The sequence below is a fragment of the Rheinheimera sp. 1928-s genome, assembly GCF_029269265.1.
Classification (GTDB): domain Bacteria; phylum Pseudomonadota; class Gammaproteobacteria; order Enterobacterales; family Alteromonadaceae; genus Pararheinheimera.
On record NZ_JARIXP010000001.1, the window covers coordinates 57672 to 173014 of the forward strand.

The 115343-nt window shown below is 45.3% G+C and carries 101 protein-coding genes and 1 riboswitch (2 of these 102 cut by a window edge); of the genes, 47 read left to right on the forward strand and 54 right to left on the reverse strand.

From position 1 onward, the window contains the following. Both P3C17_RS00210 and P3C17_RS00215 read right to left on the reverse strand, forming a co-directional pair. Nucleotides 1-561: the beginning of a glycosyltransferase gene (locus tag P3C17_RS00210; RefSeq protein ID WP_300927566.1), read on the reverse strand. It extends 588 nt beyond the left edge of the window; 561 of the gene's 1149 nt are visible here — the first part of the coding sequence; its start codon is at nucleotides 559-561; its stop codon lies beyond the left edge, outside the window. Continuing rightward, entirely contained in the window at nucleotides 558-1532 is a 975-nt protein-coding gene (locus P3C17_RS00215) for a hypothetical protein (protein WP_300927567.1), read from the reverse strand. The genes P3C17_RS00210 and P3C17_RS00215 overlap by 4 nt, the downstream gene beginning before the upstream one ends. Nucleotides 1533-1699: 167 nt before the next feature. Between P3C17_RS00215 and waaA the strand changes: the two genes are divergently transcribed. The 3 genes from waaA to P3C17_RS00230 all read left to right on the forward strand — a co-directional run bounded on the left by waaA (nucleotide 1700) and on the right by P3C17_RS00230 (nucleotide 5978). Further along, nucleotides 1700-3757, forward strand: a complete 2058-nt coding sequence (waaA, locus tag P3C17_RS00220) for a lipid IV(A) 3-deoxy-D-manno-octulosonic acid transferase (protein ID WP_300927568.1) — start codon at nucleotides 1700-1702, stop codon at nucleotides 3755-3757. Next, complete coding sequence (locus tag P3C17_RS00225; protein ID WP_300927569.1) at nucleotides 3757-4938, forward strand: NAD(P)/FAD-dependent oxidoreductase; 1182 nt, start codon at nucleotides 3757-3759, stop codon at nucleotides 4936-4938. Before waaA ends, P3C17_RS00225 begins: the two co-directional genes overlap by 1 nt. Nucleotides 4939-5633: 695 nt before the next feature. After that, nucleotides 5634-5978, forward strand: a complete 345-nt coding sequence (locus P3C17_RS00230; protein WP_300927570.1) for a hypothetical protein — start codon at nucleotides 5634-5636, stop codon at nucleotides 5976-5978. A 136-nt stretch (nucleotides 5979-6114) separates the two neighbouring features. Here the strand turns inward: P3C17_RS00230 and P3C17_RS00235 are convergent, their stop codons facing one another. The 7 genes from P3C17_RS00235 to P3C17_RS00265 form a co-directional block, all read right to left on the reverse strand. After that, nucleotides 6115-8118 (reverse strand): translation initiation factor IF-2 N-terminal domain-containing protein, encoded by a 2004-nt coding sequence (locus tag P3C17_RS00235; protein WP_300927571.1) that lies wholly within the window; start codon nucleotides 8116-8118, stop codon nucleotides 6115-6117. Between the two features lie 270 nt (nucleotides 8119-8388). Further along, nucleotides 8389-8997, reverse strand: a complete 609-nt coding sequence (locus tag P3C17_RS00240) for a mobile mystery protein B (RefSeq protein ID WP_300927572.1) — start codon at nucleotides 8995-8997, stop codon at nucleotides 8389-8391. A gap of 3 nt (nucleotides 8998-9000) precedes the next feature. Further along, complete coding sequence (locus tag P3C17_RS00245) at nucleotides 9001-9495, reverse strand: mobile mystery protein A (RefSeq protein ID WP_300927573.1); 495 nt, start codon at nucleotides 9493-9495, stop codon at nucleotides 9001-9003. A 235-nt stretch (nucleotides 9496-9730) separates the two neighbouring features. Continuing rightward, nucleotides 9731-11353 (reverse strand): SAVED domain-containing protein, encoded by a 1623-nt coding sequence (locus tag P3C17_RS00250; protein WP_300927574.1) that lies wholly within the window; start codon nucleotides 11351-11353, stop codon nucleotides 9731-9733. After that, nucleotides 11286-11771 (reverse strand): Mov34/MPN/PAD-1 family protein, encoded by a 486-nt coding sequence (locus tag P3C17_RS00255; RefSeq protein ID WP_300927575.1) that lies wholly within the window; start codon nucleotides 11769-11771, stop codon nucleotides 11286-11288. Before P3C17_RS00255 ends, P3C17_RS00250 begins: the two co-directional genes overlap by 68 nt. Then, nucleotides 11755-13482, reverse strand: a complete 1728-nt coding sequence (locus P3C17_RS00260; RefSeq protein WP_300927576.1) for a ThiF family adenylyltransferase — start codon at nucleotides 13480-13482, stop codon at nucleotides 11755-11757. Before P3C17_RS00260 ends, P3C17_RS00255 begins: the two co-directional genes overlap by 17 nt. A 1-nt stretch (nucleotide 13483) precedes the next feature. Next, nucleotides 13484-14515 carry a nucleotidyltransferase gene (locus tag P3C17_RS00265; protein WP_300927577.1) on the reverse strand — a complete coding sequence of 344 codons (1032 nt, stop codon included), beginning with the start codon at nucleotides 14513-14515 and terminating at the stop codon, nucleotides 13484-13486. Nucleotides 14516-14830: 315 nt separating this feature from the next. Between P3C17_RS00265 and P3C17_RS00270 the strand changes: the two genes are divergently transcribed. Genes P3C17_RS00270 through P3C17_RS00290 form a run of 5 tightly spaced genes read left to right on the forward strand, consistent with a single transcriptional unit; the run spans nucleotide 14831 to nucleotide 24252 of the window. Further along, complete coding sequence (locus tag P3C17_RS00270) at nucleotides 14831-15727, forward strand: WYL domain-containing protein (RefSeq protein WP_300927578.1); 897 nt, start codon at nucleotides 14831-14833, stop codon at nucleotides 15725-15727. Nucleotides 15728-15756: 29 nt separating this feature from the next. Continuing rightward, complete coding sequence (locus P3C17_RS00275; RefSeq protein ID WP_300927579.1) at nucleotides 15757-18144, forward strand: class I SAM-dependent DNA methyltransferase; 2388 nt, start codon at nucleotides 15757-15759, stop codon at nucleotides 18142-18144. After that, the gene (locus P3C17_RS00280; RefSeq protein WP_300927580.1) at nucleotides 18144-19415 is read left to right on the forward strand and encodes a restriction endonuclease subunit S; all 1272 of its coding nucleotides are present in this window, start codon (nucleotides 18144-18146) and stop codon (nucleotides 19413-19415) included. Before P3C17_RS00275 ends, P3C17_RS00280 begins: the two co-directional genes overlap by 1 nt. 12 nt (nucleotides 19416-19427) lie before the next feature. Then, nucleotides 19428-22454, forward strand: coding sequence for a type I restriction endonuclease subunit R (locus P3C17_RS00285; protein ID WP_300927581.1), 3027 nt, complete (start codon nucleotides 19428-19430; stop codon nucleotides 22452-22454). Nucleotides 22455-22500: 46 nt separating this feature from the next. After that, a complete protein-coding gene (locus tag P3C17_RS00290; protein ID WP_300927582.1) occupies nucleotides 22501-24252 on the forward strand; it encodes a hypothetical protein in 1752 nt (583 codons plus the stop codon). 263 nt (nucleotides 24253-24515) lie between these two features. On the opposite strand, the gene P3C17_RS00295 is transcribed toward P3C17_RS00290, so the two are convergent. The 4 genes from P3C17_RS00295 to P3C17_RS00310 form a co-directional block, all read right to left on the reverse strand. After that, nucleotides 24516-25355 (reverse strand): DUF4365 domain-containing protein, encoded by an 840-nt coding sequence (locus P3C17_RS00295; protein ID WP_300927583.1) that lies wholly within the window; start codon nucleotides 25353-25355, stop codon nucleotides 24516-24518. Nucleotides 25356-25452: 97 nt separating this feature from the next. Next, a complete protein-coding gene (locus P3C17_RS00300) occupies nucleotides 25453-26142 on the reverse strand; it encodes a hypothetical protein (RefSeq protein WP_300927584.1) in 690 nt (229 codons plus the stop codon). Between the two features lie 463 nt (nucleotides 26143-26605). Then, nucleotides 26606-27988: an N-6 DNA methylase gene (locus tag P3C17_RS00305; RefSeq protein ID WP_300927585.1), complete on the reverse strand. Its 1383-nt coding sequence runs from the start codon at nucleotides 27986-27988 to the stop codon at nucleotides 26606-26608. After that, complete coding sequence (locus tag P3C17_RS00310) at nucleotides 27985-28614, reverse strand: restriction endonuclease subunit S (protein ID WP_300927586.1); 630 nt, start codon at nucleotides 28612-28614, stop codon at nucleotides 27985-27987. The genes P3C17_RS00305 and P3C17_RS00310 overlap by 4 nt, the downstream gene beginning before the upstream one ends. A gap of 147 nt (nucleotides 28615-28761) precedes the next feature. On the opposite strand from P3C17_RS00310, the gene P3C17_RS00315 reads away from it, so the two are divergent. The 8 genes from P3C17_RS00315 to P3C17_RS00350 all read left to right on the forward strand — a co-directional run bounded on the left by P3C17_RS00315 (nucleotide 28762) and on the right by P3C17_RS00350 (nucleotide 37201). Continuing rightward, on the forward strand, nucleotides 28762-29574 hold the full coding sequence (locus tag P3C17_RS00315; protein ID WP_300927587.1) for a TnsA endonuclease N-terminal domain-containing protein: 813 nt from the start codon (nucleotides 28762-28764) through the stop codon (nucleotides 29572-29574). Further along, entirely contained in the window at nucleotides 29567-31822 is a 2256-nt protein-coding gene (locus P3C17_RS00320) for a hypothetical protein (protein ID WP_300927588.1), read from the forward strand. The genes P3C17_RS00315 and P3C17_RS00320 overlap by 8 nt, the downstream gene beginning before the upstream one ends. Beyond that, nucleotides 31815-33287: an ATP-binding protein gene (locus tag P3C17_RS00325; protein WP_300927589.1), complete on the forward strand. Its 1473-nt coding sequence runs from the start codon at nucleotides 31815-31817 to the stop codon at nucleotides 33285-33287. The genes P3C17_RS00320 and P3C17_RS00325 overlap by 8 nt, the downstream gene beginning before the upstream one ends. Further along, entirely contained in the window at nucleotides 33287-33736 is a 450-nt protein-coding gene (locus P3C17_RS00330; protein ID WP_300928354.1) for a TniQ family protein, read from the forward strand. Before P3C17_RS00325 ends, P3C17_RS00330 begins: the two co-directional genes overlap by 1 nt. Next, nucleotides 33729-34199, forward strand: coding sequence for a hypothetical protein (locus P3C17_RS00335; RefSeq protein WP_300927590.1), 471 nt, complete (start codon nucleotides 33729-33731; stop codon nucleotides 34197-34199). The genes P3C17_RS00330 and P3C17_RS00335 overlap by 8 nt, the downstream gene beginning before the upstream one ends. Then, nucleotides 34181-35800, forward strand: coding sequence for a TnsD family Tn7-like transposition protein (locus P3C17_RS00340; RefSeq protein ID WP_300927591.1), 1620 nt, complete (start codon nucleotides 34181-34183; stop codon nucleotides 35798-35800). Before P3C17_RS00335 ends, P3C17_RS00340 begins: the two co-directional genes overlap by 19 nt. 89 nt (nucleotides 35801-35889) lie before the next feature. Beyond that, entirely contained in the window at nucleotides 35890-36177 is a 288-nt protein-coding gene (locus P3C17_RS00345) for a hypothetical protein (protein ID WP_300927592.1), read from the forward strand. A gap of 568 nt (nucleotides 36178-36745) precedes the next feature. Further along, a complete protein-coding gene (locus P3C17_RS00350; RefSeq protein ID WP_300927593.1) occupies nucleotides 36746-37201 on the forward strand; it encodes a cupin domain-containing protein in 456 nt (151 codons plus the stop codon). Between the two features lie 128 nt (nucleotides 37202-37329). On the opposite strand, the gene P3C17_RS00355 is transcribed toward P3C17_RS00350, so the two are convergent. From P3C17_RS00355 to P3C17_RS00370, 4 genes are all read right to left on the reverse strand, one after another. Then, nucleotides 37330-38223: an NAD(P)/FAD-dependent oxidoreductase gene (locus tag P3C17_RS00355; protein ID WP_300927594.1), complete on the reverse strand. Its 894-nt coding sequence runs from the start codon at nucleotides 38221-38223 to the stop codon at nucleotides 37330-37332. A gap of 6 nt (nucleotides 38224-38229) precedes the next feature. Further along, nucleotides 38230-38709 carry an Rrf2 family transcriptional regulator gene (locus P3C17_RS00360; protein ID WP_300927595.1) on the reverse strand — a complete coding sequence of 160 codons (480 nt, stop codon included), beginning with the start codon at nucleotides 38707-38709 and terminating at the stop codon, nucleotides 38230-38232. A 166-nt stretch (nucleotides 38710-38875) separates the two neighbouring features. Then, nucleotides 38876-39424, reverse strand: coding sequence for a BON domain-containing protein (locus tag P3C17_RS00365; protein WP_300927596.1), 549 nt, complete (start codon nucleotides 39422-39424; stop codon nucleotides 38876-38878). Between the two features lie 62 nt (nucleotides 39425-39486). After that, nucleotides 39487-40041, reverse strand: a complete 555-nt coding sequence (locus P3C17_RS00370) for a hypothetical protein (RefSeq protein WP_300927597.1) — start codon at nucleotides 40039-40041, stop codon at nucleotides 39487-39489. 181 nt (nucleotides 40042-40222) lie between these two features. Here P3C17_RS00370 and P3C17_RS00375 point away from each other — a divergent pair, with 181 nt between their 5' ends. Continuing rightward, complete coding sequence (locus P3C17_RS00375) at nucleotides 40223-41557, forward strand: sigma-54 dependent transcriptional regulator (protein ID WP_300927598.1); 1335 nt, start codon at nucleotides 40223-40225, stop codon at nucleotides 41555-41557. Nucleotides 41558-41608: 51 nt separating this feature from the next. On the opposite strand, the gene P3C17_RS00380 is transcribed toward P3C17_RS00375, so the two are convergent. After that, a complete protein-coding gene (locus P3C17_RS00380; RefSeq protein ID WP_300927599.1) occupies nucleotides 41609-41890 on the reverse strand; it encodes a hypothetical protein in 282 nt (93 codons plus the stop codon). A gap of 29 nt (nucleotides 41891-41919) precedes the next feature. Continuing rightward, nucleotides 41920-42096 (reverse strand): DUF1328 domain-containing protein, encoded by a 177-nt coding sequence (locus P3C17_RS00385; protein ID WP_233079959.1) that lies wholly within the window; start codon nucleotides 42094-42096, stop codon nucleotides 41920-41922. Between the two features lie 293 nt (nucleotides 42097-42389). Between P3C17_RS00385 and P3C17_RS00390 the strand changes: the two genes are divergently transcribed. The 10 genes from P3C17_RS00390 to P3C17_RS00435 all read left to right on the forward strand — a co-directional run bounded on the left by P3C17_RS00390 (nucleotide 42390) and on the right by P3C17_RS00435 (nucleotide 53888). Further along, nucleotides 42390-42707, forward strand: a complete 318-nt coding sequence (locus P3C17_RS00390; protein WP_300927600.1) for a hypothetical protein — start codon at nucleotides 42390-42392, stop codon at nucleotides 42705-42707. An 81-nt stretch (nucleotides 42708-42788) separates the two neighbouring features. Beyond that, a complete protein-coding gene (locus tag P3C17_RS00395) occupies nucleotides 42789-45983 on the forward strand; it encodes a DEAD/DEAH box helicase (protein WP_300927601.1) in 3195 nt (1064 codons plus the stop codon). A 22-nt stretch (nucleotides 45984-46005) separates the two neighbouring features. Next, nucleotides 46006-47175, forward strand: coding sequence for a serine hydrolase domain-containing protein (locus tag P3C17_RS00400; RefSeq protein WP_300927602.1), 1170 nt, complete (start codon nucleotides 46006-46008; stop codon nucleotides 47173-47175). A gap of 114 nt (nucleotides 47176-47289) precedes the next feature. Beyond that, nucleotides 47290-47655, forward strand: coding sequence for a hypothetical protein (locus P3C17_RS00405; RefSeq protein ID WP_300927603.1), 366 nt, complete (start codon nucleotides 47290-47292; stop codon nucleotides 47653-47655). 333 nt (nucleotides 47656-47988) lie between these two features. Continuing rightward, a complete protein-coding gene (locus P3C17_RS00410) occupies nucleotides 47989-49044 on the forward strand; it encodes a hypothetical protein (RefSeq protein ID WP_300927604.1) in 1056 nt (351 codons plus the stop codon). Further along, nucleotides 49044-50093 carry a hypothetical protein gene (locus P3C17_RS00415; RefSeq protein WP_300927605.1) on the forward strand — a complete coding sequence of 350 codons (1050 nt, stop codon included), beginning with the start codon at nucleotides 49044-49046 and terminating at the stop codon, nucleotides 50091-50093. The genes P3C17_RS00410 and P3C17_RS00415 overlap by 1 nt, the downstream gene beginning before the upstream one ends. Before the next feature lie 216 nt (nucleotides 50094-50309). Then, entirely contained in the window at nucleotides 50310-50912 is a 603-nt protein-coding gene (locus tag P3C17_RS00420; RefSeq protein WP_300927606.1) for a YIP1 family protein, read from the forward strand. Nucleotides 50913-51021: 109 nt separating this feature from the next. Further along, a complete protein-coding gene (locus tag P3C17_RS00425) occupies nucleotides 51022-51417 on the forward strand; it encodes a rhodanese-like domain-containing protein (RefSeq protein ID WP_300927607.1) in 396 nt (131 codons plus the stop codon). 171 nt (nucleotides 51418-51588) lie between these two features. Then, entirely contained in the window at nucleotides 51589-53133 is a 1545-nt protein-coding gene (locus P3C17_RS00430) for a methyl-accepting chemotaxis protein (protein ID WP_300927608.1), read from the forward strand. 8 nt (nucleotides 53134-53141) lie between these two features. After that, nucleotides 53142-53888, forward strand: coding sequence for an SDR family oxidoreductase (locus tag P3C17_RS00435; protein ID WP_300927609.1), 747 nt, complete (start codon nucleotides 53142-53144; stop codon nucleotides 53886-53888). Between the two features lie 30 nt (nucleotides 53889-53918). On the opposite strand, the gene P3C17_RS00440 is transcribed toward P3C17_RS00435, so the two are convergent. The 9 genes from P3C17_RS00440 to P3C17_RS00480 form a co-directional block, all read right to left on the reverse strand. Beyond that, nucleotides 53919-54815, reverse strand: a complete 897-nt coding sequence (locus P3C17_RS00440) for a hypothetical protein (protein ID WP_300927610.1) — start codon at nucleotides 54813-54815, stop codon at nucleotides 53919-53921. Continuing rightward, nucleotides 54782-55606 (reverse strand): HipA family kinase, encoded by an 825-nt coding sequence (locus P3C17_RS00445; RefSeq protein ID WP_300927611.1) that lies wholly within the window; start codon nucleotides 55604-55606, stop codon nucleotides 54782-54784. The genes P3C17_RS00440 and P3C17_RS00445 overlap by 34 nt, the downstream gene beginning before the upstream one ends. A 109-nt stretch (nucleotides 55607-55715) precedes the next feature. Beyond that, entirely contained in the window at nucleotides 55716-56447 is a 732-nt protein-coding gene (locus P3C17_RS00450; protein ID WP_300927612.1) for a HesA/MoeB/ThiF family protein, read from the reverse strand. Next, nucleotides 56441-58048 carry a thiamine phosphate synthase gene (gene thiE / locus P3C17_RS00455; protein WP_300927613.1) on the reverse strand — a complete coding sequence of 536 codons (1608 nt, stop codon included), beginning with the start codon at nucleotides 58046-58048 and terminating at the stop codon, nucleotides 56441-56443. The genes P3C17_RS00450 and thiE overlap by 7 nt, the downstream gene beginning before the upstream one ends. Then, nucleotides 58045-58839 (reverse strand): thiazole synthase, encoded by a 795-nt coding sequence (locus P3C17_RS00460; protein WP_300927614.1) that lies wholly within the window; start codon nucleotides 58837-58839, stop codon nucleotides 58045-58047. Before P3C17_RS00460 ends, thiE begins: the two co-directional genes overlap by 4 nt. A gap of 2 nt (nucleotides 58840-58841) precedes the next feature. Beyond that, nucleotides 58842-59054 (reverse strand): sulfur carrier protein ThiS, encoded by a 213-nt coding sequence (gene thiS, locus P3C17_RS00465; protein ID WP_300927615.1) that lies wholly within the window; start codon nucleotides 59052-59054, stop codon nucleotides 58842-58844. Then, entirely contained in the window at nucleotides 59047-60129 is a 1083-nt protein-coding gene (locus P3C17_RS00470; RefSeq protein WP_300927616.1) for an FAD-dependent oxidoreductase, read from the reverse strand. Before P3C17_RS00470 ends, thiS begins: the two co-directional genes overlap by 8 nt. Continuing rightward, nucleotides 60126-62078, reverse strand: coding sequence for a phosphomethylpyrimidine synthase ThiC (gene thiC, locus P3C17_RS00475; protein ID WP_300927617.1), 1953 nt, complete (start codon nucleotides 62076-62078; stop codon nucleotides 60126-60128). Before thiC ends, P3C17_RS00470 begins: the two co-directional genes overlap by 4 nt. A 115-nt stretch (nucleotides 62079-62193) precedes the next feature. Continuing rightward, a riboswitch (TPP riboswitch) is annotated at nucleotides 62194-62309 on the reverse strand. 239 nt (nucleotides 62310-62548) lie between these two features. After that, nucleotides 62549-63928, reverse strand: coding sequence for a serine hydrolase domain-containing protein (locus P3C17_RS00480; protein WP_300927618.1), 1380 nt, complete (start codon nucleotides 63926-63928; stop codon nucleotides 62549-62551). A 138-nt stretch (nucleotides 63929-64066) separates the two neighbouring features. Here P3C17_RS00480 and P3C17_RS00485 point away from each other — a divergent pair, with 138 nt between their 5' ends. Continuing rightward, nucleotides 64067-66016 carry a winged helix-turn-helix domain-containing protein gene (locus tag P3C17_RS00485; RefSeq protein ID WP_300927619.1) on the forward strand — a complete coding sequence of 650 codons (1950 nt, stop codon included), beginning with the start codon at nucleotides 64067-64069 and terminating at the stop codon, nucleotides 66014-66016. Between the two features lie 234 nt (nucleotides 66017-66250). Here the strand turns inward: P3C17_RS00485 and P3C17_RS00490 are convergent, their stop codons facing one another. Beyond that, nucleotides 66251-66421, reverse strand: a complete 171-nt coding sequence (locus tag P3C17_RS00490; RefSeq protein WP_300927620.1) for a hypothetical protein — start codon at nucleotides 66419-66421, stop codon at nucleotides 66251-66253. 107 nt (nucleotides 66422-66528) lie between these two features. Between P3C17_RS00490 and P3C17_RS00495 the strand changes: the two genes are divergently transcribed. Then, nucleotides 66529-68040, forward strand: coding sequence for an FAD-dependent oxidoreductase (locus P3C17_RS00495; protein ID WP_300927621.1), 1512 nt, complete (start codon nucleotides 66529-66531; stop codon nucleotides 68038-68040). Nucleotides 68041-68075: 35 nt separating this feature from the next. Continuing rightward, on the forward strand, nucleotides 68076-68918 hold the full coding sequence (locus P3C17_RS00500) for an SMP-30/gluconolactonase/LRE family protein (protein WP_300927622.1): 843 nt from the start codon (nucleotides 68076-68078) through the stop codon (nucleotides 68916-68918). Here the strand turns inward: P3C17_RS00500 and P3C17_RS00505 are convergent. From P3C17_RS00505 to P3C17_RS00535, 7 genes are all read right to left on the reverse strand, one after another. Beyond that, the gene (locus tag P3C17_RS00505; RefSeq protein ID WP_300927623.1) at nucleotides 68908-69636 is read right to left on the reverse strand and encodes a helix-turn-helix domain-containing protein; all 729 of its coding nucleotides are present in this window, start codon (nucleotides 69634-69636) and stop codon (nucleotides 68908-68910) included. The two genes, P3C17_RS00500 and P3C17_RS00505, sit on opposite strands and share 11 nt — an antisense overlap. Then, complete coding sequence (locus tag P3C17_RS00510; RefSeq protein ID WP_300927624.1) at nucleotides 69608-70045, reverse strand: chlorhexidine efflux transporter; 438 nt, start codon at nucleotides 70043-70045, stop codon at nucleotides 69608-69610. Before P3C17_RS00510 ends, P3C17_RS00505 begins: the two co-directional genes overlap by 29 nt. Nucleotides 70046-70175: 130 nt before the next feature. After that, a complete protein-coding gene (locus P3C17_RS00515) occupies nucleotides 70176-70448 on the reverse strand; it encodes a hypothetical protein (protein ID WP_233079987.1) in 273 nt (90 codons plus the stop codon). Nucleotides 70449-70795: 347 nt separating this feature from the next. After that, entirely contained in the window at nucleotides 70796-71356 is a 561-nt protein-coding gene (locus tag P3C17_RS00520) for a CBS domain-containing protein (RefSeq protein ID WP_233079990.1), read from the reverse strand. 110 nt (nucleotides 71357-71466) lie between these two features. Next, complete coding sequence (locus tag P3C17_RS00525; protein ID WP_233079991.1) at nucleotides 71467-71784, reverse strand: hypothetical protein; 318 nt, start codon at nucleotides 71782-71784, stop codon at nucleotides 71467-71469. 302 nt (nucleotides 71785-72086) lie between these two features. Then, nucleotides 72087-73130, reverse strand: a complete 1044-nt coding sequence (gene cydB / locus P3C17_RS00530) for a cytochrome d ubiquinol oxidase subunit II (protein WP_300927625.1) — start codon at nucleotides 73128-73130, stop codon at nucleotides 72087-72089. Then, on the reverse strand, nucleotides 73130-74569 hold the full coding sequence (locus P3C17_RS00535) for a cytochrome ubiquinol oxidase subunit I (protein WP_300927626.1): 1440 nt from the start codon (nucleotides 74567-74569) through the stop codon (nucleotides 73130-73132). The genes cydB and P3C17_RS00535 overlap by 1 nt, the downstream gene beginning before the upstream one ends. Nucleotides 74570-74872: 303 nt before the next feature. Between P3C17_RS00535 and P3C17_RS00540 the strand changes: the two genes are divergently transcribed. From P3C17_RS00540 to P3C17_RS00555, 4 genes are all read left to right on the forward strand, one after another. Continuing rightward, the gene (locus P3C17_RS00540) at nucleotides 74873-76768 is read left to right on the forward strand and encodes a sensor histidine kinase (protein WP_300927627.1); all 1896 of its coding nucleotides are present in this window, start codon (nucleotides 74873-74875) and stop codon (nucleotides 76766-76768) included. After that, nucleotides 76761-78164 carry a sigma-54 dependent transcriptional regulator gene (locus P3C17_RS00545; RefSeq protein WP_300927628.1) on the forward strand — a complete coding sequence of 468 codons (1404 nt, stop codon included), beginning with the start codon at nucleotides 76761-76763 and terminating at the stop codon, nucleotides 78162-78164. Before P3C17_RS00540 ends, P3C17_RS00545 begins: the two co-directional genes overlap by 8 nt. Nucleotides 78165-78210: 46 nt before the next feature. Continuing rightward, nucleotides 78211-78600 (forward strand): hypothetical protein, encoded by a 390-nt coding sequence (locus tag P3C17_RS00550; RefSeq protein WP_300927629.1) that lies wholly within the window; start codon nucleotides 78211-78213, stop codon nucleotides 78598-78600. A gap of 111 nt (nucleotides 78601-78711) precedes the next feature. Continuing rightward, nucleotides 78712-79500: a hypothetical protein gene (locus P3C17_RS00555; RefSeq protein WP_300927630.1), complete on the forward strand. Its 789-nt coding sequence runs from the start codon at nucleotides 78712-78714 to the stop codon at nucleotides 79498-79500. A gap of 6 nt (nucleotides 79501-79506) precedes the next feature. Here the strand turns inward: P3C17_RS00555 and P3C17_RS00560 are convergent, their stop codons facing one another. The 4 genes from P3C17_RS00560 to P3C17_RS00575 all read right to left on the reverse strand — a co-directional run bounded on the left by P3C17_RS00560 (nucleotide 79507) and on the right by P3C17_RS00575 (nucleotide 84868). Then, complete coding sequence (locus P3C17_RS00560) at nucleotides 79507-80091, reverse strand: YkgJ family cysteine cluster protein (RefSeq protein ID WP_300927631.1); 585 nt, start codon at nucleotides 80089-80091, stop codon at nucleotides 79507-79509. A gap of 127 nt (nucleotides 80092-80218) precedes the next feature. Next, complete coding sequence (locus P3C17_RS00565) at nucleotides 80219-83101, reverse strand: EAL domain-containing protein (protein WP_300927632.1); 2883 nt, start codon at nucleotides 83099-83101, stop codon at nucleotides 80219-80221. Beyond that, nucleotides 83098-83409 (reverse strand): DUF3630 family protein, encoded by a 312-nt coding sequence (locus tag P3C17_RS00570; protein ID WP_300927633.1) that lies wholly within the window; start codon nucleotides 83407-83409, stop codon nucleotides 83098-83100. The genes P3C17_RS00565 and P3C17_RS00570 overlap by 4 nt, the downstream gene beginning before the upstream one ends. A 10-nt stretch (nucleotides 83410-83419) precedes the next feature. Further along, nucleotides 83420-84868, reverse strand: a complete 1449-nt coding sequence (locus P3C17_RS00575) for a protein adenylyltransferase SelO (RefSeq protein WP_300927634.1) — start codon at nucleotides 84866-84868, stop codon at nucleotides 83420-83422. A 189-nt stretch (nucleotides 84869-85057) separates the two neighbouring features. On the opposite strand from P3C17_RS00575, the gene P3C17_RS00580 reads away from it, so the two are divergent. Then, the gene (locus tag P3C17_RS00580; RefSeq protein WP_300927635.1) at nucleotides 85058-85366 is read left to right on the forward strand and encodes a cytochrome c; all 309 of its coding nucleotides are present in this window, start codon (nucleotides 85058-85060) and stop codon (nucleotides 85364-85366) included. 50 nt (nucleotides 85367-85416) lie between these two features. Here the strand turns inward: P3C17_RS00580 and P3C17_RS00585 are convergent, their stop codons facing one another. Next, a complete protein-coding gene (locus P3C17_RS00585) occupies nucleotides 85417-85674 on the reverse strand; it encodes a hypothetical protein (protein WP_300927636.1) in 258 nt (85 codons plus the stop codon). An 88-nt stretch (nucleotides 85675-85762) separates the two neighbouring features. Beyond that, on the reverse strand, nucleotides 85763-87577 hold the full coding sequence (gene recQ / locus P3C17_RS00590) for a DNA helicase RecQ (protein ID WP_300927637.1): 1815 nt from the start codon (nucleotides 87575-87577) through the stop codon (nucleotides 85763-85765). Between the two features lie 114 nt (nucleotides 87578-87691). Here recQ and P3C17_RS00595 point away from each other — a divergent pair, with 114 nt between their 5' ends. After that, the gene (locus P3C17_RS00595; RefSeq protein WP_300927638.1) at nucleotides 87692-88144 is read left to right on the forward strand and encodes a thioesterase family protein; all 453 of its coding nucleotides are present in this window, start codon (nucleotides 87692-87694) and stop codon (nucleotides 88142-88144) included. Nucleotides 88145-88277: 133 nt separating this feature from the next. After that, nucleotides 88278-89186, forward strand: a complete 909-nt coding sequence (gene rarD, locus P3C17_RS00600) for an EamA family transporter RarD (RefSeq protein ID WP_300927639.1) — start codon at nucleotides 88278-88280, stop codon at nucleotides 89184-89186. Here the strand turns inward: rarD and P3C17_RS00605 are convergent. The 8 genes from P3C17_RS00605 to gmk form a co-directional block, all read right to left on the reverse strand. Beyond that, the gene (locus P3C17_RS00605) at nucleotides 89171-89584 is read right to left on the reverse strand and encodes a VOC family protein (RefSeq protein WP_300927640.1); all 414 of its coding nucleotides are present in this window, start codon (nucleotides 89582-89584) and stop codon (nucleotides 89171-89173) included. The two genes, rarD and P3C17_RS00605, sit on opposite strands and share 16 nt — an antisense overlap. A 15-nt stretch (nucleotides 89585-89599) precedes the next feature. After that, a complete protein-coding gene (locus P3C17_RS00610) occupies nucleotides 89600-90274 on the reverse strand; it encodes a hypothetical protein (RefSeq protein WP_300927641.1) in 675 nt (224 codons plus the stop codon). 142 nt (nucleotides 90275-90416) lie between these two features. Continuing rightward, a complete protein-coding gene (gene recG / locus P3C17_RS00615) occupies nucleotides 90417-92498 on the reverse strand; it encodes an ATP-dependent DNA helicase RecG (RefSeq protein ID WP_300927642.1) in 2082 nt (693 codons plus the stop codon). Between the two features lie 93 nt (nucleotides 92499-92591). Next, the gene (locus tag P3C17_RS00620) at nucleotides 92592-93395 is read right to left on the reverse strand and encodes a transporter substrate-binding domain-containing protein (protein WP_300927643.1); all 804 of its coding nucleotides are present in this window, start codon (nucleotides 93393-93395) and stop codon (nucleotides 92592-92594) included. Nucleotides 93396-93430: 35 nt separating this feature from the next. Further along, on the reverse strand, nucleotides 93431-93823 hold the full coding sequence (locus tag P3C17_RS00625) for a RidA family protein (RefSeq protein ID WP_008900731.1): 393 nt from the start codon (nucleotides 93821-93823) through the stop codon (nucleotides 93431-93433). Between the two features lie 5 nt (nucleotides 93824-93828). Continuing rightward, nucleotides 93829-95952 (reverse strand): bifunctional GTP diphosphokinase/guanosine-3',5'-bis pyrophosphate 3'-pyrophosphohydrolase, encoded by a 2124-nt coding sequence (gene spoT / locus P3C17_RS00630; RefSeq protein WP_300927644.1) that lies wholly within the window; start codon nucleotides 95950-95952, stop codon nucleotides 93829-93831. 107 nt (nucleotides 95953-96059) lie between these two features. After that, nucleotides 96060-96335: a DNA-directed RNA polymerase subunit omega gene (rpoZ, locus tag P3C17_RS00635; RefSeq protein ID WP_008900729.1), complete on the reverse strand. Its 276-nt coding sequence runs from the start codon at nucleotides 96333-96335 to the stop codon at nucleotides 96060-96062. A gap of 48 nt (nucleotides 96336-96383) precedes the next feature. Further along, the gene (gene gmk / locus P3C17_RS00640) at nucleotides 96384-97016 is read right to left on the reverse strand and encodes a guanylate kinase (RefSeq protein ID WP_300927645.1); all 633 of its coding nucleotides are present in this window, start codon (nucleotides 97014-97016) and stop codon (nucleotides 96384-96386) included. Nucleotides 97017-97209: 193 nt separating this feature from the next. On the opposite strand from gmk, the gene P3C17_RS00645 reads away from it, so the two are divergent. Then, nucleotides 97210-98223, forward strand: coding sequence for an aldo/keto reductase (locus P3C17_RS00645; RefSeq protein WP_300927646.1), 1014 nt, complete (start codon nucleotides 97210-97212; stop codon nucleotides 98221-98223). Nucleotides 98224-98310: 87 nt separating this feature from the next. Here the strand turns inward: P3C17_RS00645 and P3C17_RS00650 are convergent, their stop codons facing one another. From P3C17_RS00650 to P3C17_RS00660, 3 genes are all read right to left on the reverse strand, one after another. Continuing rightward, the gene (locus P3C17_RS00650; protein ID WP_300927647.1) at nucleotides 98311-98787 is read right to left on the reverse strand and encodes a DUF4442 domain-containing protein; all 477 of its coding nucleotides are present in this window, start codon (nucleotides 98785-98787) and stop codon (nucleotides 98311-98313) included. 36 nt (nucleotides 98788-98823) lie between these two features. Then, on the reverse strand, nucleotides 98824-99243 hold the full coding sequence (locus P3C17_RS00655) for a hypothetical protein (protein WP_300927648.1): 420 nt from the start codon (nucleotides 99241-99243) through the stop codon (nucleotides 98824-98826). Nucleotides 99244-99382: 139 nt separating this feature from the next. Further along, nucleotides 99383-100291: a LysR family transcriptional regulator gene (locus P3C17_RS00660; RefSeq protein ID WP_300927649.1), complete on the reverse strand. Its 909-nt coding sequence runs from the start codon at nucleotides 100289-100291 to the stop codon at nucleotides 99383-99385. A gap of 136 nt (nucleotides 100292-100427) precedes the next feature. On the opposite strand from P3C17_RS00660, the gene P3C17_RS00665 reads away from it, so the two are divergent. The 6 genes from P3C17_RS00665 to P3C17_RS00690 all read left to right on the forward strand — a co-directional run bounded on the left by P3C17_RS00665 (nucleotide 100428) and on the right by P3C17_RS00690 (nucleotide 109560). Beyond that, entirely contained in the window at nucleotides 100428-101165 is a 738-nt protein-coding gene (locus P3C17_RS00665) for an SDR family oxidoreductase (protein ID WP_300927650.1), read from the forward strand. Between the two features lie 25 nt (nucleotides 101166-101190). Further along, nucleotides 101191-101715, forward strand: a complete 525-nt coding sequence (locus P3C17_RS00670) for a DoxX family protein (RefSeq protein WP_300927651.1) — start codon at nucleotides 101191-101193, stop codon at nucleotides 101713-101715. Between the two features lie 40 nt (nucleotides 101716-101755). Beyond that, nucleotides 101756-102235, forward strand: a complete 480-nt coding sequence (locus P3C17_RS00675; RefSeq protein WP_300927652.1) for a DUF1097 domain-containing protein — start codon at nucleotides 101756-101758, stop codon at nucleotides 102233-102235. Between the two features lie 244 nt (nucleotides 102236-102479). Further along, complete coding sequence (locus P3C17_RS00680) at nucleotides 102480-103589, forward strand: efflux RND transporter periplasmic adaptor subunit (protein ID WP_300927653.1); 1110 nt, start codon at nucleotides 102480-102482, stop codon at nucleotides 103587-103589. Between the two features lie 2 nt (nucleotides 103590-103591). Then, nucleotides 103592-106657: a multidrug efflux RND transporter permease subunit gene (locus P3C17_RS00685; protein WP_300927654.1), complete on the forward strand. Its 3066-nt coding sequence runs from the start codon at nucleotides 103592-103594 to the stop codon at nucleotides 106655-106657. 440 nt (nucleotides 106658-107097) lie between these two features. Beyond that, nucleotides 107098-109560, forward strand: a complete 2463-nt coding sequence (locus P3C17_RS00690) for a TonB-dependent receptor (protein WP_300927655.1) — start codon at nucleotides 107098-107100, stop codon at nucleotides 109558-109560. Between the two features lie 235 nt (nucleotides 109561-109795). Here P3C17_RS00690 and P3C17_RS00695 read toward each other — a convergent pair whose 3' ends face one another. Continuing rightward, nucleotides 109796-110797 (reverse strand): LacI family DNA-binding transcriptional regulator, encoded by a 1002-nt coding sequence (locus P3C17_RS00695; RefSeq protein WP_300927656.1) that lies wholly within the window; start codon nucleotides 110795-110797, stop codon nucleotides 109796-109798. 124 nt (nucleotides 110798-110921) lie between these two features. Between P3C17_RS00695 and P3C17_RS00700 the strand changes: the two genes are divergently transcribed. The 3 genes from P3C17_RS00700 to P3C17_RS00710 all read left to right on the forward strand — a co-directional run. Beyond that, the gene (locus P3C17_RS00700) at nucleotides 110922-111506 is read left to right on the forward strand and encodes a gluconokinase, GntK/IdnK-type (protein ID WP_300927657.1); all 585 of its coding nucleotides are present in this window, start codon (nucleotides 110922-110924) and stop codon (nucleotides 111504-111506) included. Nucleotides 111507-111592: 86 nt separating this feature from the next. After that, complete coding sequence (locus tag P3C17_RS00705) at nucleotides 111593-112990, forward strand: MFS transporter (RefSeq protein WP_300927658.1); 1398 nt, start codon at nucleotides 111593-111595, stop codon at nucleotides 112988-112990. Between the two features lie 2 nt (nucleotides 112991-112992). After that, nucleotides 112993-115343: the 5' portion of an amylo-alpha-1,6-glucosidase gene (locus tag P3C17_RS00710; protein WP_300927659.1), read on the forward strand. It continues 46 nt past the right edge of the window; 2351 of the gene's 2397 nt are visible here — the first part of the coding sequence; the start codon lies at nucleotides 112993-112995; the stop codon falls past the right edge of the window.

The window sequence follows — 115343 nt, forward strand, 5'->3', positions numbered from 1 at the left end:
GGTCACGCTGGCGGCCTGTAGCCAATCGATATGCCCCTGTAACTCTGACCCCACGCCGGCAGACACCGTCACCAGATGCTGTTGATGCATCACAGCTTTACGTCTTTTTAAACGCTGATAGCCAAAGAAGCCACGTTTTTTGGCATTGTTTAGTTCTGCTTTGCAGGACGCATGCACCACATAGTGTCTTTTTATTTCGCACTGAAGGCCAGCCACTACACTGTGACTGACATCGAGGTGGCTATAAATAGCTGCAACAGTACCTCCTTGCTCAATTTGCCGGATCAGGTTCAGCAAGTCCTGCCTGACTTTATTGACGCGATACCAGCTGTCCAGGTTCTTATTGGTCCCAAATGGCAATACAAAACAGTTGGTCAGGTGACTGATGTCGTAGTCGCTTCGGCGACTCAGAGACACAATGTAAGACTCAGCATTAGGTTGATTGTTAATCGCCTCATGTAAGCGCAAAACTACAGCTTCAGCTCCGCCACCATTAAATGAGTCGATAATATGAATAATGCGAACTGAATGTTCCGACTGCTGTACTTCAGTTGCATTCATTTTTTTGACTCCAGCACCGATTTAAAATAATCCATAACGTAGGTTAAACCTGGTGTGACATCAAGTTGATGTTTCAGAGGATGTTCCAGGGCTATCTTCGCTTGAGCCACTATGTTCGTTTGTTCAAGACGTGCTTGGTAAATGGCCTTTTGCTCAAGGCATTTGGCGATACGTGAAGGCTGATCTTTTGCTACAGGCACTGCGACAAGGTTTTTACGCAGTACTATGGCCTGGCCCATCATGTCGCCACCGCCACACACCACCAGTCTGGCGTGCTGTATCAATGTCATGAGCTGCTCGTTGGGCAAACTTTTAACCAGCAGCATATTTTCAGTTGCAGTCAGGCTGCCCTGATAATTAGCTCCGGTGACCACAATATGCTGCAGATCCGGGCTATAAAGCTCTTTTGCTGCCTGATAAAACACTTCAATGGCTGGCACACCTTGATGGCTATGACCACCGCCGCCAGCTGCCCAAAGCACAAAATCATGACCATTCAGCTGGGCAAACTCAGCAGGTAAATCAGCTGCAGGAGGCGTGAACACAGGACCTATAAACTGCGGAGCTTTGCCATTGCAGAGTTTGAGTTTAAGTTTTTCCAGCCAGGTTAAATCACCATCGACAAATTTGAACTGGGTGATCCAATGCGCGTCGAGAAAAGGCAAGCGGCCAAAAGAAAAACCACGTTTGCGTTTCTTTTTATGTTGGCTGATAAACACCACTTTGCTGCCACAGGCTTTTGCATGCCTGACCTGAGAAGCCCGGCCTGAACAATCAAAAATTGTGACATCAGGTTTATATCCGGACACCAACTGATTCACTGCACTGACTTCTTTAGTGGGTGAATTATTTAGCAGAAAATGCGGAAAAGGACAGCTGGACGCATAGGGTGCATCTTTGTTCAGAATGAAACTGATGTCTGATTCAGGCCATTGCCTTTTGATGGCCTGAGCAATAATAAGTGAGCGCATATACTCACCTATACCCTGGGCTGAAGATACGGGGATAAACAAAACTTTCAATGAATTAGCCATCTTAAATTAAGCACTGTTTTGAGGCGCTGAGTTTAACAAATTGCGGTATAACAAGCTATTCTGCGATAATACAGCGCATTTTGCCGCTGAAACACGGGACATTGATGGTAAACCGCTGGATTTATAGTGTATTGCTTGTGCTGTGTTGGCCTCTGGTTATTTTTTATCTGTTGCTGCGCTCGCGCAAAGACCCGGCTTATCGTCAGCGTTTTGCTGAACGTTTTGCCTTAAAGCTGTCAGCTGCTTCGGCCAAAGACGGCATAGTGCTGCATACGGTGTCAGTGGGGGAGTTTAACGCCGCCAAGCCTTTGATTAAACAGCTGTTAGTGCAATACCCACAACTGACCTTAACTATCACTTGCACCACGCCCACAGCTTCAGCAGCTATTGTCAAACTGATGGCCGAACAGCGTGAATTGGGCCGCAAGCTTGAACATTGTTATCTGCCTTTTGATTACCCGGTGCTGATGCGTCGTTGGCTGAGTTTTATGCAGCCGCAATTACTGCTGATTCTGGAAACTGAGCTGTGGCCCAATTTGATGGCGAATTGCAAAGCTTTGGCTATACCCACTTTAATAGTGAATGCCCGTTTATCGGCGCGTTCAGCTAAAGGTTACCGGCGTTTTAGTGCCTTAACTCAACCTATGCTGAAAAACATCAGCCATATTCTGACTTTAGATAAACACAGTGCCCGGCGTTTTGCCGCTTTGGGCGCGCCAAATGTGCAGGTGGCTGGCAACTTAAAGTTTGAACTGGATGTGCCAAAAAGCAGCATTCAATTAGCGCAAAGTTTAAAACCTTTGCTGCAGGGCCGTGTGCTCTGGGTAGCTGGCAGCACTCATGCCGGTGAAGATGAAGTGCTTATTCAGGCTTATCAGCAGTTAAAAACACAATTCCCGCAGTTAATGCTGGTGCTTGTCCCCCGGCATCCAGAGCGTTTTGATAGGGTCGCAGAGCTGTTACAGCAACAGCAACTTAAGTTTGTTCGCCGCAGTAAAAATGGTTTACCTGATGCAAGCACTGAAGTCTGGCTCGGCGATTCGATGGGCGAGTTATTAAGCTGGTATCAGCTGGCCGATTTTGTGTTTATTGGTGGCAGCTTGATCAACAGGGGAGGCCATAATCCACTCKAAGCTATGGCTTTTGGCAAAGCGGTTTTATCTGGCCCTTATGTGTTTAATTTCCAGCAAGTGTTTCAGCTGCTGCAACAGCAGCAGGCTTATTTTCAGGTGCCTGATGTTGAAGCTCTGGTTGGCACAATCACTACGCTTATTCAGCAGCCCGAACTGGCGATTAAGACCGGCGAAAAGGGCTTAAAGCTCTATCAGCAGCAGCAAGGTGCAGTGGCTCGCATCATGGCACAAGTGAAAAATTTATTGCCTATGGCTGAAATTAAAAAATTAAGTATTGGCAATAGTTTAGCTTGGTTTGACCCGCACTTTTATCCGAACTTTGAAATGGCGTATTTTCAGAGCGAATTTTGGCAAAAACAAGCTTTGGTCGCAGGGCAATCGAAAGGCCGCAATACCGTTTGGTTTATCCGGCATCAGGACGGCCAGCAAGCAGTGCTACGGCATTATTATCGTGGTGGTTTGGTCGGTAAAATCAATAAAGACAAGTTTTGGCCAGAGCCTGCAGCCCAAAGCCGGGCTATGGCAGAATTCAGTTTACTCTGGCAAATGCGCTTATGGGGTTTACCTGTGCCACGGCCTTGTGCCGCTTTGTATCAAAAGCACGGTTTTAGCTTTGGTTTTTATAGTTATAGTGCTGATATTCTGATTGAACGAATTCCCGGCGCCATAGATCTGGCGCATCTGCTGCAACAACGGTCTTTAACTTCTGCTGAGTGGCAACAGCTAGGAGCCTTGATAGCGGCTTTTCATCAGCATCAGGTCTATCACTCCGACTTAAACTGCCACAATATTTTGCTGGATGATCAAGGCCAGTTCTGGCTGATTGATTTTGATAAATGCGCTATTCGCACGACGGCCGACTTTCCGGATCAAAGCTGGAAAACACAGAATTTGCAGCGTTTATTGCGCTCTTTAAATAAAGAAAAACAGCAGTTGCCAGTTTTCCACTGGCAAAACGACCAATTTACCGCGCTTGAATTGGGTTATCAGCAAGCGGGTTTTACACATACCATACAGAGTACAAATTAATGCAGCAGTGGGACGTAATAGTTATAGGTGCAGGCGCAGCAGGTTTATTCAGCGCTATTGAGGCAGCCAAAAGAGGCCGGAAAACGCTAGTGCTGGATAATGGCAAACGTATAGGCCGCAAAATTCTGATGTCTGGTGGTGGTCGCTGCAACTTCACCAATATCTACGCCAGCCCGGCTAATTTTTTATCGCAAAACCCGCATTTTTGTAAGTCGGCTTTAAGCCGTTATACCCAATGGGATTTTATCGCTTTGGTGCAGCAATACGGCATTGCCTATCACGAAAAAACACTGGGCCAGCTGTTTTGTGACGACAGCGCCAAAGACATAGTCGATATGCTGCAACAAGAGTGTGACAAGGCCGGTGTGTCCATTGCACTGCAGCAGGATATTCAAAACGTTAGTTTTGCCAATGGCGTCTATACGGTCACTACGCCACAGCTTAGCCGCAGTTGTCAGAGCCTGGTGGTGGCTAGTGGCGGTTTAAGCCTGCCAAATTTAGGTGCCACAGCTTTTGGTTTTCAACTGGCCGAACAATTTGGTTTAAATGTATTACCAGTGCGTGCTGCTTTAGTACCACTGACCTGGCAACCGGCCGATAAAGCGGTATTTGAAGAAATCAGTGGTGTGTCTTTACCTGTTACGGCCGAAGCCAACGATGTGGTATTTCCGGAAGATATGCTGTTTACCCACAGGGGTTTAAGTGGCCCTGCTATTTTGCAAATTTCCAGCTATTGGCAACCAGGCGACGAGCTGATTATTAACTTATCGCCGCAGCAGGATTTAAATGAATTCCTGCTGGAGCAACAGCAAAAACACCCTGAGCAGGAGCTAAAAACTATACTTTCGCGTTTGCTACCGAAACGCTTAGTTGAAAAACTGCTGGAGCTGAATGTATTTCAGAATCAGGCGATTAAAGCGCTGCACGCCAAATCCATCCAGCGTCTGGCCGACAGCCTGACCCACTATGTATTTAAACCCAACGGTACTGAAGGCTACCGCACAGCTGAAGTGACTTTAGGTGGTGTCGACACCAACGAACTATCGTCCAAAACCATGGAAGCGAAAAAACAACCAGGCCTGTATTTTGTCGGCGAAGTAGTAGACGTCACAGGCTGGTTAGGAGGCTACAATTTCCAATGGGCCTGGGCATCTGGCTGGGTGGCAGGGCAGTATTGTTAGCTGTTTTTTTTGATTATAAATGAAGACATTTGATTTAGGTGAAGACATCTGCCAGTTAATTGAAGACAAATACTGACGAGACACTTAAATTTCTCGTTGTCTTTACGGCAATCATCCAATTTCTGGTGGCCGCCTAAATTAGTGCTTTTGATCTTGGTTTATTACTACTTGATAAAGTCCAAATAAGGGGCAACTAGAGTCGTCTGACCTAACACTGTTTTTTTCTGGCAGGATGTGGCAGTGTTCAGACGGCCAATGCGTTACCATTTTTCAATGACCTGCTCTGGAACCTGAATACAACACCTGCCCTAGATGTCCTGACAAATACTGAATGGTACTGCTTTACTGAAAATAACCTTGAACTCGAAGATGAATGAATCGAAGCCAAGAATAACCAAAACAAGAAACGATATGGCGCAGGTAACATTGCACAAAACAAAAAATGGCTTTCAAATAGCGACAACCAGCTTTTAATTGCTGAATGCACCGTGGATGGTAGTTGGAAGTCGGTGTGCTTCTATCGATACTCTTTGAAATTGATCGTCAATACAGAAATGATGAGAATAAGTCTCTTAATCTCATCAATAAATCCATGTTTTTGATTAGATTAACTCCTTTATTCTAATCAAAAATAATGGTTTGTTGCACTTAGCTGCTGGGGTGCTAACCTACGAGTACACTAAGGAGGCTCTATAATGAATGTGCTGTTTTTGTGTACTGCAAATCTGAATCGCAGCAAGACAGCAGAAGTGCATTTTGCAGCAAAAGATCCCGCTAATGTATATCGCTCTGCTGGCCTCAGCGAAAAAGAGTGTCATCGTAATGGGACTACTTTATGCACCGAAGCTATGCTCCAGTGGGCAGATGTTGTTTTTGTCATGGAGCGCTCCCATGTTCGCCGAATTGAACAATACACTGGTCAGCGTTTCCTGAAGAAAGTTATTAATCTCGACATTCCTGATGTTTACAAGTTTGGTGAGACAGAGCTGATTGAGAAACTGGAAGATAATCGTGAAGCGAAGGTTAATGCTGATCGGTGATATGTAGTAACTCATATGAATTAGTCTCGACTTGATCTGACACCTTTCTAAAAAGTCCTGACCTAAACTGACTTTCAGCTAAGAGCGTTTAGTGAATATCAAATTTGATAAGTATTATTGTATTTCATAATCAGGCTTATAACGCAGGCAAAACAAATGGCTTTACGCTTTTGTGAAGCTCATAAAGGTATTTTGCCTTCAGCTCGGAGATGTCCTCATTCAAATTTATGTATATATCAAAAATACGATTTAGGTTAATTGAATATTTATCAAAATTTTCATTAGGTTTAACTCCTTTAACAACAAAGTCCTCCCAAAAAGAAAGTGTATAAATGCCATCGGTCGCTTGAGTGGAGTTTAGATATTCCAGAGTAAATATCATAGTCATCCATTCTAAAAGCGGTTTCACGTGTTCTAGTTTAAATTCAACTATCTCGCTATACTCATTAGAATAAAAGCGCATTAAATTGTATCCATTGAAGAGCCTTTTAAGCTGCCTGGGATTATGGAAGCCAAAAACGTCCTGAAGAATAATAAAATGTTCTTTTTCATTTTCACTGAAGCCAGTGACTTGATTTTTTTTCGCTTCAGCCTCCATTTCAAATGGTTTTTCTTCTGGAATGTTAGTCTCATCTTGATTTTTTTCAATGCCCTCGGTAGATGTCTTGGGAAAAGAAAAAACCTCAGTAAAAAGCACGTTTGATATGAATTTCTGAGTATCTTTTTGAGTTGGTTCAGTCAGAATAATTGGTAGTTGTATAATTTTACCCAAATAATCTCTGGCAATAGCGGTTGGAGTCGTTTTACTGTGATGTTTACTTAACTCTTCGTAATGACACGCTAAAGCTGGCAATGCGACATTTTGGTCTACTGCTATCAAAACGGTCACGTGGGGCTGTTGCATGACAAGCCTAACAGCTTCAAAGACTTTAATTATTCCTTCGGCGCTACATCTATCAAGGTCGTCAACTACATAAAGCAGACGTCTTGGATTTTTCGGGAGATAGTATCTTAAGTTCCATCGTTCAAGTCTAAAAAACCACCTAAAGATCAGATGTTTTTCACCTGCTAACATATATTCTTTAAGTTTTCTAAGTGTACGATTTATTGGGTATTCTCTTTGCCAAACTTTTGCTTTTCGTTCAGATGAAACACCTTCCAAGATGATCTGTGAAAGCGTTGCAATATGCTTCTTCATTAAAGGAATTAAGCCAAGTTCTTTACCAAAATGGGGTAAGCGTAGATATGTATTGAAAACACTCGCAAACGGCAGCAGCAACAGGCTCCGCATCAAGGTTATAATACCTCCAAGAGCAATAAGTAGACTGACCTTACCGAATAGTGTCTCCCATAAAAAACTAGATGTTGACGCTAACAATGTAAATATAACAACGAATATCAACACCAACATTAACCGATATAGCCATTTTCTCTCAGCTCTAGAGAAAATATCTAATAATTGAACTCTGTTCCAGATACTCAAATTATTAACTAATCCCGATACAGCCTCTTGGGCAACACCGGCCTGAATGTTATCTGAATGCTCATATTCCCAAGCATTAAAGTTTGCGTGCAACCAAGTGTTTTGCTTGCTCATTGAGAGCTGCTCTCGTATTAGTTCTATTAATGTAGTCTTTCCAATACCCCAGTTGCCCAACAACCCAATAGTCATTTCTCCAGAATAGTCTTTACCATCGATGAAATTAACTAGTGCAGATGAAAGCTGAGATCTTCCTAGCGCGTCTGATGGACCTGCCAGATCTCCAACAAAATGTGAATCTCCTCTTTTCCACGTTAATGATGGTACTGATAATTTCTCGTTGATTTCTGCTTCTTTTTCACTTTTCCTAGCAAATTCAATATTATCTCGTTCATCATGATCTTTACTTTTTCTAGTTTCTGGCCTTACTTTATCTTTAGCTGAATTAGTTCTTTTTGATATCGATATCTTCGATAATTTGTCGGGGCTTTTTATGCTGCCATGAGCCTTAGATAAATGATCTAACAAAACACGCTTGTCTTCTTCGGAAACGTTATCGTGAGGCCCTTTTTGAATCCCTGCGTCAGAAAATTGCTGTATTATTCGTTCAACCGTAGTGTTAACGTCATTAGCGAGCTTTTCTATCGAGACTATGGTCATATTTATTCCTTTGAATATGAAAAATGTTTTCTCTTAAAATCCTTGGCTAAATATGCCCTTTGTCGAGCTACTGTACCATTAATCCATTCTGATAAAATCATTGAGGTGTGAGTTGAGCTTGTCAATTATTAATATTGACATCTAGAGGACTGCAAGGCTTGGTCAAACTCCATGATGAGAAGGTATCAGATAAAGTTGAACCTAATTCAGCTGATAACCGCTTATTAGCTAGTACAATAGACGTACTTGGCTTTATGCTATTCCCTAGTTTCAGTTTCCCAAACTTCTGAGATATTCAATAAACTCAGAGAAGTCGCCTTCGTCGGCTTTTCTTAGGCCGGAGATATATGAAGAGCGTTCCTCAGTCATATTCTCAAGCTTGGCGTTTGCCCACTTCATCGGTTTCTCACTGAGTAGGTATACTCGAACAATGTCAGTGAAGATGCGTGAATGACGACCATTGCCATTTACAAATGGGTGGATCTGAACGAGACGGTGCTGAATTCGGGCAGAAACCTCAAGATTGTCGTAGTGTTTGAATTCGACCCAGCATTTAGCATCTGCAAGAAAATTATGCAGATCAACAGAAATATTTCTTGGTTCGACGCCGATGTTAAGCTCACGCAGCCTGAAGGTCCCTGCCCATTCCCACACTTCCCCAAAAAGAGCTTTATGCAAGTCAGTCACAAAAATTCGGTCAAAAATATTCTCTGGCGTTAGATTCTTAAGTTGACCAGCCCACATTTGACCCTGAAGTATATTGGCGGCCTCAAGTTCGTTCAGTTGCTCACGAGTATCAATATGTTTGTGCTTCAGGCTCAACATATCATCAGGAGTTAGAGGGGTAGCACCCTCAGGGTTTTCAATCAATTGCGTCACGAATTATTCCTTAGTGTTTTTCCAAAGAACACGCCCGCCAGATTCGATAACTTGTTCTTTGATCTGCTTAAATAGTCGTTTTTTAGCTTCTTCATTTATAGCCTGAGCTTCCAGAAACATGTTCTGAGAGTTAGCATCTAAATTTCTTGAAGCTATTACTGCTGCTCTTTCATCGATAATGTCTTCAATTGGTTTTCTCGGCACTAATGCGTAAGTCAGATCGCAGTTTAGTTGTTCGGCTAGCTCTTTAAGCTGATTTAAAGTGATATCTCCCTCCGCTTCTTTGCGTTCAAGAACAGAAATTCGATTTCGACTTAAACCCATTCTTTCACCAAGTTGAGAGCCTGACATCCCAAGTGCAGTTCGAATAGTTCTAACCCATCCTTCCTTCGGTTTTTTTGGTGGACTAACCCCCACCGCCGAGTTGGCAATAGCTCTATACTGATGCACCACTGTCTTTTTGACAGTGTTCTTTGAGTTGCTTCTGGTGAAATACATGATTTCGCTCGCTTGACAGACTTGTTTCTAGATATAAGTGTAACCCATTTTTGATACGTATAGAAATTTCTTGTATCTAAATTTAGTTACGTAAATTTATTTTTGTCATCAAATATAAAGACTGATTTTTATTTATGTATCTATTTTTAGATACATAAATTGTTTTCTGTAATCACAACAGGTTACGATGATCTGGCATTTTTCTTTGTAAGCGACTGATTTTTAAAATATAGCCTTAAGCTATTGATAGAGTAACTTTTCCTTGTGCACGAACTATAGACAGCTTAGCTCTCATTTCGTCGCCATCGAAGTCATATACAAGAAGTGCAGGCTGATAAAGATCGAAGGCTTGCCCTACGAATACGCAAGCAGCGTTAGACGCGCAGATCAGCAAGTGAACACGCTTAACAGCAAATTGGTCATGAAGTTTTTGTAGTATTGCGTGAAGCTCGCTCTTTAATTCCAACCCGTTTTCCGGGTGTGGGATCGCGGCATTACCCATTTGCTTGGCTACGATTTCTATCTCAGGGTAACCGAGAGCTGTTGCAGTGTTTTTCATTGCTCCAGGAAATTGAGTTAATGCTATAGAGAGCGTGACCTCTGATGATTGTCCTATTTCGTTCTTCCAGTTTACCTCGTAGGGTGTTTCACACCGAGAATCCTGAGGCCAAACCCAGCAGTTTCCATCTCGATATCTGAGCATTGGGGTTATTTCAGATTTATTCCCCAGACTCGCTCCTAATCCTACCAAAGCAGGCATTGGCCCAAATGCGAATAGCGCCGCCCGATATCCATAATTTTTTGTTTGATTGATTATGGTTTCTGCTTCCTCTGTGACAATTTCATCCATTTCTTTGGCAAACCGTTCAGGTTTGGTTCTGTATCGGCGTTCATTGTCACTAAGATTATTCAATGAGCCTCTAATTCGAGTTCTCAACCTGGATAAGCTTCCTGCAATGTCTCTTGATTCAGGGGGAGAAACTACCTGACCACCTACCGGCCAAAGAACTGAAAATACAGGTATGGGCTGGAAACTCAGTCCTTCGAGTAATTTCTCAACATTGATTGAAAACTCAGATCGCATGTGAGTAAGTCTGGATGCAGGGTAATCCGCACGCGCAACTCGATCTATTAATCGGTGATGTTTGTCGCACAGAAGCAGGATGTTAGCTGGCTCATTAGAAAGTTCTTCGGATAGATAAGGTATACCCCTTGGGCCACTCTCGGAGGACGCAACATTGTGAGCTAAATATGAATAGTTACCAGATTCCCCCGTCAGATAATCAATATCCAACCTATCACCGCAGCCTTCAAACATACAGTAGCCATGACTATCACGCATCACTTGATTAATTGTGGGCTGCGTGAATTCTTTACCGCGACCTTTATTAAGTCGCTGTTCGATATTCCTGGAGATATAGTCGGCAACGTCATTGACCGACAAGTTTATAGATTGGCCAATACAGGAGTTCCATATCTCTAGTAGCGACTCTATTGTTCCATATTCGTCTTGAGTAAGGTTTCGGCCCTGAAGGTGACGAACCTCAATATTGTCCCCACAACCTATTAACGTTAGAGCATTCTTAATATCTTCATCAGATAGGTTAAGCCGCAAACTGGCTTGGAACTCCTGTGATGACAGTATATATATCTGGTTTTTCACACGCTCGTCGGTAAGTAATCCAACATGCTCCCACGCAAAAGAGGTCTTAATAGCAGATAAAAACTCTGTGAGCTTGTCTAATGACTCTATGGGATAAAAACATGCTTGATGAAAATGTAATCGCTCGTCAATCATCAATTTTTTCCTTAAAAATCCGTTTAAATGACCCGTTAATTTCCCGAAAGATACAGACATCTTTTTGACCAATAATCACAAAGACTAACTGTCTGTCAGGGTTACGTTTTATGCATTTCTTCCAATCAGTAATATCAATATTCGATGGGGTAGGTGTTGGTTCAGGATGTGTGTGCCATGTGCCCAAGTAGCCTAGTTTGCCATGCGAACTTTCGTAATAAGAATCAACTGATTTTTGGTGGTGAGGGGCACGCATATTAAAGTTAACTCTGGTAGCAGAATCTTCTTTCTGAGGGGTAGTACAGTGTTCTAGCCAAAACTCGTTAGCGTCAGCGGATTGAGAGCCAATTAATGCTCCAAAAGCTTCACTTCTATCACGCGACACCTGCCTGTATGAATACCAAAGAGCAATTAGCTCTTCTGAAAGGTAAATTTTCGTATCTTTGATGCCCGTATCTTGTTCAATGAGTGCAGACATCGCAGTCCTCATCAACCAAAGGTAAGTATTCAAGCGAACTGCTGAAATTGTAGTAACGATGAGTCATCCTGATGCCCTCCGCCATTGCATCTTCATCTAAACCCTTCCAACTGACTTTGCAGGACTTCGTTTGTTTGCCTTCCAAATACCGAATGGCCAAATTTGCTGCCATGACAGCAGTTTGAGCAGAACTTGCTGCGCCATATGAGATAAATTGTTCTCCACAGCCAGCGATGTTTTTCATGGTTACCTGGTTGGGTTCGATAAAATTCATGTTCGACACTAGCCCTCTTGCACCTGTTTCTTGGCAAACGTAAGAGCACAATAAGCATCCCTCCGTACTAGGGATATCTAATGTTGCATGGCCACCAACGCCAAAACCTTCTAACCAACTGTTAATGACAGCAACTTTTGAGTTGTTATCCAAAAGGTATTGTTTAAACAACCGTTCCTGGGTCGGATTGCCGATAGCAATGACGATCAGGTCAAAATCATTCATACGGTTACTGCGAGCAAACTCCATCAGTTTATCTAATTTCCATTGTGCACAAGACCAAGGAAATTGTCGTTGAAGAGCGACACTTAGGGCTACGGTTTTGAATGCTCCCACCCAATGCTGTTCTAAAATATGGCGATACAGATTATTGATTTCGTATAGATCAGGATCTACTAACGTTAAATATCTGACTCCGGCAGCAGACAACTTATGCGCAATTTCACTGCCTACTGAACCAATGCCTATCACGGCTACCTTTTTGTCTGCTAACGGCAGAATGCCACCACCACGTTCCACAGTATTCTCTTTATTGAATAACCGTATAGGTAAAGCTTCCAATTTCCAGTTTTTTAGCTTTTCATCTGATAGTGGTAGCGCCTTTTTGGCTTTACCGCTAAGTTTCAGTGCGAACCAAGTTCGTTCATCATTAACAGTTTTGGCGGTAAACACGACCCAATAAGCAGTTTCACGCCATTGACCGTATTTTTGTTGTAATTCACTTCTAACCTTTATCGGGAGCGAAGATATTGTATTTAAATACCATTCTTCGAGAGCATCTGAATTTTTAGGTGCAGGAGTTAGTGTCTCGATTGGAATCACAACTGCTTTTCCTGCTATGCGTCGATTATCCTTAGCTATAGACAACCGAATATCACTGATACCCGAAAGCGAATCATCAGCCGGATGAACCATATAGTGGCTTTCGATGCCAAATTGTTTGCCATCCACTGGGCTATATACCGATAACGTTTGTAGGGCTGGCCTTGCGATATTTGCCAACAAGGGTTTAAAGCTATCTGGAGCACAGATTCGCAACCATTCACTGGAGAACTCACGAAGCAATTCACTATGGTTCCAATCTGGATTCGTTATGCACTTCTCTAACAACGAGATATGCCTCCGAAGCGATTCTTCTACAACCAATAGTGGTTGTTCGAAATTTACTGACAGCGACTCTGGAGCATTAACACACACAGTGCCAATCTGAATCTCTGAATCTTCATGAACAGAGACATGAGCCAACCTGCCAATGGAATCAGGGTTAATTAAGAAAAATTCGGGCAGGCTGTAGTAAGGAGGATCTGCTACTAGCATTAATTGTATCTCATGATTAAGGATCGTAGTTTCCACTACTATCCTCTCTCCTCCAGCTACTTCACTGATTGTGCAGTAGAACCCCTGGTTGATAAGGTGCTGTTTTATTTCGCTTAGCACACTATGCCCCCTGTGACGTTCCAACTACACCAGCGCTACTGTAAGCCACTTTTTTGGCATTACTGTCTTGCTCCTTTTCTGGCACTTCAAAGTCATCACCGAAAAGCCCTTGCAAGATTTCACATTGTTTACGCAAAGAGTCTTCGCTTAATGCTTGATCAAGTTTAGCCAGCATCGCATTCAGCTTGTTATAGAGCTGTGTTCCCGTGTCAATACTGCTGTTTTCAAACACATTTCTGTATGGTTGAACCGGTAACCGCACATTGACCTTGTACTTACCATCATCAACCCACTGGAAATAATTGGCATTTAAAATTGCTGAAACAGTGTCGCGTAGCGATTGCAAGTCACTGACTTTGCCGTCATTGCTGATAGATGGACGGAACTTATCTTTCAACATTAGTGTTAGTCCAATTGAAAACACTTTTTTGCCCACATTTTGGCCGAATTTTTCGTCTCTCCAGCGTTTTACGTATCTGATCAAACGTTTAACCTGTCTGATTTTCAGATCTGCTGAGCCGATGTATTGGCTGCTATCATTAATATGTTCTATCAGTTTTTTTGGCTCGGAAGGAGACCACACACGGTTTTCTGCATTTGAGTTTAATTTACCTACTGCCAGTTCATACTGCTGACCTCGTTTCCGGTATATGACAATGTCGATATGCAGGTTTAAATTCATGTAGTCAGCAGTGACACAAGGCTTTTTGATTCTTGCGTTTTTAAAACCGCGCTTTTCCAAAACTTTTAGCACAAGTTTTTTAACTTCAACCGGATCATCAGGAGCATTATCTGCATCAATAACAACTGCTCTATCGATATCAAAGTCAGCCACTGGGTGCTTTATGCCTGTGTGCGTGCTTAAAGAACCCTGAATAAAAGTTTCTATTATTGGGTAACCGGCATTTTTAAATTCATCCCTTAAATCATCCAGGATGCTGGAATCCTTCGACCTGGCCTCTCGGTAAGTATCATCCTCTCGTCCCAATTTTATTTTGTCGTGAAATTTAATGAATTTGTTTTGCATAGACATAGTTAGATATCTCCAGTTAAAAGCATTCTACTGTTTGCCAAAAAATGGCAGACTTCTTGGTGTCGTAGCATCTTTATTCTCCTTTCTGAGCGCCTTTGAGCGGGTGCTTATCAGATGTTTTAACATCCATTAATTGACCAATGTCAGCGTCTCGTTTTACCTAATCCCTTCTAGGGGCTTGAGTTTGCGACTGCCCCATAATAATCATATGTTGCGATACTTAAGCTATTTATATATGATCATTTTGATGATGTAAAGTTATATTTTTTGTTTTACTATGTGCTCATTACAACGATAAAATCAGGTAGGGAATGCATGAAAGATATCAATGATTTACCGAAAAATGTTCATGACAGGCTTGAGTACCTTGAGTTTATGCTGCGTTTTAGGGGGTGGGTTTCTCGTGCTGATTTGACTGAACGGTTTGGCTTGGGCGAAGCCGCTGCCACAAGGGACATTAGACTTTACCGCGAGCATGCAGAGAAAAATCTGAAGTTAAATCAAAAAACTAAAAAATATGAAATTAACGAGGACACTTTTACTCCACTCTTTGCGTTTTCAATTCAAAGTGCTCTTTCTAAATTGCGAACAACTACTGTAGCGGAAGCATTGGGTCTCTCAGAGTTTGATGGGGTTATGAGTCCACCGCGATTAGCATACCCTTCTGTGGAAGTTCTTTCGGCAGTGACGCGTGCGATTTCCTCATCCGTTGCGCTCAGGGTTACTTACAAAGCGGTAAAAAGCGGTCAATCTGAAAAGTTGCTATATCCATTGGCTATTTTTGACAACGGTATTCATTGGTATTTAAGAGCTTTTGACCCGGATAAAAATGAATATAGAGTGTATGCACTGACGCGCTTTGTTTCTGTTGAGATGGCTCATGACACTCGTGTGAAGATAGAAATTAAAAATCAGGATCACCAATGGACCCGGATGGTGGAACTCGAACTTGTTTCACATCCGAATCCAAAAAATGTCAGAACCCCAGAAACCATAACTCATGACTTCAATATGAAGGATGGCAAGCTAAAGTTGACGGTCAGGGCAACAGTTGTGGGCTATTGGCTAAGGCATTGGAACGTTGATTGCACTGAAGACCATAGTCTCGAAGGGTTTCATTATCAATTGTGGTTGAAAAACCATCAAACACTTTACGGCGTAGAGAGCAGAAACCTTGCTCCAGGCCTTTCCGAATATCACGAACAGAATTAATGAGCAGCGAAGCTCAAGAGGTTTAATTAATGGATCACGGCGTACACAATAAATTAGTTAGTTTCATATGGGGTATTGCAGATGACTGTCTGCGTGATGTTTATGTTCGTGGCAAGTACCGTGACGTCATTCTTCCAATGGTAGTTCTTCGCCGTCTCGATACGTTACTGGAGATAAATAAAGAGATCGTACTTGCTGAAGTTAGGTATCAAAAAGAAGAAATGGATGCGACAGAACTCGATGATGAGGCTTTAAAAGCAGCGTCAGGACAAGTATTTTACAACATTTCGAAATGGACACTTAAAAGTCTGTTCTCGACAGCTACTAACAACCAGCAAATCTTACTAGCTAACTTTGAGGAATACCTCAACGGTTTTAGTTCTAACGTGAAGGAAATCATTGATCGCTTTGAGTTAAAATCCAAAATCCGTCACATGGCTGGCAAGGACGTGTTGTTAGATGTACTGGAAAAGTTTGTCTCCCCCTATATCAACCTTACGCCAAATCCAGCTGAAGACCCCGATGGCAATAAATTACCTGCGCTGACCAATTTAGGCATGGGCTATGTATTTGAAGAGCTGATCCGTAAATTTAACGAAGAGAACAATGAGGAGGCTGGAGAACACTTCACTCCACGTGAAGTTATTGAGTTAATGACTCACCTCGTGTTTGATCCCATAAAAGACGAGTTACCACTGACCATTTCTATTTACGATCCTGCCTGCGGCAGTGGCGGTATGCTGACCGAGTCGCAAAATTTCATCGAAGAAAAGTATCCGTCGTCCAATCGCGATATTTATTTATTCGGAAAAGAAATTAACGACGAAACCTATGCCATCTGTAAGTCTGACATGATGATTAAGGGTAACAACCCTGAGAACATCAAAGTTGGTTCCACTCTTTCCACCGACGAGTTCGCCTCAGATCGTTTTGACTTTATGCTGTCAAATCCACCGTATGGGAAAAGCTGGGCGTCAGAACAGAAAAATATCAAAGATGAAGGTGAGGTTATAGATCCGCGTTTTAAAGTAGAACTAACTGATTACTGGGGGAATAAAGAAACCGTTGATGCAACACCCCGCTCCAGCGATGGACAACTCCTCTTCCTGATGGAAATGGTCAGTAAAATGAAGTCTCCGGACGTCAGCTCTCTAGGTAGTCGTATTGCTTCGGTACACAACGGCTCCAGCTTATTTACCGGTGATGCCGGTGGCGGTGAAAGCAATATTCGTCGCTATATTATCGAAAACGATATGCTCGATGCCATAGTGCAGCTGCCTAATAACCTGTTTTACAACACCGGTATTACCACCTACATTTGGCTGCTGAATAACAAAAAGCCAGCCAACAGAAAAGGTAAGGTGCAACTCATCGATGCCAGCTTATTGTATCGCAAGCTACGTAAGAACCTGGGCAATAAAAACTGCGAATTTGCCCCAGAGCATATTGAAGAAATCACCCAGACCTATCTGGATTGTGTGGCTATTGAGCGCAAACTTGACGAGAACAAGGACCCAATTGGTATCGCCAGTCAGGTATTTGAAAACAAGGATTTTGGTTACTACAAAGTCACTATTGAAAGGCCGGACCGTCGTAAAGCCAAATTTACCTCTGATGTGATAGGGCCTTTGCGTTTTGATAAGTCATTACACGACGTAATGAAGTACCTGTATGAGGAATATGGCGATAACGTCTACGAAAAAGGTTTCTTAAAAGGTATCAGCAAAGACGTCCTTGAATGGTTTGAAGAAAAGGACATCAGTATTAACACTAAAGCAAAGGCTAAACTGCTGGATGAAAAATATTGGCAGAAGCTGCGCGATAATCTTGAAACCGCCAAAATGCTACTGAGTCAGATTGGTACAGAAGAGTTTAGTGATTTTAACTTGTTTAAAGATAAAGTCGATTCGGTACTCAAAGCGAAAAACATCAAGCTTTCTGCACCGGAAAAAAATGCCATTCTTAACGCAGTAAGCTGGTACGACGAGAGTGCCGTAAAGGTCGTGAAAAAGGTAGTTAAGCTCTCAGGCAGTAAACTAGGTGAATTGCTCGACTATTTAAGGTGTGATCAAAGTGAACTGGCAGACTATGGTTATTATCCCACTGGCAAAGCCGGTGAGTTTGTCACCTATGAATCCAGCTCCGATTTACGTGATGCCGAGTCGATTCCTCTAAAAGATAGCATTTATCGCTATTTCATAACAGAGGTTAAACCTCATGTAGAAGAAGCATGGATCAATCTGGATAGCACCAAAATTGGCTATGAAATCAGTTTTAATAAGTACTTCTACCAGCATAAACCTTTACGCTCGCTGGAAGCAGTTGCCAAAGATATTATTAGGTTGGAGCAAAAGGCCGAAGGTTTAATAGCTCAGATATTAGGTGTAGGTATAGCCGATGTTCAGGGAGATGTCTGATGGGATCATTAGCTACAAAGCCTCGGTACGATGCATACAAAGACTCTCGCGAAGGGTGGATTGGAGAAATACCAAGTCATTGGCACGTTCAAAAGCTGAAACACTTATTTTATGAAAAAAAGCATACTTCAAATCCTACATTGGGCTGCGGCGCGATTAGTTTTGGGGAAGTGATATCAAAGGACGATGACAAGATACCTTTATCAACTAAAGCCTCTTACCAAGAAGTATTGAGTGGTGAGATCCTCATCAATCCGTTAAACCTGAATTACGATTTGAAGAGTTTGCGAATCGCATTATCTAGAATCGATGTTGTAGTTAGTGCTGGGTATATCGTCATCAAAGAAAAGACTGATATTGATAAGGGATATTTTAAATATCTTTTGCATCGATATGATGTTGCCAACATGAAACTTCTCGGCTCAGGGGTCCGACAAACTATTAACTTCCACCATATTGCCAATAGCCAGCTAGTCCTGCCTATTAAGTCTGAACAGGTTGCTATCTCAAGGTTTTTAGATCAGAAATCAGCGCAGATTTATGAAGCGATTGCTATAAAAGAGAAGCAAATCGCTCTGCTAAAAGAGCGTAAGCAAATCATTATCCAGCAAGCCGTTACCCAAGGGCTAGATCCAAATGTGCCGATGAAAGACTCCGGTGTAGGTTGGATTGGACGAATACCCGCTAACTGGGAAGTAAGAAAAAGTAAATACCTCTTCACTCAAAGAAAAGAACGAGCTTGGAAAAGTGATGTTCAATTATCTGCAACTCAAGCTTATGGCGTGATCCCTCAGAGCGAATATGAGGCATTGTCAGGTAATACTGTAGTCAAGATTCAATTCCATCTAGATAAACGAAAGCATGTTGAGAAAGATGATTTTGTAATCAGCATGAGGAGCTTTCAAGGTGGATTAGAGAGAGCTTGGTCAAGCGGCTGCATACGATCTTCTTACGTTATTCTGAGGTCATTAGAAGAAATAAATCCAGATTTTTATGGTTACTTATTGAAACTACCTAGCTATATCAAGGCATTGCAAAGAACAGGAAGTTTTATTCGAGATGGTCAGGATTTAAACTTTGATAACTTTGCTCAGGTGGATTTATTTATACCGCCTATTGAAGAACAATGTGAAATCGCGAACTATGTCAAAGGATTTATGGTTTCGTCCGACAAAGGAATAGCACTGCTTCAGGAACAAATAGAAAAACTCAAAGAATACAAAGCCACGCTAATTCATAGTGCTGTTACCGGAAAAATCAAATTAGTATAACAAGGAGGTAAGGTGGTTAGTCAAACAAACGAGCAAGCGCTAGAGTCGGCCATTGAGAAGCATTTAACTGGCACCTGCTTAGAAGAATTAAAAGCTGGTGTGGGAGAAGCTAGGCCTGGCTTTGGCAACACTCAATATCGGATTGGCCAACCGTCTGACTTCAACACGCAGTATGCACTTGATGAGCATTTTTTCTGGGCCTTCTTGGAAAAGACACAACACGATGAACTAGACAAAGTTAAGCGCAATAACCCCAACGACTGGCGGCTGAAGATCTACGAACGCTTTGACCGGCTGATTAAAAAGCATGGTATTTTGCACCTTCTAAAAAAAGGCTTGAGTGTAGATGATGCCCACTTTAATCTCATGTTTCCGGCACCTCTTGTCAGTAGCAGTGATAAGGTAAAGCAAAACTTTGCCGACAATCTGTTTAGTTGCACCCGCCAACTGCATTATTCCCAAACGAACCCTTTGCAAGAAATTGATATGGTGCTGTTTATTAATGGCATTCCATTGATAACTTTGGAACTGAAGAACCCCTGGACCAACCAAACAGCACGTTATCACGGTCAGAAGCAGTATCGGGACGACAGAGATACCAATCAGCCACTGTTAAATTTTGGTCGCTGTTTAGTGCATATGGCAGTAGACACCGATGAGGTGTATATGACCACCAAACTGGCAGGAAAAAGCACTTTCTTTTTGCCATTTAATAAAGGCCATAACTTAGGTCAAGGTAACCCGACGAACTCTAAAGGACATAAAACGGCTTATCTGTGGGAAGATGTATTTAGAAAAGAAAGTTTGGCCAATATTATCCAGCATTTTGTAAGGTTAGATGGAAGTAGCAAAGAGCTGCTCAACAAGCGAACTCTGTTCTTCCCTCGTTATCATCAGATGGATGTGGTCAGGCGACTGGTTACACATGCAGCCGAAAATGGCGTTGGCCAGACCTATTTGATCCAGCATTCAGCAGGTTCCGGTAAATCGAACTCTATTACCTGGGCTGCTTATCAGCTTATAGAAACCTATCCAGTGTCGGATAGTGTGCCTGGCAGCAGAGGTATGGATCAGCCGTTATTCGATTCAGTGATTGTTGTCACCGATAGACGTCTTTTAGATAAGCAGCTTCGCGACAATATCAGAGAGTTTTCTGAAGTGAAAAACATTGTGGCCCCTGCTCATAAGTCTTCTGAGCTGAAGTCTGCGTTGGAAAATGGTAAGAAAATCATTATTACCACGATCCAGAAATTCCCTTTCATCATTGATGGGATTGCTGATTTAAGTGAAAAGCGCTTTGCTGTGATCATTGATGAGGCGCACAGCTCTCAATCAGGTTCTGCTCATGACAATATGAATAGAGCTATGGGAAGAGCCGAAGTTGAAGAAGTCGAAGACGTACAAGATAAAATTTTACAGGCAATGAAGTCGCGCAAAATGCGAGGAAACGCCTCTTATCTGGCATTCACTGCCACACCAAAGAACACGACATTGGAAAAGTTTGGCGAACGCAAGGCTGACGGTAGCTTTAGGCCATTCGATCTCTACTCAATGAAGCAAGCTATTGAGGAAGGATTTATTCTTGATGTTTTGGCTAACTATACAACCTATAAAAGCTATTACGAGATTGAAAAATCCATAGAGGATAATCCTGAGTTCGATACTCGCAAAGCGCAGAAGAAGCTACGGGCTTATGTAGAGCGCAGTCAGCAGACCATCGATATCAAAGCTGAGATTATGCTGGATCACTTTATCCCACATATAGTGAATCCTAAAAAGCTTAAAGGTAAAGCCAAAGGCATGGTAGTGACGCAAAATATCGAAACGGCAATTCGTTACTACAAGGCTATTACGCGAATGTTGGTTGCACAAGGTAACCCATTTAAAGTTGCGATTGCTTTTTCTGGCTCCAAGGAGGTGGATGGTATTGAATACACTGAAGCCGATATGAATGGTTTCGCTGAAGGGGATACTAAAGATAAGTTTGACACAGACGAATACCGTTTGCTGATTGTAGCAAACAAGTACTTGACTGGTTTTGACCAACCCAAGCTTTGTGCGATGTATGTTGATAAAAAGCTGGCAAGCGTGCTTTGTGTGCAGACACTTTCTAGGTTAAATCGTGCGGCACCTAAATGGGGTAAAAAAACGGAAGATCTTTTTGTGCTTGATTTCTTCAACTCAGTTGATGATATCAAGACTGCTTTTGACCCATTTTATACCGCGACATCCTTGTCTGAAGCGACAGATATTAATGTTTTGCATGAGCTGAAAGACGAGTTAGATGATGTGGGTGTGTATGAATTCATCGAAGTTGAAGAGTTTATAAAGCGATATTTCAATGACGAAGATGCCCAGAAGTTAAGTCCAATCATTGATATTGCAGCCAACAGATTCAACATCGAGCTGGAACTAGAAAACGATGCTAAGGCAGACTTCAAAATCAAAGCCAAACAGTTTGTGAAAATTTACGGCCAGATGGCGTCAATAATGCCCTATGAAATAGCTGCCTGGGAAAAGCTGTTCTGGTTCCTTAAGTTTCTGATTCCAAAACTCAAAGTGGAAGACCCGGATGCTGAACTGCTGGATGAGTTACTGGATTCGGTAGATCTAAGCTCATACGGCCTTCAGCGTGTAAAACTTGGGCATTCTATTGAACTGGATGAAGCAGAAACAGAGTTAGAGCCACAGAACCCCAATCCACGGGGAGCGCATGGCGGTGATAAGCTAAAAGACCCTTTGGATGAAATCATCAGAAGTTTCAATGAGCGTTGGTTCCAAGGCTGGAGTGCGACACCTGAAGAACAGCGGGTTCGTTTGTTGAGCATGGCAGAATCCATTAAGTCTCACCCGGATTTTAAAGACAAATACCAGAACAATTCTGATCCACACAGTCAAAGTCTTGCCTTTGAAAAGCTGTTTAAGGAGATCATGTTGCAGCGCCGCAAGGACGATCTAGAGTTCTATAAGCTCTTTGCCGGAGATGACGCATTCAAATCCTCGCTGATGCAAAGCATGCAGCGGCTTGTGGGCTTGTAGCACCGTCAAGGGGCATGGCTAAACTATTGGATAGTGGAGATATCTCTTGATTTACCACGGACTTGGAAACGATCTTATTAATTTTGCGTTTGACCCTATTAAATATCGGAATGTTCTGGGGGTCCAGGCAAGTCCCACAGTAAGAGTATTTAATAAATGCCTAAATATAGTAATGCCATACAAAACAGATATTGAAGAGTTCGAAGAATTCCTATTCGGCATTATTCTCCAAGCTGAGGAGCAGATTAACAAACTCAGAAACGGCCCTCCTAGCGGAATGTATGATAGAGATAAGTCTAATTTAATCAATAAAATCAAAGATTATCTGAGAATAGATGTCAAAAACAGCAGGGACGGAGCCACAGATCCAGTTCATGCACAAGCTATTTTGGATTACACCGATAATCAACTTCTTGTGACCTTCGGTTACAATGTAGATAGGCTTTCTGAACGCTACGGCATCAAAAGAGAGCATTTTTTGCTGATTGATGGGGCTATTGTCATTTCGGCAATGATGCTGAGTGAAATATATGTGTTTGTGAAATCTGGCTACATCAGTATCAGGAAGCTAAAAGGCGGTTTTGAATTAACTCTTAAAGATTCAACTGTGCCATATCACAAGGCGCTTGGAGTATCTGAATTACTTGAAAAAAAATCAACTGATGCGGATGAATTTACTCTTTACAGCGCAACTTCCATGATGAATAGCGGATATGTTCCTCTTGACGTTGCAGAGCACACTATAGATGAAGTGTTTGATAAGGTTTTATCGATTCAGCCTAAGTATTTATCTGATGAAGCTAAAGCGTCAGAGCACTACCGTTTTATCAGGGAATGTGTAGCCATTATGGCATTCACACAATGCTTTAAACTGCGGGGACAGGACATACCTGCTAAATTCTTTTTCGATAATCAGCTATGTCGCCCCGAATCACTGACTTTTATCTGTAACAACCTGCGTTCATTAAACTCCTTAAAAGGAAACCATTTTAGTGCGTTAGATTTTGATGGCAGATCATTTAAGCCTGGTGACCTTGAGTTCAGTATCGCAACCCGTCATTTCGTCTTCGCTGCGTCTGAGTTGCTCAGTACAAAGGTAGATACCAAGAATGAGCTAATTAAATTTGGAGATGTCTTCGAAAAGGACTACATATACAGGCGCATACAGAGCATAAACCCTGCTCGATACCAGATCTATCCAAGCCTTAACCCTAATAATAATGCGGAAATTAAAGGTTATGATATTGACCTAGTTATCGAAGATAAAATGTTTGATCAGTTCTATTTTGTTCAAGTGAAGTATCGCACGAAATGGTTGCCTAAGTATTATTCTGAGCGCTATTGGGAGTTAAACAAGGGGTTACTGCAAAGCTACGAACGTCAGTTGAGGATATTCAAGGATAACCTTAACCATCAAAGCATCCGTAAAAAGCTCAGCCAGCAAAAATACAAAGGGTTAGAACGTGCTACAGATGAAAATTCGCATTTCGTGTTCCTGCACAACATTCCATTTCTGAATTTTTACGAGTTAGATGGCATCTACTTCTATGAATGGAATTTATTTCGAAACTTGATGCAGGGAGCAAAGGTCTATTTTACGCAATACGACACAAAGGGAGCTGAGACGAGAAATCCATTTATGCTTCACGATATCGTTGCAGCTTTAGAAGCATATATTGATGATAAAAATGCGAAAACATCAATAAGACCAGATTTGGAAGCTTATACCAATTCGTTAGTGCAGTTGAAAGTAAAGTCTCATGGGAAGACTACCTGTGTTGATATGCCTTTGGTTTAGCTGCGGAAGTTTAATTCTCTATAGCACGGTATATGCTTGGTATAATCAGATGTACTGGCTCATATATTGTGTTTGATGACTGGATTGTTACTATGGAGCATGAGAGTTATCTCTTTGGTTTTGATTAAGGATTCGACACCTACAATCAACACTGGTAACTCTCACCGTTTCAAGGCGATGTGTCAGAGCGAGTCGAAGCTAGTTCATATAATGTGAACAAAGCCTATGTAATTTTGTTCACATTAACCAATTTGTTATCTTTATTATTCAACCATTTTAATAATGGTTTTGTGTTTATCGCTAGTTGACCAAGCTCGCCTGAACTCATAATCATGATAACAATCATTTTCCATCACGTCTGGTAACATACTAATAATTACCGATTTAATTTCTTCGTATGTTTCATATATACTGTGAACATCGCTTGTTAATTCGCTTAACTTATTGTTTTTAGAAGTCATATCGTCGATTTTATCTACCAAATAACAAGCTGTATTAAAGTTCTCCATAAAATAATGAGCGGTTATTAGATCAAAATTATTGTAATTTTCGTAGTCATAGCGGTCATATTCTTCACTGTAGCAAGGTTCCCCAACTTCAAGCCATAAGTCATACAGTTTTTTGTATGTTTTATTTAATATAGCGAGTTCGTTTTTATACGGTAACCTTACAAGTTGTGATAGTGAGCTGGGTGAAAGTAAATCATCCTGAGTAAATCTAACATCTACTGTTTTCTTTTTTTCTTCTTTTTCTTTATGCAATTTATTTCTTGTATCTTTTTTATTGACAAGCTTCCAGTAAATTTTAGGTTCATTATCATTAAAGGATACTAATACTAAGATCACGGGATCGCTTATAGACTCCCAATATTTTAGATGCTCCAATTTTATCGATATTTTAAGCTCAGGATTAATGGAAGTCTTAATTTGTGCTGCTAGAAACTCCCCTGTAGAATGCATAGCTTCATCCATAATTTCAATTTGTGCATCAATACCAATATCCACGTCAAGCAGTCGGCATGGCCAGTTGAGATATCTCAAAACCCAGTAGGCGAAGTAGTGCTCCGCAGCCTTTCCATTTGCATTATTTAAATCTAACTTCAAAACTCAATCAGTCCTTAAAAACATAACGCCGCCAACACGCGCGGCTTTGAAGCCGAGGCGAAGCCGCAACGAAAAGGCGTCGGTGTGCTTTGCATTATTAGCCACTCTTGAACATGAGCGTAACCCGAGATCCTTCGTATATTCTAAGATACATTATTGTATTGACTAGATCATTCCCGCTTGCCACTTGATAGCAAAATACGTCAGGGTTCTCTCCAAATCGTTCACAATTTTCCATAAGCTGCTCAGTACATTGCTGCATCCTTTCATTTGGCTCATTCAAATCTCGCGCATCAGGTTCCGTGAGATGCATAAGGAAGTGAGGGTAAGCTTGGACAGTACCAAACCAAGGCTTTCTAAAATGGTGGTAGTACAATGCACAACCAATAGACTGAAGAGATGAATTAAGTCTTTTCTCATCTATTCGGACAGCAATAGTCTGATGAGCCTCTCCAGTCACATTATCGACAGCGGTAACTGGAACATTCGTCTCTGTGATGCTTTGGATTAAAGATGGGTTGTTTTCAATCGCTCTTAGCGCTTTCTTGAAGAAATAGTTTTCAGCTGTTTGATTGTTAGGAATATTGAGAAGCAGCGTGTACAGAAGATACTCGTCGTCCTTTGACTTCTGGCTGTTGTGCAGATCACATGATGGAACAGTTATGAGTTGTTTCCGCAGATCCTCCCCATCAGGCAAATCCTTTTTCTGCGGAAACAAGCACCGCGGCGGGACATGTTCCACCGAAGTTTTTGGCTGACTACACATATAGCAAGTTTCTTTTGTCACGCTAATCAATCCATTCTGGCTAACAGCTTACTAGTACGAATTCCCGGTTAAGGACGTTATCCACAACCTTACCTTTTCCAACTAATGATTTTTTTATTTAATAATAGCAACCAGTTATCAGGTGCTTTTCTCACAAACAGCAAAGGAAGATGCTAAAAAGTGAGCCATTACTTATTCTAACCTTATCCAACTCGCTAAGTAATTTATTTTCCCATTGAATATCAGATGGCTATGTTTTATTAGCGCATAACCGAGCCGTTTTTGTTTAGTACATAGTGTGCGAAAACCAACATCATTTGCAGATTTTTACTTATCCATGTTGTTGGCGCGAAGGTCTACTACTGGTACTAAGCTGACAGTCAGATTTGATCAAGCTCGATCATGACAAGGGTCAGATGAAATTAAGGCTAATCCCGATGAGATAGTCAAAGGCTCAATTAATAGTTAGTTTTAGTGGGGCCTCTTAGGTATCCTCAGAATTTGTGACGTTATTCAGTTTTGAAAGCAAATAATCTGTCATTTTCTGCTGCCTCGCTAACTCTTGCCGAATTAAGTCTGAATCTATTTCTTCGTGATGGTCATCGACACTTTTAACGTAACCGGATACGGTTAATAGCGCTGAATTTGGGTCAATATCATGCACATCGACTAGAGAAGTCATGCCGCTATCAACATTGTCCATATGGTACAGACTTGCTAACTTTTCGATATTAGTTAGCTGATTGCATCTACCATCAAACGTGCAAAATGAGCTGGCATCAATGAATTTTATTTTGGTATTGTCACCCCGGTTTTTTTTCATGACCAGAATATACAGTGGTACTGTGCGAGAGGTGATCAGCTTTGGTGGAAGCTGAATGACGGCATCGACAAAGTTACCCTTGAGTAAAAGGTTACGTGCTTCACTTTCAAATTGCCTGTGAAGTGGGCCTTTGCCCAAAATCACAAAGCCTATACCGTCCTGCTTCAACGACCAGATAATGTGTTGGATGAAGCCATGTTCGCGATACTTATCAAAAATGGTGCCTGCGATAATTCGATTGTCGATGAATGTCTTATTTAACCTCTTTTTTTCTTCGTATTCGGCTAGCTCGCTGGTTTCAGTGGGCTGAAACAATGTAAACGCGACGTCAAAACTTTCAGGTTCTACATTAGCTCTTGGTGATAAGGCATAAGAGTGTTTTGTATCTATTTCACTAACACCAGCTATTACCAGCTTGTGGTTAATGTACTTAGCCGTTTGCATCACTGATTCAGTAGTAATAGACGCATTGATACTATGCAAGGCGTAAGAAACTGAAGACTCCCCAGTTGTTGCGTAGGGGTCGTAAGCTCTATGCGAGAAACGTCTATTCGCGAGGAGAGCAATTAACTCTGAAAAATCAAAAGGAGGTTCTTGGTAGTTAAAGTTTTTTCCCAGCCTGTCCTCAGCGTTCATTGTTTGTAACCGCTGCAAAACATGATCGTATATGACTGTCAGCTCATTCGCGGCTGAATTTAGCAGCGTTCCAGACTCATTTAAGAACGCCATTTTTTCTGCCATTTGAGTAATTTTTTCAACGTTGTTTAAGTTTATTATTGCAGTGAAAAACTCTGTAAAGTGAAAACGGTGGGACGGCTTTTTATACTCAAACCCCGCATCCAGCAATTGATCTACATCACTGTTATCAGCCACATCAGATAATTGTTCGAGAAGGGGAGCGTAATATCCGTTTTCTAGGTGGTTCACAAAACAGATAACGAGATAGGACAGAAAAACATCGCGCTGAGGGATGTTGTCATGGACAAAGCCTGACAAATTGAAGGTTTCAACCAAATCTCGAACTAACGATTCAGAATCGATCATTTCAAGTCTTCCCATAGATTACTGAAAACGGCGTTAATGTCTTGCTCCCTGCTCTTCATCAACTGTTGATGTAAAAACATTTCTTTTTTGATGCTATTAGCCGCCTCTGTTATCAGACGTTGTCGTTCCAAATCTATAGCGGGTAGTGGGAGTTTTGAGAGTATTTCTTTGCTAATTGCACTTTGATAGCTGCCGCCTGCATTGTCACTCATCCAGCGCTGAGCTTCGGAGCTATTAAGGTAATGAGCCAAAAAGTCTGGTAATAGCGGTTTATCGGTTTGTACTCTGAGTACAAAGAAATGTTGGTTTGCAACAATGTTTTTGGGCACAGAATCTAAGTATATTGCCTTTTTTACCGAACCTTTAGCCACAATCAATACATCGTTCAGCTTTAACGAATTGTCTACTTTGCTGCTGGACAGGTTGGTCTTGCCTAATTGCTCCCAACGGATTGGACGCAGATCGTTAGTCGTATCAACATCGCGGAGTTGAATGACTGAATGCGTTGGATCGTCTGATACCGGTATGCCGTTTTTAAAAGTTCTTCCAGAGCTAATATCCACAAGTTCTTTCAGTTTCATTGCTTCACTCTTTTCTGCGACAACCCTAACCTTATCACAACCCACTACAGAAGTGGGATTAAAAAATTGACATTTTCAAATATTCGATCAAAAATTTGATGGCTCATTAGCCCACTATGGAAGTGGGAGGTGCGGCTGATAGGTAGATGTATATTTAAAAGTAAACATTTACAGGTTTTAAAGGTGCAACCTATGGGTATGGGTAAAACAAGGGTTCGAACCACGAGTTCAATACAAAAAGCTTGGATTACAAATTTCGAGCAAAAATCAGCACGTGGGGACTACGAACCATTTTACAGAACTCAAGATATTACTTCGTCTGGTATCAAAGGAAGAATTCCTTGCCCAATAAACCCTGGGCTTGTGTATCACACACTTTCGTTGAATGAAACTTTCACACTCATCCAACTATTGCATGATCCGTTGGTGGTAGACATAAAAGAACAATACCCTGAATTAGATGTTAAAAAGTCAAAAGCATTTGCTGAGGCTTTGGGGATAAAGCATCCGAGACACGTCTGGAGTTCAACAGAATCAGTTATCACTTGGGACTTCCTGGTGGAGTTAAAGTTTGGTCCCAAACGAGCGATCAGTGTTAAGCCGGAATACTTATTGAAAGACAGACGAACGGTTGAAAAACTGAAACTGGAGAAAGCTCTGGCGGAAAGTTTGGGATATGAGCATATTGTGGTTACTGATAAGCAGGTGAAAACCGAGGAAGTCAAAAACATATTTAGAATATTGAGAGGTGCAAACTTACCCTCTGATTTAAAACGTATTTATTCAACATGGTTTCAACATTTTAGAGCACTTGTGCGCGAGAGCTTTTATCGTCCACTGTCTGAAACTGTTGAGAGCCTAGCTTGCGACAATCATCTCAGTTATGTCGATTCGTTCACATTGATGCAACACGCATTTTGGGTTTGGGACATCACTTCAGATCCCACAGTGCCACTTTATCCTGAATATTCTCCTTACGTTTTGGGGGTAGAAATTCATGCTTAATTACGACACGTTACTTTCACCAAATCCATTAGTTGAATCTGCACTTGTAGACGAAACTATGGTTGTCGTAGCCGTTTTTCCCGAGAGAGATTCGATCTGGCTTTTACCATACATAACAGTTGGGGAAAACAAAACCAAAAGCCCTGACAGAAAGCCTTTAGAGTTCGAATTGTCTTGTATTGAATCAGCAATACAGAACGGTGATTTGGTAACCGAACAGTTGCAGTTGGCAGCTTACCAAGACGTACCTGAGGAGTACTTACTTGATAGAGATGGCAATAAAATACCGTCAGCAGTAGAGCGCGACCGTAGGTATGAAATTGTTAAAAAAGCCTTGAGCTACGAAGACGAGTTGTTTTATCCGCTGCATGGCAAAGGTGTCATTGCCAAAGTAGCTAAAGAATTTAAGGTGACCCGTCACAACGTCCAGCGTTATTTAAACGAATATTTTCGCGGCGGCAGACATATTAATTCCCTTATCCCCAAAACAGGTCGTCACTCTACTGCTCCTGGACAGGATGCAAAGAAAATTGGGGCGGCACGAAGCACTGAGATACTTGGTATTGTCGGGAAAAATGTTGGGCCAACGGATTTAAAAAATATTTGTACGATTGCAAAAAAACACTATGTAAACAAGAAGGGAAAATCACTGCAATGGTGTTTTAAAGCGCTACTTGACGAGCACTATGCGTTAATCAAAGGAAAAATCCTCCAGGATGGTTCAAGAATAAAAACTGTACATGTTCCCGAAAATGAGCAGATCTCGTTTGGTCAGTTTTACTATTGGTTGCCAATAGTATTGGGCATGTCACGAAATGAAATAAAAGCGAAGCGAAGACAATATGCTACTCATAAATCAAACTTTGCCGGAAGAACTGGTGAAGTGGCTTATAATAGCCTGGGACCCGGCCAGGCTTTTCAGCTTGATTCGACTGAACTTGACATTGTAATAGTGTCACCCTATGACAGAAGAGTATCTTTAAAGAAAGTTACGTTATATGTCGTAAGGGACGTGTATACGAGGGCGATTGTTGGTATACATGTTGCCAGTGGCAAAGCTAGTTGGTACGAGGCAAGACTGGCACTGTTAAATGCATTTCGTGACAAAGTCTTAGTTGCGAAAGAATGTGGGTTAACTATTGAGGCAAGTGACTGGATAGAATCAGGTGTTCCTCAAGTTTTATTAGTTGATAACGAGGAGTTTGCCAACAAGATCAGTGCCTCAGTAGGCCGTGACTTGGGTCTTATTGTTCAATTTAGCCGAGCTTATTCTGGTGATGACAAAGGTTTAGTCGAATCGAGTTTTCATATGCTGCATGCAATGATGCGGAATGAGGAGCTGGCAGGTTTTCAATACAAAGGTTTGCTCGGAAGAAATAGACAGTTGCCGAGAACCACTGCTGCTCTGACCCCCAGAGATCTGCAACAAATACTCATCATTTTTGCGATATACCACAATCGCTGCGTTTGGAAAGATGATTACCCGTTAGAGCAGGCTGCCGCGTTTGACGGTGTTAAAGAAGTGTGTCGTGATTACTGGATTTGGGGGATAAAAAACAGGCCTTACTACCTTACACAAAAGCCGTTGCGCACGCTGTATTTGAGCCTACTTGAAGTTGGTGAACTGACTTTGCATAAGACTCATCTGATGCTAAAGGGCACACATATTAAATATCGTTGCGACGACGTTCGAGTGGCTAGGCTACAAGATAAAGCTGAAGGGCGAGCGAAGAAGCCATCATTACGCTGTCGCTATATCCGCTCCACCGTAGATAAAATTCTAATCGAACTCGATGGTAAATTGGTTATTGGTGAACTTCATTCTTGCCAGCAACAGTTCCAAGGTCTATCTCATGCAGAGTTTCAAGCCGCTTGGAAGATGCGTAAAGTACGCAAAGATATGCATTTGCATGAAGTTTCGGGAGAACGCAGCGATACTTCTCTATTAATTAGGCACATCAATAGTGAAGCAATAAAAACCAGAGATAACTTCATAGAACAAGCAGATGCTGCGCCGACTATAGATACAAAAACCGCTACTCAACTTCAAATTTCCGATAGTTATCAGATTGATAATGAAATGCTTGATCGCGCCACAAAACCACAAGCTAGCGTATCTGTCGTGAACAGCATTGCAGTAACCTTGCCGGAAGACAGCGCTGGAGCGGCAAGCCCACTTGAAGTAACGCCCAATGATACAAGTGTTGATATTCTCGATGCTATTCTGCTGGAGATGAATCATGGATAACATCATTCGATTTCCCGCGTCCTACAACAAAGACTTACCCGCAGAATATCTTGGTAATCCCTACATAGAGGCGTTACCAGAGATGATGGATAAGAAATCATATTTTGAAACGGTTATGTTTTTGCCTCGATTCGACAAAACTTTTCGTAATGAGCCAGATCACTTCAGAAAGGTAAAAATAGTTGAAACGTATAAGTACGTTGTACCCAATGAGCATTACTATGATTTGTATAAAACACTTTGGAGAATGCTTTTTACTACTTATACCGACCGAAATAGTTTTGACACTGAAGCCGTAAAAGAGCATTACACCAAGCTGTTACTCAAGAAAAAAATGGATAGAGTATGGACAGGTACAACAGGTGAAAGCTTGCTGTTGACTGCACCAAGTGGTTTTGGAAAAAGTATGATGGTAAGGCGCATACTGCTGTCATTGACTCAGGTAATTGATCACGAGGTACATGAAGGTAAGAAGTTCAGGCAGCCTCAAATTTTGTGGATTTATCTGAAGATCCCATCGAATGCTAATCGCAGAAGCCTCTGTCATTTGTTTTTGTCCGAAGTGGACAGGTGTGCTGGGACTGATTATGCACAGAAGACGCCAGAAAGCACACTGATCGGGAATTATGAGCGTATTTTTAGAACTATTATAGAAACGTATAAACTTGGCTTGCTCGTTGTCGATGAAATGCAAAATTTGACTGTCAGCAAAGCTGGCGGTGACCAAGAGTTCTTAAATTTCTTTAGTGAATTATCCGAACAATGGCGGCTTGGATTAGTCTTGATCGGAACGCCTAATATCATTCCCATACTGGAGAAGACATTTTCTGCGGGGCGACGGTTAACATCTGGAGGCGATAAACATTACGAGCGATATGCAATCGATTCTCCAATTTGGGAAGGCTTGGTTAAAGCGCTTTGGCCTTATCAGTATGTGAATACACAAAAAGAATTGTATGACGCTAAAAGGCTTATTGTTGATCGAAAATTGTACGAAGAAATTTACAAACTTACACAGGGGATCCCCTTTGTGTTTACCTTCTTATTTATACATGCCCAGATGATTGCTATTGAAAGTCCTGGTGCAGACGGTAACGAAGTGATTGGGGTCGGCAACTGGCGGCGTGCGTATAACGAAAGTTCTACTCTTATTAGAGCTGCTATCGAAGATATCCGAGCCACTGGTGGCAAAAGCTATCCAGATTTGATGCATGCTGCACAGTATCAATGTGCACCTGAAAAGACAGCTTTTATTGTAGAACTTCAAGCTATATTAACGAATAACTCCATTCCACCGAAAATTGCGAAAACGCTACGTGTAGAGATTTCTGCCTTCGAAAAAAACTATGTTTTGAATGAGAAAGAGCAGGCAATAATCGACAAAGTTAAGCAGCTCAATTTCTACGAGGATATTGCTGGTCCAAGTGAGGCGTTTATAGACGGCGAATGTGAGGTGGTTAATTGATGGTGCCATTTCATTGCCCAATAATGCCTCAAGAGCATTTGTTCAGTTGGCTAAATCGCATTCATTTGCTCTTCGGCCATAGTAAATTAAAACATACGTTGGCTTTTTTAAAGGTTGCAGATAAGCCCTTTAAGAGCAGTAATCATAATCAGTCATCTGTCGATGCTATTGAGCTATATAAGCGAGAGATAGTTAATGATGCATCAGGTTTTGAGGTGCATTCCTCTCTCCCTTTATGGTCGCTAACCTTTGCTTTTTCGTTTTTTGATAATTGGAAGCAAAAAAATACTGTATCTGTTCCATCCGCATACGATGCCGGTAATTTTGCGTTTCAAAGTAACTGGAAGTATTGCCCTCATTGCATACAGGAGGATATAGAACGGTGCGGTCACAGCTTTTGGCATGTAAAACATCAGTTGCCCAGTGTTACACATTTGTTATGTGCATAAGACTCAATTAATTGAAGATGATTTATTGCGAGATCTGCGGAATAAGCTGATCCCGCAGGCTCATAATTTTAATGCGCAAAAGTTGGAGGATGAAGTCGCGCTTCAGAACTGGAGTAAATTCGTCATTCAAGTATTTGACATCGTCGTCAAAAAACCAGAAGCGGGCGAATTTTTGGCCAATCAAATCAGAAGATACCTAAAAGTCCCTGCTGATTTGACTTACAAAGACAATGAGATGTTTCGGCCATTACAGACAAAATTTGATGAGGATATGCCTGATAGCATCTTGCGCCATCTGTTCTTCAGTTACAGCAAAAAGCGTGTGCGACCTCACAATCTTTTAAAAAATACACTGGGACATCGCCATACTGGGCGTTACGACATGAATTTCTCACACCCAGTGTGCTGGTTGGTAATCCTTTACTGGCTAAAAGATAAAGTGTCATGGGATTGCTGCGCCTGATGAAGCATGTGCCATTTTATTTACCCATACCAGATGATGAAGTGCCATACAGTACAATTGTAAGATATGCATTGCTAGGCGCTTTTCGAGCGCCTCAAGCGATGAAGCAGGTTTTTGGAAATCCCAAAAAGCGAATTCATCCCTACCTTCCTGGACAAATTGAGAGGTTTGCTGACTTCTTTGAACTCAACTCTATCGATGTCATTGAAAAAAGTACAATTTACCCCCTTCTTAAATTCACGCAACCCACTTGCCTGGCGGCCATTAAAAAGGCAATGCAGAATTATACTGATGACAAAGTTCTGCTAAGCACTGCAATAGGCCATTCGAGGTTTCGTACTTTTTATGGACTAAGTTATTGCCCATGCTGTGTTAAGCGGGATATTGATGACTTAGGTTTTGCTTATTGGCATATCAAACACCAAATACCCGGAGTGCAGGTATGCTTTGAGCACGGCTGCCTTTTATTAAGTATGGCGATGGGAGACGGCTATAGTGATCGAGTTTTGTCGTTACCACCATTTTCTCCGGTAACAGCTGTTACCGGTTCACTCACTCAGCTAAAGCTTGCTCAATTCTCGGCTCATCTTTTTGATTTGAGCCGAACCTGTGATGTTAATTACAGACTCGTGTATCAGCAATTACTTGAGAACGAGGGGTTAGTCAGCAGCACTGGCTGCTATATATCTATCAGTCGAGTGATCTCTGGTATGTCCGAGTACTGGAAAGGGTTAACTTTTACAAACCACTTAAAACCTGGAGTACCAGAAAAACTAAGTTCCTTCGACTTTTTAGGGCGCATGCTCAGAGCTGGAACTCATTATCACGCACATCCATTAAAGCATCTTCTCTTCAGTTGCTGGCTTACTGACAATGATGTCACAAAGTTACTTACTACCCGCTCCTGTACACTTCATCAACAGAAAGTATCGAATAAAGAGATGAGTGACATCGAGAGTAAAGTACTGAAGTTGTTGAAACAGAGCGTGAGTTTGAACAAAATTGAGGAGCATATTGGTAAAAGCCGTTGTTATATTCGGCGGATCGCAGAATTGAACGGCATTACTCACCTGTCTAATTCACAAGCATATCGTGCAGATGTGCGAAGAGCCGTGTTAATAAAAGCACTGTATGGAATGCACCGTGCCAAGATTGCGGAGCAAATGAATGTTGGTATTGGTTATGTTGAACAAGTGATAGGTAATTCTGCCGGAATGAGCGAATGGCGAAAGCACTTGCGAATACAGAAAAATGTTTTGGCTGCTTACACGCTTCTAAAGTCAGTTCGTAAAAAGAATCCAACGTGGAACAGGACTCGAATCAGGCAACACGCAGAGTCCGCTTATTTTGTACTTTACAACCATGATAAATCTCTAATTGAGAAAGTGCTGCCTAAAGCCTTAAAACCAACTACGTATAAAAAAGACTGGGCTGTAGAGGACGCTCGTATATTTGAGGAAATAAATAAGCTGAGCAATGTGGCAGCTATGTCTTTGTCAGAGATTGGTCGCAAAGTGAGTGACCACGGCTATCTTATACGCAAACTGACCAAGTTACCTAAAAGCCAAGCATTACTCGAAAAGCTTAAAAAACCATTATAAATCAAGTTTTTGTGAATAAATTTAATTTGTTCTCGCTGCCCCTTTAAAGGGCAAAAAGGTTGGTGCTAAGATTAGCTTGTCTTTGCAAAATGGCAGACAAAACAACTGACTTTTTAGCCTGTGCTATTATTGGTGTGTTTATTCAGAGTAAGGAGTCTAGTGTGGGCTATCTGATCGATATTCGCAAAAACAATGAAATACTGCTACCGGATGAAATCTGCAATGAGCTTGAAATCAACGTTGGTGACATTTTGATGTGCGAAGCAGCTGTAGATTCATCTGCAATTATCATGAGTAAACACTGTAATCAGGCACTTTCTGATGATGAGATTACTGCTGCTGGAAATTTAACTCGCGTTATTCTTCTGCAATCCTAACCTACAGTTATGAGTGCCTAAGATGCTTTGCACATTAGCTTCAAAATCTATTATTCAAAAGAACAGCATTAGATCTGTGCTGGTTGCGCACTCTAATCTAAGCAAAAATTGTTGAAGTAATTGAGCTTATTAAGGTCCAATGTTGTCATCAATAAAGTTCATCGCCAGACTCCTATCTTCAAAAATGGCTAGATATTAAGCATTCTTAGTCACAAAGCGTAATCATAGCACAAGAAAAAAAAGGTTAAAATGAGCAAAATTCGGACCGCTAGGTTTTTCCTTTTTTAGGATCGTACCTCAAGGCCGAAACTCTACCTCACTTATGGTTTTTAATCTATCTATATGATATATATGGATTTTTAAATGTCTCTATATTGAATCGAAAACTGGGTAAAATAAATTGCCTTAGGTTGGGGTTTTCAGAGGCGGATTTGTCTTCCTTTGTAATCTTAAAAACCATAGCATCTTCTTTTGAACAAGGCAGCACAGATCGGACCAACCGCTATTTGACCTCAACTTCATTTCAGGGCAGTGTAAAGATCGCATTGTTCTGAAGGAGAGAGTAAGGATGTTCAAATTAAAGTTAGGATTAGTGGCCGTATTGGCTGTGACTTGCCTGAGTACTATGGCGGCAGAGCCAATACAGCCGTCGCAAATTATTCAACAATCTGAAGCCAAAACCGAGAAGGGCGATGGTTATGTGTTTTATAGCTATTTTGCCAAGCCGACTTTTGGCACCCAGGACGCGCTGACAGGTGTGGCTGTGATTGAGCCTGGTAAAGAAATTCATCCGCCTCATATTCATGCCGAAGAAGAGTATCTGATGGTGATTGAAGGTGAAGGTGTCTGGTCGCTGAAAGACAAAGATATTCCGGCTAAAGCTGGTGATATTTTATATGCGGCGCCATGGGATTCGCATGGCATTCGCAATACAGGCAAAGTACCGCTGAAGTTTGTCGTGATGAAATGGCATAGCAAAGGTCTGCCAGTGCCTGTCGATCCAGCTGTAAAGGCTAAACCTTAACGCAGCAAGCTGAGCAGGCTAAAGTTGCTTTAGCCTGTACTGCTGCAATCTGCTGTTGGGCTTATCCGGCAAGGTCATTTCTATCCATCCGGCCTGCAGCGCTGAATCATTTTGTTTAGTGCTTATCTTCAGTGGCTGATAGTGCCAAACAACAGCGATTGATGAGTCATGGCTCCGGCCAGAGATCCATCTCCTATGGAGATAGCCACAGAACCTGCCATACGAGCGTTATCACCACAGGCAAAGACGCCTGGTATTGTGGTTTCTTTGCTGGCACTGGTTTGAATAAAAGCGCCCAACGGGCCTTGTTCAAACTGACAGCCTAATTGTGCTGCTAATGGGCTGTTGACTCTGGTGCTAGGCTGGGTAAACAGGCCTGCCATCTGCAGTGTTTTACCAGTCGTTAGTTGCACATCTGCTTTGCCTGAAATCTGCAGCACTTTGCCTGATTCAATCACAACACCACGGGCCAGTAGCTGTACTTGTTGTTCTGCATCAGGCTCAAAACACTGATTGGTGAATAAAGTGGTTGGTCCCCAATCCGGCAGCATCAAAGCATGGTGCAAAGCGAGAGGGCTGGCAGCCAAAACCCCAATAGAGCCTTGCTCCAGCTCGTAGCCATGGCAATAAGGGCAATGAAAAATACTTTTTCCCCAGCGTTCTGCAAGGCCTTCAATGTCAGGAAGCTGATCGGTCACACCAGTAGCCAGTATTAAACGTTTGGCCTGATAACTTTGTTGTGCAGTATTCACCTGAAAACCAGTTGCAGTTTTGCTGGCTGTTGTAGCAGAAGCTTCAAGCCATTGCACTGTTGGATAAGCTAAAAGCTGAGTCTTGGCGGTTGCTGCAATAGCCGCAGGGCTGTTACCGTCCTGAGTTAAAAAACCATGTGAGCTGTCAGCAAATCTGTTGCGTCTGCTGCCTGCGTCTATCACCAATACAGAGCGGCGGGCACGCACTAACTGCAAAGCTGCGGCCATACCGGCGTAGCTGCCGCCTACGATAATTACATCAAAATTCATATCCGCTTACTCTTCTTTGGTTTGTGGTGCAGTTGCTGCTGAGTGTTCCAATGTCAGCAAATGTTGCTGACGCCTGAGTTCAAAATCAGCTGCTATATCAGAGAGGTTTACTGCATTGAATTTCTGCAGCAGTTGCCGCTCTGCTTCCGCAAAAGCTGAGTCCAGCGACGCATTCACGGCCTGTTCGATAAGGCATTGTGGTGCGTCCTGCCGATAACCCTGAGCAAATAAGCGTGGAGCTCCAAGCGCCTGATACACGTCCTGCAAGCTGATCGCGGCAAGAGGTTTTGCCATAGTCCAGCCGCCGCCATGGCCTTTGACTGAAACCACTAAACCAGCCTGACGCAAACCAGCCATCATACGGCGGATCACCACAGGATTCGTTTTCAGATAAAGCGCCAGTGTTTCAGAGGTCATTGCCTGGTTATGTTCAGCCAGATGCAGAATGACATGCAAAATGGATGAGAGTTTATTATCTGTTTTCATGTAACTCAAAATATTACATGATGTGGCATTGAGCAAGCTGTTCTTCATAAAAGGCGATGAATGGCTTAAATGCGCTGACAAAAAGGCTATTGCAGAAGAGAGGGATAAATCCTGGCTGAAGTAAAAAACAAAGCCGGTCGAGTGACCGGCTTTGGCGATAAGGCTATTAACCTTCTGACACTGTTAATTTATCTACTACCTTCACCACATCCTTGGTGTTTTTAGCTTTGGCAACGGCCAGATCTTTTTCAGCATCTGAATCCACCACGCCACTGAGTGTTACCACACTATTTTCAACATCCACATCAATGCTGGTACCACTGGTTTCTGGCTCAAATAACAGACTGGTTTTTACCACTGTCGCTATTTTTGCATCTTTCAGTGCGCTGGTCTGTTTTGGATCGGTATTGGTTTTGCCGTCTTTTTTCACCATCAGCTGGTTTTCTACTGAGGTAACGCCGTCCAGCCCTTCAACCAGCTCTGCAGCCAATGCTTTATCCACATCGCTTTCCACTTCACCTGTTAAGGTAACCACACCATTTTTTACATGGGTGTCGATGGTAAAAGAATTCAGGTTGCCATTCAGCAACAGAGTCGTTTCAGCTTTGCCGTCAATCCAGGCATCTTTCGCTGTATCTTTCCAGTCATTGGCCGCCATGGCCGATACTGAAGCAAGAGTTAAAGTCATCATCACTGCTAATGTTGTGCGTTTCATAAGGGTCGCTCCTTTGTTAGTGACACCCTGAAGGTGTTGCCAGTTTGATGCCAAAGTTTAAGTTATTGATTTGTATTGAATATATTTTTAAGTTCATCTGATGTTAATTTTATGTTTGTAAATTTGTCTGACTGATCGGTAAAAGTTTCATAGTCTGAGGGCTGAGTTTTGTTCTGTGCCAGCTGATCGGCTGCTATTTGCAGACTCGCAGTAAAATGCAACAAGGTTTTATGATGCAGCGGTACATCGCCACTTCTGATCAGCGCTTTTTGTAGCTGCAACTGGGTGGTAAGTTGCTGCTGTATAGCTGACACAGAAAGCGGGTTGGGTGGGTTGTGGTACCAGTTGCTAAGCTCCGATAAAGCGCTACTTTCTGCTGCACTTTCCGCTGTACTCTCAGTCGCGTTATCAGCAACACTTTTGGGAGCTGGAAACAAATATAAAATTTGCTGATGCAGCTCTGCCAGCGCTGCAAATTGTCTGCGCAGGTTACCCGGGCCGGCACTTTCTGCGTGATGTTGGTAAAAAGTTTTCGCTCGTGAAAACAAGCAGCTTAAAGTCGCTAACAGTTCTGTCTGCTGCACTGTTAGCGCCTTGTTTAATAATGGTTCTGTCATCAGTTTGGTACTCCATGGCAAATAAAAACCATACAGATTCATAATCAATTCATGTACCAAGATGTAAGTTTATGATGTATAGATATTTTTGCTTTTTTCTAGCCGGGAAGCTGAGTGCAGGTCGGTAAGTTTTACTCAGGAGCCCTGTTAAATTTACAGTCTAAAACTACGGAAAGTATGTATGACCCAGCCTTTACTGTTCCTGCATGTGCAGGACCCCGAGTTAACTACTCAACTATTGCAGTCAGACATTGTCCGGCGTTTTGTCATTTGTAAAAGCCAGCCAGATGAATGCTGGGCAGAACAACTGCTCAGACAACCTTATGATTTAGCTTTTATTGAAATAGATAATCCAGAACCTGCTCAATACGAGCTGCTGCAGCACAGTAATGCGTTGGCAGAAATGGACTTTATTCTGGTCAGTAAAGGCGTACCGGATCTGGCGCTGGATCAACTGATGCGCTGTGGTGCTGGTTATCACTTTCGCCAGCCACTGGATATGAATTGTGTACTGGATGCAGTGCAGGACTTTTATCAGCAACTGTCCACAGTAGCGGTGAAACGTAAAGTTCAAACCAGTGATCTGGATCAGTTTGGTTTATTGGTGGGCTCGTCTGCTGCCATGCTCCGGCTCTACAAAACGGTGCGTAAAGTGGCCGTCACTGAAGCCAATGTTTTTATTATCGGCGAAAGCGGTGCAGGTAAAGAGCTGGTGGCGAATACAGTGCATTTGGCCAGTCACAGGGCCGATAAGCCTTTTATTGCTATTAATTGTGGTGCTTTGAGTTCGGAGCTGATCGACAGCGAACTGTTTGGTCATGTCAAAGGCTCTTTTACCGGCGCTTTACGTGATCATCAGGGCGTATTTGCTCAGGCAGAACAAGGCACTTTATTTCTGGATGAAGTGACAGAAATGCCGCTTGAGCAGCAGGTGAAATTACTGCGGGTACTGGAAAGTGGTGAATATCGCCCTGTTGGCAGTAATAAGCTGTGTATGGCCAATGTCAGGGTGATAGCTGCCACTAACAGGGATCCTTTGCAGGCTGTGGCCGATGGTCTGTTTAGGGAAGATTTGTATTTCAGGTTATCGCAGTTTCCGGTGAAAGTGCCGCCACTGCGCGAACGTGAGGGCGATATTGCTGGCCTGGCGCAGCATTTTCTTGCCTATTGCAATGCCAGGGAAAAACAGCAAAAACAGCTGTCTGATGCTGCTTTATCCTTGGTAGCACAGCACAAATGGCCTGGTAATGTACGTGAACTGAAACATGCTGTTGAGCGGGCTTTTATTCTGGCAGATAAACTGATCGAGCCTGAACACTTACTGTTGGAAGTGGCGACCCCAGCAGCTGATGTTGCAGATATTCCTGCCGATATGCCGCTGGACGAGCTGGAAAAAGCAGCAATTTTTGCAGCATTGGAACGAAACTGCGGCAATAAAACCGATACCGCGCAACAGTTAGGCATCAGTGTAAAAACCCTTTATAACAAGCTGGAAAAATATCAGCAGAAAATCTGAACAGATTAAAGCAGGTGCAGGAAGGGCGGGGATCAACCCCGCCTGTGTTACTTAGCAGTCTTTGTCTTTGGCGTCAGCCTTTTCCTTGGCTGCTTCACAGAGTTCTTTGGCTTTCTCTGCGGTTTTGTCTGCAGCGTCTTCCAGCGCGTCTGCTGTTTTGTCAGCTGCTTCTTCCAGTTTATCGCTGGCTTGCTCAGCTGTTTTTTCTGCCTGAGCTTTGAGTTCTTCCATTCTGTCTTCAGCTTTATCTGCATCACTTTCACTACAAGCAACCACTGACGTCGCAAGCACTACAGCAAATAACAATTTGAACAATGAAGTTTGAGTTTTCATTCCATTCTCCTTCAGCCGCTTCCGGCATTTTACAATTTAGGGGTTTTGCCGCGCAGTGCGTTGGCTAGCAGCGAAATCACCAGCAAGACAATAAAAATCAGAAAAATGACTTTTGCTATACCTGTTGCTGCGCCTGCTATGCCGCCAAAACCCAGGATACCAGCCACTATGGCCACAATAAGAAAAGTTAAAGCCCAGCCTAACATAATTGCTCCTTGGTACTTAAGTACCGCATCAAAAGTGCTTCAGCACTTGGTTGAACGTACTTTTGTCACCAAGCCAGCATCATGCCAAGGTTAAATTTTGTACTCTAAGTTATTGTTATCGCTTATTTTATACATAATTCCTGAACGCAGGCTGTCTGCGCTTTGTATGCTTCAAAGGTAAAATTTACAGGCAGGGCAGTAACAGTTGCAGAGTTTAGAAGCTAAAGCCTGACCCTGTAGCACCTGAATCCGTGTCATAATTCTGCTTATAAAAGTTTGGAACTGAGTGAACAATGGCAAAAAAATTAAGTGTGGTGCAACAAAAGCAGCAAGCTAATGTGCTGAAGTCTTTAGAAGCGGTAGAGCAGGCCGCGGCGGTTTTGTATGCAGATTTTGTTGGTTGCTGGTTCAGTATGGAGTTCGAGAATTTCCCTGGGTCTTTACTGGTGCGTTGCCAGTTTAATTCCGAAGCGGCTTTAGCTGCTGCGCTGGAGCAAAAGCTGGATCTGTATTTTCAAAAACAAATCCATAAACAGCTGTTTAAATGCGGAATTCTGGTGAAAGACATTAAAAGGCATGTGGTGTTAACGACCTTGTCACCTGAAGATTAACTCTATCAGACAAAAGCCTGCTATGGCTGTCTTGCAATTTGAGGTAGCATAAACGCCATTTGGTTTTAAAAAATTTGGCGTATGACGGCTGATTTTGTTTTTCCTGTCTCTGCAGAGCAGTTACAACTCTGGTTTCACCCTGCCACCTTTCATAAGGCGCGGGCTTATTTTCTGGCTGGAAAAGTAGTGCAGCTGGATTATGAGCCTGACTTTTCTCAAATTCGCAGTCAGGTTTGGGGTGATGGTTTTAGTCCTTTTAAGCAGCTGATTTCTATATCTGAGCGCGATGGTCAGGTGCAACTGACAGATTCCTGCACCTGCTCAGAAGGTAACAGATGCAAGCATGTACTGGCGGCATTGTTAAAGCTGAAACATCAGTTGGATCAATTGCAACAAAAGTCGGTGCAACAGCCGGTGCGTCAGTTAAACCAATGGTTTAGCGAAGCCGAGCAATACAATCCTCCAATTGCAGCCAATACCCCCGAAGATACAGTTTTGTATGAACTGCGCCCCAGTAGCTTAGGTTTGCAGCTGCTGCCTAAACGCGTGAAACAAGCTAAAAATGGCAGTTACAGCAAAGGCAAAATTATTGCTCAAAGTGAGCTGTCTGGCCAAATCCGGCCTTTATGGCTGGCCGAAGATGACTATCGGTTACTGCAGCAGTTTTTTGCTTTTGATTTACGCCGTCAGGCCTTGCTGGAAGATCAGTGGGGTTATCAGCTGCTATTAAAAATGCTGGAAACAGGCCGTTGTGTGTTAGACGAAGAACGCCGCGAGTTATTCTGGAGCGATAACCTGCCGCTGCAATTACGTTGGTTAAAAAGCAAAGCGGGTTGGCAGTTGCTGCAATTAATGCCCAAAGACCGCGAACTGGAACTGGTGTTCACCGATCCACCTTGTTACCTCGATTTAGTCAATAATCAGCTTGGTTTACTCGACAGCGACATCACAGGCCGTGAGTTGAAACTCTTGATGCGTATGCCGCCTGTGCCAGCTGCCGTATTGCCGGACAGTATGAAGCGGTTGCAGCAAATTTTCCCCAAGCTCAATTTACCTATGCCGGACGACAGTGCGGTGCAAAAAATTGAAAGCAAACCAGTGCCTGTGTTGCAGCTGAAGTTGCTGACGCAAAAAAATAAAGTCAGCAAAGCTGTCGCTGTATTGCAAATGGCCTATGGCCCGCATTTATTGCCATTGGATTTACAACAATCCCAGACCCAGTTGCAGTTAGATAACCAGACGGTATTTATCCGCCGTGACCGCGATAGCGAAATCAAAGCGCTGGAAACTATGTCTTTGTATGGCTTACGTTCTGTGCCTTTGGAACAGTTTACAACTCCGTGTTTTGACTGTGGCGAAGGGCCGGAAAATCCGCTGTTATGGCAGCCGTTATTGCAAGCCATCCCAGAGTTAAAACAACAAGGTTGGCGCATTGAACAGGACAAAGCCTTTAATCAGGCGGTGATTCACGCCAAAGCTTATCTGGAAGTGACAGACAAAAACACCGGTGGTTTTGGTTTAGCTATTCAGGTAGAAATTGATGGCCAACAAATTCCGCTCTTGCCTTTGATCACTCAGTGGTTACGCAGTTATGGTTTGCCGGCGGCCGATGAAACCTTGTGGCTGAGTTTACCTCAAGGCAAATTACCTTTGCCGGTCAGCCTGATCCAGCCCTTGATCGACACCATAGTTGAACTGTTAAACCTGAAAAAAGCACCCAGCGAAATTGAGCTGCCAGATTACAAAGCAGCCTTATTACCAGGCCCAGGTGCTGAAGAAATTCGTTATCTAAATGCCGGACGTTTGCAGCAGTTGGTGACTCAGTTGCATCATTTTGATGGTATTGAAGATGTAGCAGCGCCTTTAAGTTTAAAAGCACAGCTGCGGCCTTATCAGCAGCAGGGTTTAAGCTGGCTCTGTTTCCTGCGCCGTTTTGGTTTGGGTGGCATTCTGGCCGACGATATGGGTTTGGGTAAAACCGTGCAGACGCTGGCATTTTTACTACATCAGCAAGAGTCAGGCCTGCTGAAACACCCGGCTTTAATTGTTTGCCCTACCAGTTTATTGGGCAACTGGGCGCAGGAAGCCGCACGTTTTGCCCCTTCACTGAAAGTACTGACTTTATATGGCCCTAAACGTCAGGCGCTATTTGACGAGTTAGAAAAATACGACTTAATAGTCACCAGCTATCCGCTGTTGGTGCGGGATTTAGCCTATTACCAGACGCATCACTTTAGCCTGATGGCGCTGGATGAAGCTCAGCATATTAAAAATGCCGGTTCGCAGTCGGCGCAAAGTGCTCGCTTAGTAAAAGCCGACTTTAAACTGGCCTTAACGGGCACGCCGCTGGAAAACCATTTAGGTGAGCTTAAAGCTTTATTTGATTTTGTCTTGCCAGGTTTATTAGGCACTGAAGCCCGATTTACCCAGGTGTTTCGCAAGCCTATAGAAAAGTCAGCCGATGCAGAGCGTGCTCATGCGCTGCGGCAGCGTATTGCACCTTTTATGTTACGCCGCACTAAAAAGCAGGTCGCGACAGAATTACCTGATAAAACTGAAATTTTGCAGTTGCTGGAGATGGAATCGGATCAGCGCAATTTGTACGAAAGTATCCGTTTAATTATGGAAACCAAAGTGCGGGAAATGTTTTTGCGCAAAGGCGTAGCAGCCAGCCAGATGGAGTACCTGGACGCGCTGTTAAAACTACGTCAGGCCTGTTGTGATGCGCGGTTATTACCAATAGAGCAGGCACAGCTGGTGCAGAATAATGCCAAGTTGCAGTGGCTGCGGGACACTTTGCCTGAGATGATTGAAGAAGGCCGTAAGGTACTGATCTTCAGTCAGTTCTCCAGTATGCTTAGCCTGATAGAGCAGGAACTGCAGTATATGGATATCAGCTACAGTAAGCTGACAGGCCAGACGAAAAAACGACAGGAACAAATAGACGAGTTCCAGCTCGGCGACAATTCTGTGTTTTTAATCAGTTTAAAAGCCGGTGGTACAGGTTTAAACCTGACTGCAGCTGATACTGTTATTCACTACGATCCATGGTGGAATCCGGCAGCGGAAAATCAGGCGACAGACAGAGCTTATCGTATAGGTCAGGATAAGCAGGTGTTTGTGTATAAGCTGATTGTCAGCAAAACTGTAGAAGAAAAAGTGCAGCAGTTACAGCAGTTTAAACAAGGGCTGGCCGATCAGATTTTTAGTCTGGGTCAAAGCCATATCTGGCAAGGTGAAGCACAGGATTTACTGGCATTGTTTAGTGAAGAGTAGTCCCGCAGCAAAGGAAAAAACCATGACGATCAAAAACGTATTATTTTTCCTGTTGTGTTGCGCTAGTTCTGCGGTTCAGGCAATTGAACCTTATGATCGCATAGCGCCTTTGGTCGAAAAGGCTATTGCAGATAAGCAATTACCCGGTGCTGTGGTATTGGTTGGGCGTGGTGATAAGGTTTTATACCGTAAGGCGTTTGGTTTTAAAACTTATTCACCTGCAGCGCCTGTGATCGCAACAAATACTGTCTTTGATTTGGCTTCCCTAACTAAGCCTGTAGTCACAACAACCTTAATAATGCAGTTGGTGGAACAGGGCGAGTTGCGTTTAACAGACCCTGTCGGCAACTACCTGCAGCAGCTTAACGATGCTGAAGTGAAGAAAATCACTATTCTGCAATTGCTGACCCACAGTTCAGGTTTAGCTGATGGTTTTGACAGACGTGAGTTCTGGCAGGGTAAAGCAGGTTTAGACGGCGCGCTTGCAAAGCTGAAGTTAAAAACCAAACCGGAACAGCAGTTTGTGTATTCAGATATAGGCTTTGTTTTGTTGGGGTTGGTGGTTGAGCAGATCACGAAGCAGCCTTTGGATCTATTGGCAGAACAAAGCATTTTTCAGCCATTAAAGATGAAAGACAGCCGCTATTTGCCTCTGGATAAGCCTTCGCAAAATGTCGCTTATGTACAACGTATAGCCCCCACCGAAAACCTGCAAGGCGATGTGGATTATCAAAAGCTACTGCCGAATTACGCTCAGCCTTATTTACATGCGGTAGTGCACGACCCAACTGCCATGCGTTTAGGTGGAGTAGCTGGCCATGCTGGTATTTTTGGTACAGCGGACGACTTGGCCTTATTTGTCCAAATGTTATTGAACGGCGGCGAGCTAAAAGGCCAAAGAGTATTATCACCGCTGGCGGTACAACGTTTACTCACTCCGGTAGTGATTGGCAACCAAAGCAGGGCTTTAGGCTGGGATATGCAAACAGCCTACTCGGCGCCCAAAGGTGATTTATTGCCACCAGGCTCTTTTGGTCACACAGGTTTTACCGGCACCAGTATCTGGATAGATCCGGCCAGCCGCACCTACATCATTTTATTATCGAATCGTGTACACCCAAATCGCACTACTTCCATCACAGACCTGCGCGCTAAATTGGCGAATATAGCTGCGTCAGCCATTGGCACCTAAAATTAACCATTAGGGGTAATTTTGTAAATAAAATGTTCTTTACATTCTGTGTATTGATGATAATTTAACTTTTGCACCTTAAAGTGCTACTAAATCATCAATAGGAGAATCAGGATGTTAAAAAAAATAGTTATTGCTCTGGCCTTTGCGACTACCGCAGCGGCTGCACAGCAGGAATGCGGTTATTGGGTGGAGTCTCAGGTGGAGGTTTGTGATGAGCGAACCATCATAGTGCAGCAACCTGTCACTCAATGTGTATACATTAGCCTTCCTTATGAAAACAGAACTTATACAAATACGGTCGAAGGCCATATTGCATTTGCTCAGTGCCCTAAAATGCAGGGCTACTATGTGAATGAAGCCATCCGAACTTACCGTGAACAACGCACCACTGAACGTTACAATTGCCGGAATGAGAGTCGCTGGACATGGATCCCCGGTGGTACACCAGGCGGTGAATGCAACGTACAGATCCCATAAAACTAAAGTTTATGGAGCAGAAAACGCTGTACTGCTCCAGCAAATTTCAATACACAAAAAATAATTCGAGTAATCACTTTAAACAGCTGTTGCAGGAATAAAGCGTGTTACTAAGTTCTGATATCCGCAGACAGTACAGGTCTTTGTTCATTTGTTAACATTTCATATTCAAACGAAGCAGTTCTTTTTTCATTCTTCTCCCTTCTTTTCTGCGGTTTTCGGCCATTGCATTGTCATTTAACTGTTCTATCTTGTACTGGGATTTGTAACTTGGCATCACGGAAATGATGCAAATAAAACAATAAATTTACAGACAAGAACAAGGACAAACGAATGAAACTACTAAAAATGGCGGCTGCCACACTGGCGCTGCTGAGTTTACCTCTTTCTGCTGCGTTGAATGGTCATCCTGTAGTGTTAGTGCATGGTTTCCAGCCTGCTAATTTAGCGGATAGGCCAACAGGCGCTGATGTCACCAGCAATGGCGCCGACTACTGGGCTGGTTTTTGGTTAAGCCGTGCTGATGCGCGTATCGACTGGCCATCACAAGAACGTATTGCCGGCAAAATTGCCACCGACTATGTCTGGCCAAAACTGCAGCAGTTATCCCGCGCTGGCACCTGCAACAACGGTTGTATTTTCGTCAGCCATTCCACAGGCGATTTAGTCACCCGTTATATCATCGACAATCAGGCTTTATGGCTGCAAAACGCCGGCTTACAACCTTTGAATATTATCGCCAGTTTTGACTTTGCCGGCGCTGGTGGTGGTGTTGAACTGGCTGATTTAGCTGTGAATGTGGCTGGAGGCGGTAGCTGGACAGACGCAGCTTTACGTGCAGCTTTATCTTTATGGTTAGGCCAGATGCCATCACCTTCTAATATTGGAGTGCTGAACGATCTGCGGGTGAATACAGCGCGGCAACTGGCAAGTTTCCCAACCAGTCGTGTGCCACGTTTACGTTTTGTGGGCGCAGGTTCTGACTTTTTAAATGCCACAGGCCCATTTTTACCTGGCACTGACGATGGTGTGGTCGCCAGTCATTCCAGTTGTGGTGCATCTGCTGTCGGCTCTTTTGATAGCTGCAGTGCGAACGTGGCTTTTGATGGCAAACTGACCAGCCAAAGCAGTGGCGTGAAGGGCTTTATGCCCTATCACTACCCCATGCTGATGGGCAACGACTACAGCCACAGCGGTCTTATTGAAGACAGTCGCGATGGCGAAGTGACAGCAGCCAATGCCAGAGCCAATTACTTAAACAACGAAGCTTTGCAGTTCCAGACTTATCAGCAAAAACGCGGCTGGTGGGTATTTGCCTCGAACTATTTATTGGTGACAGGTTCGGATCGTCACAGCATGTCGTCTTTAGTCAGTCAGGCTGCTGATTAATGCCAAAAAAAGTCTTGGTTATGATGCTGCTGGTGCTGATGGCACTGGCAGCTTTTTGGTTGTGGCCCAAAACTGAAACTGCTGTGGCTGTGGTGGATAAGGCCCAGCTTGAAGCTATTGCTGAACCCCAGACCAAAGTCGATGCTCAAACTGCTGCACCAGTGCAGATGGATCAGTATCAGCAGGAAGAATTGCAACAAAGTTTTAGTCTGTTGTCGCAGGCCTATGCGGCTGAACTAAGTTATCCGCCTTACTCCAGGCCTTTGTCGGCAGCAGATCATCAGTTACTCAACCCCAATCATTTTGACACTGTGGCTTTGCCGCTGGAAGGGGGCGCCAGCGCCAGTCTGGTGTTGCCTAAATACAGATTCAGCTACCCTGAAGCTGTGGCTTTTACCTTGGTGATGGATGGGTTGTCACCACAACATGCCAGAGCTGAATTACGTGAACAACAAAGCGGCAAAGTGCTGGCGCAGGCCGATTTAACCGCCAATGCAGATGCTGCAGAATGGGCTCATCAGTTTGATGCCAGCGAAAGTTGGGACGGAGCTATGGAGCTGGTGGTGTTATTTGAAGCCGAAGGTAAAACCCAGCAACTGCAAACAGGGTTCGACTACAGCTATCCGGTTGCCACTATCACGGGTGTTGGCAGCAGCAGTTCGCGTGGCGCTGATTTCGTGATCCCTGTGGAGCTGGAAGTGAAAAAAGCGGGTATGTACCGCTTAAGAGCCAATTTATTTACTCAAAGCAAGCAGCCGCTAGCGGTGCTAACGGCAGAAGATCAGTTAACAGAGGGGGCGGCCAAGCTCGAACTGCGGGCTTTTAAACAGGTACTGCAGCAACAAGCTGGCCCTTATTGGCTGGGTACTTTTGTACTGGAATTACGCTCCGCCATGCCGGGTGAACTCAACAGGTACGGCAACAGTAAAGAACCAGGTTTTGTGGTAGAAGCCATCAACTTTGGCCAACTCAGCGACGAGCCTTTTGTGTTAAGTGACGATGAAAAGCAGCGTTTGCAGTTTTTGCAGCAGTTGGCTGGGGGGAAGTAACGCTATTGCTGCAATGAATCAGTCAAGGGGCTGCGGAAAAGGCACCGCCCTCGCAACACATACCTTGCTATAGGACTATTAAAACCTCTTCTTTGGTGTCCATGTCGAAGATCCTGATCATTCCTCTATGGAAATTTGGCTCAAACCAATACATTTGATATCGTGATCAATTCAAAATAAAGAATGAAGTTCTTCATGGGCTATCAAGGAGATACAGTGAACCTCTGGACAAATATTTGGTTTCAGCCGAGACAAACTATCCAGGAAATTATTGATACTAATGCCCAATATGCGGTCATTCCATTAGCTATGTTGTATGGCATATGGGATGTGCTCACCAAGGCAAGCAATAAAGAAATGGGCGATAAGTATGAGCTTTCGGCCATTCTGTTTGGGGCAACTGTAAGCGGTATTATCTGCGGACTGATCACTCTTTATGTTTTAGGCTGGTTACTGAAAATATCAGGCTCTTGGTTAGGCGGAAAAGCGACAGCAGAACACCTTAGAGCGGCATTTGCCTGGGGGGTAATTCCTGCGATTTGTACTTTACCTTTGTGTTTTGTAGAGATAGCTCTTTATGGCAACGAAATTTTCAGTTCCGAGACTCCTGCAATCTCAGCAAATCCAATTCCGTTTTTTGTGCTGTTGGCGATACAATTTTTACTCGCTTGCTGGGCTTCTGTGTTGATGTTCATGTGTATAGCGCAAGTGCAAGGGTTTTCTTTCTGGAAAGCGATTGGAAATTTTTTGCTGGCGGCTGTACTTTTTGTTGCACCGTTTTTTGTGTTGGCGATGATACTATCCGGATTTCGTAACTAACAATGGTTTTCGCTCAGACTGTCGCTTTGGCTGCTTGTTTATTGCACTGCTGCAATCCCGACTTCTTTCGGTATACACTAAAACCAACTCACTACACAGGACTGCCGTTATGAAAACAGGACTCGTGCTTGTCGCTGAAGCCAAAGCTAAAATTCAGGAACTGACAGTGCAGCAGCTGGCTGCGTTATTGCAAAGCAGTCAGGCTCGTATTATTGATGTGCGTGAACCTGCTGAATTTGCTACTGGCCATATCCCTACTGCTGTCAATATGCCCCGTGGTGTGCTGGAAATGCAGTTGCCGCAGCATCCGGCTGTGGCAGAGCATAAGGATGCAGTGGTGGCTTTAACAGAATTGGCCACTCAACCTTTGTATTTAATTTGCCGTTCTGGTGCCCGTTCTGCTTTGGCTGTGGAATCACTGCAACGTATGGGCTTTCGTGACTTATACTCAATAGCTGGTGGTATGCAGGCCTGGACGGACGGCGGTTTTCCTGTCCGGCAATAACAGCACATAAACCAAAGCGACCTAGACTTTAGTCGCATTCCCCTGTGGATGGTTTGACAGTTGCTGGTATAACAGAAACACTGCCAGAACCTAAATGCTATGGAGTTGTAAATTCTGTAGTTTTTTCTTCTGCCATGTTGCCTGCTGGCCTTTGTCGAATGGGAAGTCGTTATGGAAAATGTACGTGCTGCAGTGGTGTTTGTTGTGCTCTGGCTGGTGGCTCAGGTGTTGTACCTGTGGCTGGATTTCAATAGCTGGCTGTTGGTGCTGTTTAATCTGTTGGCCGTCGGTGGTTTTTTGTTATGGGTCGGTCGTAAGCAACCAGAAGTTCAGACTCAAGATGAATCCAATGCGCTGGCCGACAGTGCTCATCATATTACCGAAGCCACTTCAAAAATGGCGATAGGGGCAGCCGAAGTCTCCTTTTATATCGACGGTTTAATTAAAGACATCAAACATAGCGGCGACGACTGCGGCCAGATTGGCAGTGCTGCCACAGGTTTAGCCGATACCAGCGGCCAACTGACAGATAATCTGCAACAAATCAGCCATAGCATTACCCACACCGCCAATGCCTGCAGTGCAGCCGATCAGCGCTTGCAAAAGAGTGTGGGAAATATCAACCAGTTAGCTAATGCCGTCAGTGATGCGGCGGCCCGGCTGGAACAACTCAAAGGCAGTGCTGACGATATTCAGCGTATTACTGAAGTGATCACGGGTGTAGCCAACCAAACCAACTTATTAGCGTTAAACGCTGCTATTGAAGCAGCCAGGGCCGGTGAACAAGGTCGTGGTTTTGCCGTAGTAGCTGACGAAGTGCGGGCTTTAGCAGGTAAAACCTCAGAAGCGACCAAAGATATAGCGAAGATGCTGGCTGATATTCGTAGCCAAAGCGAACAAACCGCTGATGTGATGGCGCAGCTGGTCCTGTTAAGTGGCGATGTGCAGCAGGAATTACAAAGTGTGGCCGCAGGTTTTAATGGCATCAATACCGAAGTAGGGCAGGTGTCCGCTGCGCTGGAACAAATCGAGCAGGTTAGTACTGGGTTGGAAAATACCAGCCAGCAACTGGGCCAGTCGATCCAGAGCATTAATAAGGCCTTATCGGCAATAGAACATAAAGGCAGCACAGTGGCAGACCAGGCCATTGAATTGTCAGTGGAAACTGAAAGTATTTATCGCGAACTCAGCACTGTCACCAGCCAGAGCTTCTTTAACCCTGTACTCAAAGAAGCTCAGCAAGCAGCGGCTGCTATAGGCGCTTTATTTGAAAAAGCGCTGAGCGAGGGCAAGCTAACTGAACAGCAGTTATTTGCCGAACAGTACCAGCCTATAGCTAATACCAATCCACAAAAATTCCATACCGCTTACGACAGTTTTACCGACCAGAATTTCCCGTTGATCCAGGAGCCTATTTTAGAACGTCATAGCAATGTGTTGTACGCTGGTGGCGTGGATCGTAAAGGTTATTTCCCAACCCACAATAAAAAATACAGCCAGGCGTTAACTGGGAATTACGAGAAAGACTTGCTGCAAAACCGCACCAAAAGAGTCTTTGGCGACCGCACCGGCAGTCGCTGTGGCAGCAACACCCAGCCTATGCTGCTGCAAACTTATAAACGCGATACAGGCGAAATTCTGCATGATTTGTCGGTGCCTATTATGGTCAAAGGCCGGCATTGGGGTGGCTTCAGGATTGGCTTTAAACGGGTTTGAGTGCAGATATGAAGAAAGTTCTTATTGTTACAGGAGGTAGCCGTGGTATTGGTGCAGCTACGGCAAAACTGGCTGCAGCACAGGGTTATACGGTTTGTGTGAACTACTTAAATAACCAACAGGCTGCAGATGCTGTTGTTGCAGAAATTCAGGCTTTAGGTGGCACAGCTATAGCGATGCAGGCGGATCTTTCTGTTGAAGCACAAGTAGTGGCTTTATTTCTGCGGGTTGATCGGGAACTGGGTCCTGTCACTGCACTGGTGAATAACGCCGGTATTCTGGAAACTCAAAGTAGTTTGCTGGATATGGATGAAGGCCGTTTACAACGGGTATTTGCTGCTAACGTTGTTGGGCCTATGTTATGTGCACGCGAAGCGGTAAAGCGAATGTCGGTAAAATTAGGCGGCAAAGGCGGTGCCATTGTCAATGTATCTTCTGTCGCTTCCCGTTTAGGTGCACCTGGAGAATACATAGACTACGCAGCATCAAAAGGTGCTTTGGATAGCTTCACTTTAGGTTTATCCAAAGAAGTGGCCGATCAGGGCATTCGTGTGAATTCTGTCCGGCCAGGTTTTATCTACACAGATATTCACGCCAGCGGCGGTGAACCTGATCGTGTCGATCGCATTAAAGATGCCATTCCAATGAAACGAGGTGGCCAGCCGGAAGAGGTTGCACTGGCTATTTTGTGGCTGTTATCCGACCAGGCCTCTTATGCTACTGGCACTTTTATTGATTTGGCGGGAGGGCGGTAAGGGTAGATATCAGCTTATTGTAGCTATTTTTTACATTGGAGCGGTTACGTCGTCGATAATCATTTTTGTAACTCGATCAATATTTTGCCCGAATTCTATCCTCACATCGATGTCATCCCCTAAATGTTCAATCTCCTGACATACAGCATAGAGCTTGTCTGATTTTTTTATTGAGGACATATTTTTCTCAGGGATCCAAACGTTCACTTCAAGATGGTTAAATGTGCTGAGACCTAGTTTTTTCATAGAGTTTAGCTCTGTCGCGTAGCGCATTATTTTGTTTTGCTGCTGCGCAAAGGATGTACTTTGTGGATTTAAAACTCCAAAATTGAATGCCAGATTTGTTCCGACATAGCCAATTTTTGCTGGTTTAGCACTCTTCCTGAATATAACTTCGCGGTTGAAGTGATTAAGCAGAGTTGGTCTAAGCAAATTTAACTTGTTCATTATCTCTTGCTGCCAGCTTTTTGAGTTCGAGTCAGAATACTCTTTAACGTCTAATAGGCTCTTAGTGTCAAGAAGAGAGAAAACCGATAGGTTTCGCTTAGCTTGGTTAATAACTTGTTCAATATTGTCATCGACGCTTTCAAATTCTTGACCTATCGTTACGCCTCTTATTTTCGGCTCATAAGTGTTGAAACGTTTAGTCCTGATAAGATAGCGTTCAAAATCGTTTAATACCATTTCAGTGAGTCGATACAATTCTTTCCCTTTCTCACCAAAAATACTCACAATTGATAATTCACTAATAGCTCTTTTCACAAATAATTCACCGTCAATGGTTCTGAAACCAAAGCCAATAGTGATTTTTTCTCCTGAGTGGGTAATCGGTTCAAGATAAATTGGAACCCATATACAGGAAAAATTGCTATCAAATTTAGGCAGTCTGAAGCCTATATTAGTTGTGGTATTCCCATCTTCTGACATAAAAGTTTCACCGAGTGGTTGATTCGTTTTTCTAAAAATTCAGAGATTTTCGCTGCATCCGCGCTGCCATGAATCATTTTGTAGTAGTTTTCTGCATCTAAGGTGCTGAAATCTATCACTTTTGCTCTTTCCATAAGAGCGTCAGCCTTATTTTTCATCAAATATTTTTCCTTATGAGTTTTTAGATGGCTAACGCTTTCAAAAAGAGTGTTGTAAGTTTCTATTTCTGGCTTGTCTAATGCCCAATGTGGCATGCAGTCACCTGTAAGTGCATTACCATGGTCAATTAACCAGAAATCATTATGTGCTGGAGAATATAAATAATTACAATCTAACCTATCTGGATTTGCAATCCATTCATCAAATGCAATCACATCGTCAAGACTTTTCCAAGCTTCAAATAACTTATTTGCCATAGGATTGTTTTCAGATAATAACCTCTCGAAACTCATAGAGTTAGGGGCTGGGCTCGCGCTTGCAAAGGCCAATAGGGCTCCTTTTCCTGCAAAGCTTGATTGCTTTTTAACATTCTCTGGAAATGCATTTGTATCTACGTAGACTAGGTAGGCTTCCGGTATATTCAAGCCCAACGCTCTTCCAACCTTTGAACATGCTAATTCAGTTATCGTTTGTTTAAAGTCGTGAACAAACTTGATGTAAGCGTTTATCGAGTTGGGAGTTCCTCTAAGTGAAACTTTCCATGTTTCCGCATTACTACCAGATGTTTCTCTACCGAAGTATGTAGATACCTGGGTGTACTTTACATTTGGGAGATCTTGTTTGTTAGACATTGATTCAGTTCAATCTAGAATTTGGCTTTTCAAGCGTAACGCATTGATCAAAAAGAAGGAACCCAATTTAATATTTTTGATCTTAAAATAGGGACGCGAATTTTCATTTTTAGCAATGACTAGAGCATGAAGATAACATGTCTATAGATATCAACCTGAATCCCATCCCCTCAAACTGCCAGAGCTTAGGCTGGCTATCCGGTTGAATAATTTGCTGGATCAGTAACATAGCCTGCATAGACCCCATCACACCAAGCAAAGGGGCTACTACGCCTAAGCTGCTGCAGTTGCCGGATTGGTCTGTTAAATCCGGGAATAAACATTGATAACAGGGGCTGCGGTTTTGGGCAAAAGGCCAGAGCATCAACTGGCCTTGTTGGGCTATAGCCGCAGCGCTAATCAGGCTGATTTGATGCTGCTGGCAAAGCTGATTAATGAGTTTCCGGCTTTGGAAATTATCGGTGCAATCCAATACCCAGTCGGTGTTTGCTAATAAAGCTTCAGCATTGTCGAAGCTAAACTGCTGTTCTACAGCCTTGACGCTGACATGCGGATTCAGCTGTTTAAGCTGGCGAGCCGCCATTTTGGCTTTGTTAAAACCTTTGTCACTGTCGCGGAATAATATCTGCCGTTGCAGATTGGATAACTCCACTTTATCGCCGTCGACCAAAGTCAGGTGACCTATACCGGAGGACACCAGATACTGACTGGCGGCATTGCCTAAACCACCGCAGCCAATTAGCAGCACTTTCGTTTGTTTTAGTTTTAACTGAGCGGCTTCACCAAAACCAGGCAACATCAACTGGCGGCTATAGCGGATAAATTCTAAATCATTCAGCATGGCTTTTGCTCCAATTGGGCTCCGGTGATTAACTGCTGCATTTGTTGCACCCAAAGTTTTGGCTCTGCAGCATTCGCAAAAGCTTGTACTACCGCCAGATGTTGGATGCCACAGGCCAACACAGCTTTGGCATTGTGTTCATGAATGCCACCAATAGCGACCAGTGCAGTAGTTGGGAATAAGGCCGGGTATCGGGATAGTTTTTGCAGCCCTTGTAATTTGCCACCCATCTCCTTGGTTTGAGTGGCAAAAACAGCGCCTATCGCCAGATAACTGGGCTGAAATTGCTGCGCTCTTAATAGTTTATAAAAACCATGGCTGGATAAACCCAGCCTCAGTCCGGCTTGTTGCAAAACTGCTAAGTTGGCGCTGTTGATATCTTCCTGACCTAAATGCACACCATAAGCGCCCAATTCCAGCGCCAATTGCCAGTGATCGTTAATAAAAAGCTGAATATCAGGGTGCTGGCAAAGCTGGATTGCCTGCTGTATTTCTTGCCGGAGTAGTGCCTGATCTGTGCTTTTTATCCGCAGTTGCAGGGTTTTCACTCCGGCCGCTAAAGCCCTTTGTAGTTCTGCCACTGACGGCACTATCACATACAAACCTAAAGGAGCTTTTAAAGGTGCAAAGGCTTTGGCTGGCGGCTGCAGATCGTCAGTCAGCAGCTTTGGTAAATACTCTGGCTTGGCTGGAAAACCCCAGTGACCCAAAGTTCCTGAACATTCTGTGATAGCAACTGGCTGGCTTAAACCCTGATTGATATAGCTTTTTGCTAATACAAAAGCATCTTCCAGCGCATAACCTAAAGCCAAAGCTGCTGCTAAAGCACTGCTAAAACAACAGCCTGTGCCATGGCTAAAAGCATCTTGTTGGCGTGGACTGCTCAACCTGACCTGATGGCTATAAGCCGGATAACCGCGGTAACGAAACTGCGGGCTGATAAAAAGTTGGTCCGTGCAGCTTTGTGTATCAAAGTCATGGCCGCCTTTGACCAATACTGCTTTTACGCCGGTGTCTAATAGCAGTTTTACTGCCTGATCTGCATCTGTGCTTTGGGTTAAAGCCTCCAGCTCCGGCAGGTTAGGTGTCAGCACATCAAGTTGTGGCAATAAATGCTGGATCACCGCTTGATATAAATCAGCGTCCGCCATCCTTGAACCACTACTGCTAATGGCGACAGGGTCGTAAATCACCAACAAATCAGCTTGTTTTTGCCTGAGCTGCTGCCTGAGTTCTTGTAAAAAGTCAGCCAACCAAAGCACCTGAAGTTTATTTACCAGCAAACCAATTTTAATCACAGCAGGTTGTGCATCTTTCAGCAAAGTCATAGCTTGTTGGTGCAGCATAGCCACTGACATCGCCAGACAAGCATCAACACCACCACTATGCTGGGCGGTAATGGCGGTAACTAAAGTGTATAAATGCAGAGGATGTTCTGGTGCAGAAAAACTTTGGATAGTTTTTAAATCGGCCTGAATACCGGCACCTGCGCTATTGTCTGAACCTGTAATACTCCAGAGGATTGTTGCCTGAGTTGCCTGAGTTGCCTGAGTTGCCTGAGTTGCCTGAGTTGCCTGAGTTGCCTGAGTTGGCTGAATCATGGCGCCTCCTGTAACCAAAACGGCATACCAAGAACAGGTGTTGAAGGGCTGGCAAAATCTTGTTTAGGCATAGCCCCTGCTAAAAATGCAGAGCGGCCGGCAGATACTGCCTGTGAAAAAGCCTGAGCCATCACTACAGGATCTTTGGCTAAAGCCACGGCAGAATTCAGTAATACACCATCAAAACCCATTTCCATCACCTGACAGGCGTGGCTGGGTAAACCTAAACCTGCATCCACTATTAAAGTGGCGTCCGGTAAACGTTCCCTTAAAGTCCGCAGCGCATAAGGGTTTAATACACCTAAACCTGAACCTATAGGCGCAGCCCAAGGCATCAGTACTTTGCAACCGAGTTCATACAACCTTTTGCAGAGCACTAAATCGTCAGTGCAATAAGGTAAGACCTCAAAGCCATCAGCCAGCAGTTGTTCGGCCGCTTGCAGCAACAAAATGGGATCGGGCTGCAGGTTGTAGTCATCGCCTATCAGCTCCAGTTTTATCCAGTTGGTTTGGAATAACTCCCGCGACATCTGAGCCAAAGTCACAGCTTGTTGCACTGAATGGCAGCCCGCCGTATTGGGCAATAGCCTGAGTTTTAAATCGCGGATCAGTTGCCAGAACTGCTCACCCCCTTGTTGTTCAGGGGCTTGACGGCGAAGGCTTAAAGTCACTGCTTCGCAGCCACTTTGTTGCAGGGCTTGCTGCATCAAGGCCGGGTTTGGATAGAGGGCGCTGCCTAAAATCAGCCTGCTGCTAAGGGTTTCGCCGTAAATCTTAAATTCGGGTTGCATACTTAACCTCCAGCTATAGGGCTGACAATATCCAGCTCGTCACCGGCTTTAAGTTGTGTGTCTGAATACTGTGCTGCTGCAATAAAACGGCCATTTAAAGCCACGGCAAAAGGGGCTTTAAAGCGTGGCAATAAATCGCTTAATTGACTGGAGTTTAAAGTTTCAGTTTTGCCATTCAGCCAGATATTCACTGTTGTATCAGTCACTTCAGCCATAACACAGCTCCTTAGTTTCACTGAACTGCAGCAAAGCCAGCTGGGCCACTTGTTCAGCCAAAGCCGGCCCTAATAAATAACCGTGACGATATAAACCATTAACCCGAATCAAGCCGGGCTTTTGCTGTATTTCAGGTCTGTTATCCGGCAAAGCGGGGCGGGCAGAGGCTTGCAAACTTAAAATTTCAGCATCAGCAAAAGCAGGGTCTACTGAATACAAAGCTGAAAGCAGTTCCAGCGTCGAACGCACCGAAGGGCCGGATTGATCAGCCGATTCCAGCTCTGTAGCGCCCAGCACAAAAATACCATCGCCTTTGGGCGCTATATAAAGCGCATAACGGGGATGGAACAATCGCACAGGGCGGCTTAGTTTGACTGCAGTCGCTTTAACTCTTAGCACTTCTCCCCGCACAGATCTAAGCTGCTGTACCTCTGGTTGAGCCCCTAAACCACGGCAATCAATGACCAAATCAGCGGCTTCTAACTTGCCGTTACACCAAAGCTCATCACCCTGAAATTCAGTTGTGGACTGAGCTTCCAGCGCTACGCCTCTTTGCTGCAATAGCTGCAGAGAATGATCTAAAAAAGCCTGATTATCTAACTGACCTTCACCCGGTAAATAACAGCCATGCTGAAAACGCCCGGCTAACGAAGGCTCAAGTTCTGTCAGTTCAGTTTTAGTCAGCCATTTAGCTTTGTATTCAGGCTGAGCTTTAATTTGGCTAACCAAATGCAATAACAGGTGCTGTTGCTGCGGGTGGGCCAGCAGCAAAGCCCCTTGTTGTTGCAGGCCAAAATCCGGCAACTGCTGTTGCAGCTGTTGCCAGAGCTGCATGCCGCGATAGCCCATTTCTACTAAATCCTGCTCTAAAAGCACAGACTCAGCCAAAGGCGACAACATAGCGGCAGCAGCAAAAGCAGCTTTGGGTTGATACATCTTTTGGTCAGGGGTAAAACTTCCCTTTTCCAGCAGGCGAATACGGGCTGGCTTTGGCCAAAGCCCGGGTTCGGACAAAGCCAAAGCGCATAATCGTCCCATTAAGCCGCCACCGAGGATCAGCAGCGTCGGGCTCATAGCTGGTGCTCCTCCGGCTTTTTATCAGCCAGTTTCTTATCCGTCGTATGATAAAGCTCTGCACCCGATTCACGGAACTGCTGCGCCTTTTTCTGCATTTCTGCTTGTTGCAGCTCTGTATCCAGCTGTTTTACTTCAATACTGGCCGCATAGTCGCGCACATCCTGACTGATTTTCATCGAACAGAACTTAGGGCCACACATAGAACAAAAGTGCGCTACTTTGCCGGATTCTTGTGGCAGCGTTTGATCGTGATAAGAACGAGCCCGTTCCGGGTCTAAACTTAAATTAAACTGATCCTGCCAACGGAACTCAAAACGGGCTTTGGATAAAGCATCATCCCGAATTTGTGCACCGGGATGGCCTTTGGCTAAATCGGCGGCGTGGGCGGCAATTTTGTAGGCGATCATGCCTTCTTTGACATCGTTTTTATCAGGTAAACCCAAATGCTCCTTGGGTGTGACATAACACAGCATAGCGCAGCCATACCAGCCAATCTGAGCAGCGCCAATGGCTGACGTCAGATGATCGTAACCCGGTGCTATGTCTGTGGTCAGAGGGCCTAAAGTGTAAAAAGGTGCTTCGGCACAGTATTCCAGCTGCAACTGCATATTTTCACGGATCAGCTGCATAGGCACATGGCCAGGGCCTTCCACCATCACCTGCACATCTTTGGCCCAGGCGCGGTGGGTCAGTTCACCTAAGGTTTTCAGCTCGGCAAATTGAGCTTCGTCATTGGCATCGGCTATGGAACCAGGGCGCAGGCCATCACCTAAACTAAAACTGATATCGTAAGAGCGCATAATGTCGCAGATATCGTCAAAGTGTTGATATAAAAAGTTTTCCTGATGATGCGCCAGGCACCATTTGGCCATAATAGAACCGCCACGTGAGACTATGCCGGTCAGGCGTTTAGCCGTCATAGGCACATAAGCTAAGCGCACTCCGGCGTGAATAGTAAAATAATCCACCCCTTGTTCAGCCTGCTCAATTAAAGTGTCGCGGAATAATTCCCAGCTCAAGTCTTCGGCTATACCGCCGACTTTTTCCAGCGCCTGATACAAAGGTACAGTACCAATAGGCACAGGGCTGTTGCGGATAATCCATTCGCGGGTTTGATGAATATAACGGCCAGTGGATAAATCCATCACTGTGTCTGCGCCCCAGCGCGTGGCCCATAGCAGCTTTTCCACTTCTTCTTCAATGGATGAACTAACCGCTGAATTGCCTATATTGGCGTTCACTTTCACCAGAAAGTTACGGCCAATAATCATAGGTTCAATTTCAGGGTGATTGATATTGGCAGGCAAAATGGCGCGGCCTGCCGCTATTTCCTGCCGGACAAATTCAGCGGTAATTTGTGTGGGTAAGTTGGCACCAAAACTCTGGCCCGGATGCTGTGCTCTGGCTTCAGTGGCCGCTGCCAGATTCGCGCGGCTTAAGTTTTCCCGAATAGCCACGTATTCCATTTCAGGGGTGATAATGCCACGACGGGCATAGGCCAGTTGAGTGACAGCCACGCCAGCTTTGGCTTTACGTCTTTCTGTTAAAGCCTCGAATCTTAAGCTTTGCAGGCTTTCATCCAGCCACTGCTCTTTGCTGTAGACAGAGCTAAAGTCGGTGACCAAATCCGTATCGCCACGCTCTTTGATCCAGTTGGTACGCAGAGCAGGCAAGCCTTTGCGGATATCAATTTGCGCATCAGGACAGGAATAAGGGCCTGAAGTGTCGTAGACCCGAACCGGGGTATTGGGCGCAAATAAAGGATTGTCTTTGGTGCCGCCAATTAAACTGGGCTGCAGTTCAATTTCACGCATACCGACTTTCACGCCGGGCAATTCGCCTTCGATATAGACCTTACGGCTGGCTGGATAAGGCTGGCCCTGAAACTGCTGAATAAACTGTTCGGCAGCAGCGCGGGTGGCGCGACGGTTTTGATTTTCTGACATATAAACTCCGATGAAATAATTAAATAGTTAATTTTCAACAGAGCTTGGGAAAAGCGTGGACAGCCATCAACAGATGAGCCGAATGAGTGCGCCAACAGGCAGACGGATCACCGCCGCTATTAGCGCTCTTGTTTCCCTCCGCAGGTATTATCCTGTTCAGGTTCCACGGATTCCGCCCAAGGGCGGTCTCAGCTGACAAACAAGGTTTGTGCAGCACTCCGACAAGCTAAGTGCGGCCAGCATAAACAGCTTTTTTCCAGGCGGCAAGGGGAAATTGGTAGGTGCCTTGTTTCGGACTTGAGTGTTCTATGGGCTAATTTGTGGCAATCACCAGCTTAAATTTCCCCCAAAAGCGGATAAAAAATTGTAGGGGGCGGGTTTATCCCGACCCGATTAGGGTCTAGTTTTACGCTGTTCTCCACGATTTATTTTATGGAGAGAGGATCTCGTAGCTTAGTATTACCAATCAATCACTTAACCTTATGATTCTTGAGCTTGGCAACTTGTGGCTGATTGCTCAGGAAATTGTAAAAATCCATTTGCTGTTGCTCAGTGCCAATGTGCTTTATGTAGAAATAGCTCAGAGTATCTTTAAAATAAAACCCATGGTCTTTCATTGGTATGACTTCGTATTTTGGGCCATCGTTTCGCTGGTAAATAAATGCACCATTTACATAATCCAATGTCCTGACGACTTGCTCCTCTAAGTGGTATTGGCCAAGATACTGCTGAGTATTTTGTGCTGACACATCAACAGCGCTGTAGTCAGGAAGCGGAAACGAAAGGAGGTTTGCTGCCAGTTTGCCTGCAACTGTTGCTGGAGGGATCCAGCTTCCGCCATTAATGCCGTCACTGTTGCTTAACACCACTATGTATGTGTCTTGTTCAGGCAAAAAAATGCTGTGGCTCGAATAACCCATAGTTGAACCACTCATTGTAATAGCCGCTGTATTTCCAATCTGCGATAAGGAATAGTTAAAAGTACCATCAGTTTGCGATTTATCGTTTAAGGTAATGCGGCTTAGAAATAGATTGAGGTAATGGCTATTAAGCAGTTGCTTGTGCATCAGGGCTTGGGTAAAACGATACAAATCCTTGGTGTTCGAGACAATATCTGCTGCACCATATGCCCAGTTCAGATTTAAAAAATCATGCTGGCGAGGGGTTGTGTCAGCAAACGTATAGCCAGTCACTTTATTGTGAATTACAGCAAAAGAGGCCTGGTATGTATGGGTCATACCCAATGGTTTGAAAATACGCGCTGATAAAAATTCACTGTAGCTCTGACCTGTCACTTTTTCGATGACGTACGCCAGCATACTGTAGCCAACATTGCTGTATTGGACCCTGTCGCCTGCCGGATAGTGCCAGTTATTATTTTTAAATAGGGTAATAAGTTGTGCTAATGAAATGCTCTCCTGCACACGGGTAGCTAAAAACTCGGGTTCATTGATTGGGTCAACCAATCCAGAGGTATGAGCGAGCAGGTGGCCTATCGTAACTTTGCCTTTAGTGGTGTTGATCTCCGGGATATAGAGAGAAATATCATCATCCAGAGAGAGCTTATTTTCCTGTGCCAGTAAGAGTACAGCAACAGCTGTGAACTGTTTGGTCAGAGAGCCAATTTCGAAAAGATGCTGGTTGTTCATAGGTACAGATAATTCGATACTGGCGTTTCCCACAGCGGCTTCACAGAGTTCTTTTCCATTCGTTGCAACAAGAGCAGAAAATCCTATAGAGTTTTTAGTCGTAAACTGTTCCAGCTGCTTTTTAAGACTCGTGTTGCTGCAAGCCCCTGCGTGAAAAGTGATGGCCAAACCAAAGACCAATGCAAGTGTGTTTATTCTCATGGCATTTCCTTTTTATCAGATAATTTTGGTACATTTGAAAACCGGATAAATTAGAAATTGAATTGCTTCAAAAACCGATGGAGAAGTAACGATTTTTCTCTGATGAAGTTCTGATGTTTATGCCAATAAGGATGTTACTTGCTTAAGCAGTTTAAATTGAACGATATCCGGGTGGATGTAGATCGTTGTTTTATTACGAGGGGACAAGAGTCTGTGACTGTTGAACCCAGAACAATGGACGTTTTGGCCTATCTGGCGGCCCATCCCAAACAAGTGGTATCACAAGAATCGTTGTTTGAAGAGCTGTGGCCTAACACAGTTTTTAGTCCGGGATCTGTTCAGCGTAGTATTGCTCAACTTAGAAAAGCTTTGGGAGACGAAGCAAAAACACCTGTTTACATCCATACTCATACCAAGCGGGGCTATAGTTTAGAGGTTGAGCCATTAGCCATTACAACACAAGCCAACCATTGGCGCTGGTGGCTGTTTTCTTGTTTGCTTGCTCTGTTTGTCATGATCTGGGGTTTCTGGCCAGACACAAAGGCTCATATCTCATTTTCAGGCAAACTACAGCCAATCACCTCATCTTCTTATTATGATTTTATGCCCCTTTATTCAGCTGACGGCTCCGCTCTGGCATTTATCCGACAAACAGGAGCTTCAAATCAAATCGTGGTCAAAGATCTGCATTCTTCCGATGAAAAGATCATTTTGTCCGGGTCTGACGATTACCAATCGATCACCTGGGACCAATCAAATAGCAGCTTTTACATTATTGTCCGAGCTGCTGCTGGTGATTGGGTGGGCAAGATTTCCCGCCATGGTGGGCCCTTAGATCGGCTGTTTAGCGTCGATGAGCAAGGCGGTCTCTGGCGACTGGATGCAGATAAGAGCGGGCTTTATTACATGCTGGCGACTGTACCAATAAATGGCCGCCCAGTGACTCGTTTAAAGCACTTTAATGAGCAGACTAAAATTCACACTGACTTGCTGCTGAGTAGCAACGAATTTACACCTTACCGCATCGCTTTATCTCCCGATACGACAGTGATTGCACTGGCAGGCGAGAATGCCAGCAACGATGTGGAATTAAGGTCATTTCACATCAAGACGGCTGAGTTGTCGCAGCCTTTCGCTAAGCTTCCACTAGGTTTTACCGAGATAAACTGGCATCCCAACAACCAGTCACTGCTGGTTCACCATTTAAACGAACTTTTTATTATGGGGTTAGATGGCAGCCGGAGCGATATCCCATATTTCAGCTATCAACGGATTTTTAACCCGTCTTTCAGTCCTGCTGGCGATAAAATTGTGCTGTCGCTTAGCCGATACGATACTGATTTAATTGAGGTCGGACGTCGTGATTTTATCGACAAAATCGTCGATTCAGCGGGCGAAGATCATCTTGCTAGATATTCGCCATCAGGCCGTGAGATTGCTTTTGTATCCTCAAGAACAGGCAGGTCGCAGCTGTTCCTTTATCGGGATGGGCAGCAAAAACTCATTTTTGATAACTCAGAAAACCAACCGATATACCGTGCGCCGGTATGGTCAAAAGATGGAAATCGTATTGCATTCTCTTTTGGAAAAATTCTGTATATCTACTCTATCGAAGATCAAACCACAGTCGCTCATAAAATGCCTGCTGAATTCACTGCTGTTCTTGACTGGTATAGCGACAAAGACAAGTTGCTAATAGCCACAAAACGTAGCGGAAGTTCATATTTTGAGCGATACCAGCTGAGTAAAAGAGTCACAATCCGACTAGCAGAAACCGGTGTTAATTTTTCTGCACGACTCGATCAAGACGATAAACTGCTTTATCGGACTGAAGAGTTCTTATTTTGGGGGGAGCGTAAGTTCAGTTTGCAAAGCCTACCTCCGATGACCGGTGCGGTAGTGCCTGTGAAAGGTGGGGTTTTGTTTCAATCGCAAAGAGACTTGTATCAATTTGACGGTGTCAGCGCGATCAAGTTATCTGAAACGCTGCCGGATTTGGTGTCTGAGTTGATTGACGCCTATTCAACCCAACAAATGTTGTTCTGTTCGCAGCCAGAGGAGAATGCTGACATAGTTCTGCTGGAGTGAATGTGCAGCTGTAGCTTTCTGTTATGCTAACGGAATGTCATATGACATTGTGGGTCAGCTGAAAACAACAGGTTTTCTGTGGTCGTTGCTGCGGATAAAACATAGATCTTCCAGCTCAGAGGCAAAGCTCAGAGCTTATTCGCTTTAATCGAAAGCTCAAAACCGCAGGCATGGGCGTACTTAACCAGCGTAGACCAGTTAGGGTCGGAGTTACCTTTTTCTAAACGGCTGCTATTACTCTTCGGAGTCCGTATTTTCACCCAACGTGTTTTGAGCGCTTCCGACTTGAAGGGGCACTGATAACTGTTGATCGATAAAACGAAACTCAGCCTCCAACAGCTGATATTCAGCTTTCACTTCAGGGTTATCTAAAGCTTGTTGTTTTAATTTTTGCAGACTCATCATTATTAAAACCTCGTTTTGCCTTCCCTGTTATTTTAGCTAAGCCACAAGAAGATCCCGCCAAATTATGCTAATTTGCCTGCGGTGTGCCATTTTGAAAAGACTTGCCTGTGGACAGACGTCAGTTTTTAATCCTAAGCGGCGGTGCTGCTGTAACAACAGTCTCTGGTTGCCAGTTCAGCCCGACCGTAGCTTTGCCAGAAGCTACTGACTGGCAGCAACTCAAAGCTAATTTTTCCGGCCAGTTATTGTTTCCGGCAGATGCTGGTTTTAATCGTTTTTATAAAGCGGCCAATTCCCGTTACGACTCTATTATTCCTGCTGTGATAGCGCGTTGTGCCACTACGGCCGATGTGCAGCTGGTTTTAGCTTTTGCCCGCCGTTATCAATTGCCCATTACAGGTCGTAGTGGGGGTCATAATTATGCGGGTTACTCCAGTACTCAGGGTATTTTGCTGGACTTGGCTTTGATGGCCGATATTCAGTTTCAGCCAGAAGACAACACTGCCTGGATAGGTGCCGGGGCTAAATTAGGGGATGTGTACGACCAGCTTAGTAAAAAAGGCCGATCCATTCCTGCCGGCAGTTGCGTAGGTGTGGGTATTGCAGGTTTAACTCAGGGCGGCGGTTTTGGCATTGCCGACCGATTATACGGTTTAACCTGTGATGCAGTGCTGGAAGCCGAACTGGTGACAGTGGATGGCAAAGTGCTGCTTTGCAACGCGCAGCAAAATGCCGATTTATTCTGGGGTTTAAAGGGCGGCGGCGGTGGCCAGTTTGGCATAGTCACCCGCTTTAAATTTCAAACTTTTGCCACCAGCGATATCTTAAGTTGTAGGGCTTCTTTTGCGTTGAAAGACGCTTTGCCTGTGCTGAGTGCCTGGCAAAACTGGAGTCAGCAGTTACCAGAACAATTATGGTCGCAAGTTGCTTTATGGTGGAGCGGCGATACAAAGCGTGAACTGGTGGTACAAATACGGCTGACCAGTTTGGGTTTGACTGAACAGGCAGAGCAGCTCTGGCAAAACTGGTTGCAGCTTTTGCCAGTACAACCGCTGACCCAGGAAGTGGCTTTGCATCAATACCGGGATTTTATGCTCAGTGATTGTGATGGGTTGGAGATGCCTGAATGCAAACTGCCGCATCAGTCGGAGCGGGCCAAACTGAACCGCACAGCTATGGCTGGTAGTTCGGACTTTTTTAATCAGCCTATTGAGCAGGCAGGTTTAACTGCTTTGCTGGAACAGGTGCAGTTACGTCAGCAGCAAGGACTTTCAGGCGGTATTTTATTAACGCTGATGGGCGGGGCTATTGGTTCAGTTGCCACAGATCAGACCGCTTTTGCGCACAGAGATGCGGTATTTTGTGCTCAGTATATGGTGAGTTACCCTGTGGGTACTGACGATGATTTATTGAAGAATGCTGCGCTTTGGGTGGATCAGATGCGCACTGTAATGCGGCCTTACAGCACGGGCGGGGCTTATTTAAATTACACAGACGCTTTGCTTAAAAACTGGTCTGATGCTTATTATGCTGGTCATTACAGCAAACTACAGCAACTCAAAGGCCGTTACGATCCACAGCAGTTACTAGGGTTTTCTCAAGGCATCACACCAGCCTGAACTAAGAGGGATATCAGAAGATGAAGTGTAAGGCATTGAATTTATTATTTTTGTCACTAAGTCTGTCAACTTTTAGCCTTGTGGCTGAACATCAGAGCGACAGTACAGATTTTGTAGCTGATGGTGTTTTTCATGCCGCTATAGAAGGCCCCGCCACAGATAAAAACGGCTATCTGTATGCAGTGAATTATGGCGTTGAGGGCACTATAGGCAAAGTCAGCCCAAAAGGTGAGGTGAGCTTAGCTCTGACTTTGCCTAAAGGCAGTATTGGCAATGGCATACGTTTTGATCAAAAAGGTCTGATGTATATAGCCGATTACACAGGCCACAATATTTGGCGTTATGACGGAAAGCAGCTGCAGCTGCATGCCCATCAACCTTTGATGTTTCAGCCCAACGATTTAACCATAGCCAATAACGGCGTGATTTTCGCCAGCGATCCGGATTGGAAAAACCGCAAAGGCCAGTTGTGGCGTATTGAAACAGACGGCAGCTCCAGTCTGGTTGAAACAGAGATGGGCACCACCAATGGCGTAGAAATCAGCCCTGACCAGACCAGGCTGTATGTCAATGAAAGCGCGCAGCGCAGAGTCTGGGTCTATGATCTGGATAAGAAACTGCAAGCCAGCAATAAAAGGTTGCTGATCCAGTTCCCTGATTTTGGTTTAGACGGCATGCGCTGTGATGCGTCAGGTAATCTTTATATAGCCCGTTATGGCAAAGCTGTGGTTGCCAAAGTGAGCCCGGACGGCACATTACTGAAAGAATACAAGTTAAAAGGTGAATTTCCGACCAACGTCACTTTTTCGCAAAAAGACCCAAGCTTGTTGTATGTCACTATGCAAAAACGTGGAGCTGTCGAGCTGATTAAGCTTTAGCTAGACCTTTGTGCTGTTGCCCTCTGTACTGTTGAGGGCTTTGGCCAAAATGCCGCAAAAAACGTGCGCTAAAAGCCGAAGCCGACTGATAGCCCACGTTCAGTGCTAGTTGTTGCACTGATAAATCAGAGAACAGCAATAAAGTGCGGCTGTGCTGCATTCGGAGTTGAGTTAAGTACTGGCCTGGGCTTTGACCTAATTGCTGGCGAAACAATTGTTTAAACTGACTCAGACTCAGGCTGGCTTTGCTGGCGAGCAACACTAAATCCAATTCCTCAGCCAAGTGTTCCTGCATATAAAGTACCGCTTGCCGTAATCTCCTGTCCAGTGCGGGTACTGGTTGTTCGGCTTCCAGCAATTGCAGAAAAAATTGCTGGGCCGCCGCCAATAATTGCTGATTTTGTTGTACCAGCAGCTGTTCCAGTACCAATAAATAAGGTTGCATTAACGCCGAAAGCTGAAACACCGGATGGGCTAACTGCAGCAAATGTGTGGGTAAATGCGCTAAATCTACGACTAAAAACCGGCATTGTTCAGTAGCAGAAAACCCATGCTCTGTGCCTGCTGGTATCACCAGACATTCAGCTGTACCCACCTGCAACTGCTGGTGATTGATCAGCAAATTTAATCGGCCAGCCAAAGGCAGCACCAGTTGATGATGATCATGGCTGTGGCTTTGCAGAACCGGACTATAAGCGCGAATGGACAGGCTGAGCATGAGGTACCGGAAATAAACGATCGTAGCTGTAGTTATACAGGTAGGTGTAGAACAAAAACACAATAAACATCAAGGCTTCGCGCCATAAAGCCTGAGCCAGGCTAAAATCCAGCAACCACAAGGTCAAAGGAATACTGAGTGCTGCTCCTGCCAGTTCATAACTGACACAATGCAGCAACCGCACTTTGCCGCTTTTAACCAAAGATGCGGTGGTGCGCCATGGGAAAAAATCAAAAACTTTGGTATGCGTTAAGGTCAGCAAAAATACCGTAAATGAACTGAATAACGAAAAAGTCGAAGCGCTGCCAAAAGCTGTATCTGCCACAGCCATAGTGCACAGAGTGCGTAAACCAATAGCACCACATTCGTAAGCAAAAGCATGACGAAACCAATCCAGGTTGCTTCGCATCAGTAAAACTCAATTCATAAACAAGAACTGCAGTGTAAAAGGTTCTGGCAAAGCAAGCCTTGGTTAAAAGCCGCAAATATAACGCAAAAAGCTGCTTTTCAGCAGCTTTCATCGAAATTGGCTTGGGTGGTTAATGCACCTGATAATGACGACAGAAGAAGTCGATCACTTTGTCCGGATCAGGCCGGGTTGTCATCTTATGTTTTGTTGCCAAACCTGCGGCCAAAGCTCGCAAGGTGACATCTAAAGGCGCACCTGCAGGTTTTTCAATTTGATAGTTCTGGAACAAAAAGTTAAGAGCTGCTCCGGCATAAGAGTTGACCGAATGCGAAGGCAGCAAACGCAATTCCTGGAGCCTTACTCCAAGTTCACGCATTCTTTGTAAGCGGCTGGCTTCGTTCATTTCTGTCTCCCTTCAAAAGCAGTTAAACCTGATGCTTATATATCTGCCGTGATCGGGAAAGCTTTAGTGGAATTCTTGCCGCTGATTTTGCTATGAGTGTTTGGAAAGGAAAACGCCACCATGGATCGGAATAACCGACAGTGTGGAAACAGGTCTTTGGAGGTACCTATGTTTGTTGTAGAGGAAAATGCCGCCATAAACCAGGAGACCGGCAGAGGGAGGTCTTTGGAGGTACCTATACTCTGTGGCGGCTTTCAAAACCCTGTTTCGTGGGAATGAGTACGAAACAGGGAAAACCAGGAGAAAACATTTTTACCGGGCCGGGTTAGCAGCACGGCAAAGGTCGATCAGGCATACATACGGTCAAAAATATTCAAAAAAGTCGGAGCTTTCTCAATATGAACCGGAATATGCAGACGGCTGGCGATATCGCTGGCGGATATGACCCCCCGAATATGGTGAGATTCGGTATCTATCACTAAACAATACTGCTCACCATTGTGTTGCAGAGTGTTCAGCACATCACCTATGGAGCAGTGTTTAATTTGTTGATAAGCCAGGGCTTTGATTTCGTCGCGTGGGCGCATTAAATCAGCCACTGTTAAATCAGTGCGATTCACACCTTTGCCTAAACGTTGCAACACATTCTGGATAGACAACTGTTCGTAGCTGATTAAACCAATCAGTTCCTGATTGGCGTCTATTACCAGTTTCAACTTGCTATGTTCATGATTCATCATATCCTCTGCTTCGACTGCACAGGTGCCAGAATCAATCATCATAGGGCTGTTGGTTTTAAAATCAGACAGGAAATCCAGCGCTGCTGAATTTAACGTTGCTTCGGCAAATTCAGCGGGCTGAACTAAATGATCTATCACGTCAACGTTGAATAAATTTAACTTTTTCATAGAAACCTCTCATCAGTCCGCTCAGAGGCAGCGAACCGGATATCAATACAATCAATGGATGTCGTCAGATCTATGGCAATGAAGCCTGAAACTCTGACTATTTCAATGAATTAAGAGAGGTGCGAGGGTGGTGCACGCGCTGCATAACAGCTTTGCTGCGCTTTATTGAAGTGGGTATCTGGTTGTTGATAAAAACGATTCTGTGCTGCAGGAAATTCAAAACTATTCCAGCAGACTGCGCTTTTATCGTCATCAGTTGGGGTTTCTGTTAAGTCGACAGTGGAATGAGTGGCAGAGGCCACCAGAGCAACGGTGAAGTTTTTATTCGCTTGTTGTAAATCTACCCAACTGCTGGACGCAGAATGGCCTGCTGAAGGAAACAGCAAACTCAGGTAAAACAACACTGCGATAAAACTTAAATACTTCATTTTTCGCGCCCGGTAAGAACCAATACAGCTTGGTCTTTTCCTGACTATAGCAGCGTTGTTTTTTAAAATGCAAATAAAAAAATGAAAAAAGTGATAAAGATTGTTGTGGAGATCGACACTTTCCTTGTGTCAGATCAATAAAAGCCTGCTGTTGAGTAAGTAAAAGCAGTTGATTTTTTTAGCGCTTTACAAAAACTTCATGCCCTGTTTTAACAGCCAGGCAATAATCAGCAAGGTTAAAAATCCAGTCAGGTACAACACCACAAACCATTGGCCCTGGGAAAGTTTATTTAACCATTTCATCAGTAGCCCTCCTGATAATCTTCAATTTTTCCGGCAAAAATCTTATAGCCCCATAAAGTGTAAGCACAAATAAGAGGTAAAAATATAAAGATACCGGGCAGCATAAACATCAGACTGCTGTCAGGCGCTGCGGCTTCCAGATAGGTCAGTTGGCGTGGCAGCAAGTAAGGGAATACACTGACCAGTAAACCGACAAAAGCCAGCAAAAACAAGCCTGAAGCCAGCCAGAACGGCCGTTCTTCATGACGTTCCTGCACAGCAGTTTCCGCTTTATGGCTGCGGTTTACCCGGCCTAAGTCGCGGAATAATAAACGGGCGGCAAGCACCGACAACAGAGGCAGTGGGATTAACCATAAAGCATGCCAGCCGCCAAACCAGCGAACCCGAATTTCCGGCTCTATCCAGACAGTCCAGAGGCTGACCAGCAGCATGGATAACATCACAATCAATACTAAACGCTGGCCATAGCGGGCTGCTTTGTGTTGCAACTCGCCACGGCTTTTCATCACCAGATAACAACAGGCCAGCAGGGCATACCCCGCCATTACGGCTAAACCACAAAATAAACTGAAAGGGCTGAGCCAGCTAAAACTGGACTGATCAATAAAATCTGTTGGCACACCTTGTACTAAAGTGCCCAGCATCAGGCCCTGACAGAACGCAGCAAGGCTGGATCCAATGGCAAAAGCTGAGTTCCAATATTTCTTTGAAGTATCTGATTTAAAACGGTATTCAAAAGCCACACCACGGAAAATCAAGCCTATCAACATCAGTACTATCGGCAGATAAAAAGTGGAGGCAATAGCGGCGTAAGCGGCAGGGAAGGCACCAAATAATATGACGCCCCCAAACACCAGCCAGGTTTCGTTGCCATCCCAGACGTGAGCGACAGACCGCATCAAATGGTCGTGTTCAGCATCGCTGTTAAACCAGGGGTACAAAATTCCCATGCCAAGATCAAAACCATCCAGCAGCACATACATCAGAATGGCAAAGCCAAGCAGCAACAGATAAAACAGGCTTACACTCAGTTCCAGCTCCATTAGTTGGCTCCTTTTGGATCAGTGGCAGGGGAATTTGATGTTTCAGCATCAGTGGCTAAGGTTTTGGTAAAAGACAGCGCATAACCTGACGCTTTTACGCCTATACGTTGTTGTTGCAGATGATCGACAGGTGCCGGGCCTTTTTTGATCAGCTTACGCATAAAGTACAGGTACACAGCAAACAGCAGGCTGTAGGTCAGCACAAACAAGGTCAGCGAAAACAGTACCCTTTCTGCAGGTAAGGGGCTGACCACTTCACTGGTACGAACCAAACCATAAATAATCCAGGGCTGACGGCCAATTTCAACCACATACCAGCCTGCTAACACCGCAATAATTCCTGTGGGTGCCATAAAGCTGACAGGCCAGAGGAACCAGTTACTTTGATACAAAGTGCCACGCCAGCGCAGGTAAGCACCCAGCAGCGCGACGCCTATCATCAGCATGCCAATGCCGACCATCACGCGGAAGCTGAAAAACACCATAGGTACATTAGGTCTGTCGGCTGCAGGCACTGATTTTAAGCCTTGCAACTCGCCGTCCCAACTGTGGGTCAGTATTAAGCTTGCCAATCCTGGCACTGCAACTTCATAGTGATTTTTTTCAGCTTTCATATCAGGTAAAGCAAACAGCAACAGTGGCACATTGGCTTCAGTTGGAGCCCAGATCCCTTCCATGGCCGCCAGTTTGACTGGTTGGTGTTCTTTCACGTTTAAGCCATGCAAGTCACCCACCCAGGCTTGCAGCGGAGTCAACACCAACGCTATCCATAAGGTCATAGACAAACCCTTGCGGCCAAAATCTATATGTTGGCCTTTGCGTAAATACCAGGCATGAGTGGCCATCACCACAAAAGTGGCTGTGATAAAAGCGGCTAATAACATATGGAAAAAGCGGTAGGGCATAGAGGGGTTAAAAATCACTTCCATCCAGCTGACCACTTCAAACTTGCCATCAACAAACTGATGCCCTTGTGGGGTTTGCATCCAGGAATTGGCTGCAATAATCCAGAACGCAGAGATCCAGGTTCCCACTGCCACTGTGACAGTGGCGAAAAAGTGCATTCTGGCGCTGACGCGTTGCCAGCCAAATAACATCACCCCTAAAAATCCGGCTTCAAGGAAAAAGGCGGTCAGCACTTCATAGGCCATTAAAGGCCCAATCACTGCACCTGCCATTTCGGAGAATTTGGAGAAGTTAGTACCAAACTCATAAGACAAAACAATGCCTGACACCACTCCCATACCAAAGGTAATGGCAAAAGGTTTGATCCAGAACTTAGCCAGTTGCAGATACTGCGGGTTACCGGTTTTCAGCCATAAACCTTCCCAGATCGCAATCAGAGTGGCTAAACCTATAGTGATAGAAGGAAAAATAATATGGAAGCTTACCGTAAAAGCAAACTGGAGCCGGGATAGGATACTGACATCAAGTTCCATAACTACCTCAGTTTTTAGACGTTTTGATCCGGCTTAACACAGCAGGCGCTATGGCCACGGATAATAACAGCAACATGGTCAGCAATTCGGCCGCAAAAATAGACAGGTCAGGCATAGTGTTCTCTTTGTTGACAAGTTATACAGCAATCAGGCTGCTTAGCTTTGTAGTGCCAGAATCAGGCCATAATTTATTATTTTTATAACATAATGATTTTAAATGAATAAAATTTAATGTTTGCAGGGGTTGTTAACTTGGTTTACGCTTTTAAATAGAAGTGGTGACAACTAAGTTGACGGAAAACTGTGGATTTGATTTTAGCTTTTGAGCTGATGATGTTAGTCACCAGTGCTTGTGCTGCGCTGATGTCGGGTTGGTTATGGTGGCATTCGCGTTATCAACGCACGCTGGCAGGCCTTGCAGGCTTTGGTGCCATGATGGCGCTCTGGTGTCTGGGGCACATTTTTGTATTACATAATGAGCCGCAGTTAGGCCGCTATTTATTATTGGCCAATCCCTTGATGCCGACCTTTTTTCTGCATTTTGCGTTGCGTTTTGTCGAGCAGGATCAGGTAAAAGCCCCTTGGCTGGGCTGGGCTCGTCGCCATATTGGCTGGTTGTATTTTCTGACCGCTCTGGTTGTGCTGCTGAGCTGGAGCCTTGATGCCGGTGATGTGCTGCACAGTGTTGCTTTGGGTCAGGTTTTTGTTTTTCACTCCTACGGTTTTTTAAATCTGCTCTATACAGTGGTTCTGGGTGTATTAGCTCATGCCGTATTGTGGTACGGCTGGCGTTATCACCAGGGCAATAAAAAACGTTCAATAGTGGCGATGTTTTTAGCCGGTGGCTGGGGTTTATTGCTGGCGACTCCGGTTGTGTTCCCTTCCTTTGGGCTGGACTGGTTTCCTTATCCTATGTTGTTGCTGCCCAGCTATCCGGTGTTGTTGGTCTATGGCGTGGTGCGTTATCAGATGCTGGCGGTAAATGCGCTGGCCAACAGGGCCTTACTCTGGCTGGTGATGTCCTTGTTATTGCTGTTATTGATGGCGCTGGTCAGCTCTATCTTTGGTCAGTTGGGCATGCAGGCGCTGGCGAGTGTACCTGGCTGGCAATTGTGGTTGTATTCCAGTCTGGTGTTGTTGCTAACCGCAGCCTGTTACCGGCCTGTGGCTAAACTAGCTGAGCGGTTAATTTACCCTGGATCCACTTTGGATCCGGCGCTGATCAACTTCTGGCGTCAGCAACTGGGTCACTGTCAGAACTGGGTTCAATTGTGTGAAAAATCCTCTGAACTCTTATCTGCAGCGCTAAAACAAAAAGTGCAGGTGGAATTACCCACAGCGACCGCAGGACGCCTTACGGATGGAGTTGCTGATAAAAGCCAGCTACAAATTCGCTGTTACAATCAGCAAGGCCAGTGGCAAGTGCAGTTATTGGGCTGGGACGATATGACGCCTGGCATACGTTTAATGGCCGAAGTCTTTGGCTCTTTGCTTGGCAGCTGCTGTGAGTTGCTGGCGCAATCGTTGCAATTGGCTGAAGCTGAAAAACAGCAGTTGTCGCAACAACATCTGGTGGAGATGGGCGCTTTGGCCGCTTCTATGGCACATGAATTGCGCAACCCGCTGAATATTATTTCGATGGCCTCTGCTGGCGTGGATGCTGAGTTGCGTGGTCATATTCAGCAGCAACTGAAAAGAGCCGACCGGCTGATTTCCGATATGTTGGTGTACTCAGGCCGGTTGCAGCTGCAATACAGTCAGATGGAACTGGAACCTCTGTTGCAAAGTTTGTTGCAGCAGTTTGACTGGCAGCAGGTAAAGCTGGAACTGAAAGTACCAGCAGGCCTGATGCTGCGGGCCGATCAGCACAGAGTGCAGCAGGTGTTTTTAAATTTATTCGATAACGCCAATGCTTTCTTACGTAACCAGGCCAATGCATCTTTGCTGATTGAAGTGACACAGACCAGCGAGCAAATTCAGCTTAGAGTGCATAACAATGGCCCTGCCCTGGATGCCAGTTTAACCACTGAACAGTTATTCCGGCCTTTTATCAGCAAACGTAGCGGTGGCAGTGGTTTAGGTTTGGCCATAGTGAAACGTATTATGGATGCCCATCAGGGCCAGATCAGTTTCCGTACTGATTTGGGTTGGCCTGTCAGTTTTGAACTTTTGTTTCCGAAGGATATTCCTCATGTTTAGCGCAACAACGCCAAACCCGGCGCGCATTTTAATAGTGGATGATGAACCGGCCTTTCGTTTATTAGCCGAACGTTTTTTACAGCAACAAGGTTATCAGGTGGCAGGAGCCGCTAATCTGGAAGAAACCCGCAGTAAATTGCAGCAGTTTGATGCCGACTTAATTTTATTGGACTTGGCGTTACCTCCTGCGTTTGACCCCGCCCATACGCTGGCTGCTGTGCCAGAATTCTCCAGCAGACCAGTCATTATTTTAACCGGGCATGCCGAGCGGGAGCTGGCGTTGCAGGCTATAGCCCAGGGCGCGTGGGACTTTATTGCCAAACCCATAGATCCGGAATTATTGGCTGTAGTGGTGAAACGGGCTATCACTAAACATCAGCTGGAAAAAGAGCTGAGTCAGTTAAAACAAGGTTTGCAGCAGCATAGTTTTTTGCCGAAGTTGGCTGGTCATTCGCGACATATGGAAACAGTTCGAACCTTAGTGCAGCGTATAGCGCCCACTGAAGTGCGGGTGCTGGTGACAGGGCCATCCGGCACAGGTAAAGAAGTGATTTCACGGGCTTTGCATGAGCTAAGTCCACGCTCTGGCAAAGCTTTTGTCTCAGTTCATTGTGGCGCTATTCCGGCTGAACTGCTGGAAAGTGAGCTGTTTGGTTATGTCAAAGGGGCTTTTACCGGTGCAGATAAAGACCGGCAGGGTTTATTAAAATTAGCGGATGGCGGCACCTTATTTCTGGATGAAATTGGTGAGATGCCGTTGGCCATGCAGGTGAAATTACTGCGGGTACTGCAAGAGGGCACTTTTTATCCTGTCGGCGGGCGTGAGCAGCAAAGAATTGATATCCGCTTAGTGTCGGCCACCAACGCCAATCTGCCGGATTTAGTCAAACAAGGTAAGTTTCGTGAAGATCTGTATTACCGCATCAAAGGCGTGACTATCGAAACAGTGGCCTTAGATGAGAGGCGGGAAGATATTCCTTTGCTGATCCAGTTTTTTCTGGAGCAACTTAGCCAGCAGTATGGCCAGAAACTGCAATTGGAATCGGCGGCTATCAGCTGGTTTTTGCAAAAACACTGGCCAGGTAATGTGCGTGAATTAAAGAATACGCTGGAAAGTGTCGCTGCTATAGCTCAACAAGGGGTGATCCGGGTCGCAGATATTCAGTTGCTGCATCTGGAGCATCAAAGCACGCCAACAGCCAGCGAACTCTTGCCAGGATCGGATTTAAGTAGTCTGGATGAACAGGTCAAAGCATTGGAGATCCGTTTAATTCAGCAGGCCATGGCCCAACATAAAGGCAATAAGAGTCAGGCCTCACGTGTTTTGGGTATTTCCCGTCAGGGCTTACTGAAAAAAATTGAGCGTTACGGCCTGACAGATTTGGGTGATGACTAACCCATCCTGTCTATACTGAAGTAGTTAGCCAAAAGGAGTACCAGCTATGACCGATTTTATTGCCCATGGTAAATTCAGCGTCACACCTCAAGGCGAAGTTTTATTGTGTGAAATTCAGGGGGCCTGGAACAAAGAGGGTTCAGAACAACTTATTGAGGATCTGAAAGCACAGGTACAAGGCTTTGCCGGTAAAAAATGGGCCAGGGTTATGGATATGCAAGGTTGGGAGCTGGCAACACCTGATGCTATCAGTGAGATGACAGCCTTTAGCGCCTGGGAAGATCAACATGGCTGTGTGCTGCGCTGTTTTGTCGGTTTGAATACAGTTCAGCAACAATTGCTGGAAATGAAATACCAGCACTCACATAAACCCCAACATTTTAGCCACACAGATACAGCGTTAAGCTACGCCAAACAATTTTTGCAGCGCCTTTAATCCTTGCCCCAGAAACCCAATACAGAGCAAAAGCTTAACGGTAATTTGTTATTGCTCTGTGATCCATGCTGCTTTAAAGTCATGTCACTTTAATGTAAAGCAGAACTGACCATGGAAGAGTTAAAACAGGCAACTGACGACGCGAGCTTGTCTGCTGAAATTATCAGCCCCCGTTATGGCCAGCAAATGGACCAACAGGTTGATACTGAACTAAAAAACCTGAGCCGCTTTTTTCTGAAACACCCAAGTTTAGCTTTAACCTTCGGTTATTTAGTCGCCAGTGTGATGGGATTGATTTTTACTATTTCCTTGCTGGATGAGTTTCAGTTTTATGCTTTGCCTTATCTGGAACTGACCGATTTTTTACTGGCCGCTATTTCTCATCCCAAAACCATATTGGATTTAATCATAGGCATTTTTTCTGTAGCTGTTGCGATCTGGTTTGAACGCAAGTGCAGGAACAAATACTTGCGGTATGCCGCGTGGATAGATAGGTATTACCATTCAACTTCATGGTTACCGAATTGGGTCTGGGGATTTCTCGCTTTTGTTTGTTATCTGTTTTTTGCCAGTAGTAAGCAGGTACCAGAGATAGCTCAGGCAATTAAAACGCATCAAACAGAGCAATATCAACTTAGCCTGATTTATCCCATTCAACCTGGTGGCGAAGAAATTCGGCAGTTGAATGAAGTGCAGATTATTACCCGCAGCGTTAGCTACTTATGGATTTATCATCAGGACCAGGTCAAGCTTATTCCACATGCCAATGTGGCGGCTTTAATTCCGGTATTGAATAAAGAGCTGGATGAAAAAGCCCAGCTCAAGACTACAGAAAAGGCCGTGAAAAAAGCTGATAAAGCAGCTGTTACAGAGAAAACTCCAGCCCCGGTGAAAAGCTAGGGGCTATCAACCAAAAGAAGCGTAATAAGCTTTAGTCAGCACTTTTTCCAGAGCCGCAGCGGCAGCTTCTTTAATTGGCATATTCTGCTTACTGAGTTCGTAGTCCAACTGAGCAATTTGGGCTTTGTGGTTCATCATCATAGGTGGAACTTCAATCGTCAGACTGAGTTCTGCCGCCACCACAGCTGCGGGTTCATCTGCGCGTATCACTTTGCAAATCGACAGTAAGATTTCACCTTCACGACCACGGTAACCTGCTGCACCAAACATACGGCACACTGCAGGTCTGTAGGCATAAATACTACAGTGACCGCTTTTACGATCCTCTGAAGAGGCCTGATAAAAAAAACAGCTCTCCTGCTCGTGTTGTTGTATGGCTTCGAGGGTGCTTTCTGCTGTGCCTTGTTCGTGCAAATAAAGTGCTAAAGGCAGCATTTCAAGCACTGAGGCTTCAATGCCCGGATGCAGACAACATTCACCACATCCGGTGCGGCAAAACAGCTTACGATCGTTCTGGTAACCACTATAAGTTTGAGCAATTTCGTCATTGAGGATCATTAACGTCGAGGCTGTGTCGCGCAGCTGCTGCATAGGTTCTCCGAACAAACAGCAAAACCCCATCTGGGGCGGGGCGCTATTGTAATGACAGCGATTGAGACTCAGCAATAGGGCGCAAAAAATATACTTTGGTTGCTGAAAATGGGGACGGTTGCTGGTGTTATTCCTGTTGATAAAGAGGGCGGGGTTTGGCTATGCCGTAGCCTTGAGCGAAGTCGATTCCCATCTCTGTCAGCTTGTGACAAATCTCCATGTTTTCAACGTATTCGGCTACGGTTTGGATTTTCATAGCCCTGGCTATATCGTGAATAGACTGCACTATGGCGCAATCAAATGGGTCGATCAGTAAGTCACGGACAAAACTACCGTCGATTTTGACAAAGTCGACCGGGAAGTTTTTCAGATAACCATAAGAAGAAAAACCACTGCCAAAGTCATCCAAAGCAAACTTACAGCCTAAAGTGCGGAAATGGGAGATAAAATCCAGCGTCTGATGCACATTTAAAATCGCCATGCTTTCAGTGATTTCAAAACACACCTTGGCAAAAGGAATTCGGTATTCACGAAACAACGAGGCGACATAAGCTTTAAATAACGGATCTGTTAATGAAGCGCCGGATAAATTGATATTGGCTAAACTCAGTTCTGCCAGATGAGCAGGTTGTTGTGCCAGCCAACGGAAGTAGTTGCGGATCACCCAACGGTCTATTTGCGGCATCAGACCATAACGTTCTGCTGAGCTTAAGAAGCTGCCCGGTGCTATCAGCCCCTGATCCGGCAAAGATAAACGCAATAACAGCTCATAATGCAAACCCGGCTGAGTCTGCTGTATTGCTGCTATAGGCTGCATAAAGAGCACAAAATTATCTTGTTCCAGTGCCTGACGTAAGGTTTTTAACCACTGAATTTCAGACTGATGCCGTTGCAGCTCTTCATCATCGGCATTAAACATATGAATACGGTTGCGGCCTTTTTCTTTTGCGACAAAACAGGCGGAGTCTGCTTGTTTTAACCAATGTTCAGTACTTTTATTGCCGTCTGAATTTTCCGCCAGACCAATACTTACGCTGATACTGAATACGCTGTCCTGCCAGATAAAACGAAACTCTTTGACTGTGTCCAACAACTGACGGGCAATAGCAAAAGCCTCATTGCTGCTCAGATCGGGCAGCAACACCACAAATTCGTCACTTTCCAGCCGGGCTAAAATACCTCTGTTATCCAGCACTCTTTGCATTTGATTACTGATTTGGCATAACAAGGCATCACCTGCTCTGTGGTCGCAGGTGGTATTGATCAGTTTAAACTGGTCTATATCCAGATAAAGCAAAGTGGCCTTGTGCTCAGATCGCAACGCCAGTTCCAGCTGCTCAATAAAATAATGCCGGTTGTACAAAGACGTCAGCGGGTCGTGTGTGGCCAGATAAGCCAGCTGTTCGGTATTTTGTTTATGGGCTGTGATATCGACTATAGAACCATGCACATAAGCACTTTGCACGCCGTCTCCTTCTGCCAGCCTGGCCGACATTAAAGCCCAAAATGCTGAGCCGTCGGAGCGTAAACCTCTGATTTCAAAATTCTTATTGTCACCCAACTGCAGTTGTTTCAGCATCTGCACTCTGTCTTCCGGATTGGCGTAATACCGCGCCATACTGGATTTCGCCACATCCTGCTGCATTTGCTGCAAATTTTGATAACCCAGCATAGTCAGTAATGCCTGATTCGCTGTAATTAATTGGCCCTGCAAAGTGCTGGTAAACATACCTTCAACAGCATTGTGATAAATATCGTAATACTGCTGCAAATGGGAGTGAGCAAGGCGCTGATGATCCTGACTTTGTTGTTGAGTGCCTTTGATATTTTGCAGCAAGCTGAAGCTCATCAGCGCCATGCTGCCCATCACTGCCATCAATAACAGGTATTGCCAGGCCTGAGCCGTTGGTAAATAACCAATTTGCGATAAAGCCAGCACAACGATGCAACCAAAGAAAAATGCCCAGCCTAAGGCAAAAGTTTTGGCGGTGCGGTCGCCTTTAATGGCGTGCATCAAGGCAAACAGGGTGTTTACACCTAAACATAAAGTGGTGACCACCAATAAGCCCCAGAATCGTAATTGGTTATTGGCGTACAGTGGGCTGAACAGCAATAACAAGGCGCTGATTAAACACAAATAAAAGCCAAAACGCCCCAGTATTCCGCCTTGTTGTTTGCGGACATGCCAGCTAAACAGCGTTAGACAAGTGTAGGTTGCACCAGCGGCCACATACAAAATAGCCTGATTAATTTCCGGATAGTCGGGCCAAAGCATCGCAAAGGCCAGACCATTTAAAATAGCCAGCACCAGAGCGCAGTTGATAAAAAAGCCTGAATAATACAAATAGAGCCGCTGTTGCACTGAAAAAAACAAAAACAGGTTGTAGATCGCCATCAGCAATAAAACACCACATAGCAGGCCATCCAGAATGTTTTTATACAGCTGGTCCAATACAAAGTTGTTGTGTTGCCATAAGGTCAGTTGCACTGGGGCTACTGCTGCATCCTGCACTTTAATAAAGAGGTCAAGTTCCTGGCCTGGTTCAAAGTTGATTGGAAATGCGAAACTTCGATACGCCAGAGCGCGCTGATAAAAAGGCACCGAAGCACCAGTGCTGCTTAACAGCTGCAGATCATTTTTTTCCCTGTTGTAGCTATACACCTTCACCAAATCGGCCAGCGGAAAGTCATAATGCAGCACAGTCTGAATAGGGGTCTGGCCTTTGTAGTGTAAGCGAGCAAATAACCACAAAGACTGATCTGGACTTTGCAGCGACTTTTTGTATTCGGTCACCAGACGAAAGGCATGATGCCGTTCAGGATCAAAGATCAGCTCTTCCAGCGGCAAGGCTTTGTGGCTTTGTTGAAAATACAGCGAAGGCCCTAATTCCTGACGGCTAAGCTGTTTATCAAAGTGATTCACCTGAGCATGAAAAGCAAAAACATTGCTGCAAAACATCAGCAGCATCAGCCACCATAGCTTTAATACATGCTGCAGTTTTACCTTCATCCGATCCTCAAAGTACTGAATTCTTTTGCTAATTCTGACAGTAACATAGCGCTGCCCGAACTGTCAGCCGTCACCCAAAAACTTTCGCTGTAGTCTTCATAACAAAAAGTAAAAGCTTCATTAGCGAAACTTAACCCCAGCTCTACCCTGTCTGCACCGTAAGATAAAGTGCCAATTTTGATTGAGCTTTGTGCAAACCATAGCTTGCACTGCTGCACTTGTTCAAACCGCATCGGCCATAAAGGAGTCAGCAGCAGCTGTTTTGGCTCAACTTGGACAATAAAACTGTTTATAGCACTTTGGTTCATAAGGCTTCCGTTAACTGCTGCAGGAGATATCCATTCCTTTGCCCCAATCTGGTGGCGGGGCAGCAAAAGCTTCTTTGCCTGCTTGTGGCTGATAAGGATTCTGCAGTACCTGCATCAGTTCATGTAAAGGTGCTGTATTCCCTTGTTCTGCAGCTTCAATGGCTTGTTGAGCTAAGTAGTTTCTCAATATATACAATGGGTTGATGCTATTCATCAGGTTTTTACGTTCAACCAGTGTGTCTGGCTCCAGCATCAGACGAGCACGATACAATTCAGCCCATTGATCAAAAGCGGCGACATCCAACATATGATCACGAACAGAAGAGCCTGTTGCGTCATCAGAAAAATCTGCCAGACGGCGGAAACTTAAACTGTAGTCCTGCTGCTGTTGCTGCAATAACGCCAGCCATTGGCCTATTAAGGCGCGGTCTGATTGCTGTTGTGTACTAAGACCGATTTTTTTGCCCATCAATGTCATGTAGTGATCCACCAAGGTTGGTTCATACAAGCCAAGTGCCGAGCGTAAGTCTTCGACTTCAATCAAAGGGGATAATGCATGTGCCAGTGCATTAAGGTTCCACAAGCCTATACCTGGTTGTTCATCAAAGGCATAACGGCCACTGTGATCTGAATGATTGCAGATATAACCCGGCTGATAATCATCTAAAAAAGCATAAGGGCCGTAATCAAAACTCAGGCCTAAAATCGACATATTGTCTGTGTTCATCACGCCATGGTTAAAACCCACGGCTTGCCACTGGCTGATCAGCTCTGCTGTACGTACTACGACTTGTTGCAACATAGCCAAAGCAGGATTTGCGGCATTCAGGCAGTCGGGGAAATGCTGCTGCACTGTAAAATCGACCAGCCGTTGTAGCTGGTTCTTATCGCCAGTGTAAAAACAGTGTTCAAAGTGACCAAAACGGATATGGCTTGGGCAAACCCGTATGACCATAGCCCCTTGTTCTATAGTTTCGCGTTGCACAGGCTCGGTGCTGCCGACCAGACTTAGAGCTCTGCTGGTAGGAATACCCAGATGATGCATAGCTTCGGAGGCTAAAAACTCACGTATGCTGGAGCGTAATACCGCACGGCCATCACCAAAACGTGAATAAGGGGTGCGGCCCGCGCCTTTTAAATGTAAATCGTAACGCATGCCATCGCGGCCCTGAAGATCCCCCAACAGCAAACCACGACCATCGCCTAGTTCAGGGTTGTATTGACCAAACTGGTGGCCTGCGTACTTTTGCGCTACTGGTTTGCTGCCGACAAACAGCTTTTTACCACTTAAGTAGTCAGCGGCATCTGTTTGGCTACAAAACGCGGTGGGGAGTTGCAACAAAGCTGCAGTATCAGCACTAAAGGCTAAAAGTTTGGGCTCTGCAAATGGAGTCACAGCGACAGCGCTGACTAAATCAGGCAAATGCGTGGCATAAGTGGAACTTAAAATAAGTGACATAACCAATCCCAAAACTGCGATGGCCTATTGTGGTTGCTGTATCTGCTTAGCTCAAGCGCTTTCTGGTGTTGAGGCTACACTTTGGATGTATTTTGCGCTCTGACTTGTATAAACAAGTGCTTAGGTCTTTAATGGACAAAAGATCTAAAAAAATAAACTCAAAGTCCATATTCAGGGAGAATAACAATAATGCGATTTATGCCGTTGATAGTATTAGTTTTAGTCGGGTTCTCTTTACCAGCTATGGCACAAGACCCTGTCGCTGGAAAAACCAAAGCTGCGGTCTGCGCTGCTTGCCATGGTGCAGAAGGGGTGTCTGTTATTCCGGATTACCCGAACTTAGCAGGGCAAAAAGTGAAGTATCTGGAGAGCTCTATTAAAGCTTACCGTGATGGTCAGCGTAAACATGCGGTGATGTCGCCTATGGCGGCAGGTTTGTCTGATGCGGATATTCTGGATTTAGCGGCCTATTTTGCGGCTTTGCCTGCGAATAAATAGGTATGGGTTGTAACAGGGCGGCCGCTGGAGCTGCCGCCAGATGTGGAAAATCAGTTTTTATCTGCGGGCTCTTCTGAGGAAACCAGCCACTGCAAACCCACATTTAAAACGCCGTTGACCACATCTGGCAGCAAAGAAGAATCCGGTTTCCGATGCTGCTGTTCTGCTTGTTTTTCTCTGGCTTCAACGCTATTTCCCATACCATCCAGAAAAGATTGAGCAGCCTGATGCTTATCGTAGCTACTGCAACCAGTCATTAATGCTGCACTGGCCAGAATGGCAATAAAACCAAATCCATGTCTTTGCATAAGCTTTTCCTTTGCTAATTGGTGATGGGTCTAAAGCTGTAATTGAGGCGACAGGTTAATCTGAATGCTTTTTTGTGTCAATGTAACGTTAATCGCCGGCTAAATAATCACTGATTAAATCAAGGAAATCTGCGCCATAGCGGCCCAGTTTGGTTTGGCCTACACCGCTGATGGCTAAAAACTCCACGCTATTGGTGGGGCAGGCTTGTGCCATTTCTATCAGCGTAGCGTCTGAGAACACTACAAAAGGCGGCACGTCGTCGCGTTCTGCTATGGCTTTACGCAGTACTTTTAAGCGGGCGAACAGTTTACGGTCATAGTTCTGTGGCGCTGTGGTTTTGCTACTGCTGCTGGCCTTGGTTTGCACCAGACGTGGCACAGCCAGTTGCAGACTTTGTTCTGCCCTGAGTACAGCGCGGGCAGCTTCTTGTAGCTTTAATACCGAGTGCTGGCTGATATCCTGCTGCAACAAACCACAATGCACTAACTGGCGCAAAATACTCAGCCAATAATCGTGAGACTGATCTTTGCCTATGGCAAAGGTGGACAGTTTATCGTGACCCAGCTCATGTATACGGCTGGTTTGGCTGCCGCGCAATACGTCAATAACATGGTTCATACCAAAACTTTGATTCACTCTGTACACACAGGACAAAGCTTTTCGTGCCAGCTCAGTGGCATCAAACTGTTTCGGCGGGTCGATACAGATATCGCAGTTGCCACAAGGTTTCTGACTGGATTCACCAAAATAGTTCAGCAGCACTAAACGCCGGCAGGTTTGCGCCTGGGCAAAAGCTGCCATTTGGTTAAAACGCTGCAAAGCGACTTCGGTTCTGCTGTTATTTTCGTCTTTTTCTATCCAGCTGCGCATCCGGGCTATATCGGCAGGGTCGACCAGCATCAAAGCTTCAGCGGGCACACCGTCACGGCCAGCGCGGCCTGTTTCCTGATAATAAGCTTCTATGGTGCGCGGCAGTTCAAAGTGGATGACAAAACGTATATTGGATTTGTTCACGCCCATACCAAAAGCCACAGTAGCGATAATCAACTGAATTTGGTCTTTTTTAAAGGCTTCCTGTACCGAGTTGCGTTGCTCGTTAGTTAAGCCTGCGTGATAAGCCGCCACCTGAAAGCCTTTGCCCGCCAGCTGTTCGGTCAGCTCGTCGACTTTGCGGCGGGAGGCGCAATAAATAATGCCGCTTTGTTGTTCCTGCAGCTTCAGGTAATTGACCACCTGTTCCAGCGGACGGAATTTTTCCTGCACTGTGTAGCGGATGTTAGGCCGGTCAAAGCTGCCGACAGAGACATAAGGTTGTTGTAAATTCAGCTGGCGGCTGATGTCTTTTTGCGTGGCCGGATCGGCTGTGGCTGTCAGCGCCATCATAGGCACATGCGGAAAATACTGCTTGAGCTGCGCCAGTTCAGTGTAATGCGGCCTGAAGTCGTGACCCCACTGCGAGATACAGTGTGCTTCGTCTATGGCAAACAAACTGACACCCACTTCCGCCAGGCGCGACATAAAGTCCGGTTGCAACAAACGCTCTGGAGCCAGATACAACAGCTTCAGCTGCTGGTTACGTAAACGGCGGATCACATCCTGAATTTCTTCTCTGCTTTGGCTGCTGTTTATAAACTCAGCGGCAATACCGTTGGCCTGTAACGCGTCGACCTGATCTTTCATCAGCGACATTAAAGGCGAAACGACCACGGTGACATAAGGCAGTAGCAGAGCAGGTAACTGATAACACAGCGATTTTCCGCCACCTGTTGGCATTAACACAAAAGTGTCCTGACCGCTCAGGCAAGCCTGGATCACCTCCAGTTGTCCATGACGGAACTGGCTGTAACCAAAAGCTTGTTTTAAGGTGTCGAACAATATCTGTGGCAAAGGACAAGGCTGCATTATGAAAAATCTGGCGCATTGTAATCAAAAGCAGCGGAACTGTCTTGGGCATTGTGTCATTGGCTGTACTGGGGTAAATTCCTTACTGCTCTTACCAGTCACATTGAGAACCTTATGCACGCCGATCAGTTACTGCCTTTTATCGCTAATACCTTTGACCAGATGCCTTTTAACAGATTGTTGGGTTTAAAAGTGACGCGTTTTGATGAACAACAAGCTGAAGTGCGTTTTGACTGGGCAGGCCAACTGGTGGGTAATCCGGTGCAGCAAATTTTACATGGCGGTGTCATTGCCTCAGTGCTTGATGTGGTCGGTGGCTTAATGGCAGTGTCCAGTGCCTTAAGCCGGTTCGGTGATATAGCAGACGCTGAACTGGCGGAAAAACTCGGTAAAATGAGCACTATAGATATTCGTACCGATTACTTAAGACCAGGCCGTGGTCAGCAGTTTATTGCTACAGCTCAGGTGATCCGCACTGGTAATAAGGTTTGTGTTTGCCGCATGGAGCTGCATAACGAGCAAGGTATTCATATAGCTTTGGGCACAGGCACCTATCTGGTAGGGTAAAACTAAAACAGCTTTCAGCCAGATTTATCTGATATTGCGCCAGATTGGTCTTCAGAACATCGCCTGAGGATCTCTTATCCAGTACAATACCGGCCTTCCTCAATATCTGTATTCCTCAGCAAGAGTGGTAGATATGTCTTTAAGTCCGGCGCAAAAAATAGGTGGCGCCTTTGCCGCCAGTGCTTATACCTTGTGGGGTATAGCTCCGCTTTATTTTAAACAAATTGATTTTGTGCCAGCGCAGGAAATTCTGATCCACAGAGTCGTCTGGTCTTTTGTATTGTTGGTGCTGATTGTGTTTGCAATGCAGCAATGGAACAAAGTGCAGCAAATTTTAGCCCAGCCTAAAATGGTATTGGCTTTGTTAGGTACGTCGCTGATTTTAGGTGGTAACTGGGGTCTGTTTATCTGGGCTGTGAATAATCATCATATGCTGGATGCCAGTTTAGGTTATTACATCAACCCCTTGCTGAATGTGCTGCTGGGTATGTTTTTTCTCGGTGAACGGTTACGTAAATTTCAGTGGCTTGCTTTATCGCTGGCGGCTACTGGGGTGCTGATCCAGTTGGTTACTTTTGGCTCCGTACCCTGGATAGCGCTCACCTTAGCTTGTACTTTTGCCCTCTATGGCCTGTTTCGCAAAAAGCTGGCAATTGATGCCATCACTGGGCTTTTTGTTGAATCCTTGTTGTTATTACCTTTAGCTTTGTATTACTGGTGGCAGTTTGCTGACAGCAGCGCAGCTGATTTCAGCCAAAACAGCTGGAGTTTAAATCTGTGGCTGATGGCTGCAGGTTTTGTCACTACGGTGCCTTTGCTGTTTTTTATTGCTGGTGCAAAACGCTTACAGTTATCGACCATGGGCTTTTTCCAGTATATAGGCCCTAGTTTTATGTTTGTATTTGGGGTCTGGTTGTACAACGAAACCTTAACCACAGCAAAGCTGGTGACCTTTGGTTTTATCTGGTTGGCGCTGATAGTTTATTCACTGGATGCTTATTTGGCGTTACGGAAGAAGCCAGCAGTTCAGGTGATGGAATAGGGCGGACCTTTAATTTCGACTGTGTTGCCTTCAGGGTCCTGAATATAAATCGACGGGCCCTGACCTTCAGCGCCATAACGTGACTCCACCGGGCCTGCTGTTACGCCTTTACTTTGAAAGTGCTGCTGCAAAGCTTTGGGTTCAAAAGGCTCAATACGTAAACACAAATGGTCCATATTGTGCCCTTCGAGGCCCGGTGCTTTGCCACCTTGTTGCCCCAAAGGCTGATCCACTGGCACCAGATCAATCAGGCTAGTGCCTGCCTTTAATTGATACAAACCTAAATCGGTTTCTTCGCGCTCTAAGCCACAACCCAGCACTTGCTGATAAAACTCCAGCATCAGTTGCAGGTTTTTCACCCGCAATACCACATGGTCAATCTGAATTATTCGGAACATTGTTGCTTCATTTCATCAGCCTTGTGGATGGAACATTAACAGAGCTGCTATACGAGCCGCCAGTTCAAGCTGGGTTTGGGCCGTTAAACCCGGTCTGAGCCAAACCCTGCCGTTTTCTAACACTTCAACCTGCGCTATGGCTCCTTGTTCATCGGTCAGCAAGTAGCCTGCAGGGGCCAGTGTTGGGTAAGCGGTTTCTGCCAGAATATGCAGTGAGCGAATTTTGATCGAACGGTCTGATAACTGACTATAGCCTACAAATTGATTGTCCCACTCAGGGTTCAGGTAGAAAGTTAAATCTGCTATTCCTTTAATGCCACAAGCCATGGCAGGTTTCTGCCCTCTGTTTGATTGTGCGGGCCAGCGAGCCATTGTTGTTAATTGACTACGATCCACACATTCCAGATATTGCCACTGCTGACCATCTGTAATGGTTAACTGGTAGGCTGATAGTTGAGGATCTGAGGGTAATCCTAACAGCGCTAAACCAAAACCAGAGACGGGATTTTTACTTGGGTTTGTTGTATGCCATGGACCAAAGCTTAATGAACTGTCCCACTGCCTGACTGCTGTGGAGGTCACCTGATAAGGATCTACTTGTTGAAATGCTTTAATGCTGACGAGTTGCTTCGCTTGGAGAGTGAAAATCGTCGCTAAAGCAAGCATGATGATTGCGCCGGATAGCCGCATTTTGGTTTCCTTCTGTGAGGTTTCGTCAAATAGCTGTTGTCCCTATGCTCAAAGTATTCATCCTGATTATTTAGCATCCTAAGTATAGGCGACACAAATCAGCTGTTTCTGTAACCCAAAGTAGAAAATTGTCATAAAAATGTCAGGCTTGAGCGTAGATCTCTTTAAAACCTAACCAGCGGCGAATTAAAGGAGGGCAGTTTTGGTTGTATTGCTGCCAGAGCAGCGCAGCGGTTTGTTGCGCCGCCGGAATGAGCTGCGCATCCCGGCTTAAATCCGCAATGCGGTAGCTGATCTGGCCTGTTTGTTTGGTGCCAAGCAGTTCACCCGGGCCTCTAATTTCCAAATCACGTTGCGCTATCACAAAACCATCATTGCTTTCCCTGAGCACAGCTAAACGAGCCTGAGCCGTTGGCGACAAGGGCGCGTGATACAAAAGCACACAATGAGATACTGCACTGCCACGACCAACCCGGCCACGCAACTGATGCAACTGAGCCAAACCCAAGCGTTCCGGGTTTTCAATAATCATTAAACTGGCGTTAGGCACATCAACTCCAACTTCAATCACAGTAGTGGCGACTAATAAATCCAGTTCACCGGCTTTAAAAGCCGCCATCACTTGTTGTTTTTCTGCAGCTTTTAAGCGGCCATGCACTAAACCTATCCGCAAATCCGGTAAAGCGGCAGTCAGTTCGACCGCTGTCATTTCTGCCGCCTGGCATTGCAGCTGCTCTGACTCTTCAATCAAAGTGCAAACCCAATAGGCTTGCCGGCCCTGATTCTGCACCACCTGACGCACCCGCTCAGTGACTTCACCACGGCGACTGTCTGGCAATACCACAGTGGTGACCGGAGTTCGACCTGGCGGTAATTCGTCAATCACAGAGGTATCTAAATCGGCATAGGCTGTCATGGCTAAAGTGCGGGGTATAGGTGTGGCTGTCATCACCAGTTGATGTGGATAAAAGCCAGTATCGGCGCCTTTTTCGCGTAGTTCCAACCGTTGGTGCACACCAAATCTGTGCTGCTCGTCGATAATCACTAAGGCTAGTTGTTGAAACTGCACCTGCTGCTGAAACAAGGCATGAGTGCCGATCACCATTTTGGCTTCGCCAGTTTGAATGGCTGCCAGTTGCAGCTGTTTTTGTTTGGCAGAGGCTTTACCTGCCAGCCAGGCAATCTGATACCCCAAAGGCTCCAGCCAGGCTCTAAAGGTATTGGCGTGCTGTTCTGCTAAAAGTTCTGTTGGCGCCATCAACGCCACCTGAGCTCCACGGCTTAACACAGTTAAAGCCGATAACGCCGCAACCAAGGTTTTACCAGAGCCTACATCGCCTTGTACTAAACGTAACATGGGTTCGGTCTGCGCTAAATCATGACGGATTTCATGGATCACCCGCTGCTGCGCGCCAGTTGGAGCAAAAGGTAAGGCCGCTAAAAACTCTTGGTTCTGAGTTTCTTCGACCACAAAGCTGCGACTTTGTTGCCCCCGGCATTGCTGACGTAATTGCAGCATCGACAGTTGCTGCGCGACCAATTCTTCAAAAATAAGCCGCTGCTGTGCCGGATGTTGGCCTTGTTCCAGCAGTTGCAAGGATGCATCTGGTGGTGGCCTGTGCAGATAAAACAGCGCATCAGACAAAGACCAGCTGTTTTGGTCGAGTACTGGTGCTAAGTATTCGGTCGGACTGCTGCGCTGCAGTAATTGCAAAGCGGCGTCAGTTAAATTACGCCAGCTGTTTTGTTTTAAACCTTCGGTGCTTGGGTAAACGGGGGTCAGGGTTTCAGCCACATCCTGATCAAAGCCGTCTTTTAATACTTTGTATTCCGGATGCATCATTTCAAAACCACGCATGCCCCTTTTTACTTCACCAAATACCCTTAAGGTGACACCAGGCGTGACGGCATTTTTTTGTGCTGCGTTAAAGTGGAAAAAGCGTAAAGTTAAGTGGCCTGAACCATCGCGGATGGACACCAGCCAGCTGCGTCTTTTACCGAAGGTAATTTCGCTGCTGATCACTTCGCCTTGCACTGTCGCAGTTTGTTGTGGCCATAAGTCGGCGATGGGATAAAGGCGGGTACGATCTTCGTAACGTAATGGCAGATGAAACAACAAATCCTGCACGCTTTGAATGCCCAGTTTATGCAGCAGTTCACTGACTTTGGCGCCAACACCTTTCAACTGGCTGATTGAGATGCTATCCAGTGCTGTTACTGTCAAAAGAAAGACCAAGCTAAGTGGCTGATAACAGACAGTTTAACCTGTGATTGACAGGAGGCATAGCCACAGAACTGTTTTAGCTATGTTTCAGGGCTACTTTTGCTGTTCGGGTTGTGAGCCAGCCAGGTAAGTTGGGCCATGTTTGAGTGGATCAAAAGCGTATAGTTTTTTTACCGTGCCGTCTTTTATCATGGATTCTATAGCTTTTTCGATGCGGCCTTTCAGCGCCAAATGCTGGCTCTTTTTCGATAAACCAATGTTGATAAAACGCTTTTCTACCACAGAGAAATCCACATGAGCTTTTTTAAACTGATAATGCAGTTCAGGTCGGTCTGCTATGACATCCAAAGAGCTTTGCGTGGGCACTATCAAACCGTCCACCCTATCGCGCAGCAGCATTTCAAAGCCTGTTTCTATACTGTCAATTTCAACATGGCGTTTAGAGCTTTTGATCAGTTGCATCAGGCTGGGGTGATAAGTGTAATTACGCACCGTGGCTAAAGTTAAAGACTCTAACTGATTGAACTGGCGGATCTGTCGGTGATCGCCAGCTTTTAAATACAGGGATTCCGGAATGCGTTCGTTATAGGGCATCAGATAAATAAATTCAGCACGCTCTTCAGTGAAATTCAGATTACTCATTAAATCCGCCTCGCCAGTTTGCATTTGGCGGAGGCAGCGGGCGGAGGGCGTTTTAGGACTGAATTGCAACCTGAACCCGGCGCGTTTAGCCAGTTCCTGCATTAAATCTACAGAAGGGCCGTACGGAGCTTTACCTGTTTCATAGGCATGAAAACGCGAAAAATGATCCAGACACCAGGTGAGCACTGGTGTCTCTGCAGCAGCCGTAATACGGGGTAGTATCAACAGCAAAACACAACACAGGATCTTATTCACTCAGTTCGCCTTACAGGACCGAAGCAGCGCTTGCTCTAGTTAGTGGAAGGGACTTCCATCACGCCATCAATCTCAACCTGAGCGCCACGAGGTAAAGCACTCACCTGAACCGCTGCTCGAGCCGGATAAGGGGCACTGAAGTGTTTGCTCATGATTTCATTGACGGTCGCGAAGTTGGATAAGTCAGTCAGGAAAATATTCACTTTGACCATATCATTTAAACTGCCGCCAGCGGCCTGACAAACTGCAGCCAGGTTCTCAAATACCTGCTGGGTTTGTTCAGCGAAATTTTCAGACACCATTTGCATAGTCTCTGGCACTAAAGGGATCTGACCAGATAAATACACAGTGGTGCCAATTTTGACGGCCTGACTGTAGGTACCAATAGCGGCAGGGGCTTTATCTGTACTGATGATCACTTTTGACATAAAAATTATTTCCTTCTGTAAACTTTAAGTACTTCAGGCAGAACACGAATTTTGCGCATGACGTTGGCTAAATTAATACGGTCACGCACAGACAAGGTGATTTTAATCACGTATTCGCCTGTGTCTCTGTCGTCGGTCGACAAGTCTTGAATATTGGAATCCTGTGAGGCTATCACTGTCGTTAGTTTGGCCAACACACCAGGTTGGTTAACAATAAAGACCCGGATATCACATAAAAACTGTTTATCGCCGGTTTTATCCCATTTCACCGGGAAGTATTTACCCGGCTCTTTTTCCCAGCCACGAATATTGCGGCATTCCACTCTGTGTACGTTCAGGCCTTTGCCTGGTGTGGCGTTGGCTGCAATTTCATCACCCGGAATAGGGCGGCAACATTTGGCGAAGGTGAGTAACATACCTTCAGAGCCAATAATAAAAGCTTTGGTTTTTTGATTGGCCGGATTTTCTGCTGGTAAAGCTTCTTCGCCAGAATCAAAACCACCCATTAAACGCCGTGCTACTGCTATAGGCAGCTGATTACCTAAGCCAATTTCAACCAGCAGTTCATCGAGCGATTTTTGCGTGGTGCTTTGCAGTACCTGCTCAATACGTTCTGGTGGAATATTTTCCAGTTTAACGTCACCCAAAGCTGAGGTCAGTAGACGGCGGCCCAAACCTACAGCTTCACTCAATTGCTGTTTCTTCAGGTAGTTACGAATACCTAAGATTGCACGGCTGGTGACTACATGGTTCAGCCAGTTGGCATTAGGTTTACCACCAGGGCTGGTAATGATTTCTACCGTCTGACCAGTTTCCAAAGGTTTGTTCAGTGGATAAGGTTTACGATCCACCCGGGCACCGACGCATCTGTTACCTATGTCGGTATGCACTGTGTAGGCAAAATCGACCGCATTGGCACCTATAGGTAATTCAACAATCTGGCCTTTAGGGCTAAACACATAAAGCTCATCCGGATAGAGCTCAGATTTGACGTTTTCAACAAATTCGTAGGTATTGCCCGAGCTTTGTTGCAGCTCAAGTAAGCTTTGCATCCAGCGCTGAGCACGGATTTGCGCCGTGGTATTTTTGTTTTCGCCAGCGCCTTTATAGGACCAGTGCGCCGCTATCCCTTTGTCGGCCATTTCATCCATTTCACGGGTACGCATCTGAATTTCCACCGGAATACCATGTGGACCAATCAGGGAGGTGTGCAAAGACTGGTAACCGTTTTGTTTTGGAATGGCGATATAGTCTTTAAAGCGGCTTTCAATAGGCTTAAACAAGTTATGCACTACGCCTAAAACGCGATAGCAGTTGTCGATGCTGTTAATCAGCACACGGAAACCGTAAATATCCATCACATCGTTAAACATCAGCTCTTTGCTTTTCATCTTACGATAAATGCTATACAGATGTTTTTCACGGCCTGCGACTTCAGCTTCAATACCAGCTGCTTTAATACGCTGTTCGATTTCTGATTGAATGCGTTCAATAATTTCTTTGCGATTGCCGCGGGCCTGCTTCACTGCCGTTTCCAAAGCGCGATAACGCATTGGGTATAAAGCGCGGAAGCCCCAGTTTTCAAGCTCGTTTTTAATATTGTGAATACCTAAACGGTTGGCAATTGGGGCGTAGAGTTCTAACGTTTCACGGGCAATACGACGGCGCTTTTCTGGTTTGAGTGCACCTATGGTGCGCATATTATGAGTGCGGTCGGCCAGTTTAATCAGAATGACGCGGATATCCTGCGTCATCGCCATAAACATTTTTTGCAGGTTGGTAACTTCGAACTCTTTGATGTCTTTAAATTTTACTTTGTCGAGTTTACTGACACCCTGCACCAGTTCGGCAACCGTTTCACCAAACAGACGGGTTAAATCTTCTTTGCTAACAGGCGTGTCTTCAATCACATCATGCAGTAACGCCGCCATTAAAGTTTCGTAATCCATCCGCATTTCGGCGAGAATACTGGCAACTGCAACAGGATGAGTAATATAAGGTTCGCCGCTGGAGCGAATTTGTGGCGCGTGCGCGTCGCGGGCGACAACATAAGCCTGTTGCACCAGAACGACCTGCTCAGCTGGCAGGTAAGCACTGATTTGATTTTTCAGGCCTTCAAACAGATACATCCGAAACTCCCCAATACGCACAACGCTTTGGCGTGTTCCTTTGAATATACGTGGATTTCGAGTTATTGCCAACGGCCGGATACCGTTGGCAGAGGGTGCAGCTCAGATTATTCGTCAGAACCGATAATTGCAGCAACAGCAGCCATTTCTGACGCTTCTTGCTGTAACTGTTCACGACGTTCTTGCTGGTCCAGAATACCGTTGGTGATAAAACCTTTTTCGATTTCACGTAAGGCAACCACAGTAGACTTATCGTTTTCCGGGTCAACCATTGGCTCTTTGCCTTCAACAGCTAACTGACGGGCACGACGTGAGGCCACCAGAATTAAATCAAAGCGGTTACCAATTTTATTTACTGCATCTTCAACTGTTACGCGAGCCATCTGCCACTCCGGTTAATCTGGGTCTGAATAAAGACCGCATAGTCTACTCTATTTCGTTTCGTTCGCCAACAGGCCAGAAATTAACTTCTGTTGCCGTATTGCCTGCTTCTGCTGCTTTAAGCGTTGAGTCTGAATAATGCCGGAGAACTGCTGCAACGCCAGCTCCAGATCATCATTCACCACCCAATAATCGTATTCATCGGCATGACTGATTTCATCGCGGGCTTTGGCCATGCGGCCTGCAATGACTTCTGCACTATCCTGGCCACGCTGATTCAGCCGTTGCTCTAAAGCTTCCACACTGGGCGGCAGAATAAAAATGCTGGTGACAAAAGGCAGTTGCTGTTTAATTTGGCGGGCACCTTGCCAGTCGATATCTAAAAACACATCTATCCCCTGCGCCAGTTTATCGGTCAGAGCGGCTTTGGATGTGCCGTAATAATTGCCAAAAACTTCAGCCCATTCAATAAACTGCTCTTGTTCAATCAGCTGCTTAAAGGCTGGAATATCAGTGAAATGATACTGCACGCCGTTACTTTCGCCCGGACGTGGAGAGCGGGTGGTATGAGACACACTCAGCTGCATATCGGCATGTTGCTTTAACAGCGCATTAATCAGCGTGGATTTTCCCGCCCCGCTTGGCGCTGAAATAATAAATAAGTTACCTAATAAGTCCTGCATGCCTGCCACCTTCTACAATCAAAAGGCGATTTTAGCCGCATCACTGCTGCGCTGCCAACAGCTGATAGTTTTTTTCACTGTGATCCTGCCTGACTATTATCATCAATAGGTCATAGTTGTGCTGGCATACTGCCTGGATTGAATTTTAATTGTTCATAGAGATTGAGTCTGTTCGAAGACAAAGGAGCAAAAAATGGCACTAATAGATATTCTTCCAGGCAAGCTTGGTTTTGGTACGGCGCCGCTCGGCAATATGTTCCGCGATATTCCTGAGCAGGAAGCACGAGCTACTGTAGATGCGGCCTGGAATGACGGTATCCGTTATTTTGATAATGCACCCTTTTATGGTGCAGGTCTGGCAGAAATCCGTATGGGCGATGCGCTGGCAGACAAGCCGCGGCAGGACTATGTGATTAGCACCAAAGTGGGCCGGCTGGTGCTGGATGAAGTTGAAGATATCAGTGCCCGTGATTTAGGTGAAAAAAGCGACGTGTTTAAATACGGCCGGCCAAATAAAATCGTCAACGACTATTCAGCAGATGCAACGATGCGCTCTATTGAAGACAGTCTGAAGCGGTTAAAAACCGATCATATAGAAATTGTCTGGGTGCATGATGTTGCACAGGATTTTTTTGGTGATGAATGGCTCAGCATGTTTGAAAGCGCCCGCAAAGGTGCCTTTAAAGTGCTGGATAAACTGCGCGATGAAGGAGTGATTAAAGCCTGGGGTTTAGGCGTCAACAAAGTCGAACCTATAGAGCTGCTGCTGGATTTGGAAGAGCCTCGCCCTGATGGTTTTTTACTGGCTGGGCGTTACACCTTACTGGACCATGAAAGGGCCTTGCAGCGGGTGATGCCAAAAGTCACAGAACGGGGTTTGGGTATAGTAGTCGGTGGGCCTTACAGCTCAGGTGCTTTAGTTGGCGGCCCGAACTTTGAATATGCACCGGCCTCGAAGGCCATCTTAACCAAAGTGGCAAATATTAAAGCGTTGGCGGACAGATACGGCATCAGTATGAAAGCTGCTGGTTTACAGTTTGTTTTGGCTAACCCTGCAGTGGCTGCTGTGATCCCAGGAGCAAGTAAACCAGGTCGTATTATCGAAGACAGCACGGCGTTAAAAGAGGTAGTGCCTGCAGATTTTTGGCGTGAGCTGCGCCAGCTTGGCCTGGTGCATCCCGATGCGCCTCTGCCCATTAAGGACTAATTCGGGCTTGATGAGCGTCGCTCCTTAAAGCTAAAAATCCACAGACAAACTGTGGATTTTTACTTTATGCACCAGAGCAAAGATCTATCAGCGGCTTTTGGCTTTCACCGACAAAGTTAAGGTGAATTTCGCCATCAGTTCGTCGCCATGTAACGAAGGGCAGGTGACATCAATAGTAACAGGCTGATTAATCCGCTCTCCCGTATCCAGCGATTGTTGGATCATCTGGTCTATTAAAGCGCCGTCGTTGCTGATGAAATGCACTGCTGCTTCAGGGCGTTTTAAAAATTCCCCCTTCACATCTTTAAAAGCAAAATGGATATTCAGCTTTTTCTGTCGTGCTTTGTAAAAGACTAAAAAAGCACCGGCTAAATCGGCACCTATAGCCAGAGCTCCAAAATAAATACTGCCCAGATGGTTTTTGGTATGACGATGATGCGGCATCCGGATCACTGTGCGTGCGTCTGTTAATTCCAGAATTTTTGGCTTACAAAAACCAATCAGCGGAATATAACGAAATCCAAACCACCAGAGTTGTAAGTTGGCTTTAGTTAAGGCGTTCATAAAAGGATGCTCCAGAATTCAACTGGTCGGAGCTTATCATTCTGGTTGCGATAGTGCGAATTTTTGCTGCCATTGTCGCTCAAAATTCGCTTTGGCTTGCTGGCGCTGCTCCACACACCAGACCATTTGCCTGCTGTCACGTACGCCAAAACATTGTTTAGGTTCGGTGTAATACTGCAGCCATGCCTGTAGTTTTTTGCCCTGATAAGGTGCTTTGACTGATACTGAGCTGACATATAGCTGTGGGCCTTTGGCTAGATCATCCAGTGTGGCTGTTGTGGTTGGAGCCTTGATGGTTTTCTTTGGTTTGATCTGTGGTGTTACTGGTTTCTGGCAAAACTGATCCAGCTGTTTTTCCAGCAGGCGTTGCTCCAGGCTTAATTGTTCTGCTTCTTTGAGGCTGTACCCTGAACTGATTTTTTGCTCCAACTGCCGCAGTTTTTTTGCTGCTTTCACGCAATCGGCTTCCGGCCATTGGGGTTGAGCCAGAAGTGTAAAACTGCACAAAAACAACAGACACAAAAGCGGTTTCATCCTGAACTCGCCTGTTAATAAATGGTTAAATAACTATAGGCGGTTTTGTCTGCTTTGCTGCTTATTTTTCGGTGGAAAATTTCTGTTTATATAAAGCGCTGACCCATTCAACAAATACCTTTACCCGTGGCGATAATTGGTTATGTTGCGGATACAGCACATGCACAGGCAAAGCCGGGCTTTGCAGATGACTTAGAATTTGCACTAAATCGCCAGACTCCAGATAGCGTTTGATCCGAAAGTTGGGTACCTGAATAATGCCACAGCCCGCTAAAGCTGCGGCAGTGTATGATTCGGCGTCATTGACAGATAACCAGCCTTTAGCCGGAAAATCCTGCTCTACACCTTCTATTACAAAGCTAAAGGGGTAGCTAACATTGTGATCACTGGAGAAAAAGCCTACCCCCTGATGCTGGCTCAGCTGTTCCGGCTGCATAGGCACACCATGCTGTTGCAGATAAGCAGGGCTGGCACAGACTACCTGTGGCAAAGCAGCCAGCTTTTTGCCCACTAAAGTGGAGTCTTTGGGCACACCTATCCGCACCACCAGATCAATACCTTCGCGAACTAAATCTACCAGTCTGTCACCTGTGCTGATGGCGATATCCAGCTTCGGATACAGTGCTCTGAATTGTGGCAAAGCCGGAATAATAATTTGCGCTGCATGCACTCCATGCAAACCCAAACGTAATAAGCCAGCCGGGTTGGCGGCAACAGTATTCAGGCTGGCTTCGGCGTCGTCTAATTCGGACAAAATGCGAATACAGCGCTGATAAAACGCCTGACCGTCCAAAGTGGGTTTAACCTGACGGGTGGTGCGTTCCAACAGGCGACTGTTCAGGCGCTGCTCTAACTGCTGCATGGCGTAAGTTGCAGTAGCTCGTGGGATTTGTAATACGCCGGCGGCCTGAGTAAAACTGCCCAATTCGACGATTTTACAATACAGCTTTAAGCTATCGAACTTGTCCATTCACCGGCCTTTTGGGGTTATTGTTCGCTCTGGTTGAATTATGTTATCAATTTTCGTGTATTTATCCAGCTATCTTGTAAATCTAAAGTAACTCCCATTCAGACACCGCAGGGGTGGCTCAATCGGGAGAACAGCTATGAAGACCTCAATCAAAACCGCAGTAGTAACAGGCGCCTCCAGAGGCATAGGTAAAGCCATTGCTTTGCGTTTAGCAGAGGATGGTTTTGCTGTAGTTGTGAATTATGCCGCAGGGCAGGACAAGGCCGAGCAGGTAGTGGCACAAATTCAGCAAGCCGGGGGCCACGCCATTGCTGTGCAAGCTGATGTAGCAGATGCCGCAGCGGTAGAGCAGTTATTTGCTACTGCAAAATCACATTTTGGCCGGGTGGATGTCGTGGTGAACAGCGCTGGAATTATGACCAATGTGCCTATCGCAGATTGCAGCACAGACCAATTTGAGCTGCTGGTTCGTACCAACTTAACAGGTGCCTTTTGTGTGCTGGGAAGTGCAGCACGCCATATCAACCAAGGCGGTCGCATTATTGCGTTGTCTACCAGCGTAATAGCAAAAGCCTTGCCAAGTTACGGTCCTTATAGCGCCACCAAAGCTGCAGTCGAAGCTTTGGTTCATGTGCTGGCTAACGAGTTACGTGGCTTGAACATTACGGTGAATGCTGTAGCACCAGGCCCTGTGGCTACAGAACTGTTTTTAAATGGCAAGTCGGACGAATTAATCCAACAGATGGCGAAACTGGCTCCGCTGGAACGCTTGGGCACGCCTGAAGATATTTCAGCTGTGGTGTCTGTGTTAGCTGGCCCAGATGGGGGTTGGATTAACTCGCAGGTGATCCGCGTGAATGGCGGCATGGTGTAAAGCAACAGCTTCAGGAGCAAAACGAATGACTCTATTTAAAACCAACTCAGCGGCCGTTGTTGACGATAAGGTTGACGATAAGGCTGACGTTCAGGAAGGTTTGATTTTTCCTTTTCTGGGGGGCTTTTACACCAAACTTGAACCCGCTTTTTATGCGTTACTGCGCTTTGTTTTCGGCATTGTGATCTTCACTCACGGTCTGCCCAAGGCATTGGGGATCTCCCATGGCTCCATAGCCGACCCTATGGCTGGCTCTACCCATTTGATCCAAAATGTAATGGGATTACCTTTCGCTCCACAGTTAGCCTTTCTGGTTATGCTGCTCGAAACCCTTGGCGCATTGATGCTCGCTATCGGCCTCTGGTCACGTCTTGTTGCGTTGGCCATCACTATTCAAATGATCGGAATTTGTTATGCGCTAGGCCCTACCTGGCCCTGGATTGACCGGGGTATTGAATATCCGGCGCTGATGGCCTTTCTGGCTTTGTATATCGCAGTGCGTGGCAGTGGCAGTTTTTCTGTAGATCGTAAACTCAGGGTTTCAATTTAATCCCTGCACTATTCAGTTATTAACACGTAGGAGGTGAAGTATGACGAGTTTAAATCAGAAATTAACGGCTTTAGTGCGGGAAGCGACTATAGCAACAGCAGCAGCCACTTTATGTGCGCTGGTTTTGCAAGTGCCAGTCTGGGCTATGTTTATCGGCTGGATTGCGTTTTTTACCCGAGGTATGACAACCAAAGATGGTGTGATTAACTTGCTAACGGTCTGGATAGGAATAGCCATTGGTATAGCGGCAGGTCAACTGACCAGCGTTTTAACTCCGCTGACAGGAGAGGCGACTTTAAGCCTGGTGGTTTTTGTGGTGGCGCTTGTGGTGTTGTCTTTGCGTTATATGCCAGTCGTGAACAATTTATTGGGGTTGTTTTTAGGCTTGGTTAGCTTTTTTGCATCGCACCAGCCGCCAAACTTCGAGACATTTTTCACTTTAGCTTTGGCGGCAACTGTTGGAATAGTGGCCGCGACCAGCTTGAGACTGATGCAACTAAAAACAGCAGTGGCACATTAAATGACAAGAAAATAGCTCAGCTGGAGTACAAATACAGATCGGAGAATGGCTCCTCTGGTCTGTTTTTTTTTGCCGCTGAACGCATTCCCTGATCCTTAGCAGAACCTAAATCGTTTAGCTTGTCGGATATAGTACAAAATACTGAATAAATTAAAGAAATAGCCTGCTACTTCCAAATAGCACTGGCTATGCTAAGTGGGCTGCACAGGCTGTTTATTGTCACTGAATCAAACGGAGTTTTTGCATGAAATTGGTAAAGCTAGTGATGCTGTCCGGCCTATGGCTGAGCTGTACTGCTGCGGCGCAACAAAGCCCGGCTGTACCTGTCAAAACAGCTGTGGTGCAACAGCAGGCTGTGCCGGTCTGGATCCGAGCCATAGGTCAGGTGAAAGCCCAACAAAGTGTTGAAATACGTCCGCAGGTCGATGGTGTATTGCAGCGCATTCTGGTGGAAGAGGGCCAGTTGGTGAAAGCTGGAGATCTACTGGCTGTGATTGACGATCGCAGCATTAAAGCAGCGCTTGAACAAGCTAAAGCTCAGCTTTCTGTGGTTCAGGCGCAGCTGGATGTAGCACGACTGGATTTAAAACGTTATCAGAATTTGCGCAAAGATCAGGCGGTATCGGCACAAATGGCCGATCAGCAACAAGCAACAGTCCAGCAGTTAGAAGCTGAACTGCGTAGTGTGCAAGCCACTATTCATGCCCAGCAAGTGGAGTTGTCTTTTACTCAAATTGTGTCGCCTATTGCAGGTCAGGTTGGTATTCGTAATGTGGATGCCGGTAACTATGTGCGAACCAGTGATGCGACCAGTTTGTTTTCTGTGGTCCAGCTAGACCCTATCAGTATTGAAATTGCGTTACCTCAGTCGCGTTTAGCCGAGTTACAGCTCTTGATGCAACAAATCAGGCAAAAACAAACTGTGCCAGTGCTGGCTTATTTAAAAGAAGGGGCGGATCCCTTAGCTCAGGGCCAGTTGACAGTAGTGGACAATAGGGTGGCTTCTGCCAGTGGTACTATCAGAGTGAAAGCTGATTTTGCGAATCCGGATTCGGCCTTATGGCCAAGCCAGTCTGTGGTGATCGCACTGCAAAGTAAGGTATTAGAGAACGCCTTAACTATCCCGGCTAAAGCCTTACAGCAAGGACCTGAAGGCACTTTTGTCTGGATTGATGATCAAGGCAAAGCTGCTACTGCAGCCGTTGATGTGGTATTGCAGGATAAAGGCCTGGTAGTGGTGACTGGAGTTGCTGCAGGTCAGCAGGTGGTAGTGGATGGACAGAGCCGATTACGCAGAGGCTCGGAGCTGAAAGTTCTGATTGATGCAGCTCAAACAGCAGCTACGGAGCACTAAGCATGAAAAGCCGCAGTCTGTATGCCTGGTGTATGGATCACCCTATAGGCACAGTGTTACTGACATTCGCTTTAGTGTTGTTAGGTATATTGGCCTTTCCACGTTTATCTATAGCACCTTTACCTGAAGCTGATTTTCCCACCATTCAGGTGGATGCCCGCTTGCCTGGCGCCAGCGCTGAAACCATGGCATCCTCAGTCGCAACGCCTTTGGAAGTAGCGTTAAGTTCGGTGCCTGGTATTACTGAAATGACATCCAGTAGCGCTTTAGGCTCAGTCAATATCACTTTGCAGTTTGTACTGGAAAAAGATATCGACAGCGCAGCTCAGGAAGTGCAAGCCGCACTGAATCAGGCGGCCGGGCGTTTGCCTGATATGCCTAATTTACCGACCTGGCGTAAGGTGAACCCTGCTGACAGTCCTATTCTGATTATTGGTGTAACCTCTGAAACTTTGTCCCGCACTGAAATCAGTGATTTAGCCGAAACCGTGTTAGCGCGCCAGATGACGCAGATTAATGGCGTAGGTGAAGTTTTTATTGGCGGTCAGCAAAAACCTGCTATTCGTATTCAGGCCAGACCTGAAGTTTTAGCTGCTGCGGGTTTAACCCTGGCAGATATTCGCACCGCAGTGCAAAGAGCCAGCGTTAATTTGCCCAAAGGTGCTTTGTTTGGTGACAACAGAGTGTCTACTCTGGCGGTCAATGATCAAATTTTTTCTGCCGACGAATACGCCGATCTGATTATCAGTTATACCGATGGTTCTCCTGTGTATTTGCGTGATGTAGCCACAGTGAAACTGGGTGCTGAAAACGATTTTGTGCAGATTTGGCCCAATGGCGAATCAGGTGTGGCGCTCATTATCCGTCGTCAGCCTGGCGCTAATATAGTGGCAACAGCGGATCGCATCAGAGCCGCTTTACCCCAGCTGACCAGCGCTTTGCCTGCCGATGTAAAAGTTGAAGTCTTTAACGACAGAACCCGTACTATTCGCTCCTCTTTGCATGAAGTAGAACTGACACTGGCTATAGCCGTGGTGCTGGTTATAGCTGTGATGGCGGCGTTTTTACGGCAATGGTCGGCCACCCTGATCGTCTCTGCTGTGCTTGGGGTGTCCTTGATTGGCACCTGTGCTTTTATGTATCTGGTTGGCTTTAGTCTGAATAACCTGACGCTGGTGGCTATTGTCATAGCCGTAGGTTTTATTGTTGATGATGCCATAGTAGTGATTGAAAACATTCACCGGCACTTAGAAGCGGGCGAAACCAAAAGAGTAGCGGCGCTCAAAGGGGCAGAAGAAATTGGTTTTACTGTGGTGTCGATCAGCGTGTCTTTGGTGGCGGCTTTTATTCCGCTGCTGTTTATGGGCGGCATTATCGGCAAGTTGTTTCTGGAGTTTTCTTTAACAGCGGCGGCGGCCATTCTGATTTCGGTGGTGGTGTGTTTAACCTTGGCTCCGACTTTAGCTTCGCTTTTTATGGACAAAGCGCCAGCGCATGACCCGGACAATCCTGGTTTTTTTGACCGCTTAGTAAAACGTTATGACACAGTGCTGACCTGGGCTTTGGACCATCAGAAAATTATGCTTGGGGTGTTTTTTCTGACAGTGGCAGGCAGTGTCGCCAGTTTTATGGCCATTCCTAAAGGCTTTTTTCCGCTACAGGACACAGGTTTTGTTATAGGTATCACTCAGGCTGCTTCAGATATTCCTTACGAAGATATGGTGGCTAAACATAAGCAAATGGAAGCTATCCTGAAAAAAGATCCGGATATTACAGGTTTTAACCACCTGGCAGGTGGCAATAACTCGACTGGCTCTGGTCGGGTTTGGATCGTATTAAGCGATCCTGATGATCGGGATGCCAGCGCCAGTGAAATTATTGACCGCTTACGACCACAGTTTGCGCAAATTCCTGGTTTTCAGGTGTTTTTACGGGCCGCTCAGGATATTAACCTGGGGGCAGGGCCTGGTCGTGCTCAGTACAGTTATGTACTCAAAGCCTTAAGCAGTGAAGAGTTGGCTACCTGGACTCAGGCGTTAACGGCTAAATTACGGCAAAACCCGATATTTACTGACTTATCCAACGACTTACAGTGGGACGCCAATATTATCAAGCTGGAACTGGACCGGCAGGAAGCGGCGCGTTTAGGTTTTGCCGCTGCTGATTTGGATCAGGCTTTGTACGACGCCTTTGGTCAGCGTCAGATCAACGAATATCAGACCGAAACCAATCAGTACAATGTGATACTGGAGCTGGACCCGGCACAACGTGGCACAGCAGAAAGCCTTAATTATTTCCACTTACGTTCTCCTACTACAGGGCAAATGGTGCCTTTATTGGCTTTTGCTAAAGTATTGCCAGCCACCAGTGGTCCAGTGGTGATTGCACACAATGGCATGCAACCAGCAGCTACTTTATCCTTTAACCTGGCTGCAGGTATTTCATTGGGTGAGGCTGTTGAAGTTCTGGAACAAGCCCGTGCCGAATTACAAATGCCTGGCTCGGTGTCTGGTTCTTTCCAGGGCGCAGCTCAGGCTTTTCAGGATTCTTTGGCCACTCAGCCCTTGCTGATTTTCACGGCTTTGTTAGCTGTGTATATCATTTTGGGCGTGTTGTACGAGAGTTTTGTTCACCCTCTGACTATTTTGTCCACTCTGCCATCTGCTGCTATAGGAGCCATTTTGTTGCTCTGGATCTGGCAGCTGGATTTCTCCATCATGGCGCTGATCGGCATTATCTTGTTGATAGGTATAGTGAAGAAAAACGGCATTCTGATGGTCGACTTTGCGTTGCAAGCCCAGCGTGAGCAAGGTTTGTCGGCGAAAGAGGCGATTCATCAGGCCTGCTTAGTAAGGTTCCGCCCTATTATGATGACCACCTTAGCCGCTATTTTAGGAGCAGTGCCTTTAATGATGGGCTTTGGTACTGGTGCCGAACTGCGCGTGCCTTTAGGTGTGGCTGTAGTGGGCGGTTTGGCTTTTAGCCAGGTACTGACTTTATTAACCACACCAGTGGTATTCCTCGCCTTGGATAAAGCCTTTTTGCAGAAAAAGCAAATAGCCAAATAAATACTTCGGTCAGAGTGAAATGAAGCAATCAGCCTTCACTTTACTCTGACCGAAATTCTTTTCCGCACAAAATTGATAGCGCTATCATTTCTATTTTTCTGCTTTGTTGTACTTTGTTCTGATGAAAATAAATACAAAACCTGCCTGTAAATTCAACTACGACCTTAGTCGTATTCTGTCGTAAAAGATCTGGCTCCCAGCTTGTTTTCACAAAAAAGATCTAAATAATGGTTGCGCAATCATTTTTCTGCGGCTAATTTATCGCCCTAGCTTAGGCTTGGTATTACCAGTAAGCGAACGAAATCAATCCAAACAGCAATCAAATCAGGATGTGCCCTGGATTTTTAATCGCTTGAACAGATACCACATAAAAAAAATCAACAGGTGTTAGCGCTGTCATGCTGACAAAAAGAATAAACAGACAGGATAGGGGAATCAAAGTGAAAGTCTTAAAATTAAAACCGTCGTACTTACTCACTACGCTGGCGCTCTTCAGCGCTTTTGGTGTGGCAGCACAAGTTGCAGCAACCACAAATACCGGTGAAGGCAAAGATGATGAAGGCCGTGCTATTGAAGTAATTCAGATCAGCGCGACCAAAAGGGTAACCACCTTACGTGAAACTCCGCTTGCAGTTACTGCCTTTGACCAGAAGACTCTGGACAAAAACCATGTGGCCCAGCTGGATGATTTACAGGGCATAGTGCCTAGTTTACAAATTGCTCAAAACGGCACCCAAAATACCCCTATGGTGTATGTGCGTGGTATTGGCTCTTCCGACCAAACCGAAAGCGGCGACCCTGCTGTCGCTTTCCACATTGACGGTGTGTATTCAGCCCGCTCTCAAGGCGCTTCTGCGCTGATGTTTGATTTAGAAGGTGCTGAAATTTTACGAGGCCCACAAGGCACCTTATTTGGCCGCAACGCCACTGGTGGTGTAGTGAACTTACACACGGCTAAAGCCCGTCTGGATGGTTTTGATGCCAACGCTGAAATCACTTTAGGCAACTATGACCGCCGTGCTATGCGTGGCATGGTCAATATTCCGGTCAGCGATACCTTAGCTGTGCGTGTTGCCGCTGCTGTGGATCAATCAGAAGGTGTAGTGGATTTCCTGCCGGGCTCAGCCATGGGCGAAAAATACGGTTCTACTGATCTGGCTGCTTCGCGTTTCAGTGCTTTTTACCAGCCTTCAGACAAGTTTGATTTAACCTTATCTTATGAAAACTTCACCGACAATGGCACGGGCAATATCCCAACTATTACCGGTGGTTCAGATCGCAGTTCTTACGTGCAGGAACCAGGTTTTAACCATGCGACCAGCGACAGTTTCCGCACCAGAGCCAACTACAATTTCGATTCAGGCCTGCAACTTTCGTACATAGGTGGTTATACAGATACGTCCCGTGAATCAGTATGGGACAGAACCTGGAGTCTGACCAAGTACGAATGGGGCGGTTGTGTGGAGTGTGATCACCAAGCTACTCAACACGAATTACAGTTAAAAAATGATGACTCAGAGCGTTTTCAATGGATGGTGGGTTACTTCTACTTCAAAGAAAACAACAACACTATTTTTGACATAGTGCACCCAGACGTGGATTACGAGGGCGGTACTACTCCTAACCCAAATCTGTGGTCTACCTACCGTCAGCCTGATCGTGGTTTAGAGTCGAACAGTATTTATGCCCAGTCTACCTATAAACTGACAGACGATTGGCGTATCAGTGCGGGTTTACGTTACACCGAAGATAAACGCTGGGACAAAGGTGGTCGTAACATCATGTGTCCTGATGAGAAACGTACTGAAGTGATGGATCCTAATCAGGATTATATCGGCGCATTAGACCCGGATGGTTTGCTGAATGGTCTGGCTCCGAATAAGTTCCTGGTGCAACCTGGTCAGTGTTGGGTAGATACCTACAACGACACCAGCCCAGAGTGGAGCAAAACCACAGGTATGGCTCGTCTGGAATGGGACATGACGGACAATGTGATGTTCTACACCTCTTACGCCACTGGCTTTAAATCCGGCACTATTCAGGATGGCGGCACCTATAAAGGCACTGGTCCTTTCACGCAGGCTGATCTGGATGCCATTATCGCGGGCAATAACAATGAAGCCGCAGGCACTGCTGCTTATGTAGCACCAGAAGAAAACACCAGTATTGAACTGGGTATGAAAGGTTTGTTCCTGGACGGTACTTTGCAGTTATTTGCAGCACTGTTCAGCACTGAATACACCGATTTACAAGTCACCAGCAACGTAGTCACCAACACTGGTGCTGACTTACTGCGTAAAACCAACGCAGGTAAAGCCACCATTAATGGTCTGGAATTGGAAGGCCGCTGGTTAGTGACTGAAAACGGCGAGTTAAGTGGCTCAGTGTCTATTCTGGATGCAACCTACGATGAATTCCTGACGACAGACTCAAAATACGGCAGCGATGGTTTAGTTTTTAACCCATCTGCAGGTAACCCTGCATTGCCTAACCTGCTGGATTTCAGCGGTAATCATTTAGTGATGGCACCGGAGTTTTCTGCTTCTGTGAATTACGAACATTTTGTAGGTCTGGAAAGCGGCGCTACCTTAACACCAAGAGTTCGTGTCGGTTACACCAGCGAAGTATGGTTTGACCCGGCCAACCGTGGTGACAGACCTGATGGCTTCAGAAATCTGCCTTATGCTGCTGATATTGACCGTCAGGATGCGTATGCCAAAGTGGATTTAAGCCTGGCCTATGAACCTTCAGAGGGCAGCTGGTCAGCCGAAGCTTTTGTGAATAACCTCACTGACCGCGATATTAAGAGCGATCAAGGCCGTACTCACGGTGACGCAGTACCTAACTTTATGTGGCAATCACCACGTACCTTTGGTGTTCGTTTTAACGTCGCTTTTGAATAATTGATGCTATAGGGGCGGCCTTTATGGTCGCCCGTCTTTGGCCTGAATTGATCATGGGCTTTGTTGATAGCATCAGCAAAGCTGCAGCTTCAGCAACGAAAGTACACCATGTTTCACCCTTGTCTCCTGGACTGTGCGAGTCCGGGTTCTCCCGGTTATTGGGGTATCAGTACCAGCTTCGGCTGGTACTTTTTTTGGGACTGTATGTCGAAAATACGAAAAAATAACTGAGGAATTAAGTCGAAGCTCGTTCCACTATGCGATAACCCACATCTATAGGTGGTTTATGGGTTTTGTCCTGTCCTGAAGCTGTCATTAGTAATTCAACTGCTTGCWGGCCCATTTCAAAACGCGGTGAGGCGACGCTGGTTATGGCGGGTTCGACCAAAGCTGAAGCTTCTAAATCGTTAAAACCACAAATGGCAATATCAGCTGGTACTTTCAGGTTCATCCGTTTGGTTTCAAACAAAGCACCTAAGGCTAAATCGTCGTTACAGCAGAACACTGCATCACACTGGCCTTGAGATTCAGCCATCACGGCTTGCAACAATTGACCACCTAAGCGGATTGACGAAGACTGAGTGGTGGTCACCACATAACTCTGACAAGGCTGTTTAAAGTCCGCTATCGCCTTTTTAAAACCAGCTAAACGCTGTTGGGTACGGGTGTCCATACGGGCACCCAAAAAGCCCAGTTTGCGATAACCTTTTTGCAGCAAGTGCTTGGTGATATCGACACCCGCATTAAAATGCGAAAAGCCAATATTCATATCAATAGGGCAGTCACTGAGTTCCATCAGTTGCACTATAGGAATACCAGATTGCTGTAGTAATTTGCGGGCGTAATCGGTTTGATCTGTGCCTGTTAAAATAAAACCTTCAGGCGACTGGCTCAGTAAAGTGGCGATCAGTTTTTCTTCTTCCAGTGGTGAATAATGGCAATCACCCAATACCACCTGCAGATGATGTTGTTTCACCGCGCTGTAAATGCCCTGCAAAACATCATTAAAAACTATGTTAGATAATGATGGAATGATAACCGCAATCACACCTGAGCGACGTGAAGCCAAAGCACTGGCAGCATGGTTACGGATATAACCAATTTCATGCACAGCCTGTTCAACTTTTGTCCGCAGTTTTTCTGACACTTTATCCGGATTGCTTAGCACGCGCGACACTGTAATGGCGCTGACACCGGCTACTTTTGCCACATCTTTCAGGTTAGGTTTTTTATTCATCGCACCATTCTCATTATTTTTAAAAAACAATAACTGAAAGCTTAGTTTGAGTCAAAATGGTTGCGCTATCATTTTATCTGAATTAAGCTGAGGCCACATTTTATGGAAGGTGTGATCGTATCTGATGCAACAGGATCCAACAGGGCTGCAGGTAAGCAATTCAGGCAATGAAGAGAATGTTAGCCATGCTCCTCATTTAAAAAGCTGCCAAAGTCTGATCATTATGGGCGTGGCCGGCAGCGGCAAATCTACGCTGGCTTTGCGCCTTGCAGAGCAACTGGGTTGGCACTATCTCGAAGGGGATGATTTTCATAGCCTTGAGGCCAAACAAATGATGGCGTCAGGCAGGCCTATTACCAGTGAAATGCGTGACCAGTGGGTGAGCCGTTTATGTGCTGCTTTGCAAGAGTGCGCCGCCAAACAACAGGCTGTGGTATTGAGCTATTCAGGTTTAATCCGCACGCATCGTGAGCGTATTCGTCAGGCGGCGCTCCGGCCACAGTTTATCTATTTACAAGGCAGTGCTGAATTACTGGCTGAGCGGCTGGCACAACGACAAAATCATTTTATGCCGGTGTCTATGCTGCAAAGCCAGCTGGCGACTATGGAATCGGTAGATCAAGAGCCTGATGTGCTGTGCCTGGATATCAGTCAAAGCGTCAACGAACTGATGCTACAGGTCGTATTAAAAACAGAACAACGACTATAACAAGTGATCACGACTGGCCATTAGTGGCTGGCGCATGGTCAATAAATCTGCGAATCAAAACAACAGAACAACGACAGGGTGACAAAGTGACAACAGAAACTGCGGTACCTCAAGACAGGCTAAAGCTGCGCGAAAAAGTCGGTTATGGCCTGGGCGATATGGGTTTTAACTTCTATTGGGCTAATATCTCTGCCTTTTTATTAATTTTCTACACCGATGTGTTTGGTATTTCAGCAGCTGCCGCCGGCACCATGATGCTGATCACTAAAATCATCGATGCCTTTACTGACCCTATGATGGGCGCTATAGCCGACAGAACCAAAAGCCGTTTTGGTAAGTTCCGGCCTTATTTATTGTGGTTGGCTTTGCCTTTAGCTGGTGCTGGGGTGTTGACCTATAGCACACCAGACTTAGGCCCAGGCGGTAAATTGGTATGGGCTTATTGTACGTACAGCCTGCTGATGCTGACTTACACTGCTATTAATATTCCTTATTCAGCCTTGTCTGGTGTGATGACCCGTAATAGTCAGGAACGCACGACTTTAGTTAGCTTCCGTTTTATTGGCGGCTTTACCGGCGGTATTCTGGTGACTTATTTAACCCCTAAGCTGGTGGTTTTATTAGGTCAGGGCGATGAAATCTTAGGCTGGCAGCTGACTATGGGCGTGTTTGGTATAGCTGCTGCTTTGCTGTTTATGTTCACTTTTGCCAGCACCAAAGAACGTATTCAGCCGGTCAGCGAAAACAACAGCGCTGTGATGCAGGATTTACTGGATTTAAAAAACAACAAACCCTGGCTGGTGCTGTTTAGCCTGGCGCTGATCATTATGATCACTATCACTATGAGAGCCAGCAGTGGCGTGTATTACTTTAAATACTATGTGGAGCGGCCTGAGCTGGTCGGCGAGTTTTTATCCTCTTACATGTTTGCTTTGGCTTTAGGTGCGGCATCTACGCCCTTAATGACCAAGTTTATGGATAAAAAGCCGCTGATGATGCTGCTGATGAGCCTGGCCGGACTATTTTCTATCAGCTTGTTTTTTGTCCCAGCCGACGAGGTGGGTTTAATTTTTGCTATCAACCTGGCTATAGGTTTTGTATTAGGGCCTAAGTCGCCACTGGCTTTCTCTATGTATGCCGACACTGCAGATTACAACGAATGGCGCACTGGCCGCCGAGCTACAGCTATGACCTTTTCAGCCGCTACCTTTTCACAAAAACTCGGCGGTGCTATAGCGTCCGCTGTGATTGGCTGGTTATTGGCACTGATAGGTTATGTCGCCAACACTGAACAAAGTGCGGGCTCACAAATGGGTATTTTACTCATGGTGTCCGTGATCCCTGGCTTAGTAGCCTTTTTGGCTGCTTTTGTGATGCGCTTTTACCATTTAGATGAAAAACAATTGCTGACCATTCAACAGGAACTGGACCAGCGTAAATCAGCACCCTTTGTAAAAAATGAAGCAGTCGGAGTGTCGGAGTAACTATGAAAAAGTTGATGCAAGCCACAGAAAACGGCCAGCGTTATGAATTGTACAGCGCCACTGCGATGCCACAGGCTGCAGCTTTTTTATGGAACAAGGTGATGATGATCCAGCAAAACTGCCGTGGTTACGCCACAGCGCAGTTTATGCAGCCAGAACCTGCCAAATATGCCCATGCACCGAACTTAGAAGCCAAAACTTTTATGCAGCCGGAGCAGCCTTATTACGCTCATCATCCGGGCCGTTTTGTGTATATCAAAGATGAAAACAGCGGTGAAATTTGGTCTGTGCCTTACGAGCCGGTGCGCAAAGAAGCACAAGATTTTGTGTTTTCAGCAGGCCAATCGGATATCCGCTGGCAGCTGACGCTGGACTCCGGTTTAACTGTCGAATGGCTATTAACCTTAACGCCGGATCAACCGCTGGAGTTATGGCAGCTGACGGTACGCAACGATTCAAATCAGAACCGTTCTTTAAGCCTGTATCCGTATTTCCCGGTCGGTTATATGTCCTGGATGAACCAGTCTGGCCGTTATGATGCGGATTTAAAAGCCATTATCTGTTCTTCAGTGACGCCTTATCAAAAGTATCCTGATTACTTTAAAAACAAGTTCTTAAAAGACAAAACCTTCTTGTTGGCCGAGCGCACACCGGATTTCTGGGAAGTGAACCAGCAACAGTTCGAAGGGCAGGGCGGTTTACATTCACCTTCCGCAGTGCAACAGCCATTTTTAGGCTGTGGAGATTCAGACTACGAAACCCCTGCTTGTGTGATGCAATACAGAGTGTCTTTAGCCACAGGCCAAACAGAGCAATATCGTTTTGTGTTTGGTCCTGCTTATGACAAAGCTGAAGTTGCGCAAATTCGTCAGCAAGTGTTTGGCACGCCAGAGAGTTTTGATCACATTCAACAGGCGTATGCCGCTTATGTAGCCCAGGCTGTGCCTTGCTTAGAAATAGACACGCCGGATCAAGAGCTGAATAACTATGTCAACCACTGGCTGGCGCGCCAGGTGTATTACCATGGCGATGTGAACCGCTTAACCACAGATCCACAAACCCGTAATTACCTGCAGGATAATATGGGCATGAGCTATCTGGCTCCTGCTGTGGCACGTCAGGCCTTTTTAACGGCTTTATCGCAGCAGCATCTGTCGGGTGAAATGCCAGACGGTATCTTGTTGCACAAAGACGCCGAACTGAAATACATCAATCAGGTGCCTCATACCGACCAATGTGTCTGGTTACCTGTTTGTATTAGTGCTTATCTGGCCGAAACCAATGATTACGCGCTGTTAAGCGAAAAAGTAGCCTATAAAGATTCTACCGAGCAACACACTGTGGCTGAACATATCCACCGGGCTATGGGTTGGTTATGGCTGAAAAAAGATGAGCGCTGCTTAAGTTATATTGAGCAGGGCGACTGGTGTGACCCAATGAATATGGTGGGTTACAAAGGCAAAGGTGTGTCGGGCTGGCTCAGCTTAGCTGCAGCTTATGCACTGAATGTTTGGGCGCAAATTTGCCGTGATTTAAATTTTCACCAACAAGCCGCTTTGTATCAGCAACAGGCCAGTGAATTTAATGCCGCCGTTAATAAGTATTTATGGGATGGCAACTGGTATGGCCGTGGTATCACAGACGATAACGTCGTCTTTGGCATCAGCAAAGATACCGAAGGCCGTATTTATCTGAACCCACAAAGCTGGGCATTACTGAGCGGCGCCGCCAACAGCGAACAACAGCAGCAACTGTTAAAAGCTGTCGAGCAGCAACTGCATACGCCTTATGGTGTGCAAATGCTGGCGCCAGCTTATACAGCCATGCGTGAAGACGTAGGCCGTGTTACCCAAAAATACCCGGGTTCGGCAGAAAACGGCTCAGTCTATAACCACGCGGCCGCTTTTTATCTGTTTGCTTTGTATCAGGTCAATGAAGCCGACAAAGCCTATCAGGTATTAAAACAAATGCTGCCGTCGGACGATCCACAAGATCAGTTGCAACGGGGTCAGTTGCCGGTATTTATCCCAAATTATTACCGTGGTGCTTACCAGACATTACCGCGCACCGCAGGCCGCTCCAGCCAGCTGTTTAATACAGGAACAGTGCACTGGGTATACCGCTGTTTAGTCGAGGGGTTGTTTGGTGTGAAGGGCGACCAACAAGGTTTAACTTTGGCGCCTCAACTGCCGGCCAGTTGGAATAAAGCTTCGGTATTACGCCGTTTCCGTGGCGCAGACTTCCATATCCGGTTTGAACGTGTTGCTGATGTTACAGCGCCAACACTCTGGCTGGACGGTGTTCAGCAGCACGAGTTAGTGGTGCGTACTATCACTCCAGGCCAAAGCTATCA

Bases quoted from the DNA above. Each gene is read 5' to 3' on its own strand.
- P3C17_RS00215 (WP_300927567.1), bottom strand. From the start codon at position 1,532: ATGCGCTCACTTATTATTGCTCAGGCCATCAAAAGGCAATGGCCTGAA.
- P3C17_RS00225 (WP_300927569.1), top strand. From the start codon at position 3,757: ATGCAGCAGTGGGACGTAATAGTTATAGGTGCAGGCGCAGCAGGTTTA.
- P3C17_RS00230 (WP_300927570.1), top strand. From the start codon at position 5,634: ATGAATGTGCTGTTTTTGTGTACTGCAAATCTGAATCGCAGCAAGACA.
- P3C17_RS00235 (WP_300927571.1), bottom strand. From the start codon at position 8,118: ATGACCATAGTCTCGATAGAAAAGCTCGCTAATGACGTTAACACTACG.
- P3C17_RS00245 (WP_300927573.1), bottom strand. From the start codon at position 9,495: ATGTATTTCACCAGAAGCAACTCAAAGAACACTGTCAAAAAGACAGTG.
- P3C17_RS00250 (WP_300927574.1), bottom strand. From the start codon at position 11,353: ATGTCTGTATCTTTCGGGAAATTAACGGGTCATTTAAACGGATTTTTA.
- P3C17_RS00255 (WP_300927575.1), bottom strand. From the start codon at position 11,771: ATGTCTGCACTCATTGAACAAGATACGGGCATCAAAGATACGAAAATT.
- P3C17_RS00265 (WP_300927577.1), bottom strand. From the start codon at position 14,515: ATGTCTATGCAAAACAAATTCATTAAATTTCACGACAAAATAAAATTG.
- P3C17_RS00270 (WP_300927578.1), top strand. From the start codon at position 14,831: ATGAAAGATATCAATGATTTACCGAAAAATGTTCATGACAGGCTTGAG.
- P3C17_RS00275 (WP_300927579.1), top strand. From the start codon at position 15,757: ATGGATCACGGCGTACACAATAAATTAGTTAGTTTCATATGGGGTATT.
- P3C17_RS00280 (WP_300927580.1), top strand. From the start codon at position 18,144: ATGGGATCATTAGCTACAAAGCCTCGGTACGATGCATACAAAGACTCT.
- P3C17_RS00305 (WP_300927585.1), bottom strand. From the start codon at position 27,988: ATGATCGATTCTGAATCGTTAGTTCGAGATTTGGTTGAAACCTTCAAT.
- P3C17_RS00315 (WP_300927587.1), top strand. From the start codon at position 28,762: ATGGGTATGGGTAAAACAAGGGTTCGAACCACGAGTTCAATACAAAAA.
- P3C17_RS00320 (WP_300927588.1), top strand. From the start codon at position 29,567: ATGCTTAATTACGACACGTTACTTTCACCAAATCCATTAGTTGAATCT.
- P3C17_RS00325 (WP_300927589.1), top strand. From the start codon at position 31,815: ATGGATAACATCATTCGATTTCCCGCGTCCTACAACAAAGACTTACCC.
- P3C17_RS00330 (WP_300928354.1), top strand. From the start codon at position 33,287: ATGGTGCCATTTCATTGCCCAATAATGCCTCAAGAGCATTTGTTCAGT.
- P3C17_RS00340 (WP_300927591.1), top strand. From the start codon at position 34,181: ATGGGATTGCTGCGCCTGATGAAGCATGTGCCATTTTATTTACCCATA.
- P3C17_RS00345 (WP_300927592.1), top strand. From the start codon at position 35,890: ATGGCAGACAAAACAACTGACTTTTTAGCCTGTGCTATTATTGGTGTG.
- P3C17_RS00350 (WP_300927593.1), top strand. From the start codon at position 36,746: ATGTTCAAATTAAAGTTAGGATTAGTGGCCGTATTGGCTGTGACTTGC.
- P3C17_RS00355 (WP_300927594.1), bottom strand. From the start codon at position 38,223: ATGAATTTTGATGTAATTATCGTAGGCGGCAGCTACGCCGGTATGGCC.
- P3C17_RS00360 (WP_300927595.1), bottom strand. From the start codon at position 38,709: ATGAAAACAGATAATAAACTCTCATCCATTTTGCATGTCATTCTGCAT.
- P3C17_RS00365 (WP_300927596.1), bottom strand. From the start codon at position 39,424: ATGAAACGCACAACATTAGCAGTGATGATGACTTTAACTCTTGCTTCA.
- P3C17_RS00370 (WP_300927597.1), bottom strand. From the start codon at position 40,041: ATGACAGAACCATTATTAAACAAGGCGCTAACAGTGCAGCAGACAGAA.
- P3C17_RS00375 (WP_300927598.1), top strand. From the start codon at position 40,223: ATGACCCAGCCTTTACTGTTCCTGCATGTGCAGGACCCCGAGTTAACT.
- P3C17_RS00380 (WP_300927599.1), bottom strand. From the start codon at position 41,890: ATGAAAACTCAAACTTCATTGTTCAAATTGTTATTTGCTGTAGTGCTT.
- P3C17_RS00385 (WP_233079959.1), bottom strand. From the start codon at position 42,096: ATGTTAGGCTGGGCTTTAACTTTTCTTATTGTGGCCATAGTGGCTGGT.
- P3C17_RS00390 (WP_300927600.1), top strand. From the start codon at position 42,390: ATGGCAAAAAAATTAAGTGTGGTGCAACAAAAGCAGCAAGCTAATGTG.
- P3C17_RS00395 (WP_300927601.1), top strand. From the start codon at position 42,789: ATGACGGCTGATTTTGTTTTTCCTGTCTCTGCAGAGCAGTTACAACTC.
- P3C17_RS00400 (WP_300927602.1), top strand. From the start codon at position 46,006: ATGACGATCAAAAACGTATTATTTTTCCTGTTGTGTTGCGCTAGTTCT.
- P3C17_RS00405 (WP_300927603.1), top strand. From the start codon at position 47,290: ATGTTAAAAAAAATAGTTATTGCTCTGGCCTTTGCGACTACCGCAGCG.
- P3C17_RS00410 (WP_300927604.1), top strand. From the start codon at position 47,989: ATGAAACTACTAAAAATGGCGGCTGCCACACTGGCGCTGCTGAGTTTA.
- P3C17_RS00415 (WP_300927605.1), top strand. From the start codon at position 49,044: ATGCCAAAAAAAGTCTTGGTTATGATGCTGCTGGTGCTGATGGCACTG.
- P3C17_RS00425 (WP_300927607.1), top strand. From the start codon at position 51,022: ATGAAAACAGGACTCGTGCTTGTCGCTGAAGCCAAAGCTAAAATTCAG.
- P3C17_RS00430 (WP_300927608.1), top strand. From the start codon at position 51,589: ATGGAAAATGTACGTGCTGCAGTGGTGTTTGTTGTGCTCTGGCTGGTG.
- P3C17_RS00435 (WP_300927609.1), top strand. From the start codon at position 53,142: ATGAAGAAAGTTCTTATTGTTACAGGAGGTAGCCGTGGTATTGGTGCA.
- P3C17_RS00440 (WP_300927610.1), bottom strand. From the start codon at position 54,815: ATGTCAGAAGATGGGAATACCACAACTAATATAGGCTTCAGACTGCCT.
- P3C17_RS00445 (WP_300927611.1), bottom strand. From the start codon at position 55,606: ATGTCTAACAAACAAGATCTCCCAAATGTAAAGTACACCCAGGTATCT.
- P3C17_RS00450 (WP_300927612.1), bottom strand. From the start codon at position 56,447: ATGCTGAATGATTTAGAATTTATCCGCTATAGCCGCCAGTTGATGTTG.
- thiE (WP_300927613.1), bottom strand. From the start codon at position 58,048: ATGATTCAGCCAACTCAGGCAACTCAGGCAACTCAGGCAACTCAGGCA.
- P3C17_RS00460 (WP_300927614.1), bottom strand. From the start codon at position 58,839: ATGCAACCCGAATTTAAGATTTACGGCGAAACCCTTAGCAGCAGGCTG.
- thiS (WP_300927615.1), bottom strand. From the start codon at position 59,054: ATGGCTGAAGTGACTGATACAACAGTGAATATCTGGCTGAATGGCAAA.
- P3C17_RS00470 (WP_300927616.1), bottom strand. From the start codon at position 60,129: ATGAGCCCGACGCTGCTGATCCTCGGTGGCGGCTTAATGGGACGATTA.
- thiC (WP_300927617.1), bottom strand. From the start codon at position 62,078: ATGTCAGAAAATCAAAACCGTCGCGCCACCCGCGCTGCTGCCGAACAG.
- P3C17_RS00480 (WP_300927618.1), bottom strand. From the start codon at position 63,928: ATGAGAATAAACACACTTGCATTGGTCTTTGGTTTGGCCATCACTTTT.
- P3C17_RS00490 (WP_300927620.1), bottom strand. From the start codon at position 66,421: ATGATGAGTCTGCAAAAATTAAAACAACAAGCTTTAGATAACCCTGAA.
- P3C17_RS00505 (WP_300927623.1), bottom strand. From the start codon at position 69,636: ATGCTCAGCCTGTCCATTCGCGCTTATAGTCCGGTTCTGCAAAGCCAC.
- P3C17_RS00510 (WP_300927624.1), bottom strand. From the start codon at position 70,045: ATGCGAAGCAACCTGGATTGGTTTCGTCATGCTTTTGCTTACGAATGT.
- P3C17_RS00515 (WP_233079987.1), bottom strand. From the start codon at position 70,448: ATGAACGAAGCCAGCCGCTTACAAAGAATGCGTGAACTTGGAGTAAGG.
- P3C17_RS00520 (WP_233079990.1), bottom strand. From the start codon at position 71,356: ATGAAAAAGTTAAATTTATTCAACGTTGACGTGATAGATCATTTAGTT.
- P3C17_RS00525 (WP_233079991.1), bottom strand. From the start codon at position 71,784: ATGAAGTATTTAAGTTTTATCGCAGTGTTGTTTTACCTGAGTTTGCTG.
- cydB (WP_300927625.1), bottom strand. From the start codon at position 73,130: ATGGAGCTGGAACTGAGTGTAAGCCTGTTTTATCTGTTGCTGCTTGGC.
- P3C17_RS00535 (WP_300927626.1), bottom strand. From the start codon at position 74,569: ATGGAACTTGATGTCAGTATCCTATCCCGGCTCCAGTTTGCTTTTACG.
- P3C17_RS00545 (WP_300927628.1), top strand. From the start codon at position 76,761: ATGTTTAGCGCAACAACGCCAAACCCGGCGCGCATTTTAATAGTGGAT.
- P3C17_RS00550 (WP_300927629.1), top strand. From the start codon at position 78,211: ATGACCGATTTTATTGCCCATGGTAAATTCAGCGTCACACCTCAAGGC.
- P3C17_RS00555 (WP_300927630.1), top strand. From the start codon at position 78,712: ATGGAAGAGTTAAAACAGGCAACTGACGACGCGAGCTTGTCTGCTGAA.
- P3C17_RS00560 (WP_300927631.1), bottom strand. From the start codon at position 80,091: ATGCAGCAGCTGCGCGACACAGCCTCGACGTTAATGATCCTCAATGAC.
- P3C17_RS00565 (WP_300927632.1), bottom strand. From the start codon at position 83,101: ATGAAGGTAAAACTGCAGCATGTATTAAAGCTATGGTGGCTGATGCTG.
- P3C17_RS00570 (WP_300927633.1), bottom strand. From the start codon at position 83,409: ATGAACCAAAGTGCTATAAACAGTTTTATTGTCCAAGTTGAGCCAAAA.
- P3C17_RS00575 (WP_300927634.1), bottom strand. From the start codon at position 84,868: ATGTCACTTATTTTAAGTTCCACTTATGCCACGCATTTGCCTGATTTA.
- P3C17_RS00580 (WP_300927635.1), top strand. From the start codon at position 85,058: ATGCGATTTATGCCGTTGATAGTATTAGTTTTAGTCGGGTTCTCTTTA.
- P3C17_RS00585 (WP_300927636.1), bottom strand. From the start codon at position 85,674: ATGCAAAGACATGGATTTGGTTTTATTGCCATTCTGGCCAGTGCAGCA.
- recQ (WP_300927637.1), bottom strand. From the start codon at position 87,577: ATGCAGCCTTGTCCTTTGCCACAGATATTGTTCGACACCTTAAAACAA.
- P3C17_RS00595 (WP_300927638.1), top strand. From the start codon at position 87,692: ATGCACGCCGATCAGTTACTGCCTTTTATCGCTAATACCTTTGACCAG.
- rarD (WP_300927639.1), top strand. From the start codon at position 88,278: ATGTCTTTAAGTCCGGCGCAAAAAATAGGTGGCGCCTTTGCCGCCAGT.
- P3C17_RS00605 (WP_300927640.1), bottom strand. From the start codon at position 89,584: ATGTTCCGAATAATTCAGATTGACCATGTGGTATTGCGGGTGAAAAAC.
- P3C17_RS00610 (WP_300927641.1), bottom strand. From the start codon at position 90,274: ATGCGGCTATCCGGCGCAATCATCATGCTTGCTTTAGCGACGATTTTC.
- P3C17_RS00625 (WP_008900731.1), bottom strand. From the start codon at position 93,823: ATGTCAAAAGTGATCATCAGTACAGATAAAGCCCCTGCCGCTATTGGT.
- spoT (WP_300927644.1), bottom strand. From the start codon at position 95,952: ATGTATCTGTTTGAAGGCCTGAAAAATCAAATCAGTGCTTACCTGCCA.
- rpoZ (WP_008900729.1), bottom strand. From the start codon at position 96,335: ATGGCTCGCGTAACAGTTGAAGATGCAGTAAATAAAATTGGTAACCGC.
- gmk (WP_300927645.1), bottom strand. From the start codon at position 97,016: ATGCAGGACTTATTAGGTAACTTATTTATTATTTCAGCGCCAAGCGGG.
- P3C17_RS00645 (WP_300927646.1), top strand. From the start codon at position 97,210: ATGGCACTAATAGATATTCTTCCAGGCAAGCTTGGTTTTGGTACGGCG.
- P3C17_RS00650 (WP_300927647.1), bottom strand. From the start codon at position 98,787: ATGAACGCCTTAACTAAAGCCAACTTACAACTCTGGTGGTTTGGATTT.
- P3C17_RS00660 (WP_300927649.1), bottom strand. From the start codon at position 100,291: ATGGACAAGTTCGATAGCTTAAAGCTGTATTGTAAAATCGTCGAATTG.
- P3C17_RS00665 (WP_300927650.1), top strand. From the start codon at position 100,428: ATGAAGACCTCAATCAAAACCGCAGTAGTAACAGGCGCCTCCAGAGGC.
- P3C17_RS00670 (WP_300927651.1), top strand. From the start codon at position 101,191: ATGACTCTATTTAAAACCAACTCAGCGGCCGTTGTTGACGATAAGGTT.
- P3C17_RS00675 (WP_300927652.1), top strand. From the start codon at position 101,756: ATGACGAGTTTAAATCAGAAATTAACGGCTTTAGTGCGGGAAGCGACT.
- P3C17_RS00680 (WP_300927653.1), top strand. From the start codon at position 102,480: ATGAAATTGGTAAAGCTAGTGATGCTGTCCGGCCTATGGCTGAGCTGT.
- P3C17_RS00685 (WP_300927654.1), top strand. From the start codon at position 103,592: ATGAAAAGCCGCAGTCTGTATGCCTGGTGTATGGATCACCCTATAGGC.
- P3C17_RS00700 (WP_300927657.1), top strand. From the start codon at position 110,922: ATGCAACAGGATCCAACAGGGCTGCAGGTAAGCAATTCAGGCAATGAA.